Below are 115,343 nucleotides of genomic sequence, written 5' to 3' on the forward strand. Positions count from 1 at the left end.
CGCCCGGAACCGGCCCGCTCCCCGGTCTCCCGCACCTGGAGCAGGTGGTGGTCCTCGCGGACGACGCCCCAGCCGACTTCCGCACCTGGAAGGACTTCCTGGCGGACGGGGAGGGGGTGGGGCACGACGAGGTGCGCCGTCGCGGCGCGTCCGTGTCCGGCGCCTGTCCCTCGGACATCGTCTTCACCTCGGGCACCACGGGCCGGCCCAAGGGCGCCCTGATCACCCACGCCCAGACACTGCGCGGCTACGAGATCTGGAGCGACCTCGCCGGGCTGCGCGAGGGCGACCGCTATCTGATCGTGAACCCGTTCTTCCACACCTTCGGCTACAAGGCCGGGATCATCGCCTGTCTGATGCGCGGGGCGACGATGGTCCCGCAGCCGGTGTTCGACGTGGACACGGTGCTCGCGAACGTGGCCGCGGAACGCGTGTCCGTCCTCCCGGGCCCGCCCACCCTCCACCAGTCGCTCCTCGACCACCCCGCCCGCGACGCGTACGACCTCTCCGCGCTGCGCCTGGTGGTGACCGGCGCCGCGGTGGTCCCGCTGCGTCTGGTCGAGCGGCTGCGCACGGAACTCGGCGTGGACACGGTCCTGACCGCGTACGGCCTCTCCGAGGCGAGCGGGATCGTCACCATGTGCCGCAGGGGCGACCGGCCGGAGGTGATCGCCTCGACCTCGGGCCGGGCGATCCCGGGCACCGAGGTGCGGGTGGTGGACTCCTCGGGGGCCCCGGCGGCCCCGGGATCCCCCGGCGAGGTGCTGGTCCGCGGCTTCAACGTGATGAGCGGCTACTTCGAGGACGCGGCGGCCACGGCGGAGGTCCTGACGCCGGACGGCTGGCTGCGCACGGGCGACGTGGGCGTCCTCGACCCCGGGGGCAACCTGCGCATCACCGACCGGATCAAGGACATGTTCATCGTCGGCGGCTTCAACGCCTACCCGGCGGAGATCGAGCAGCTGCTCGGTCTGCACCCCGAGGTCGCCGACGTGGCGGTGATCGGCGTACCGGACAGCCGGCTGGGCGAGGTCGGCCGGGCCTATGTCGTGCGCCGCCCGCACTCCGCCCTCACGGCCGACGACCTGATCACCTGGTCCCGCCGCGAAATGGCCAACTACAAGGTGCCCCGCACGATCGCCTTCGTCACCGAACTGCCCCGCAACGCGAGCGGGAAGGTGGTGAAGGGGGAGCTGCGGGGGCGGTAGCCCGGTGCCGCGGCCCCCCGGACACACGGGCGACCGCGGCGGCTCCCGGACACACGGGCGACCGCGGCGGCTCCCGGACGCACGGCGACCGCGGCGGCTCCCCCTCCGCGCCGCCGCGGTCGATCCCCGTGTGGTGTAAGTCCGCCCCCCCCAGGTGGGACTTAGACCGGCTCGTCCGTCGCGTGGATGTTGTCCGTCGAGGCGTCGCCGGTGCCGCTGTCCTTGGTGATCGGGTTCTTGCCGGTGAGCGGCTCGCTCGTGGCGTGGATGTTGTCCGTGGAGGCCTCGCCCGTCGGCTCGTCCGTGGCGTGGATGTTGTCGGTGCTGTTGGTGTCGCTCATGGTGGCTGTCCCCCTGACAGTCTTTGGTGCGTTGTTTGGAGCAGCCCGTCCGGCAGCTCCCCCGTGGGCCGCCGGACGGGTACTCGGGGCCGATACCTTAGTGCTACGGCCTCAGGTCGTCCCGCCTGCCCCCCGACGCGACGGATCGACAACACAGAGACTGCCGGGTGGCGATAAACGAACGATGAACGCCCCCGAATGCGAACGCCTATGAGGCCCTGGGGCCTGTCCGACAGGTCCTAGGCGACGGCCATCGGGTTGAGCAGTGCCCTGACCGTGGCGGCCTCCGGAGCCCCCAGCGTCTGGAAGATGCCGAGGGACTCGCGCCAGCAGACCTGGGCCCGGCCGGAGTGGCCGATCGCGTTCAGCGCCTGCCCGAGCACGATGAGGACGTTGCCCCTGCGCCACTCGCCGCCGATGCCCCGCAGCACCGTCAGGGCCGTCTCGGCGTTCGTCGCCGCGGCGGCCGGGCGCTGGGCGGCGAGATCGGCCTCCGCGAGGCGGAACAGCGACATGCCCTCCCACAGCCGCTGGCGGCTGTTGCGGAACACCGCGAGCGCCTCGCCGAGGACGGCGGTCGCCTCCGCCAGCCGGCCGCTCTGGGTGAGGGCGAGGCCCAGCGCGTAACGGCCGTTGGCACCCTTCAGGGCGTGGCCCATGTCGTCGTACATGCCGGTGCCCTGCTGGGCCAGCGACACGGCGCTGCCGGTGCGCCCGGTGGCGAGGTGGATGCGCGAGAGGTTGCACAGGGCGCTGGCCTCGCCGGCCCGGTCGTGGCAGGCCCGGAAGCTCTCGATCGCCCGGGTCAGATGGGCCTCGCCGTCCTCGTACTGGTTCTGCAGGAGGGCGATCACACCGAGGGTGTTGGAGGCCCAGCAGCTCGTCAGGTGGTCCGTCTCGGCGGCCAGTTCGAGGGCCTGCGCGGCGGCCTCGCGGGCCGGGTCGAAGCGCCCGGTGTAGTAGTGGACGTACGCCAGGGTGACCAGGGCCCGCGCCTCGGCGTGCGCGTCGGCCGCCTCCCGGGCCGCTTCCCGCAGCGCGGCGGCGACTCCCTCGTACGCCTTGGAGTTCGTGCCGGACTCCGCCAGGTCCACGGAGGCCCACAGCGCGTCGACGGAGCGCCGGAGGAATCCCCCCTTGGTGGACTGCCGGACACACGCCAGCAGGGAGATCGCCTCGGAGTACAGCCAGTCCTGCGCCCGGTGCCGCTCCTCGAACACCAGCCCCGGATGGGCCGTCGGTTCCAGATGGTCCACCAGGCGGTCGCCGGGGCGTTCGATCGCGTAGACCCCCGCCGCCGTACTCAGATAGAAGTCCAGCAGCCTGGACATGGCCGCCGCCCGCTCGCTCGGCGGCTGTTCGTCGCGTTCGGCGCACGCACGTGCGTAGAGGCGTACGAGGTCGTGGTAGCGGTAACGGCCGGGGGCCGCCGACTCCAGGAGGGAGGTGTCGACGAGGGACTCCAGGAGGTCCTCGGTGTCCTCGGCCGGGAGGTCGAGCACCGCCGCCGCGGCGGCGAGCGAGATGTCGGGGCCGTCGGCGAGGCCGAGCAGGCGGAAGGCGCGCGCCTGGGCCGGCTCCAGCTGGCCGTAGCCGAGTTCGAAGGTGGCCTTGACGGCCAGGTCGCCGGCCTGGAGCTCGTCCAGCCGGCGGCGCTCGTCGCCGAGCTTCGCCGCGAGCACCGACACCGTCCAGGTGCGGCGGGCGGCGAGCCGGGACGCGGCGATACGGATGGCCAGGGGAAGGAAGCCGCAGGCCGCGACCACGTCGAGGGCGGCCTCCCGCTCGGAGGCGACCCGTTCCTCGCCCACGATCTTCGTGAAGAGCTGCAGCGCCTCCTCGGGGGACATCACGTCGAGGTCCACGAGGTGGGCGCCCGCCAGGTCCACCATCCGGATGCGTGAGGTCACCAGGGCGGCGCAGCCCTCGGTGCCGGGCAGCAGCGGACGCACCTGGGCGGCGTCGCGGGCGTTGTCCAGCAGGACCAGCACGCGGCGGCCGTCGAGGACGGAGCGGTAGAGGGCCGAGCGTTCCTCCAGCGAGTCCGGGATCGCGGAGTCCGAGGTTCCGAGGGCCCGCAGGAAGGCGCCGAGGACCGTCTCCGGTTCGGCCGCCCGCGATCCGGCGCCCTGCAGGTCGACGTACAGCTGTCCGTCGGGGAAGGCGGCGCGGGCCTGGTGGGCCACGTGCACCGCGAGCGTGGTCTTGCCGACGCCCCCGATGCCCGCGAGCGCCGAGACGGCCATGACCCGGCCCTCCTCGGAGGAGGCCGCGGCGAGGACGTCGCTCAGTTCCTGCACGAAGGACGCCCGGCCGGTGAAGTCGGTGACGGTCGCCGGGAGCTGGGCGGGGCGGACGACGGCGGCGACGGGCTCCGCCTTCGGGGCGGAGGGCTCGGCGAGGCCCGGGTCCGCCCGGAGTATGCGCTGCTGGAGTTCCTTCAGCCCCTGCCGCGGGTCCACCCCCAGTTCGTCGGCGAGCAGCCGCCGGGTGTCGGCGTACACGGCGAGGGCCTCCGCCTGACGGCCGGAGCGGTACAGCGCCAGCATCAGCAGTTCCCGCAGGCGTTCGCGCAGCGGGTGCGCCGCGGTGAGCGCGGTGAGCTCGGAGACCGCCTCCGCGTGGAAGCCCTGTTCCAGGTCCATGTCGAGCCGGGATTCGAGGAGTTGCAGGCGCCACTCCTCCAGGCGGGCCCGCTGGGTCTCCGCGTGGGGGCCGGGGATGCTCGCGAGCGGTTCGCCGTCCCACAGGGCGAGGGCGTCCCGCAGCAGGTCGCGGGCGCGGGACAGGTCGCCCCCCGCGCGCGCCTTCTCGGCGTCGGCGGCGAGCTCCTGGGCGTTCACGTGGTCGAGCGCGCCCTCGCGCAGGGAGCGGATGGCGTAGCCGCCGGACTCGCTCACCAGCACCTCGGCCCCGAGCGTCTTGCGCAGCCGCGAGGCGTACGTGCGCAGGGCGGCCAGCGCCTGGGACGGGGGTTCGTCGCCCCACAGGGCGTCGATGAGTTCGGAGGCCGTGGCGGTGCGGCCGTCGCGCAGCAGCAGCGCGGCCAGCAGGGCGCGTTGCTGCGGGGACCCGGCCGGCAGCGGATCGTCCCCGCGCCAGGCGCGCACCGGGCCGAGCACGCTGAAGCGCAACGCCGCGGGCCCCTCGGGGCCCGGACGCGACTGCTTCGGTACGCGCGGCACACCGTCCATCGCTGTCCCCCTGCCGAACTGTCAGTACAACGAGCCCAGTTTGCCTTGTTCATGGCGGATGCGTCAGCCGTGCGAGGCAGCGATCACAAGGCGTGGCCCGGTAGGCCACATGGTCCTCACACAGGCTTCTCACACTTCCCCACCCATTCATCCGCGCGCTGCCGTCGGCGGCCGCCCGCGAAGGGTGTCCGACGGGTCGCCGACAGAGAGCTGACGGGTCGTCAGATCAGCGCTACCGTGGCCGGTATGGAGACCACGGAAACCGCGCAGAACCCCTCGGCGGACGCCCGGGCCGTCTTTCCGAGGATCATCTCGGTGGACGACCACACGGTGGAGCCGCCCGACGTCTGGCGGGACCGGCTGCCCGCGAAGTACCAGGACACCGGGCCCCGCATCGTCCGCGCGCCGCTGAAGGAAATGACCTTCCTGGGCGGCAAGTTCGCCCCCGTGATGGGTGCGCCGGGCGACGACGGCCCCATCGGGGACTGGTGGGTCTACGAAGATCTGCACCGGCCCCTCACCCGCCTCGACACGGCGGTGGGCTACGACCGCGACGAGATCCGGCTCGAGGTCATCACGTACGAGCAGATGCGCCCCGGCTCGTACGACGTGCCGCTGCGGCTGGCCGACATGGACGTCAACCACGTCCAGTCCGCCCTCTGCTTCCCCACCTTCCCCCGCTTCTGCGGGCAGACGTTCACCGAGGCGGCCGACCGCGAGCTGGCCCTGCTCTCCGTACGGGCCTACAACGACTGGATGGTGGAGGAGTGGTGCGGGCCCAAGGCCCGGGGGCGCCTGATACCGCTGACGCTCGTACCGCTGTGGGACGCCCGTCTGGCCGCGGACGAGGTGCGGCGCAACGCCGCCCGCGGGGTGCGCGCGGTGGCCTTCTCCGAGATCCCGCCGCACCTCGGTCTCCCGTCCGTGCACACCGACGACTGGGACCCCTTCCTCGCCGCCTGCGACGAGACGGGCACCGTGATCGCCATGCACATCGGCTCCAGCAGCCGGATGCCGTCGACCTCGGCCGACGCGCCGCCCGCGGTCGGCTCGACGATCACCTTCGCCAACTGCTGCTTCTCGATGGTCGACTGGCTGATGAGCGGCAAGTTCGAGCGCTTCCCGAACCTGAAGGTGATGTACGCGGAGGGCCAGATCGGCTGGATCCCGTACATCCTGGAGCGCGCCGACGTGGTGTGGGAGGAGAACCGTGCCTGGGGCGGGGTGGCCGACAAGGTCCACCGGCCGCCGTCCGAGCTGTTCGCCGACCATGTGTACGGCTGCTTCTTCGACGACGCCTTCGGCCTGCGCAACCTCGACGCGATCGGTGTCGGCAACGTCCTCTACGAGACCGACTACCCGCACTCCGACTCGACCTGGCCGAAGTCGAAGGAGGTCGGCGAGGCCCAGATGGGGCACCTGGCCCCGGACGTGGTCGAGCGGATCGTACGGGGGAACGCGATCGAGCTGCTGGGGCTGACGGCGGAGGGACTGTGGGCGGGCTGAGGCGCGGGGGCGGCGCCGGTTGACGGTTCGGAAATTCCCGCTGCCTCCGGGGCAACCATGCCGCGACCAGGAGAGTCGTACCGGCGGCGGAGCGAAGATCTTGATTCCTCCGCCGGACGGATGCTCTTTGATCGCAGGAGTGGGTTCCCCATGAGAAGACGCAGATCTCTTTCTCGCCTCGCACTCGTGGCCGCCGTGGCCGTCGCCGGAGCCGTCGTCGGCCCGGTGAGCGCCCACGCGGCCGGCACGGCGAGCGCCGCGGCGACGAGCGTGCGTGCCGACTTCAACCACGACGGGTACGCGGACCTCGCCGTCGCCGCCCCCTGGGGCACGGTCGGCGGGCACGCCCGCGCGGGATACGTGAGTGTGGTGTACGGCTCCTCGACCGGGCTGGACACCAAGCACCGGCAGGTCATCAGCCAGAACACGGCCGGCATCCCCGGCGCGGCCGAGACCGGCGACTTCTTCGGCTGGGGCCTGTCCCTCGGCGACCTCGACGGCGACGGGTACACGGACCTGGTCGTCGGTGCCCCGGGCGAGGCGGTCGGGGACGTGCAGCAGGCGGGCACCCTGACCGCCGTCTGGGGCGGGAAGACGGGTCTGTCCGGCGGGAAGGTCGTGGCGACCGGATCCATGTTCGACCAGGTCAAGCCCCGCAACGTCACGGTCGGCGACTTCAACGGCGACGGCCGGCCCGACGTGGCCACGGAGAACCACGTGCTGACCGGTCCGTTCACCCGTACTGCCGGAGCGGCGGCGACCGCGGACCTCGCCCTCGGCCACAGCGACGACGACATGGGCACCATCATCGACGACGTCGCCGCCGGGGACGTCGACCACGACGGCATCACCGACCTCGTCGGACTCGTCCACACCTACGACGAGGAGGGGCCGGGCGTCGGCTTCCGTGTCGCCTATCTGCACGGCACCAAGCAGGGGCTGGCCGACCTGGTCGTCCTGAAGCGGGCCGACGGCACCAACGTGCCCGGCGGCTCCAGCCTCGGCATCGGCGACGTGAACAAGGACGGGTACGCCGACCTCGTCATCGGGCGCCCCGTCGACGGCCGGGGCGAGGAGTCCGTCGAGCCGGCGCTCCTGGGCGGGCAGGTCGGCGTCGTGTACGGCTCGGCGAGCGGGCCCGACACCTCCCGGACGACCGTGATCAACCAGGACACGGCGGGCGTGCCCGGAGTGTCCGAGAAGGGCGACGACTTCGGGAGGGGCATCTCCGTCGGAGACGTCAACGGCGACGGGTACGCGGACGTGGCCGTCGGCTCCCCGGGCGAGGCCATCGGCACGCTCGCAGCGGCGGGCGGCGTGGCGGTGCTGCGCGGCTCGGCGTCCGGGCTCACCGGCAAGGGCGCCGTGTCCTTCAGCCAGGACGCCACGGGCGTGCCCGGCACCGCGGAGAAGGGCGATCTCTTCGGCGCGTACACCGCACTGGCCGACACGAACCACGACGGCCGTGCCGAGCTGTGCGTGTCCGCGTACGGCGAGAACACCGAAGACGGCGCCGTCTGGGCGTTCCGCTCCACCACCACCGGTCCGACCGCCACCGGGTCCGTCTCCTTCGGGCCCGCCACCCTCGGCGCGCCGGTCACCGACGCCCGGTTCGGCTTCGGATTCGCCCGCTGACGCACCCCCGGCACTCCCCACGGCCCCGGCGGACATGTTCCGCCGGGGCTTCCCCTTGTCTGACGCGATGCCAGCGACGACTATGTGCGAGTCCCATTCAATCTGACGGACCGTCAGTCGGGCGGCCGTCGGTCAGGCAAGGGGGTCGTCGTGCCCGTCCTGTCCGAGGAACGCCTCTCGTACGGCATCCAGCTCCCCGTCCAGTCCCAGAGCACCATCTACGCCGAGCCGTGGGAGGCGGACGCGGGGCCGGGGGACCTCGTCGAGATCGCCCGCGCCGCCGACCGCGCCGGATTCGCCTACATCGCGAGCTGCGACCACGTCGCCGTACCGCGCCGGCTCGCGGACGCCATGAGCACCATCTGGTACGACCCCGTCGCCACGCTCGCCTTCCTCGCGGCCGTGACCGAGCGCGTCCGGCTGCTCAGCCATGTCGCGGTCGTCGGGCTCCGGCACCCGCTCGTCACCGCCAAGCAGTACGCGACCCTCGACCACCTCTCGGGCGGCCGGCTGGTCCTCGGGGTCGGCGCCGGGCACGTACGGGAGGAGTTCGAGGCGGTCGGCGCGGACTTCGAGCGCCGGGGGACGGTCCTCGACGAGACGATCGACGCCCTGCGCGCCGCGCTCGGCCCGGAGGAGTTCCCCGTCCACCACGGCAAGACGTACGACTTCGAGGGGCTCGGCCAGCGGCCCAGGCCCGCCCAGGAGCGGGTGCCCGTGTGGGTGGGCGGCTCCTCGCCCGCCGCCGTGCGCCGGGCCGCGCTGCGCGGCGACGGCTGGCTGCCGCAGGGCGATCCGCGCGACCGGCTGCCGGGGCAGATCGCCCGGCTGCGGGAACTGCGCGCCGAGGCGGGCGTCGCGGAACCCCTGACGATCGGCGCCATCACCGAGCCGCTGTACGTCGGCGAGCCCGGCTGGGGCGTCGGACGGCGGACGCTGAGCGGTCCGCCCGAGGCCCTGGCCGCGTCGCTGCGGGAGTACGGCGCCATGGGCGTGCACCAGATCCAGGTGCGGTTCCGCAGCCGGAGCCGCGACGAACTCACGGACCAGATGGCGGCGTTCGGAGCGGACGTCGCCCCCCACCTCGGCTAGGGAGTCACGGCATGGGCAAGCTGGACGGGCGGGTCGTCCTCATCACCGGCGCGGCGCGCGGGCAGGGCGAGCAGGAGGCGCGGCTCTTCGCGGCGGAGGGCGCGCGCGTGGTCGTCGCGGACGTGCTCGACGACCAGGGGAAGGAGCTGGCCGGGGAGATCGGCGCGACCTACGTCCATCTGGACGTGAGCCAGGAGGCCGACTGGACGGCGGCGGTCGCCTCCGCGAAGGCCGCGTACGGGCGGATCGACGGGCTGGTCAACAACGCCGGCATCCTGCGCTTCAACGCGCTCGTCGACACCCCGCTGGCCGAGTTCCTGCAGATCGTTCAGGTCAACCAGGTCGGGGTGTTCCTCGGGATCAAGACCCTCGCCCCCGAGATCGCCGAGGCGGGCGGCGGCACGATCGTGAACACGGCGTCCTTCACCGGGCTCACGGGGATGGCGTACGTGGGCGCGTACGCGGCGACCAAGCACGCCATCGTCGGCCTGACCCGCGTGGCGGCGCTGGAGCTGGCGGAGAAGGGGATCCGCGTGAACGCGGTCTGCCCCGGCGCTGTCGACACGGCCATGAGCAATCCGGCGCAGCTCTCCGGGGGCGGGGACGCCGAGGAGGCCTCGCAGGCGCTCGACGCGTTCTACTCCAAGCTCGTGCCGCTCGGCCGGATCGGCCGTCCCGAGGACGTGGCCCGCCTCGCCCTGTTCCTGACCGGAGAGGACTCCTCGTACATCACCGGGCAGCCCTTCGTGATCGACGGGGGCTGGCTCGCGGGCGTGAGCGTTCTCTGACGGTGCATCAGCTATTGACGGCCCATGCGCGCGGTGGAACAGTCGGCTCAAAGAATCTGACGATACGTCAGATAACTGGATGGGGACGGTGAACCGCCTTGGAATTCGGGCTCTTTGTACAGGGATACGTGGGCAAGCGGGCCGAGACCGACCCGCTCGCCGAGCACAAGGCGCTGATGGAGGAGACCGAGTACGTCATCCAGGCGGACAAGTCCGGCTTCAAGTACGCCTGGGCGTCCGAGCACCACTTCCTGGAGGAGTACTCGCACCTCTCCGCCAACGACGTCTACCTCGGATATCTCGCGCACGCCACCGACCGCATCCACCTCGGCTCCGGCATCTTCAATCCGCTCGCCCAGGTCAACCACCCGGTCAAGGTCGCCGAGAAGGTCGCCATGCTCGACCACCTCACCGGCAACCGCTTCGAGTTCGGGTCGGGCCGCGGCGCCGGGTCGCACGAGATCCTCGGCTTCCTCCCCGGCATCACCGACATGAACCACACCAAGGAGATCTGGGAAGAGACCATCGCCGAGTTCCCGAAGATGTGGCTCCAGGACGAGTACGTCGGCTTCCAGGGCAAGCACTGGTCGCTGCCGCCGCGCAAGATCCTGCCCAAGCCGTACGGGAAGTCGCACCCCGCGATGTGGTACGCCGCCGGGTCGCCGCCCTCGTACGCCATGGCCGCCCGCAAGGGCCTCGGCGTGCTCGGCTTCAGCGTGCAGAAGGTCGCCGACATGGAGTGGGTCCTGGAGCAGTACAAGACCGCCGTCGTGGACGCCGAGCCCATCGGCGACTTCGTCAACGACAACGTGATGGTGACCACCACCGCGATCTGCGCGCCCACCCACGACGAGGCGATCCGGATCGCGGTCGGCGGCGGGCTGCACTACCTGCCCTCCCTCGTCTTCCGCTACCACGACACCTTCCCGCGCCCCGAGGGCTTCCCCGTCTGGCCCGAGACCCTCCCCGAGTACAACGCGGAGTTCGTCGAGCTCCTCATCGAGGAGGAGCTGCTGATCTGCGGCGACCCGGACGAGGTGCTCACCCAGTGCAAGCGCTGGGAGCAGGCCGGCGCCGACCAGCTCAGCTTCGGACTGCCCGTCGGCGTCCCCAAGGAGGAGACCCTCCAGACGATCCGGCTGATCGGCGAGCACGTCATCCCGAAGATCGACACGGACCCGGTGCACCGCACGACCCGCTTCCGCCAAGCCGTCTGAGGGGGCTCCCGCGATGCTCGACCACGTGATCAGGGGCGCGACCGTCGTGGACGGGACGGGAGCGCCCGCGTACACCGCGGACGTCGGGATACGAGGCGGCCGCATCGCCGTGACCGGCACGGTCACCGAGCCGTCCCGGACGAGCGAGGACGCGCACGGGCTCGTCCTCGCCCCCGGCTTCGTGGACCCGCACACGCACTACGACGCCCAGCTCTTCTGGGACCCGTACGCGACCCCGTCCCTCAACCACGGCGTCACCACGGTCGCGGGCGGCAACTGCGGCTTCACCCTCGCCCCGCTGAACCCCGACCGCCCCGAGGACGCCGACTACACCCGCCGCATGATGTCCAAGGTCGAGGGCATGTCCCTGGTCGCCCTGGAGGAGGGCGCGCCCTGGAACTGGCACGGCTTCGGGGAGTACCTGGACGCCCTGGAAGGCCGGATCGCCGTCAACGCGGGCTTCATGGTGGGACATTGCGCGCTGCGCCGGTACGTGATGGGCCCCGACGCGGTGGGCGGACAACCGAACCGGGAACAACTCGACGCCATGCTGCGGCTGTTCCACGAGGCCATGGACGCCGGAGCCTGGGGTTTCTCCACCACCCAGTCCTCCACCCACTCCGACGGCGACGGCCGGCCGGTCGCCTCCCGGCACGCCGAACCCGCCGAACTGCTCGCCCTGGCCCGGGCCGTGGGGGAACACGAGGGCACCCAGATCGAGGCGATCACGGCCGGCTGCCTCGACCAGTTCAGCGACGCCGAGATCGATCTGTTCGTCGAGATGAGCGCGGCCGCGGGCCGCCCGCTCAACTGGAACGTCCTCACGATCGACTCCGCCGTCCCCGAGCGCGTCCCGCGCCAGCTGGAGGCGAGCGACCGCGCCCGCAAGTCCGGCGGCCGGATCGTCGCGCTCACCATGCCGATCCTCACCCCGATGAACATGTCGCTGGGCACCTTCTGCGCCCTGAACCTGATCCCCGGCTGGGGGCCGGTCCTCGCGCTGCCCGTCCCCGAGCGCATCGCGCGACTCCGCGACCCCGGGGTCCGCGCCGAGATGCTCAGGCGCGCGGCGAGCAAGGAGGCGGGCGTCTTCCGGCGGCTCGCCGACTTCGGCCGGTACGTCATCGGCGACACCTACAGCGCGGCGAACGAGGGCCTGACCGGGCGCGTGGTGCGCGACATCGCCGCCGAACGCGGCCAGGAGCCCTTCGCCTGCCTGGTGGAGATCTGCGCCGCCGACGAGCTGCGCACGGTCCTGTGGCCCATGCCCACCGACAACGACCCGGACTCCTGGGCCCTGCGCGCCGAGACCTGGCAGCACCAGGACGTCCTGCTCGGCGGCTCCGACGCGGGCGCCCACCTGGACCGCATGTGCGGGGCCCCGTACACCACCCGGTTCCTCGGCGACTGTCTGCGCGGGCGCGGGCTCGCCTCCCTGGAAGCGGCCGTGAAGATGCTGACGGACGATCCGGCACGCCTGTTCGGTCTGCGCGACCGCGGGCGCATCGAGGTGGGATTCCATGCGGACCTGGTGCTCTTCGACCCGGAGCGGATCGACGCCGGAAAGGCCACCCTGGTGCACGACCTGCCGGGTGACAGTCCGCGGCTGGACTCCCGGGCGATCGGGGTGAGGGCCGTGTGGGTCAACGGGGTGGAGGCGATCCGCGACGACGTGGTCACGGGCGCGGTGCCGGGCAGGGTCCTGCGGTCGGGCCGCGACACCCGGACGGTGAGCACCCGGTGACGGCCTCGGAGAGCACCGGGCAGCGGCTGTTCGTCGGCGGGGCGTGGGTGGCACCCGACCACGGGTTCTACGAGGTGAGGGACCCGGCGACCGAGAAGGTGGTCGGACTCGCCCCCGAGGCCTCCCGGGCCCAGGTGCACGCGGCCGCGGCGGCGGCCCGCGAGGCCTTCGGACCCTGGTCGCGCACACCCGCCGAGGAGCGGGCCGCCGTCCTCGCGCGGGCGGCGGACGTCATCCAGCGGAACTTCGCGGCGTACGCCGACCTCGCGCAGGCGGAGAGCGGCGCCACCACCGGGACGGCGCGCGGCATGCAGGTCGGGGTCGGCATGGCCCGCTTCCGGCGCTACGCCCGGCCCGAACCGGTCGAGACGGCGCTGCCGCCGCAGATCAACGAGGCGGGCCCCTTCGGCGGGGCCGCCGTGATGGGCGCGCTGGCCGTACGCCGGCCCGTCGGCGTGGTCACCTGCATCACCTCGTACAACAATCCGTGGGCCAACCCGGCCGGCAAGATCGCCCCCGCCCTCGCGATGGGCAACACCGTGGTGGTCAAGCCCGCCCCGCAGGACCCGCTCTCCGTCTACCGGATGGCCGAGGCGCTGGAGGCGGCGGGCGTGCCGCCGGGCGTCGTGAACGTGGTCGGCGGCTCGACGCCGGAGTCCGGCGAGGCCGCGGTCGACTCCCCGGACGTCGACATGGTCAGCTTCACCGGCTCGACGGCGGTCGGGCAGCGGATCGCCGAGGTGTGCGGGCGCGGGATGAAGCGCCAGCTCATGGAACTGGGCGGCAAGGGCGCGGCGATCGTCTTCGACGACGCGGACCTGGGTTCGGCCGTGGCGGGCATCGGCACGACCTTCTCCTTCTACAGCGGACAGATCTGCACGGCACCGACGCGGGTGCTGGCGCAGCGGGGCGTGTACGACCAGCTGGTCCGGCAACTGGCCGCTTACGCCTCCCACTTGAAGGTGGGAGACCCGCGCGAGCGGGGCACGGTGGTCGGCCCGGTCATCTCCGCCGCCCACCGCGACCGCGTCGAGTCCTACGTCGAACTCGGCCGCAAGGAAGGCGCGCTGGTGGTGACGGGCGGCGAACGGCCCTCCCTCCCCGGCGGTTTCTATGTCGCCCCCACCCTTCTCGCCGACTGCACACGGGACATGAGGGTCGTCCGGGAGGAGATCTTCGGCCCGGTCGTCGTCGTGCTGCCCTTCGACGACGAGGAGGAGGCGATCGCCCTCGCCGACGACTCCGACTACGGCCTGATCGACTACGTCTGGTCCGGGGACGTGGCCCGCGCCTTCCGCGTGGCCCGCCGGCTGCGCGCGGGCGGCGTCGGCGTCAACACGGTCGGCCGCAACATGGAGGCCCCCTTCGGCGGCTTCAAGAAGAGCGGAGTGGGCCGCGACGTGGGCTCGTACGCCCTGCACGCGTACAGCGAGACGCAGGCGATCGTGTGGCCGGGGTGACGTCCGCGTCGCGGGACGGACGCGGCCGGGGCAGGGGCTCCGGTCCGCCGCCTTCCGGCAGGCGTAGCACCGCTGCCGGAGCGGAGGGTGCTCCGGCAGCGGGGTGAGGGGCACTCTGGTAGCGATGCTACGGGTCGAGTGTTAGCGTTGCTCTCATCGGGATGGTGGCACCGCCACCCCGGCCGAGACAAGGAGCAACGCCATGAGTGAGCAGCCGAGCACCTTCCCGCGCGTCGCGATCGTCACCGGCGGGTCCCGCGGCATCGGGCGCGAGAGCGCCGAGCGGCTGGCCCGCGAGGGGTACGCCGTCGTCGTGAACTACGCGGGCAACGCCGCCGAGGCCGACAAAGCGGTCGCGGCGATCGGCGAGGCCGGCGGGCAGGCCGTCGCCTTCCGCGCCGACGTCGCCGAGGAGGCGGAGGTCGCCGCCCTCTTCGACCTGGCCGAGGAGACCTTCGGCGGCGTCGACGTCGTCGTCCACGCGGCCGGCGTCATGACCCTGGCCCCGCTCGTCGACCTCGACCTCGACGCCCTGGACCGGATGCACCGCACCAACATCCGCGGAACGTTCGTCGTCGACCAGCAGGCCGCGCGCCGGCTGCGTGCGGGCGGCGCGATCATCAACTTCTCCAGCTCCGTACTGGCCCTCGCCATCCCCGGCTACACCGCGTACGCGGCCACGAAGGGCGCCGTCGAGGCCATGACCCTGATCCTCGCCCGCGAGCTGCGCGGCCGGGACGTCACCGTCAACGCCGTGGCACCCGGCCCGACCGCCACCGCCCTCTTCCTGGACGGCAAGGACGAGGAGACCATCGCCCGGATGGCCGCCCAGCCGCCCCTGGAGCGCCTCGGCACCCCCGAGGACATCGCCTCCGTCGTCGCCTTTCTCGCGGGCCCCTCGGGCCGCTGGGTCAACGGCCAGGTCCTGCGTGCCAACGGCGGCATCGCCTGAGCCCGTCCGCCCCGCCCGCCGTCCCGCCGACCTCAGGAACTCCGCGATGAGCGACCGTACGAACCCTGGCGCAGCCCCCGCGAACACCAAGGCCCGCATCCTCGCCGTGGCCGCCGAACTGGTCGCGAAGTCCCCGGACGGAGAGGTCTCGACCCGGGCCGTGTGCGAGGCCGCCGGAGTCGGCGCCCCCGCGCTCTACCGCCACTTCGGCGACAAGGAGGGCCTGCTGTCGGCCGTCGTCGACCACGGCTGGGAGAGGTACCTCGCGGCCAAGCGGGAACGGCACCCCGGCACGGACCCGGTCCAGGACCTGCGCGACGGCTGGGACGGCCACACCGAGTTCGCCCTGCGCAACCCCAACCTCTACCGCGTGATGCACTCCCCGGCGATGCGCACCCCGCCCGCAGCGGCGCTGGAGGCCCACCGCATCCTCACCGGCGACCTGCGCCGCGCCGCCGAACAGGGCAAGCTGCGGCTCACCCCCGGACTCGCCGCGCAGATGATCATGTCGGCCAACGTCGGCGTCTGCCTGATGCTGGTCTCCCGCCCGGCGACGTTCATGGACGAGACCCTGTCCCGCCGCGTACGGGACGCGGTGCACGCCTCCGTCTTCACCCCGGACGCGACCGCCTCCGAGGCGCTGACGGCCGGCTCCGGGACCTCTGCCGTCCCGGCCACCGCGACCCGCCTCGGCGCCCTGCTCCGGCAGAACCCGAGCCCCGCCCTCACCCCTGCCGAGGCGACCCTGCTCACCGAATGGCTGGACCGCCTGTCCGACGCGGGCTGAGGCCCGGCCGAGGTTCCCTACTTCGACATGATGAAGCGCAGGGCGAAGCCGGAAGCGGTCGTCCAGTAGGTGACGAGCTGCTTGTTGTCCGCGTACAGGGCGCTGGTGGGCAGGGGGACGTCGATCGGCCTGCCCACGCTGCTGCCGGGCCTGCTGCCCTGGAGGGTGAGGGTGATGCTCTTCGCCTCGTACTCGCCCGTGTTGCCGCTGCTGACGAGCAGGGCGGCGTACGCCTCCCGGCCCGGGTCGAGGGTGACGGGCTCGCCCGGGGTCCCGTTGCTGTCCTTGATCACCGGGGTCGTGAACTGGGCGTCGGCACCGAGCGTCACGGTGGGGTAGCCGTAGAGGTTGCACTTCTTGTCGCTCGCGTTCTGCATGGTGAGCAGGAGGTGCCGGAAGTCCCCCTCCTTCACCACGGACACCCCGAGCTCCTTCTGGGTGCAGGCGGCGATGGCGCTGCCGCCGCCACCCGTGGTGCCCGCGGTGACACCGCTGCCCTTGGTGCCGCCCGTGGTGCCGCCACTGCCCGTGCCGGCCGTCGAGCCGCCGCTGCGGCCGGTCCCACCGCCGCCCTTGGTGCCACCGGCGGTGCTGGTTCCGGCGCCGCCCGTGGTGCCGCCACTGCCGCCGGCGCTCTCGCCGCCCGCTTCGCTCGGGGCGCCACTCGGCTTCGCCGAAGCCGTCGCACTCGGCTGGGCCGAGGACTCGGAGCCGCCCGAAGCGTCGGCCGAGCCGTGCCCGCACGCCGTGGTCGCGAGCAGCGTCGCTGCCGCCGCGGCCCCGAGGGCGTAGGACTTCCAGCCCCTGGGGCTCTTGTGGTTCCTGCGGACAGGCGTGTTCATGGTGTCCCGTTTCCTTTTCGGTCCGTGGAGAGGCCGCGTGCGCCGGCGGTCGGTACTCCGGACCGACGGACATGGGTGTCCCATGCGGACGGGCGGGCCGGGGTGTCGTGGCGCTGCCGAGCGGATGACTCGCTCGGCCGGTGCGACAGCCACAGCATGGGATCTCTCGTGGGCCTGGGACAACGGAAGCCGCCAACTTGGGACGGTGAAACCATCCCACCCCGGATGACCTGCGGAAACGCGGAAGCCTGGGATGCCGTCCGGGATGTGAGGACCCTCGGCGCCCTCACGCCGGCGACCTCACCCCCGCAGATCCACCCGCACGGTCATCAGCCCGGTCCCGATCAGCCGTACGGCCGTGCTGTTGCCCCGGGGCAGGGTGCGCAGCCGGGCCACCGGGTCGTCGTCCGGGAGGAGGTGCGCCGTGCCTTCGTGCCAGCGGCCGCGGAGCCGCACCCGCACCCTCGGGTCCGCCTGGATGTTGCGTATGTACTGCGACCGTTCCCCGAACTCCGAGACCAGCCAGAAGACGTCACCGACGCGGCGGCCGCCGAGCGGGGTGCGCCGGGGCAGGCCGGAGACCCGGCCGGTGGTCTCCAGGAGCGTCTGGAACGGCATCCGGCGCGCGAGCGGGTTGACGAGGCGTCGCTGGAAGGCGGTCGTGGTGCGGAACCTGAGGTCGGTGCGGCGGGTCATGGTCCGTGGGGCTCCTGTCCGGGCTGGTGTGTGGCGCAAGGGAGTTGCTTCAATGGTCCCCGATGTCGCGCGACGGGAGCAGGTGGCTGCGGATGCGGGTCGTGACCTGGAACCTCTGGTGGAGGTTCGGGCCCTGGGAGGAGCGACAGAAAGCCGTCCTGGCCGTGCTGCGCGAGCTGCGGCCCGACGTCGTCGGGCTGCAGGAAGTGTGGGAGTGCGGCGGCCAGAACCTCGCCGGATGGCTCGCGGACGAGCTCGGAATGCACTGGACCTGGGCGGCCTCCGACGCCTCGGACCGCTGGCAGCGGCGGATCGGGGACCCCACGGTCGACGTCGGCAACGCCGTGCTGAGCCGTTGGCCGGTGGTGGCGCAGGAGGTGCTGCGGCTGCCCGCCCCCGACGAGCTGTACGACGGACGGCTCGCCCTGCACGCCCGCCTGGCCACGCCCACCCACGAGGTGCCCTTCTTCACCACCCACCTCACCTCGGCGATCCACGCCTCGGGCGTGCGCCGCGAACAGGTCACCGCCCTCGCGGAGTTCGTCGCCGCGCACCGGGGCGGCACCGACTTCCCCCCGGTCGTCACGGGTGACTTCAACGCCTGGCCGGACTCCGACGAGATCCGCCTGTTCGGGGGATACAAGACGTCCCCCGTGGTTCCCGGACAGGTCTTCCTCGACGCCTGGGAGTACGCCGACCCGACGGCACCCTGGGCCACCTGGGACCCGGCGAACGCCTACGTGGGCCCGCAGAGCCCCGCCGTACGCATCGACTACGTCCACGTCGGCCCGCCCGGCCCCGGCGGCCTCGGGTACGTCCGGTCTGTACGGCGGGCCGGGGACGGCCCGGTCGGCGGGGTGTGGCCCTCGGACCACGCGGCCGTCGTGGCCGACCTGTCCTTGACCCCGGACGGCCGGGACGCGCCTTGAGGTCCCACCGGTTCAGCCGCGGTCGTCGCCCTTGAGCGCCCGGAGAAGGGCGTCGAAGGCGGCGGGGGTGGCCGAGAGTATGGAGTGGGAGGGGTCGGCGCTCTCGGTCAGGTGGACCGTTTCTGCGGTGCCGGAGGCGGCCACGTGGAGGCAGGCGTCGCCTTCCTGGCAGTAGGTCGACTTCTGCCAGTCGTGACTGGGCATGGGGCTCCCCTAAAGGTTCTTGGCGATGGCGTTGATGAGGTCCCGGGACTTCTCGGGGCTCAGCGAGGCGTCCTCGACGACGTCGAGCAGGTTCCGGTACTTCTCCAAGAGTGCCTCGGCGTCCAGCAGCACGGGACCGTGGAACTGGTCGAGTTGTGCTGTGTCGAGCTGGGGGACGGGCCCGTGCAGGTAGTTGATGGACTGGCCCGACCCCGGAAATGCTCCGACCTCGAAGGGAAGCACCCGCACGGTGATGTGCTCCCGCTCGCTCATGTGGAGCAGGTGCCGTAGCTGGGCGCGAGCCACCTCCCGTCCGCCGACACGGATGCGCAGGGCCGCTTCGTGGATGACGGTCCGGTACGAGACCGGGCCGGGACGGTAGATGACGTCCTGCCGCATGATGCGGTGCGCGACACGGTGTTCGATCTCCGGGGGAGTGGGGGCGGGGATCACGTGGCGGAAGATCTCGCGGGCGTGCTCACGGGTCTGGAGCAGTCCCGAGATGTGGGTGGTGTACGCCGTGCGAACGGCAGTGGCGTGATGTTCCAGTTCGGCGAGGTCGAGCAGCCCTGACGGCAGGGTCTCGCGGAACGCCTCCCACCAGCCTCGCGTCCTGTCCGTCGCCATCTCGACCAGGGCTTCGACGAAGGCCTGATCGGGGCACGAGTACAAGCGGGCCAGGGACCTGATGCGGTCGGGGCTCACGCCGAACCGGGCCACTTCGACGTTGGAGAGCTGCCCTTGGCTCGTTCCGAGGGCGCGCGCCGCCTCGGTTGACGTCATGCCCGCGCGCTCTCGCATCTTGCGCAGCTCTGCTGCCAGGCGGATTCGCCGAGCTGTGGGGGCAGGCCGTGCGGTCATGCGAACTCCTCGAGCGTGCAAGCTGAGTTGAGTTGTCACTCACACGAGGGAAGTCGGGCGGGATCATCTCGAACTCGTGCAAATTTAATTTGCGGGGCCCTATCTTGGTGTGCAGGCGCCCTCGCCCAGAAGCACCCCGCTCGACGGAGCGGCCAGGTCACTGGGCACCGGAGACGAAGAGAGTTCACCCCCCCCTCTCGTGATCGGAGACTTCCGATGGCCACCGTATCGCCGCCGTGGGCCTACGCCCTCCAACTCCCGCACGATCCCCGCGCCCCCGGTATCGCCCGGGCCACCCTCCGTACCGTCCTCGCCGCCCACGACCTCACCGAACTCGCCCCCACCGCCGAGCTCCTGGCCTCCGAACTGCTCACCAACGCCCATCGGCACACCCGCGGCCCGTACGCCCTCCGCGTCCTCTCGGCGGAGCCGGACCGGCTGACGGTCGCCGTCTGGGACACCGACCCGAGAGTCCCGCCCGGTTACGGGCAGCCCCACGTCCCCGTACCCCCGGCGGACGCCGAACACGGCCGTGGCCTGCACCTCGTGCGCGCCTGCGCCGACGCCTGGGGCGTGTCCGTGCTGCGCGAGATGGGCGCGTCCAGGGGCGGGAAGCTGCTGTGGGCGGAGTGCCGGAGCGCGACACCCGCCCGGTGACCGTGCGGGTGTCGCGCCCGCTTCGCCGCCGGACGGCGCGACTCCGGCCTGCCGCAACACTGCCGGTCCGCGCGCGGGCTGAGCATGCGATCGGCCGACTGAAGAACTACAAGATCCTCCGTGATCGCCGGCAGCACGGCGACGGCCTCCACCACGCGGTCCAAGCCGTCGCCCACGTGCGCAACTTCGCCCTGGCCACGTGATCAGAACAGCAGCGGCCCGGACCTGACCTGCGAAATCACCGCCTTCTGCAGCACGCTTCAGTCTGCTTTTGGTCTCCAGAACGGTGCGGCGCGACGGGCGGAACGCGCCGCGAGGAGGCCGATGGCCACGGCGGCCAGGGAGAAGCCGGCGGCTGCGGTGGCCAGGACCTGCCAGGAAAACCTGCCCTCGCGCAGGGAGATGACGAAGAACAGCGAGTGCCAGTTGGTGATGAAGGCCGCGAGGGCGGTCGCGATCAGCAGCGGTACCGTCAGGTACCACAGGGCGATCGTACGGAAGACCTGGTCGTTGCCGGTCAGGACGCTCAGCGGCGCCAGCCCCGCTCTGATGCGTACGAACTCGGCGGCGGCGCTGATCAGCCCCGCCACGAGCAGCAGTGTCAGGCCGGTGCCGCCGAAGAGGAAGAGCCAGTTGTTGACCTTGTTCTTCTGTTGGGCGCCGATCACCCAGGTTTCTCCGGGAGTCTCGACGTTGATGCCGGGATGGGCGGCGTAGGCGGCCTTTTCGATCTCGGCACGGTGTCCGGATTCGTCGGTGATGACGATGAGGGACCCGTTGGTCCGGCTGACGGGCAAGTCGCTCTTGACGGCCCGGACCGTGAGGTTGTCCGCGTAGGGCCGGGCCAGTTCTTCCAGCCGGGGATCACTCGTGGTGACCCGCTGTGCGGTGTCCGGGCAGGGCAGGCGCAGGGACTCCAGGTCGGGGCAGGATCCCGTCAGATCTATGTGAGGGTGGTCGCCTTCGGGGTGTGTGGCCGCGACCAGGAGATGCGTTCCTTCGGGAAGGTCGCGGGAGAAGTTCTTGACAGCGCCGGCGGTGAGCGTGCTGCTGTGGACGGTGTACAGGGTGTCCCCGACGCGTTGGGTGATCCGCTGTGCGGCGGCGGCACTGTCTCCCAAGCGGCTGTTCCAGACCTGGAGTTGGCTGATGAGGCCGATGCCGATGATGAAGACCACGGAGAGACGCACCAGGACGCCCGGGTGGGCCGCGGTCCAGCGGCCCGCGATGAGTCGGCCGGGATCCCCGTTGCGGTAGCCGCTGGCGGCGATGCGTCTGCCGTTGGCGATGCACAGCTGGGCGACCACTGAAGGCAGCGTGGCCCACATCAGGACGGTACCGGCCAGGAAGATCGCGATGTCCGGGCCCTTGGGGGCGTACTGGCTGAAGGCGATCGCCAGGACGCCGACCACGCACAGGGCCAGGCGCCATTTCGGCAGGCGTGAAGTGGACGTGCTCGGCCGGGTGGCCGTCCTGGAACGCTGCACCCGGTGCAGAATCACGACCAGCACCAGTGTCAGGACCAGGGACAAGGCGAGTGCGCCGACCAGTTCGGGCCATGCCCCGCGGGTGTCGGCCGTGTCGATGATGTAGCCGGTGATGGGTAGGCGCACATCGGTGGCAAGCAGCAGCGCGGTGGGGATGAGAGCCGCGAGGGTTCCGGCAGCGGCCGGTACGAAGGCCTCCCCGAGGTTGATCACGGCTCGATGGGCCCATGAGGCGCCCAGCGCGTTGACGAGCTGGCTACGGCGGTCACGGGTCGCCGATCCCACACGGGTGGCCACAACCAGCAGCGCCAGGGCGGGTACAGCCATCAGGACGGCGATGACACCGCCGGTTTCGACCGCCGTGTGGGGATAGGTGTCCTGGTTCATCGGGAAGAGCCGGCCGAAGCCCGTGATGTACTGCCAGGATTCTGCTGTGGGGTCAGCCGGCGGATGGGCCGGGCGGACGTACGCCATACGCTCGGAAGGCGATCTCAGACCCTGCGGGTCGATGGTGCCGGCGTAGTGACCGTAACGGTCGAGGCTGTCGTAGTCCTCGGCCGCCCGGGCCAGCTCGGGAGAGAAGAAGGCTTCGCCGGGGTGAGGCCAGCGGGAGAGCCCTGGAGGCGGAGGGCTCTTGGGTGTGAGCGGCTCGATGTAGATGACGCCGTGTGGTGAGGTGCCGAAGGAGTCGATGGCCTCCTTCCACAAGGCGGTGGCTTGCCGCGCGCTGCCGGTCACGACGGGGCCGCGAGCAGTGTCGCGCTGGGTACGCCCGTCGAACGTGGCGGTGGTGGTGGCAAGCGCCAGGGCGGTCAGGGCCATGGCGGCCGAGGCCGCCAGCAATGCCCAAAAGCGCAGTCGGGTGCCGGGCGTCGTTCGTGCCGCGGCCAGACCGACTCTGAGGAGCTGGATCCACAGTCGGCCTGGGCGGCGGGTCTGGGCGGGATGTGAGCCGGTCACGCGGGGGTTCCTCGGTGGACGGGGACGAAAATGCTCTCTTGCAGCTCAAACGCATGCGTGGCACGTTCGGCGATGGAGGGGTCGTGAGTGACGACCAGAAGCGCGCAGTCGCGTTCGCGGCAGACGCGGAAGAGTTGGTCGGCGACGTTTTCACGCGCTTTGGGGTCGAGCGCACCGGTTGGTTCATCCGCCAGCAGCACGGGCGGTCGCGCGATCAAGGCCCGGGCTACCGCGGTGCGCTGGCGTTCTCCACCGGAGAGCATTCCCGTGGGGGTGGTGCCGTGGGGAACATCGAGTTCGTCCAGGAGTCGAATGGCGGCTTCGTAGGCCTGGTGGTGGTCGGAGCCGTCCAGGAGCATGGGCAGTGCGACGTTCTCCACAGGCGTCAGCTCAGGGAGCAACTCGCCGAACTGGAAGACCATTCCGAGGTGTTTGCGACGGGCCTTGGCCAGGGCGCCGGGCAACAGACCGGTCAGACGGTGCCCTCCGGCGGTGATCGTGCCGGAGTCGGGCTTGAGCAGGCCGAGTACGCACATCAGGAGTGTGGACTTGCCCGACCCGCTGGGCCCGGTGATGGCCACGGACTCCCCTGGAGCCACCGTGAGGTCGACGTTGTTGAGGAGTACGCGGTCCTCGACCCGGTAGGTCAAGCCCATTACCCGAAGGCCATCGCCCATCGGCGGTGTGTGGGTCACGGCATGTCCGTATTCTTGAGGAAGGCAAGTTGAAGAGGAAACGGGTACCGCCGGGCAAACCGCGGCGCGGCCTGCCCGGCGGACGGTGTTACGGAGCGACCCAACCCGAGCAGTCGTCCTCGGCCCAGTCGTTGTCGTCGCACGCCTTGAACTTGATGACCTTCGAGCCGTCACCCGAGATCACGCGGGTCTTGTAACCGCTCTGGTTCCACAGCGTGCGAAGGGTGCCGGCGCTGTCCTGCCGGTAGTACTCGGCCTTGCCCGGGTCACCGTCGTCGCTGCCGTCGTAGACGGAGATGAGCCCGCTGTCGTTGTTCCACGGGCTGGTGGCGGTGACACCGCCACCCTTGACGCTGAGCGCCATGGCACTGGTGGTGGGCACCGCGATACCGATGGCCAGCACTAAGCCGGCTATCACCTTGATCCTGCGCATGAGTTTTCCTCCCGTTGAATTGGCCGATGCAGCTCTTGTGCCGCCCGAGGTCGGCCGAGGCGGAGCGTGCCACGCCTCGCTCAGATCATTCACAGGCGATCCACGGATCCACAACGGCCAATACGACCGAACATCACAATGTGGCCATGCAGTGGCTGGGGCGCGGAAGCGGTTGATGTGCGTAGTACTTTCGAACCGGAAGCTCCGGCCCGACACTCCCGGCCCCGTGATCAGTGATGCTCGACCCGGCTACCGGAATCGACGTTCGAACCCGCCGCCCCTCGATTCACCACCATGCCGGCGGCCCGGGGATTGGCTGATCCCTATCTCTTGGCGTCAACCGCATTGTCGGCGTCATCGAGGCCGTCTCGTACGGGCCGAACGGAATCGTCGTCGCTCCGGCGAAAAGGTCGGATGTCGGCTCTTCGGCCGTGGGAATAGTCGTGGACCGTCTCGGACTCAACCAGGAGATCGGGCTTTGTGTCGGAAAGTGATGATTCCGAACCGGAAAGAAATGACAGCGAAAAGGAGGGGTAAATGGAAGAAAGCCTGGGACCGCCTACGCCCCCAGGAAGATCGGGTTCGTGAACGCCGCCAGTGCCCCCGGTACCGGACCCGCCGCCGTCTCGTGGCGCAGCTCCGCGCGGACGTACGCCGCGTAGGCCGCCGTCGTACGCCATTCCACCGTGCCGGAGCCCGCTACCGGCAGCGGATCGCTCGTGAACAGCACGCCCTGGTCGGTGACCAGGCGGACCGTGCAGCGCGGGGCGCCCGTGGCCTCCAGGCGGACGGTGACCGGGGTGTCCGGGGCGACCCGCAACCGCTCGCCGATGCCCGCGTGTTCGCCCTTGGCACCGGACGCCGAGAAGGCGAGCGAGATCAGTTTCGACTCGGCGACGTAGGAGCGGCCCGCGCGGATGCCGTCCTGGATCGCCTCGCGGGTCAGGTCGTCGGCGAGGACGACCGTCTGCGGGGAGCCGACCTGGTCGGGGTCGCGGTGCGCGTCGCTGTTGCCCATCGCCGGGAGCCAGCCGCGGCCGTCGCGGCCCTCGCGCACGGAGGCGACCAGCAGGTTGTCCCAGTCGGCGAGGGCGACCTCGTCGTCGGGGGTGTACGGGCCGTTCCACACCTCGACCGCGTCCGCCTCGCCGAAGCCGAATTTCCAGCCGCAGCCGACACAGGTGGCGTGCGGGTGAGCGGGCACCACCAGCCCGCCGGCCCCGCGGATGCGGCGCGCGAACCGGCCGAACCGGTTGTCGCGGGCCCGGTAGCGCCAGTCGACGAAGGTGCCGGGCTCGGTGCCGAGCGCCAGCACGTGCCCGTTGCGCGTGGTGACCTCCTCGCCCAGCATGATCAGCAGGTCGTCGCCCGCCTGGTCCGCCCAGTGCGGATGCGCGGCATGCGTGTTGTGGTCCGAGGAGTTGATGAAGTCCAGGCCCGCCGCCCGCGCCAGCGCCGCGATCTCGGCGGGGGTGCGGCGGCCGTCCGAGTACCAGGAGTGCAGGTGGCAGTCGCCGCGGTACCAGGCACGGCCGCGCCCCTTGGCACGGGAGGGCGGGTACACCGGCTCCGGCGCCGGGGCCGGAGCCCCGTACGTCAGGGTGATCGTGACCTCGTAGGCCAGTCCCTGCGGGGCCACCGTGTACGGGCCGAGCGCGATGTGCCAGGTGCCGGGGCGGACCGGACCGGGGACGTACCCGGGGGTCGCGTCGTCCGAGCGGACGAAGAACTCCGTGCGCGCGCCGCCCGACCAGCCGCGGAAGCCCCGGCCGCCCAGTTCCGTGCCGTGCTCGTCGAAGATGCCGATGTCCAGGGCGTTGCCCATGGTGCCGGCCGGGACGGACGGCCTGTCGTAGGTGTAGGAGACCCGGATCTCCGCGACCCCGGCCGGTACGTCGACCGGGAGGTACACGAAGTCGGGGGAGCCGGTGGGCAGGGTGCCGCGCACCGTCCTCGTCTCCTTCTCGTCCGCCGCTTCCGCGTGCGCACCGCCGGCGAAGGTCACGCTTCCCAAGGTAAGGGCGGCAGCCGCTCCCGTCATGAACAGAGCGCGCCTGCCGATGCCGTGGTCGTCCTCGCACATACTGCTGCTCCCCCCGGAGTCGGGTGTGACAGTGACATGAGTGACGCGAAGTGCCACGGACCACTGTGGGAGCAGGCTGTGAACGCGAGTGCACACCAGGGGAATCGACGGCTTTCGGGGAGACCGACAGATGCCGTGCGGCTCGAACCGGGCACGCCAGGCGATACCTGATCACCTCGACCGTATGCTCGAAGGATGACGACCTCCGCAACGGGCGCGACTCCCGGATCCGGGCCGACGGCGAACTCCATGCGGCGCGCGCTCAGACGCGCGCGGGACGGCGTCGCGCTCGACCCGGCCGAGACCGCGGTGCTCCTCCAGGCCCGCGGCACGGACCTGGACGACCTGGCCGCCTCCGCCGCGCGGGTGCGGGACGCGGGCCTGGAAGCGGCCGGCCGCCCCGGTGTCATCACGTACTCCAAGAGCGTCTTCGTCCCGCTGACCCGGCTGTGCCGGGACAAGTGCCACTACTGCACCTTCGTCACCGTCCCCGGCAAGCTGCGCCGGGCCGGCCACGGGATGTTCATGTCCCCGGACGAGGTCCTCGACATCGCCCGCAAGGGCGCCGAACTCGGCTGCAAGGAAGCCCTGATCACCCTCGGCGACAAGCCGGAGGACCGCTGGCCCGAGGCCCGCGAATGGCTGGACGCGCACGGCTACGACGACACGATCGCCTACGTACGGGCCATCTCGATCCGCATCCTGGAGGAGACGGGCCTGCTGCCGCACCTCAACCCGGGTGTGATGTCGTGGACCGACTTCCAGCGGCTGAAGCCCGTCGCCCCGTCCATGGGCATGATGCTGGAGACCACCGCGACCCGGCTGTGGTCCGAACCCGGCGGCCCCCACTTCGGCTCCCCGGACAAGGAACCCGCCGTGCGGCTGCGGGTCCTGGAGGACGCGGGCCGTTCCTCCGTCCCCTTCACCAGCGGGCTGCTGATCGGCATCGGCGAGACGTACGAGGAGCGCGCCGACTCCCTGTTCGCGCTGCGCCGGATCGCCCGGGCACACCACGGCATCCAGGAACTGATCATCCAGAACTTCCGCGCCAAGCCGGACACCGCGATGCGCGGCATGCCGGACGCGGAGCTGGACGAGCTGATCGCCGCCGTCGCCGTCGCCCGGCACATCATGGGCCCGTCCGCCTGCCTCCAGGCGCCGCCCAACCTGGTCGCCGGCGAGTACGCCCGGCTCATCGGCGCCGGGATCGACGACTGGGGCGGGGTCTCGCCGCTGACCATCGACCACGTCAACCCGGAGCGCCCCTGGCCGCAGATCGAGCTGCTGCGCGAACGGTCGGCCGAGGCGGGCTTCGAACTGCGGGAACGCCTCTGCGTCTACCCGGAGTTCGTGCAGCGGGGGGAGCCCTGGCTGGACCCGCGGCTGCTGCCGCACGTACGGGCGCTCGCGGACCCGGAGACGGGCCTCGCGCTGCCGGACGCGGTGGTCGAGGGGCACCCGTGGCAGGAGCCGGAGGAGGCCTTCACCTCCTCGGGGCGCACCGATCTGCACCGCACCGTCGACACCGAGGGCCGTACCGGCGACCGCCGCGAGGACTTCGACACCGTGTACGGCGACTGGGCGGAGCTGAAGGAGGCCGCGGCCCCGGGGATGGTGCCGTCCAGGATCGACACGGACGTCCGCGCCGCCCTGGCGACCGCGGCCGACGACCCGACGAGGCTGACCGACGACGAGGCCCTCGCGCTGCTGCACGCCGACGGCCCGGCGCTGGACGCCCTGTGCCGGATCGCCGACGACGTGCGCCGGGCGGCGGTCGGCGACGACGTCACGTACATCGTCACCCGCAACATCAACTTCACCAACGTCTGCTACACCGGCTGCCGTTTCTGCGCCTTCGCCCAGCGCCGCACCGACGCCGACGCCTACACGCTGTCCCTGGAGCAGGTCGCGGACCGTGCCGCCCAGGCCTGGGACGTCGGCGCGGTCGAGGTCTGCATGCAGGGCGGCATCCACCCGGACCTGCCCGGCACGGCCTACTTCGACATCGCGAAGGCCGTGAAGGAACGGGTCCCCGGGATGCACGTCCACGCCTTCTCCCCGATGGAGGTGGTGAACGGCGCGACCCGCACCGGCCTGTCCATCCGCGAATGGCTGACCGCGGCCAAGGAGGCGGGCCTGGACACCATCCCCGGCACCGCCGCGGAGATCCTGGACGACGAGGTCCGCTGGGTCCTGACGAAGGGCAAACTGCCCGCGGCGACCTGGATCGAGGTCGTCACCACGGCCCACGAACTGGGCATCCGCTCCTCCTCCACCATGATGTACGGCCATGTCGACCAGCCCCGTCACTGGCTCGGCCACTTCCGCACGCTCTCCCGCATCCAGCAGCAGACCGGCGGCTTCACGGAGTTCGTGACCCTCCCCTTCATCCACACCAACGCCCCCGTCTACCTGGCCGGCATCGCCCGGCCCGGCCCGACGGCCCGCGACAACCGCGCGGTCATGGCGATGGCCCGCCTCCTGCTGCACCCGCACATCCCCAACATCCAGACCAGCTGGGTCAAACTGGGCGCCGAGGGCGCCGCCGAGATGCTCCGCTCCGGCGCGAACGACCTGGGCGGCACGCTGATGGAGGAGACCATCTCCCGTATGGCGGGCTCCCGTTACGGCTCCTACATGTCGGTCAAGGACCTGATCGCGGTGGCCGAGGCCGCGGGCCGCCCCGCCAGGCCCCGCACCACCCTCTACGGAGAGGTTTCCCAGGAGCGGCAGCGCGCGGCCGCCGCCTCGGACGGACACCTGCCGGAACTGCTGCCGGTGCTGGACTGAGGCCCGGGGAAATCCCTTTCCGTCCTGTCGGTGGCCTCTGTTAGGTTCATGCGGCTCGCTTGATCAGCGAGCCCCAAGTGCCAACAGGAGAGGGTGACTTGAAGGATCTCAGAAGGGCGGTCGGACGCGGGGGGCTGGCGGTGGGGTGCTGCGCGGTGGCGCTGCTGACCACCACGGCCGGTACCGCGTACGCCGTGGACAACCTGCCGCCGAAGCAGCCGCTCGTGCAGGACCTGACGTCGGGGGGCAAGGCGTGCGGGAGCGGTGACAGCATCGCGTACGTCGCGGAGCGGCCCCGGCTCAGCGCGGTGCTGTACGACTCGGAGGGGGGCAGTCCGCCCTCCGAGGTCAGCCCGGTCAAGGGTGAGTTCGAGGCCTGGTGGACGGACGCGGCGGGGGTGGAGCAGCGCCGCGCCTACACCGGCCTCGCGAAGAGGTCGGGGTCACGCCACGACTGGACCCTGCCCGACGACATCCCGGCGAACACGGCCGTCTCCTGGCACGTCCGCGCGAACGACGGCAAGGCCACCTCGGCGTGGAGCGACGAGGGCGACGGCTCGGTCTGCTCGTTCGTGTTCGACGACGTGAATCCGGTCAACGCGACGGTCACCTCGCCCGAATACCCCACCCCGGAGCAGGAGTACTGGGTGGACGGCGTCGGCGTCTACGGCCACTTCACGGTGGACTCGCCCTCGGACGACGTGGTCTCGTACGCGTACTACTTTCTCGGCGGGCCCGGTGGAACCGTCTCGGCGGCCGAGCCGGGCGACCCCGTGACCATTCCGTATCTGCCCCTCAGCAGCGGGCCGAAGTACCTCCAGGTCCGCGCGATCGACCGGGCCGGCCGCAGCAGCGGGCAGACCACCTACGACTTCAACGTGAAGTCCGGTCGCGCCCCCGTCGCCCGCTGGAAGCTGACCGACCCGGCGGGATCCGGGTCGGCCGCCGCCGAGACGGGCACCGCCGCCCGCGCCGGCACCGGCGTGACCTTCGGCGGTCCCGCGCCCGCGGGCGCCGGCATCGCCTCCTCCGTCGCGCTGGACGGCAGCGGCCACGGCTTCCTCACCCCGGACGCCCCCGCCACCGACCTGCGCAAGTCCTTCGCCGTCAGTGCCTGGGTGCGGCCCGCCGAGACCGGCCGGACCATGACGGTCGCCAGTCAGGACACGGACGCCGACGCGCCCGGCTTCGCGCTCGGCCTGCGCGCCGAGGACTCGGGTCCGGCCTGGTCGTTCACGATCGGCGGCGCGCGGGTCTCCGGCGGTGCTCCCGAGACCGGCGAATGGGCCCACGTCCTGGGGCTGTACGACGCGGAGACCGGCACGGCGCGGCTGTACGTCAACGGCCGCGAGACGGGCACCGCGGTGGACGCGACGCCCGCCGAGGCGGCCGGCGCCTTCCAGATCGGCCGTGCGCGCGGTGCCGCCGGGTACCGCGACCGCTGGCACGGCGAGGTCGGTGACGTCCAGGTCCACGACCGGGTCGTCGTACCGTCCGAGGTCGCCGAACTGGCCCACCGCGCCCCGAAGCGGCTCGGTCACTGGTCGCTGGAGAGCGCGACGGGCGGCGTGAGCCCCGAGAAGGACGGCGGCTCGCCGCTGCGGCTCGGCGGCGGCGCGACGATCCGGCAGGGCTCCGACGACTCCTGCATCCCGGAGCTCGACCCGGACTGCACCCCCGTGCCGCCGGCGCTGACCGACGGGGCGGACCTGCAACTGGACGGCGAGACCGGGTACGCCGCCACCGACGGGCCGGCCGTGGACACCGGGGACAGCTTCTCCCTCGGCGTCGTCGTGCGCCTCGCCGACTCCGAGCCGGCCCACGCGATGACCGTGCTCTCCCAGGCGGGCGAGCACACCGACGCCTTCCGGGTGCGTTATGAGCCGTCCACGCACACCTGGCAGCTCGTGATGCCCGAGAAGGACGAGGCCGGGGCCCCGGAGAAGGTGGTGTCCGAGGTCGAGAGCGCCGACGGCGGTGAGGGCCTCGGCCATCGTCTCGCCGTGGTCTACGACGACGGGGCCGACACGATCAGGCTGTACGTCGACGGACAGCTCGGAGGCGGGGACACGGCCGACTTCCCGAACGGCTGGCACAGCTCCGGCGCGCTCCAGGTCGGCCGGGCCAAGGCCGGTGACGGCTGGACCGAGTACCTCCACGGCGACGTGGACGAGGTGCAGGCCTACCAGGGTGTCCTGAGCGACACGCAGGTCAGGCAGCTCGGCGTGGGCGCAGGCATCGACCCGTGATCCTGCCGGTGACCGGGTCCTGAACCCGGGCCCAGGGAACCGATTCCGGTCCCTTGGGTACTGACACCGCCGAAGCGGGCGGCCGGAAGCACGTTCCGGCCGCCCGTACGTATCCGGTCATCGCCGTTCGGTCCGGGACGAGGTGCGTCAGACTGGGGGACGAACCGGGCGGACCACGGGGAGGGGCGGGCGATGGTGCGGGCGCGGCCGTCGATGCAGGAGCTGATCGAGGGGCGGCGGCGGCACGGATTCGTCGGGCGCGGGACCGAACGCGCCTTGTTCCGCGCCAACTTCGAGCTGCCCCCGGAGGACGAGCGGCACCGGTTCCTGTTCCATGTGCACGGCGACGCGGGCGTCGGAAAGTCGTTCCTCGTCCGCGAGATGGAACAACTCGCCTCCGAACACGGGGCGTTGACGGCATGCGTCGACGAGAACGTCACCGGGCTGCCCGAGGCCATGGAGGCGATGAGCCGTCAGTTCGCCGCACAGGGATACCGGTTAAAGGAACTCGACCGCCTGCTGACGGCGTACCACGAACGGCGTCACGAGGCGCAGGCCGCCGTCCCCGCCCCGCAGGACGCGGAGCGGCCCGGCCCCTCGGCGACCGGCCTGACGGTGGCGCGGGCCGGCCTGCTGGGGCTCGGGATGGTGCCGGGCGTCGGCGCCCTCGCCGGGGTCGTGGACCCCGCCCAGCTGGCCCAGGGCGCCGACCGGCTGCACGCCAGGGTCAGCGCCCGGCTGCGCAGCCAGGAGGACGTACGGCTGGTCCTCGCGCCGCAGGCCGTGCTCACCCCGGTCCTCGTCGCGGAGCTCTCCGAGGCGGCCGGGGCCGTGCCGTGGATCGTCCTGTTCTTCGACACGTACGAGAGGACCGGCCCGTTCCTCGACGGCTGGCTCCACGCGATGATGACCACCCGTGAGTACGGCGTGCTGCCCGCCACGGTCGTCGTGGTGACCGCCGGACAGCGCCCCCTCGACACCGCCCGCTGGGGCGGCTTCGGCGACTTCGTCACCGACCTGCCCCTCGGACCGTTCACGGAGACCGAGGCGCGGGGGCTCCTCGCCGGCAAGGGCGTCGTCTCGGAGCCGGTGGTGGCGGAGGTCCTGCGGCTCACCGGCGGACTCCCCCTGCTGGTCTCGACCCTGGCCGAGCAGCGCCCCGCGGATCCCGAGGACGTCGGAGACCCCTCGGCCACGGCCGTCGAGCGCTTCCTGAAGTGGGAACCGGATCCGCCGCGCCGGGCGGTGGCGCTCGCGGGCGCCCTGCCCCGGAGCCTGGACCTGGACGTGTTCCGGGCGGCCGTCGAACGTCCGGACGGGGAGCACGCGGACGACGGGAGCGGCGCGCTGTTCGACTGGCTGCGCGCGCTGCCCTTCGTGGACGGCCGAGGCGACCGGGTCCGCTACCACGACCTGGTCCGCGAGGCGATGCTCCGGCTCCAGCGGCGCCATTCCCCGCGCGGCTGGACCGAGCGCCACGAACGGCTCGCGGAGGTCTTCCGCCGGTGGCGCGACGAGGCGGGGAGGGAACTGACGGATCCCGACGAGGCGTGGCGGCACCAACCGTGGCTGCGGCTTCGGCTCGAGGAGTCCTACCACCGGCTGTGCGCGCGCCCCGTCGCGGCACTGGGCGAGGCGCTGCACGCCATGGTCGAGGCCTGCCGCGCCGACCCGGTGGCCGGGCGCACCTGGGCCAGGATGCTCCAGGAGGCCGGGGACGCGGCCGGAGCCCCGGTCCCGGGCGACCTGGGCAGGTCGCTGACCGAGGCCCTGGCCGACGACGGGGACGGGGTCGGCCGGGCGATGGAACTCCTGCTGGCCCGCCCCGAACTCCAGGGTCCGGCCCGGGCCCTGGCGCACGGGGTGCGGGCCGGGGAACTGCGGATCGCCGGGGAGTACACGCGGGCCCTGGCCGAGTACGACAGGGCGCTGGAACTCGATCCGGACGAGGCACGGGTGCACTACGGCCGCGGCCTGACCCACCAGTTGCGGGGCGACTTCCCCGCGGCGCTCGCGGCCTTCGGCCGCGCGGACGAACTGCGGCCCGGCACGGCCTGGATCATCGCCGAGCGCGCGGAGACCCATCGCATGGCCGGCCGCACGGAGGAAGCGGCGGCCGACTTCGACCGGGCGCTCGCCCTGGACCCGACGAACGCCGACGCGGTGGCCTCCCGGGCGGTGTGCCGGCACGCCCTCGGCCGGTTCGAGGAGGCGGCCGCGGACTTCGACCGGGCGCTGAGCCTCGACGGGGACCTCCTGTGGCCGCTCGTGCGCAGAGCCCGGCTGCGGCGGGACACGGGCGAGTGGGAGAAGGCGTTCGCCGATCTGGACCGGGCGGCCCGCCTGGAACCCGACTCCGCCTGGGTCGCGTCGGAACGGGGCGACACCTACCGGCTCGCGGGCCGCTTCGAGGACGCCGTCGCCGAACTCGGCCGGGCCGTCGCCCTGGAGCCCGAACACGCCTCGGCCCTGGCGAGCCGCGGGGTGTCGCACCACGAACTGGGTCACGGGGCGGAGGCACTGGCCGACCTCGACCGCGCCGTCGAACTGGCCCCGGAGTACTCCTGGGCGCTGGTGATGCGGGCGCGGGCGAGACGCCGCCTCGGGGACCTGCCCGGCGCGTACGAGGACCTGCGGCGCGCGCTCGCGGCGGACCCGGACGCCGACTGGACCGAGATCGAGCTCGGCAACACCTACTACCTGGAGGGCCGGCACCAGGAGGCGACGGCCGTCTTCCGGGACCTCCTGGAGCGGGACCCGGGCAACGCCTCGGCGATGGGCTGCCTGGGAGCGGTCCTCCGTGACCTCGGAGAGCACGCGGAGGCGTCGGTCTGGCTGGACCGGGCCCTCGCGGCCGACCCGGACTACGCCTACGCCCGCGACGAGCGGGCCCGCGTCTTCCTCGCGACCGGCCGGACCGAGCGGGCGCTGGCCGACTGGGAGCGGCTGGTCGCCCTGGGCGGGGACACGGCCACGGCACGCCGCGAGATCGTGCAGCTGCTGATCCACTGCGGCCGGTGGGAGGAGGCGGCGGCCCGGCTGGCCGAGGACCCGGCGCCGGGCCCGGACGACGACCTCGTCCCGGACCGCGACCAGCTCCACGTCGAGGTCTTCCGGCACACGGGCCGGTGGGAGGAGGCCAGGGACCTTGCCGAGCGGCTGCGCGAGAAGGCCCCGCTGCAGGGCACCTTCGAGCTGGCGATGACGGAGCGGCGGTTCCGGGGCCGGGCGGCCGCGGAGCCCTGGTGGCGGGAGCTGGCGCGGCTGCTGGACACGGAACCGGAGGACGGGCTCCGCGGGTCGGGCCGGTGCATCGTCGGCTGGGCCCTCGCGGACTGGGCCGCCGCCGACCGGGAACTGACCGGTCTCCTGGCCCTGGAACCCGGCTGGGACGAGCTGGCGAACCTCGTGGACGTCCTCGCCGAACTCCTGCGCTGCCCCGGCGCCGGGACCGCCGAGCTGACCCCGCGCCTCGCGGCGGTCACGGCGGCCCGCGACGCCGTCCGGGAGCGCCACACCGGTTGATCATGCCCGTCGCGGATCCGACCGCACCTTTATGGATCCATGGCCTGAACCGACCGTTCGTGTTCGATTACAGTGCTCTGCTGTCGGACGTACGACAGTGCCGCAGGAGGTCTCGGTGGGTACGACAGCCGGTGCCGTCTGGGGGCGTGCGGAGCAGCAGGACTTCCGCAGCCGGGTCCGCGGGACGCTGCTGGGCGCGGCCGTCGGCGACGCGCTGGGCGCCCCGGTCGACGGGCTCTCCCTGGAGGGCATCCGGGAGGCCTACGGAGCCGAGGGCCTGGTGGGACTCGCCCCCGCGTACGGGCGGCGCGGCGCCGTCACGCATCTGACCCAGCTCGCCCTGTTCGGCGTCGACGGGCTCATCCGCGCCCAGGTGCGCCGCGACACCGGCGCCTGGCATCCGCCGTCCGACGTGCACCGCGCCTACCGCCGCTGGTCGGCCACCCAGAGCGACTGGGGGCCCGACGAGCGCCGCAAGGACGACGGCTGGCTGGCCCGCGAGGAGTGGCTCTACGCCCGCCGCGACCCGGCCAAGGCCTGTCTGCTCGGCCTCGCCGACGAGATCATGGGAACGCTGGACGCGCCCAAGAACCCCGGTGAGCAGGGCCCCGGGGCCGCCGCCCGCTCCGCGCCCTTCGGGCTGCTGGTCGGCTGGGAGCCGCAGCTCGTGATGCAGCTCGCCGTCGAGTGCGCCGCGCAGACGCACGGCCACCCCTCGGCGTACCTGACGGCGGGCGCGTACGCCGTGATCGTGCACGCGCTCGCCCGTGGCGAGAACCCCGACGCGGCCGTGCAGCAGGCTCTCGCGCTGCTGGTGACCCGCCCGGGGCACCAGCAGGTCGCCGCCGCGCTCCAGCACGCGCTGGGCGCCGTACGGCAGGGCCTGCCCTCGCCCGAGCGGGTCCAGGAGCTCGCCGTGAGCGGCATCGCCGAGGGGCCGCTCGCCGCCGCGGTGTACTGCGTGCTCGTCGGCGAGGACGTCCGGCACGCTCTGTGCCTCGCGGTGAACCACGGCGGGCCCTCCGCCGTCACCGGTGCCCTCGCGGGCGGTCTGCTGGGCGCCCTGCACGGCGAGACGGCCCTTCCGCCGGCCTGGCTGGCCGAACTGGAGGGCCGTCCCACGGTGCTGGTCCTCGCGGACGACTTCGCGATGGAGATGACCCAGGGGCCCGCGCTGCACGGGCCCGCCGGATCGTCCCCGGGCTGGCTCGCCCGCTACCCCCGCGCCTGAACCGGGCGGCGGCAGGGTCCCGGCGGCGGGCCCTAGTCCTTCACCGGCGTGCCCACCGCGCCGTCCGCCGCTCCCACCGTGCCGTCCGCCGCCTCCGCCGGTGCCGGGACCGCCGCGGCGGCCGTGCCGTCGTCGTCCGTGTTGATCAGCTCGATGACCGCGTCCCGCTCCGGGGTGTCCTCGGGCCGCAGGAAGCCGATGAGGACGTACAGGACGAGGGAGATGACCATCGGGACGGAGACCTGGTACTCCAGCTTCACGTCCGTGCGCTGCGAGAAGTCCAGGTGGTAGTTGACGAAGAAGAAGGCGAGCAGGCCGCAGGCCCAGCTGGTCAGTGCCGCCGTCGGCCCGGACTTACGGAACGGCCGCAGCAGGCCCAGGATGAACGGGATCGCGATCGGTCCCATCAGGCCCGCCACCCACTTGATGACGACGGTGATGATGTCCTTGAACGTGGGGGAGTTGACCTGGGTCGCCACCGCCATGGAGAAGCCGAGGAAGGCGACGGTGGTGACACGGCCCGCGATGAGCCCCGAGCGGGTGTCCCAGGCGCGCGCGGCCCGGGAGAACACCGGCATCACGTCCCGGGTGAACACGGCCGAGATGGCGTTCGCGTCCGAGGAGCACATGGCCATCGTGTGCGAGAAGAACCCGACGACGACCAGTCCCAGCAGGCCGTGCGGCAGGAGCTGTTCGGTCATCAGGCCGTAGGCGTCCGAGCCGTCCGGCTTCTGCGCCGTGACCAGGAGCGGCGAGAGCCACATCGGGATGAACAGGATCACCGGCCACACGAACCACAGACCGGCGGACAGCAGCGCCGACCGCGTGGCCTCCTTGGCGCTTCCGGTCGCCATGTAGCGCTGGGCCTGGTTCCACATGCCGCCGTTGTACTCGAACAGCTTGATGAACAGGTACGCGATGAAGAACACCGTCAGGTACGGGCCCGCGAACCCGTCCCCGTGACCGTGCAGCTTCGGCGAGTCCAGCGCCTTGGACAGGCCGCCCTGGTCGGAGATCTTGTTCAGCACGATGACCAGCATCGACAGACCGGCCAGCAACTGGATGACGAACTGGCCGAGTTCGGTCAGCGCGTCCGCCCACAGGCCGCCGATCGTGCAGTACACGGCCGTGATGCCGCCGGTGATGATGATGCCCTGGGTGAGCGAGACCCCCGTGAAGACGCTGAGCAGGGTGGCGATGGCCGCCCACTTCGCGCCGACGTCCACGATCTTCAGCAGGATGCCGGACCACGCCAGCGCCTGCTGGGTCGGCACGTTGTAGCGGTCCTTGAGGTATTCGAGGGGTGAGGCGACGTGCAGTCGTGAGCGCAGCCGGTTGAGCCTCGGCGCGAAGGCCTTGGCGCCGATGGCCACACCGATGGCGATGGGCAGCGCCCAGGTGACGTACGAGGTGATGCCGTAGGTGTACGCGATGCCGGCGTAGCCGGTGAACATCACCGCGCTGTAGCCCGACATGTGGTGCGAGATGCCGGACAGCCACCACGGCATCTTGCCGCCCGCGGTGAAGAAGTCGCTGACATCGTCCACACGTTTGTGGGACCAGACGCCGATCGCGGTCATCACGCCGAAGTACGCGACCAGGACGGCCCAGTCGAGACCGTTCATGTGCCCCCTCCAGGGGTCCGCCTTGTGAACCTGCAGATACCGGACGGCACTTCGCCAGTACGCATGGCTCCCCCTGCTCGGGCGAGGCCGGCAGGGGGGAGGGCGGCGCCCCCGTGCGGGAGCGGGGACTTCGGGGATTGAACCGCTGGTCCGACCGGCCGGTCAAGACCTCGCGCGGTCATGGATATGAACGCAGATCAGAAAGCAGAACGATTTTGCCTCCACTTTACCCACCGGGCGGTTGTCGTGCTCGTGACGTGGACCACACCATGAGCGGGCACTTCGTCAGACCCACAGCAGCAAGGACGAGTCGACAGCTGTACGGGATGCGGGTCCCGTGCGCCTGGGAGAGGGGCCGCCGGCCGCACCGCCTACCGCATGATCTCGCCCGCGTTCACCAGCAGGGACTGTCCGGTGATCGCCCGCGCCCGGTCGGACGCCAGGAACACCGCGGCGTCCGCGACGTCCCCGTCCGTGGCCAGCTCGGGCAGGGCCATCCGCTCGGTGAGCCGCTTCAGGACGTCGGCCTCGGGCACCTGCTCGGTGTACGCCGTGAACTGCACGTAGGCCTCGACGGGCGGGCCCCACATCCAGCCGGGCAGCACGGTGTTGACCCGTATCCGGTACGGGCCGAGCTCGCGCGCCAGGGAGTACATCGCGCTCGTCAGCGCGCCCTTCGAGGCCGCGTACGCCGCCTGGCGCACCTGGCTCGGCGCCGCGACCGACGACTGCGTGCCGATGACGACGACCGACCCGCCGCGCTCCTTCAGCGCGGGCAGGCAGGCGCGGGTCATCCGCAGCGTGCCGAGCAGGTTCACGTCGATGACCGACCGCCAGGTCGCGAAGTCGGCGTCCTCCAGGCCGCCGAAGTAGCTGTCCCAGGCGGCGACGTGGACCACCGCGTCGATCCGGCCGAAGCGTTCGGCGGCGAGGGCCGCGAGGGCCTCGCACTGCCCCTCGTCGGTGATGTCCGTCGCGCGGAACGCCGTGTGCGTGCCGTCCGGGTCCAGTTCGGCCGCCGCCTTGGCGAGGTTGGCCTCCGTGCGCGCCCCGAGCACCGCGTTGCCCCCGTCGCGCACCACGGCCGCCGCGACCTGATGGCCGAGCCCGGCTCCGACACCCGACACCACCACGGTCCTGCCGTCGAGCAGTGACATGCGAGGCCTCCCCTTGTCGTGGCCCGGCCGGTCCGCGGCGCGAGGGTCCGGCCCACTCGCCGCGACGCGACTCTGGCGCATTGTCTGACGGGGCGTCAGAGTATGGGCGTCCGGCGGAGGAAGGAAGTCCCGCGCACGTTCCACCGAGGAAGGGGATCGTCATGTCGGAGGAGACCCGCAGTCAGACCTACGCGGAACTGGCCGCCCTCGGCCCGTACGGCGTCCGCCCGGGCCACGCCCTGATCACCCTGGTCGAACCGCACCCGGGCCACGAGTACGCCTACAACCGCTGGTACGAGGACGACCACTACTACGCGGGCGCGATGGCCATGCCCTGGATGTACGCCGGGCGCCGCTGGGTCGCCACCCGTGACCTCCAACTGCTGCGCTACCCCGAGAAGTCGGCGGTCGCCCAGCCGGTCACCGCGGGCTGCTACATCTCCACCTACTGGGTCACCGAAGGCCGCTACGACGACCACATGAAGTGGACCGTCGGCATCAACCGGCGGCTGAACCGCGACGGCCGCGTCTACCAGGACCGTACGCACGTCTTCACGGCCTTCCAGGACCACGAGGCCACCGTCTACCGCGACGGCGCCGCGGGCCCCCGCGACTTCCACGCCCTCGACCACCCCTACGCCGGTCTCGTGGTCGAGGTCATCGACGCCGAATCCGCCGCCCAGCGCGCCGAGTTGCTGGAATGGCTGCGCTCCCGCCACCTCCCCGGGCGCCTCGCGGGCTCACCCGCCGCCCTCGTCACCGTCTTCCGGCCGACCCCGCTCCCCGGCGACCGCATGACCTATGTGAAGCAGGTCGAGGGCGTGGACACCCGGCTGACGCTGCTGTGGTTCCTGCAGGAGGATCCGCGCGACTGCTGGGAGAGGCACTTCACGGGCCTGGACGAGGCGGTGGCCGAATCCGGGCTGGGCCGGGTGGAGTTGGTGGCCCCCTTCATCCCCACGGTCCCGGGAACGGACACCTACGTGGACCGCCTGCGCTGAAGAAGGGGTGCCCCGCGAACCGAGCGGGAGAACGGGGCGGAGGAAGTGATGCAGCCCTCTCGGCCAGGACGGCGGGCCGGACGAGAGGGCTCTGTCGGTGGAACGTATGAAGGTGTTCCGGCCACAGGGGTCAGACGAGGTCGGACGCTCCGCGGCTCACCTCGGTGACGAAGGCGTTCCAGGCGTCCGCGGGAAAGGCGAGGGTGGGGCCGGCGGGGACCTTGGAGTCCCGAACGGCCATCGCCGCGACAACCGGGGACTTGACCTCGACGCAGGCGCCGTTGCCGGTGGAGTAGGAAGACTTGGTCCAGGTGTCGTTGGCGCCCTGCTGAATTGCCATGATCGCTCCAGAGAACTGTCGTACGTCGATGAGTTGCCGCCACCGGGCCGCCGGCGCGCTGTCACCGGACTGCGGATCCGTCAGGGAACCCGCAGTCCGGATTGCGCCAACGTCATTGCCCGATGGCGTGATCGACGCTACTCGCCAACATCGGCTGACGAAGCGACTATTCACTCGACTGGATGGCATATTCCATAGGGGTCTTCCGCGTTTGGACGGTAACGGTGTAGGGTCCGGCCGCTCATCGACGGGGGCACCCTCGCGGGGCCGCCCCCGTGCCGGTCAGCGCGCGTACTCCTTCGCGATGTCCGCGATGAACTGGCGCGAGTGCTCCACGTTCAGGGCCTGGGCCCGCAGGTGCTCGTACATCACGCTGTACTTCTGGACGTCGTTCGCCTTCTCCAGGTACAGGTCGCTGGTCACGCCCTCGATGTAGACGACGCTGGAGTCGGCCGCGTCGGGGAACTCCAGGATCGCGTACTGGCCGTTGAGGCCCGGGTGCGCTCCCATGTCGAAGGGGATCACCTGCACGGTGACGTGCGGCAGCTGGGACTGCTCGACGAGGTACTCCAGCTGTTCGCGCATCAGCGCGCGGTTGCCGACGGCGCGGCGCAGGGCGGATTCGTCGAGGACGGTCCACAGGCGCAGCGGGTTGTCGGGGGCGGAGATTCGTTCCTGCCGCTTCATCCGCACCTGGACGCGCTTGTCGATGTCGGCGGGCGCGGTCTCCGGCAGCGCCCCCGCGATCAGTGCCTCGGCGTACTGCCGGGTCTGCAGCAGGCCCGGGACGACCTGCGGGTCGTACACGCGCAGGCTCGCGGCGTCGGTCTCCAGACCGATGTAGACGCTGTACGGGATGTCGCCGAAGGAGTGCCACCAGCCCTGCTGGCGCGAGTCCTTGGCCATCTGCATCAGCGAGTCGACGATCCGGTGGTCCTCGACCTCGTAGACCCCGCACAGATCGCGGACGTCGCGCTGGCTGATACTGCGTCTGCCGTTCTCCAGGCGGCTGATCTTCGACTGGGAGACGAGCAGGCGCTCGGCGACCTCTTCGGCCGTCATGCCCTTGAGTTCGCGGAGCCGCCGAAGCTCCTGGCCCAGCCGGCGTCGCCGGACGGTGGGATTGACACTTGACGCCACGGGACGTGCACCTCCGGCTACGGGCCTGTACTTTGCGTATCTGCTGTTGAGCAGATTGCCACCAAGGTGCTTTCTACCGCTGGGAAACGGCGTATATGCGCCGGGTGGGCGCAAGTTCGCAGATTCGGCGTGTATCCCCGGCGGCAGGCTGTCGTCGCGGCCCCGCGAACTCCCTTCGGGGACAGGAGAGATCACCGCCGGGAGCCGGTGGACCGCCGCCGGTTCCGGGCGATCGCCGCCGCACGGACCGCCGTCGCGCGGACGCGGTCCCCTCGGAGGCGGGCTTCTCCCCGGACGCGGTCGCGCCGGATGCGGTCGCGCGGGGCGGCCGGGACCGTGCCGTCGTCCGGACGTACGGTCCCAGCCACCCCGCGCGAGCCTGCGGCTCCCGAACCGGATCATGGGGACTGCGGTGCGGCGCTGGGTCTTACGGTGGTGCTGGCGGTGCTGGCGGTGCTGGCGGTGCTGGCCGTGCAGGTGCGAGCGGTGCGGGTGACGCGTGCCACGGGTGCTGCCGGCGGTGCTCGACGCGGGCCGCCGTGGGCTCGCGGCTCAGTGCGCCACGGCGCGCGCCATCGAACCGTGGCGCGGCTGCATCGGAACACCGCGTGCGGTCTCCGGTGCGGACCTGACCCCGGCGGTGGCCGGACGGCCTGCCGGTGCCGGGTTGCGGCGCGGCTGCGCCGCCACACCGCTCTGAACGTCCATCACGGCGTGCGCCACGAGGCCGCCCATGGGGTCGTGCCTGATCAGGTCCCGCAGCCGGGACCGGGACGATCGTCCCTCGTTCCCCGGATACAGGTGCTTGCCGAGACCGACCGCGTGGGCCAGTGCGGCGAGCGCCGCGGTCCGCGGGTCCGGCGGTACGCCGGTGCGGATCGCGTTGTCCAGCCGGGCTCGGATCTCCCGGCTGATGTCCGTGTCCGTCGCTTGGTAGCGAGTCGTCGGAAGCACCCCGCACATCTGGCCTGCCACGGCATGGACCATGCCGCACCTCTCCAGATGCGAGAGGTAGGTCTGGCGAAGCCCCAGGCGGGGTCCGCCGATCCAGTTGACCGCGCGTACGGGTGCTCCGCGTCGGCGAAGGAGTTCCAACGCACAGTCCAGTGTCGGATCTCCGGTCGGCCGTGGCACCACCACGGCGATACGATCCCCGTCTGGGGCTATCCGTCCGGCCAGCGCCAGCTCCACTAGCTGTGCTCCGGCCAGACCGAGGTCGAGCGACTGCGGCTGCGCGGTGGTACCCGTGGTCGGGTCCAACGCCAGCAGCAGAAGCTCCTCCGGAATTGTTCTGCGGCTCTTGCCCATCCATGCCTCCCCGCGTGGATGAATGACAGGGTGACCCCTCTCACATTGGTCTGTCGAGAGCACGTGACCGGAATATGAGGGAACCGGCAGGTATGTCGTTCTCGTCTACCGCAAGAGTCGAGCCCTCGCACAGGACACTGGTACATGGTTCGGGCAGCGGTGTCCGGGCGGCGGTTCAAGGGTTTGACGGTTCGTTTTCGGTGCGCGGAGGGCGCGCGCCGCATGGAGGAGGCATCGGTGGCGGGCGAGTCCCCCGACAGGTCGAAGCAGCACGAGTCGTCGGCGTCGTCGGCAGAAGCGACGCCGGTGACCCCGGCGTCGGTTCCCGGTCCGGCGCGGGCGGGCGCGCAGGCGTCGGCCCAGAGCTCGGCTCCGGCCGACCCCAGGATGGCGATGGCCCGGGAGAGGGCCGCCACGGTACGGGTGGATCAGGCGACGGCGGTGTTCTCCACGAAGGCGCTGTCGGAGGAGGGCTCCCGCACGGCGGGCGCCTCCCGTACGGCGGAGCCGGAGCGGATCTCCGAGTCCGCCGACGACGACGGCGCGTCGGGGACCAAGAACGTCGAGGGCGACACCCGGCTGCGTGCGGCGGTGGCCGCGTGGGTCGCCGGCTCGGACGAGCCCGCTCCGGCGGACTCGGCCGACACCGACGCCGAGGCAGGCTCCGCGGACGCTGACGGGCCCGAGGACGGCGACGACGCCACGGACGACGCCGGGACCACCGACGGCGGCGCCGAGGGGTCCGACGCGGACACGGACGGCGCACGGGCCGCCGGTGAGGCCGAGGACGGCGACGCCGCGGCGGAGCCCGCCGACGAGCCGGGTGAGCCCGCGACGGCCGAGGACGCGCCCGAGGCGTCGTCCGAGGACCCTGACGCCTCCGAGGCCGTCGACGTGGCGTCCGGCACGGACGAGGCCGCCGACCACGCTTCCGGCCGCGACATCGATATCGACACCGACGAGGACTCCGACGAGGACCCCGGGTCCGGCCGGGAGCCGGAGGCCGCCTCCGACGGGACTCCCGCGGACGACGAGCCCGCGTCCGAGGACGAGCCCGAGCCGGCGGACGAGCCGGCGGACGAGCCCGCGTCCGCGGACGAGAGCGAGGACGAACCCGAGGACGCGCCCGAGGGCCGGCTCGACAGCGTCCCCGACTCCTCCGACGAGATCTCGGACACCCCGGAGGACGAGATCTCGGACACGGTGTCCGACGAGCCCTCCGACGCGAAGCCCGACGAGGACTCCGCCCCCGAGCCCGCCGTCGATCAGCCCACCGCCGTCTTCAAGACCCCGCGCCGCCCCGCCGTGGACCAGCCCACCACCATGCTCAAGCTGGGCGGCGCCACCCGGAAGCCGGCCGACGAGAAGCCCGGTGACAAGCCCGCGGACAAGCCGGCCGAGCAGTCCGGTGACAAGCCCGCGGGCACTTCCGGCGTGCGCACCAGCAAGTTCGTCCCCCTCAACCGGCTCGACGACTTCGCCCCTGCGCGCCCGAAGCCCGAGCCCGACCCCGAGCCCGCCGCGAAGCCGGAACCGGCCCCGAAGCCCGAGCCGACCGCGAAGCCCGAGCCCGCCGCGAAGCCCGAGCCCGCCGCCAGGCCCAAGTGGGCCGCGAAGTCCGAGCAGACCGCGGCGCCCGTGTCCGCCCCGAAGCCCGAGCGCACCGCGGCGCCGGCGCCCGCCCCGAAGCCGGTCGACAGACCCGCGGCGGCCACCGCGGCCATCCCGCAGGTCGGCCCCGAGCGCACCACCCAGCTGCCGCTTCCGCCGAAGCCCCCACTGGACCTGCTCGCCGAGCTGACGAACACCCCGCCGCCGCCGCAGACCCCGGTCCGCACCCTCGTGCGGCGGGTCAAGATCTGGACGCCGCTGGTCCTGCTGCTCGTGGTGATCTTTGCAGTCGCGCAGGCTTTCCGCCCGCTGCCGGCCCCGTCCCTCGCGCTCAGCGCCGACAGCACGTACACCTTCGGCGGCGGCACCCTCGACCTGCCCTGGCCCGGTCAGGGCCAGTCCGCGATCGAGGTGGACGGCGTGGGCAGCCTCGGGACCGACGGCAAGCAGGCCCCCGCTCCCACGGCGAGCGTCGCCAAGATCATGACGGCGTACGTGATCCTTCAGGAGCACCCGCTGAAGGGGAACGGGGACGGCGAGAAGATCACCGTCGACCAGCAGGCCGAGGACGAGTCGAAGCTGCCGGACGAGTCGACGGCGCGGATGACGAAGGGCCAGCAGTTCACCGAGCGCCAGATGCTCCAGATGCTGATGATCCCCTCGGGCAACAACGTGGCGCGGCTGCTGAGCCGCTGGGACTCCGACGCCGAGAGCTTCGTCGCCAAGATGAACGCCGCGGCCAAGGACCTCGGCATGACGAACACCACGTACACGGACCCGAGCGGTCTGCAGAAGACGACGGTCAGCACGGCCACCGACCAGGTCAAGCTGGCCAAGGAGGTCATGAAGAACGACGTCTTCCGCAGCATCGTCGGCATGGCCAAGGCGGACATCCCGGGGCTGCCCGGCACGATCTACAACAACAACGACCTGCTGGTGAAGCAGGTCGGCGTGATCGGTCTGAAGACCGGTTCGTCGACGCCCGCCGGCGGCAACCTGGTGTGGGCCGCGACCAAGGTCGTGGACGGCAAGACGCAGACGATCTACGGCGCGGTGATGAACCAGAACGCCCACACCGGCAAGCTCTGGGACAGCCTCCAGCTGGCGATCGCGAACAGCCAGAAGCTGATCGACAAGGTCCAGAAGAGCCTGATCACCGCCACCGTGGTGAAGAAGGGCCAGGTCGTCGGGTACGTGGACGACCAGCTCGGTGGCCGGACCCCGGTCGTCGCCACCAAGAACATGACCGCGATCGGCTGGCCCGGCCTGAAGACGAAGCTGAGCATCGGCCAGGGCAAGTCGGCCGTGCCGCACACCGGCAAGGCGGGCACGGTCGTCGGCGAGCTGCGGGTCGGCGACGGTTCCAGCGAGGCCGTACGGATTCCGGTCGCGCTCCGGTCGGACCTCGCCGAGCCCGGCTTCGGCGCGAAGCTGACCCGCGTCGGCTGAGCGCACGCGCACACCGGTGACGTACACGCGCACGCACCGGTGACGTACGACGGGGAGCGGCACGCGCACCGCACTCCGCCGGACGGCGCCCCACTCGGGGCGCCTCCGGCGGAGTGCGTGCTAGCGTCGCGCTAATCGGGGCTGCTCGCGAGCCGCGGGTCCCGGCCCATGACGGACCCACGGGACACGGGGAGAACCTTGCAGTGGCGACAGCGGAGCCGACACACGCCGACGACGCCGACGCGGGCCAGGGAACGGGCCCGCGAATACCGCCGTACGCAGACACCCGCGAAGCGGTCCGCGACGTAGCGGCGGCCGCGGACCCGGGTGCCGATCCGGGCGCGGACCCTGCCCCGAGCGCGGGCGCTCCCGACGAGACCCCGCCGGCCGAGCGTGCCGTGGCCGCGCTCCGCGACCTCCTCCGCCGCGCCCCCGCCCTCTCCTTCACCGCCTTCGCCGGCGTGCTCCACATCGTGTGGTTCTTCACGTTCGCGAACAGCGGGGGTGACCTGGCGGCGCAGGACGCGTGGGCGGAGTTCGTCGGCCGGCACCCGGACTCGGCGTACAACCTCGCCTGGTACGGCGGAATGCACCCGGTCTCCTACAGCGTGGTGTCGCCGTACCTGATGTCGGTGCTCGGCGTCCGGACGACGATGATGATCGCCGGGACCGTCTCGGCCGGTCTGCTGACGATGATCCTCGTCCGCAGCCGAGCCGTCCGGAACCCGGTCGCCACGTCGCTCGCGGGTGTCTTCGCGCTGCTCTGCAACGCCATCTCGGGCCGGGTGACGTACGGCCTCGGCACGGCGTTCGCGCTCGGCGCGGTCGCCGTCGTCTTCTGCTGGCCCCACCGCTGGCGCTACAAACGCTGGGCGAAGGCCCTGTGCGCGGCGCCGCTCGCCGCGCTCGCGACGGCCGCCTCACCGGTCGCCGGACTGTTCGTGGGCCTGCTGGCCGTGGCCCTGTTCCTGCAGAAGCGACGGCCCGGCGCCTACGCGCTGGGCATCGCCCCGACGGTCGTGGTCGGGCTCTCGGCCCTGCTGTTCCCCTTCTCGGGAACCCAGCCGATGACGTTCTTCTCGGTCATCCTGCCGTTCGGGTCCGCCGCCGCGGTGTACTACCTGGTCCCCAAGGAGTGGACGACCGTAAGGATCACGGCGGCGGTGTACGGCCTCTCCGTGCTCCTCGTCTGGCTGATCAGCTCCCAGATCGGCTCGAACATCACGCGCCTGGCGATGCTGTTCGCGGGCGTCGCCCTGATCGCCGCGCTGCCCTTCACCGTCCCGAAGTCACGCCGGTGGTACGGCATCGTCCTCTCCTTCGCCGTGTTCACCGGATGGATCGGCGTCAAGACGGTCGACGACATCATCCACACGACCCCGGCGGCGTCCTGGGCGCGCGAGCTGGCCCCGCTCGTCCACCAGCTCCAGCTCGCGGACGCCGAGAAGGGCCGCGTCGAGGTGGTCCCCGCCCGCTCGCACCGCGAGGCGTCCGCCCTCGCTCCCTACGTGAACCTCGCCCGCGGCTGGAACCGCCAGGCCGACATGGAGCGCAACCCGCTCTTCTACGACGACACGCTCAACTCCGCGAACTACCACGAATGGCTGCAGCGCTGGGCCATCCACTACGTCGTGCTGCCCAAGGGCGAACCGGACGGCGACGGCGGGAAGCGCGAACGTGAACTCGTCCAGCGGGGCATGCCCTACCTGCGGCAGATCTGGGGCGACGCCAACTGGCAGCTGTTCACCGTCACGGACCCCACCCCGCTCGCCGAGCCGCACGCCGTGGTCGATCTGGCGGAGCAGGGCGAGATGACCATCGAGGTGAAGGAGGCGGGCCGCATCCTCATCCGCATCCCGTACTCGCCCTGGCTGAGCATCGTCGACGAGAAGGGCAAGAGCCTCAAGGCGCCCCAGGAGACGAAGGCCTCGAAGCGCCGTACGGACGGCACCCCGAAGACGTACGACAACCTCAACGGCTGTCTGACGCCGACGGAGGAGACCGCGGCGGGCGACACCTGGACGGAACTGCTCGCCCCGAAGCCGGGCACCTACCGGCTCGCGGCGCCGTACCAGCTCCCCCGGGGGACCCCGTGCCCGGAGGAGCTGCGCTGAGTCCCGGGCCCCTGCCGTCCTAGAACCGCTCGAACGGCCCGCAGTACGGCAGGCCGGAGTCCTCCGGCCTGCCGTCGCGGAAGAAGCGGACGAGCAGATCGCAGAAGTCCTGGGGCCGCTGGAGATGGGCCAGATGGCCGCACTCCGTGATCGTGGTGAACCACGCGCCCGGCAGGTCCGCCGCCACCGCGCGGGCCATGTCGGGCGTGGCGAGCGTGTCGTGCTCGCCGGTGAACACGAGGTACGGGACGGCGGGGACGGGCGCCCGCCGGTACCACTCGTGGGCCAGCAGCCGCCGGTTCCGCTCGACCATCACGGTGATGTCGCGCGGGCTCTGCGCGGCGAACTGCCGGTACATCAGCCGGGTCAGCGCGGCGTGCTTGCGCACGGTGCGGTCGCCGGGCGGCGGTACGAAGCACCGGACGAACTCCTCGGCGGTCTCCTCGACGCGCCCCTCCTCCAGCAGCCGGACCCACCCCACGGTCGCCTCGGCGAACCAGCGCGGAATGTGGTCCGACATCCCCTGCACGGCGATCCGGCGCAGCAGGTGCGGATACCGCTGGGCGAGCCGGAGCCCGACCGCCGCGCCGTAGCACCCCGCGTACAGGTTCACCGGTCCGAGCCCGATCTCGCGCAGCATGTGGCCCGCGCACTCGGCCAGGAAGTCGATCCCGTGCTCGACGGGCAGGAAGTCCGCGTCCCCGAACCCGGGCAGGTCCACCGTGACGACGGTCCCGAGCTCCCCGAGCCACCGCTCGTGCCGCATCCACGAGTACCGCGTCTGGTCCGACCCGCCGAGCACGAGCAGCGGCTCGGTGACCGGGGCACCGTGCCGGGCGATCCGCGCGGTGTACGCGTAGCCCTTCCACGAGAGCCGGTACTCCGCCACTTCCGTGACTGCCCCGCCTCCCGGCGCCGGGACGAGAGCAGGGACCGAGGAAGCGACAGAAGGCACAGCGAACTCCCGGGAGGGGACGAGACCACCGAAACTCCCCACTCGTACACGGCTCCCGGGTGCACCGCCCGCAATGTCACACGAAGGTGGGCGCTGCAGTGCGCGAAGTGGCCGCCGCACCACACGAAGGGGGGCGCGGCAGCCACGGCACGCCGTCGCCTCACCGCGGGGAGCGCGCCGCGGATCCGGCCCGAACCGCACCCCACCGCGGCCGGGCCGGTCACGTCACCTCGGCGTGCGGCCGGGCCGGTCACCGCACCCCGACCGTGCGGCCGGCCCGGTCACCTCACCGGGAACGCCACGTCGCACACCGGGTCCCCGGGCCCCGCCGCGTCCCAGTCGGCGAAGTAGATCTCCCGGCACGGGCCGTCGACGGACAGCCCCCGCTCGGCGGCCCAGTGCTCCACCGCCTCGAAGGCGGCGAGGATCTGCGGGTGGGCGACCTGGGCCTTGGTGATGCGGACGAAGGCGATGCTCCGGGCCGGTTCGACACGGACCGCGGCCCCGGTGGCCCGGCCCTGCCGCTCCGCCCAGGCGCGTGCCGCGGCCTCGTCGGCGACCGGCACGCACGCCTCCGCCGGACCGTCGCTCTCCATGCCGACCTCGGCGTGGTACACGACGAACGGCGGCCCGGTGACGCCCCCGGCCTCCCGGGCACCCTCCTCCAGCCGGCCCAGTGCGCCGGGGATCCACACCGGCAGCTCGGGTGCCAGGACGTGCCGCCTCTCGGCCAGCACGACCTGCTCGGGCACCTCGGTGGTCTCGACGGCGAACTTCTCGTACATCTCGCGACTCCTCCCGGAAAGACGTCCACGGAGGTAGTCGGCGAGCGCCCGCTGCGAGGCGAACCGGGCCTCGGCACCGTCCCAGTACGCGGCGAGCAGCTCGGTCGCCTGTGGGCCGGGCGACTCCACCACGTCCGCGATCCGCGCCAGCGGCATGTCCAGCTGGCGCAGCAGCGCGACGAGCCGGGCCCGTTCGGTCTGCCCGGCGCGGTAGTAGCGGTAGCCGCTGACCTCGTCGACGTACGCCGGGGCCAGCAGCCCCAGCCGGTCGTACAGCCGCAGCGCCTTCGCCGACAGCCGCGCCCGCGAGGCGAACGCGCCGATGGTGAGCAGGTCCTTGTCCACCCTGTCATCCTCCGTCACCGGGCGCCTTCCGCCCGGTGACAGGGACGCTCCCCCTTGCCCCAGGGGCAAGGTCAACGCCGGGAGCTCAGGAGCCCGGAAGCCCAGGAGCCCGAGAGCCCGGGTGTCAGCCGATGGCCTTCTCGACCGCGGCGACGAGTTCGGCCGACTCCGGCTCGGTCTGCGGCGAGAAGCGGCCGACGACGCTGCCGTCGCGCCCGATCAGGAACTTCTCGAAGTTCCAGCGGATGTCGCCGGAGTGCCCCTCGGCGTCGGCGGTCTCCACGAGGTGCCCGTACAGCCCGTGCCGCGCGTCACCGTTCACCTCGACCTTCTCGGTCATCGGGAAGGTCACGCCGTAGGTCGCGGAGCAGAACTCGGCGATCTCCTCGGAGCTGCCGGGCTCCTGGCCGAGGAACTGGTTGCAGGGCACGCCGAGGACGGTGAAGCCCTGGTCGGCGTAGCGTGCGTGCAGCCGCTCGAGGCCGGCGTACTGCGGGGTCAGCCCGCACTTGGAGGCCACGTTCACGATGAGGACGGCCTTGCCCGCGTACTGGGACAGGTCGGCGGAACCGCCCTGGAGGGCCCCGATCTCGACGTCGAGCACGGAGGAAGCGGTGTTGTCAGTAGTCATAAGCGGATGCTAACTCCGGTAGGTGGCCGCCTTGCCGGTCCCGCCGGTCCGCTCCCCGGTCCCGGCCGGCAATTCCCGTGCGCCGGACAGGTCCTGGCGCTGCGCTGTGACGAGCACCTCACCGGCGGCCGTCCGCGAGTACAGCACCGACCGCCCCGCCCGCCGCCGCTCCACCAGCCGCGCGTCCAGCAGCACCCGCAGATGGCGGCCGACCGACCCCAGACCCTGCCCGGTCACGGCGACCAGCTGACTGGTGGACAGCGGTGAGTCCAGGCGGACGAGGACACCGGCCCGGGCCGTCCCGAGCAGCGCCCCGAGACTCTCCGGAACCACCGAGGCCCCCGCGTCGGCCAGCGCTCCCGAGCACGGGTAGACCACGGCGTACCGGCGGGACTCCTCCCAGGACACCCATCCGGCCTTCGGCGTGACGGGGACGAAGACGAGCTGGGCGCCGGAGATCTCGCGCGGCGGGTACTCGTGCAGGTTCACCTGGAGCCGGTTGCCGCCGAGCCAGCGCGTCCCGGGGCGCAGCCCGTCCAGCGCCGCCGCCCAGCCGCCCTGGCCCAGCCGCGCGGTCCGCGCCACCACATCGGCCTCCAGGACCCGCCGCCGCCGCTCCCAGTCCGGCCGTACGGACTCCTCCCACACGGCGGTGAGCAGCGCCGCGGCCCGCTCGGGCAGATCGTCACGGTCCGCGAGCGCGGCGGGCAGCGGACCGCCCACCGAGCGCAGGAGATGGCCGCGGGCCTCCCCGGGCGGGACCTCCCGCACCCGGGCGACCTCGGTCTCGAAGGTCTCGTCGCCGTACGGGGTGGGGGTGAGGAAGTCGGCGATCCACTCCCGCCCGAGCCCGCACCGCACGAGCAGCGCGGTGACCGGGTCGGCGGCCAGCCGCCCGCGGTACACCGGCAGATGGACGTCCAGCCAGGCGCGTTCACCGGGGTGCGTGGCGGTGTCCGCGTGCAGCAGCTTCAGACACGCGAACGTCTCGGCGAGCGGCGACAGCGCGAAACGGCTCCCCGCGAGGGTGTCGGCGTTCACCTGCCACCAGCCCATGCCCGTCCCCTTCCCGCCCCTGACGTCTCCGGCCCCCTGAGGTCTCCGGCCCCCTGACGTTTCGCGCCTGTGCGAAACAATATCGACCGCCCGTACGGCCCCGCAGACTCCGCGGATGCGCAGCTATTCCGAGCTCTTCCGCACGCGGGAGTTCACCCCGCTCTTCCTGTCCTCCTGTTTCCGGACCGCCGCCTCGACGGTGAGCGGTCTGGCCCTCGGCACCCTCGTGTACCGGGCGACCGGCTCGCCGCTGCTCACCGGGCTGAGCATGTTCGGCCCCTCGCTCGCCCAGATGATCGGTGCGACCACCCTGCTCTCGGCCGCCGACCGGCTGCCCCCGCGCGCCACGGTGGCGGGCATCGCGTTCCTCTTCGGGCTCGGCACGGCGGTCATGGCGATCCCCGGTCTCCCGGTCTGGACGGTCTTCGCCCTGCTCCTGCTCCTCGGCCTCGTCCAGTCCTTCGGCGGCGGGGTCCTGTGGGGCCTGCTGGCCGAGATCCTCGCCAAGGAGGGCTATCTGCTGGGGCGTTCGGTGTTCAACATGATGAGCGGGATCGCCCAGGTCACCGGGTACGCGACCGGTGGCGTCCTCGTGGCCCTGCTCTCCCCGCGCCTCACCCTCCTGCTGGCGGCGGGGCTGTACCTCGCGGCCGCCCTGACCGCCCGGCTCGGCCTGACCCCCCGGGCGCCCCGGGCGCTGGGCCGCCCGTCCGTCGCCCGGACCTGGCACACCAACGCCCGTCTCCTCTCCTCGCCGGAGCGCCGCACGCTCTATCTCCTGCTCTGGGTGCCGAACGGCCTGGTCGTCGGCTGCGAATCGCTGTACGTGTCCTACGCGCCGAGCCGGGCCGGCGCGCTGTTCGCCTTCGCGGCCCTCGGCATGTTCGCCGGGGACGTGACCGTAGGACGCCTGCTGCCGCCCCGGGTCCGTGCCCGCCTCGGCATCCCGTTCCTGCTGCTCCTCGCGACGCCGTACCTCCTCTTCGTCCTGCGTCCGGGCGTGGTCGCGGCGGCCGCCCTCGTCGCCCTCGCCTCGGTCGGCTTCGGGGCGAGCCTGATCCAGCAGGAGAGGCTGGTGGCGCTCGTCCCGGACGAACTCGGCGGCCACGCCCTCGGGCTCCACACGGCGGGCATGCTGACGATGCAGGGCGTCGGCGCGGCACTGGCGGGCGGGATCGCCCAACTCACCTCACCCGCGGTGGCGATGACGGTGATGGCCGCCGCCTCCGTCGCCGTGACGCTGACCCTGGCCCCCGCGCTGCTCCGCCGCCGCGCCGCGTCCCCGGAGGGCCGGTCCCCGGAGAGCCAACGCCCGGAGCCGTCCGCGCCACGAGGAGGGCAATCCGAGGTGAACTCTCCCTGAAACGGCGAAGGTTGTGCGGCAGGGGTCACAACCCACCGTCCCCCACCGGTGTCGAACGGGATGCCCGGGCGCACCCGTCCGGCACCCACGGCCCCGTGACGGCACGACCGCCGGACCGCCGGGGCCATCGAGCCGCACGAACCCACCGAGGGGGAACCATGTCCAGTCGCCGTACCGCCGTCCTTCCGAAAGCACTGGTGCTGGCCGTCGCCACGGCCGCCGTCTCCGCGGCGGTCGTGACCCCGGCGGCGAGCGCCGCGACCGCGACGAGCGCCACCGCGGTCTCCACCGGCCAGAAGCTGTACTACACGGCTGCCGCCGGCCAGACGAACCACCTGAAGATCTCCTGGAGGTTCGGCGCGACCGACCCGGGCTCCCAACTGACCGACTGGATCTACACGTTCGACGACACCGTGAACATCTCCCTCGGCGCGGGCTGCGTCCGTCCCGCATCGGGCGACACCACCCGGGCGGAGTGCACGGTCACCGAGCCCAACACCGGTGCCTCCGACCTCACCAGCGTGATCGTCAACCTCGGAGACCGCGACGACACGGCCACGGGCCCCGCCGACGACATCCTGTACGCCCGTATCTACGGCGGGACCGGCAACGACACCCTCACCAGCGGGGGCCGTGACGTCCTCTACGGCCAGGACGGGAACGACCACCTGTCCGGGGGCGGCGGCGCCTACAACGAGGGCGCGAACGGCGGTGCGGGCAACGACACCCTCACCGACTGCGGCTTCACCTGCCACGGCGACGCGGGCAACGACGTCCTGTACGGCGGATCCCAGTCCGAAGGCATCTACACCGACTACGACAACAGCCTGTACGGCGACGACGGCAACGACACCATCCACGGCAACGCGGGCGACGACCTCATCCAGGGCGGCCGCGGCAACGACCGCCTCTACGGCGACTCCGGCAAGGACAAGATCTACGGCAACAGCGGCAACGACCTGATCCACGGAGGCGCGGGCACGGACACCCTCTCCGGAGGCCCGGGAACCGACCGGGTGTACCAGTACTGAGGGAACGCGGAGGAGGCCTCTACGGGGGCCTCCTCCGGTCCGGGCGTACGAGGCCGTCCGCAGGCGCCGATGTGCCTCCGCGCGCTCTGTCCGGCGCGGTCCGGCGGGTGGAACGATCGCGATGCTCGGAACCGGCAGGGGGAACGTCTTTGGCCGCCGTGGAGAGGTGAGCGGCGCCGAGAGGCTGTTTGCTGGTCCGAGAACGGCGTCACCACTACGAACAGCAAGGGGCCGGACATGGCGATCGTGATGTCGATGCACTGGACGGAAGCGACACCGGAGCAGTACGACACCGTGCGGGACGCGGTGCAGTGGGAGGAGATCCCGGCGGCCGGCGGTCAGATGCACGTGGCCTGGTTCGACGCGCAGGGACTGCACGTCACCGACGTGTGGGAGTCCCAGCAGGCGTTCGAGACCTTCTTCGGCGAACGACTCGCACCCGCGATCCAGAAGGCCGGCATCACCGGCGAACCCGACACGTCCTTCCACCCGCTGCACCGGCGCTACATCGCCCCGGGCGTCAGCGGCGCCGCGTAGGGAACGGCCCGTACGGCGTTCCGGGAAACGGCCCGTACGGCGTTCCGGGAAACGGCCCGTACGGCGTTCCCCGAACGTGCGAGGTGGTTCACCATGGGGTGTGCGATTCGACTCCGTTCCCATGCCGTCGACCGTCGAGGCCAGGCCTCGTGACAGCCGCGGCTATCCCGTGCCCGCCATCACTCCGTGGGAGGGCGACGAACCCCGGTTCGCGCTCACCGACTACGAGCGCAGCGCCGAGTGCGCACGGCAGCGGCTGTGTTCGGTCTGCAACACCCTGATGCCCAGGGGCCCGGTGTGGCGGGTGGTCGGTGCGGCGGAGAGCGCCGCGATCCGCGACGCGCTCGCCGCCGGGCGGCCGTACCGCAACATGGCGGCCACCCTGGAGGCGCCGGGACACCGCGCGTGCATGCTCTACGCCTCGATGGTCTGCCCGTATCTGGCGCGCCCCAACGCGCGTCGGGGGCTGACGGCGGAAAACCCGGACGACATGACCGCGCATGTCGTCCGGGGCGCCGCTCGCGGGGAGATGGGTGCCGTGGTGGGCTACGGCGACTACGAGTTCGCCGTCACCAAGTCCCAGGTCCTGTTCCGTTTTCTCGACGTGGTCGAGTACCTGCCGCATGACACGGCCGACCAGCACCTGCCGGAACTCCGGGCCGAACTGGCCCGCTCCGACGGCCGCTCGGGCGGCGGTCAGCCGCGGTAGGCGGGCAGGCCGGTGTGCGAGGAGGCCTTGACGGGCGCTCCGAAACCGTGGGCGGTCTTCGTGATCGTGTAGGTGCCGTTCGGGGCGCGGAAGGCGATGGTCTTGCCGTTGGGCGACCAGGCGGGCTCGGTGTAGTCGGTGGTGGCGTGCGGGGTGACGTCCTTGACGACCGGGGCGGAGCCGCCGAAGTCCTCGACGAAGAGGTGGTCGTGTCCGTGGACGGAGCGGACGAAGACGACTTCCTCGTTGTCGGGGGAGAGGGCGGGCTCGGACCCCTTGGCCAGAGCGCGGCCCTGCTGCCGCAGGTAGTCGTCGCGGATGTAGACCTCGCCGTCGTGGGTGTTCTCGTAGACGGTCGTGCCGTAGCTGCCGCCGACGTTCGGCCAGGTGTTGTCGGTCTGGGGGAGGTTGGCCTCGCCGGGTTCGCTGTTCAGGCTGATCTTGGCCGGCGTTCCGTGGTTGCCGGTGGCCTTGACCTTCTCCAGGACGGTCTTGCCGTGGATCTTGGCCGAGAAGACGAGGTTGTTCTTCGCGGGGATCTGGTTCTGCCGGTCGGCGGCGGTCACCTGCCAGGTGGGGTGGGACCAGGTCTGCGTGCCCGGGTTGACGGCGACGGTGACGCGGTGGCTGCCGTCGGGGTCGGAGACCACGAGGTTGCCGTGCCCGTCGACGAAGGCGGCCTTGCTGCCGCCGGGGTTCCAGGCCAGGTCACGGACGACGGTCCCGAAGTCGATGGACCTGCCGCCCACCACCACGTGTCGGGTGCCGTCGCTGATGGTCAGTCCCCGGGGCACGGTGAGCGTGTGGGCGGACGAGGCCGCGGCGACCATCGCGGCGCTGCTCCTGGCAGCGCCACCGGAGGACGGAGCGGCCATCGCGTTGGCGGCGGCCCCGCAGAGGGCGAGCAGCGCGGCGGCTCCCGCGGTGACGACGGCTGCGGTGCTCCGGCGGTTACGAGCGGACATCGAGGTTCCCCCAGGGATGTGAACGACGCTGCGGAGAGGGTCTCGCGGGAGCAGCCCGCCGTCCCCGTGACCTGAGCCGGTCCGCTCGGCGGGCCGCCCTCCGCGATGGGACAAGTCTGCCTACGGTGAGCGACGGACCCGTGCGCTCGCCGTCACAGCTCTGTAATAGCGGGCCGGACGGGACGAGGAGGTCCGGCGCCGCCGTCGCGCCGGGTGCCCCTCCGCCCGTGAGGCCTACTCGTAGAGCCGTACGCCGCCGTTCGACCCGAGGGCGTTGAGTTCCAGCACGCCGCCGTCCGAGGTGACGTACACCGTGCCGGCGGTGAAGCTCCACTTGCCGGTGCCCGCCGGCAGGCCCGCGACCGGGGTGGTGCGGCCGGTGCGCGGGTCGATGGTGATGAGCTGCGGGGGGCCGGACGTGGTGACGGCGTACACCTTGCCGTCCGTGCCGGACGCGGGGACGGCGAGCGCGGCGGAGCGGTAGGTCCAGAGTTTGCGGCCGGTGGTGGTGTCGAAACCGTCGATCGCCGTGCCGCCGGCGGCCGTGGCCGGGGTGACCAGCACGTTGCCGTAGAGCCGGGCGGAGTGGTCGGCGCCGGTGCTGTTGCCGGTCGTGAGCTCGTCGTTGCCCACGGCCAGTTTGCGGCCGGTCCCGGTGGTGCCGAAAACCCGTACGGCGTCCTGGCGTGCCGTGTGGACGGCGGCGACCAGTGGTGAGCCGGAGAGGATGTGCGTCACGTCCGAGTGGGCCTTCTCGGACTTCCGCCAGATCACCTTCCCGGTCCTGCCGTCGTACGCGGTGAGGGTGGACCTGGTCTTCCGGTCGAGGCAGAAGTCGTCCACCAGCACGGTGCCGTCGGCGCCCCAGTTGTAGGCGTTGCAGTAGTGGCCGCGGGCCTTGTAGCCCCAAACGCGGCTGCCCGTACGGAGGTTCACGCCGCCGAGGACGTTCTGGCCGACGACGGTGGCGACATTGCCCTGCAGGTAGGTCGCGACGGTCGCCGCCGTGGGGTGCTTGGCGCTGGTCAGCGGTATGGACCAGAGGATCTTGCCGGTGGACGCGTCGACACCGGCCAGCCGGGTGCAGGTGCTGCCGTCCGTGCCGAAGGCGACCGTGCCGATGCCCTTGGCGCCGAGCGTCGGAGACATCGCGCAGGGGACGGTGCCCCGCTTGGCGGAGGTGGCGGAGGACGGGGTGCTCCACACCTGCCTGCCGTCGGTGAGGTCGTAGGCCCGCAGGCCGCTCCGCGTGCCGGCCCGGACGAGCAGCTTGTCGGTGAGCCAGCTGCCGATCAGCGCGTCGTCGGCGGCGGGCGCCGGTATCTGCCACGTCCGCGTCAGGTTCTTCGAGGCGACGGCGACGGCGTCCTCCTGCTTGAACAGGACGGCGGCGGCACCGCCGGCGGCGAGGAGGACGAGGGCGAGCGCGATCCTGCCCAGCTTCCCGGACTTCCGGGCTGTCCGTTCGCCGTCCGCGCCCGCGGAGGGCTGCGGCTGCGGCTGCGCGGCGGCCGGATCAGGGCGGCGGGCGGCCGTCCGGTCGGGAACGGAGGTCTGCGCGGACGGGTATCCGGACTGCGGGTCCGCCGGTTCGCCGCCGTGCCAGGCGTGCGGGGGTGTGCGGCGGCCCGGCTCGGGCGCGGCTCCGTAGGCGTCGGCGCGGGGTTCGGAGGCCCGCGACGGCCCAGTGGTGTCCCACCGCGTGCCGGGGGATCCGGCGTACGGCTCGGCCGTCGGCCGGTCGTCCCACGGGGTGGTGGGTTCCGGCTGGTTGTTCCACGACGTGGTGGGCTCTGAATGGTCGTCCCACTGTGTGGTGGGTCCCGAGTGGTTGTTCCACTGCGTGGTGGGTCCAGGCCGGTTGTCCCACTGGGCGGTGGGTTCTGTCGGTCGGTTGTCCCACGGGGTGGTCGGTTCCGTCGGTCGGGCGCCCCACGGGGCGGTCGGCTCCGGCGGCCGCTGTTCCCGGTACGGCGGCCGGTCGGCGGGGGACCTGCGGGGCCGGAAGGCCCAGTCCTGGTCTTCCTGCGGAGCCCCCTGGCCCGGCGACGATTCCGTCGTCATCTCCGTGATCTCCCCTGATCGGGCATCCGCAGGTGCCGGCCGCGGTGATGCGCCATGGTAAAAGTCGTCTCTTGCGGGCTTGCGCCCGACTTACCCCGCATGTACCGGATCAGTCGTTCTTGAAAGAATGGCCGAATTCGTTCCGGGCCGACTCCACTTGGAACGCGGCCCGCGCGCCCACCGAGGTGCTGATCCGCCAGTCCATCAGCTGCTTGCCGCCCGGCCAGTCCTTGCGCTGGTCGTACCAGACGAGCCCGATGACCCCGGCTTTCGTGGCGCCCCGCAGCAGGTCACGGATGTGCGCCTCCTTCTGGCTGCTCTCCGCCACCCCGGTCTCCGCGATCAGCACCGGCTTGCCGGAGAAGCCCGCGATCTCGCGCATGGTGGGGGTGAACAGGCTGGAGAAGGCGACGCCGTCGATCGGCCCGTAGTAGCCGATGAGGCCCACCCAGTCGACGTAGGCGTTGCCGGGGTAGTAGGGGCGCAGCTTGGCGGTGGTGCCCGAGTCGACCACGTGCGGAGTCCACACCCAGATCACATTGGTGACGTCCTGTGCGGTGAAGATGTCGTGCACGCGCTTCCATGCCGCGACGAAGTCGGTGGGCGCGGCGTGCGGGGGACCCCAGGAGTTCCACGGGCCGTTCATCTCGCCGGCGAAGGAGAGGGCCAGCGGGCCGTCGTAGGCGGCGATCTGGGCCGCCAGTCGGCGGATGTAGGAGTCCTCCTCGCCCCGGGCGATGCGGGCGAGCGAGGTGTCGGTGGGCACCAGCGCCATCATCGGCAGCTGGCCGTGCCGCCACAGGAAGGCGTTGCCCTCCGCGTCGAAGTCGTCGCCCCAGGAGCTGTAGTACTCGCGGATGTCCGGTGTCCGTCCGGCCTCTTCGGCGAAGGTGGTGACGATGCCGTACTGCCAGGGTGTCTTGTCGTCGACGACGCCCAGCGCGCGGCCGGACGGCTCGAGCAGGGACGAGACCTGGAAGTGCGCGGCGGAGGCGGTGGCCTTGCCCGCCTTGGCGCCGCTCCCGCTTCCCGCACCGCCACAGGCGTCCACCAGGAGCGCGACGGCGGCCATGAGGATCGCGGCGACCGTCAGGCGACTGAGGCGGCGGGCTATGGCCATGCGTGAAGTCCGATCAAGCAGAGAGACAGACGACGTCGCAGCAACTCTACGAGACCCGCGTGACATTCACCGAATCTTCATAATAACCGTGCGACACTACAGAAGTGGGTCGGATAGCCTCCCCTTCCTCACGCATCATCACTTTTTCGCACCACTCACTGCCTTCGGCGGAGTCGAACCGGCAGAAATGGCACAAGGAAGGCTCGAGGCCCTCGATGACCAGTACCTCCACGGAGGTCGAGCCTGCTCCCGTCTTCGTGGACCAGTCCGGTCTGCGCGGCCGCCGTCTGCGCGGTCTCGGCTGGCTGGTGGGCGTCATCTGCACCGGATGCGTGGCGGCGATGATCTCGGGCCTGGTCGGAACCCAGTCGCAGGCGCCCGCGCTCACCGTCCCCCGCACCGCGGACACCACGCCGCCCAGCCAGTACCTGAACGCGCCGCTGCCCGCGGCTCCCGGCGCCGCCGAACCCGCACAGAGCGCCGTCGCCGCGGTGGCCACCCCCGACGCCACCGCGTCCGTCACCCCGGCGGCCCCACTCGACGCCACCGCGTCCGTCGTCCCGGCGGCCACTGCCGGCACCACCGCGCCGGTCACCCCGGCGACCACTCCCGGCGCCACCGCGCCGGTCACCGCTACGACGGCGCCCGGCACGGCGGCGTCGAGCGCCGTGACCGCCGCCGCGCAGTAGCCCAGACGCGACCGACCAGGAAGTCCATGTCCCGCCACCAACGTCCCCGGCAGTCCATCGCGCGGCCGCGTCGGCTCGTCGCACCGCCCCTGCGCTTCTTCCTGCCGGTGACCGTACTGGCGACCCTGCTGGCGCTGATGGTGCTCCGGGGCATGGCCAACAACGAGGTCTTCCACGACGACAAGATCGCCGTCTCGGTGGACAAGAGCACCGTTCCGACCAGCGTGCTGGAGGGCGGCCCGGTCGTCGACGCACGCGGTGACAAGAACGGCAAGCCGGTCAGCTACACGATCCCGGACAAGACCGTCGTGCTCTCCTTCGACGACGGGCCGTCCGCCCAGTGGACGCCGAAGATCCTCGAGGTGCTGAAGAAGGAGAACATCCGCGCGGACTTCTTCGTCACCGGCTCGATGGTCGCCCGCAATCCGGCGCTGATCCGCCGGATCGTGGCCGAGGGCCACGAGATCGGCCTCCACACCTTCACCCACCCCGACCTGGCACTGCACACCGGCAGCAGGCTCACCTGGGAGCTCGGCGAGACCCAGCTCGCGCTGGCCGGCGTCGCCGGCATCCACTCCAGCCTGTTCCGCCCGCCCTACTCCTCCACCGTGGACGCGCTGGACGACTGGTCGTGGCCGGTGACCAAGCAGGCCGGGTCGGAGGGGTACCTGACCGCCTTCATCAACAAGGACACCGACGACTGGAAGCGCCCCGGCGTGGACGCCATCGTCAAGTCCGCCATGCCCGACCTCCCCGGCCAGGGCGAGATGATCCTGCTGCACGACGCGGGCGGCAACCGTGCGCAGACGCTGGCCGCGCTGCCGGTCATCATCGACAAGCTCAAGGCCCAGGGCTACACCTTCAAGACCACCGCCCAGGCGCTCGGCACCGGTTCCGCCAACACCAAGGTCACCAGCTACAACCTGTGGGTCGGCAAGGCGTTCCTGTGGTGCACCACCTTCTCGGTGTGGCTGCTGCCGTGGCTCGTCGGCCTGCTCGCGGTCATCGGCGTGCTGGTCATGCTGCGGTTCGCGCTGATGCTGGTGCTCTCGGCCGTCCACGTGCGGCGCACCCGCAGGAAGGGCTTCTCCTGGGGCGACCCGGTCACCGAACCGGTCACCGTGGTGGTGCCCGCGTACAACGAGCAGGAGTGCATCACCAACACCCTGCTCTCCCTGGCCGCGAGCGACTACCCCATCGAAGTGATCGTGGTCGACGACGGGTCGACCGACGACACGTCCGCCATCGTGGAGGAGCTCGCCCTGCCGATGGTCCGGCTGATCCGGCAGCCGAACAGCGGCAAGCCGACCGCCCTCAACACCGGTGTGGCCGCGGCCTCGTACGACCTGATCGTCATGATGGACGGCGACACGGTCTTCGAACCGTCCACCGTCCGGGAACTGGTGCAGCCCTTCGCCGACCCGCGCGTCGGCGCGGTCGCCGGCAACGCCAAGGTCGGCAACCGCGACACGCTGATCGGCGCCTGGCAGCACATCGAGTACGTGATGGGCTTCAACCTCGACCGCCGGATGTACGACGTCCTCAACTGCATGCCGACCATCCCCGGCGCCGTGGGCGGCTTCCGCCGCTCCGCGCTGGAGCAGGCGGGCGGCATGAGCGACGACACGCTCGCCGAGGACACCGACGTGACCATGGCCCTGCACCGGGCCGGCTGGAGGGTCGTCTACGCCGAGGACGCCCGTGCCTGGACCGAGGCGCCCGTCAGCATGAAGCAGCTGTGGTCGCAGCGGTACCGCTGGAGCTACGGCACCATGCAGGCGATGTGGAAGCACCGGCACGCGGTGCTGGAGCGCGGCCCGGCCGGCCACTTCGGCCGGGTGGGTCTGCCGTTCGTCGCCCTGTTCATGGTGGTCACGCCGCTGCTCGCGCCCGCCATCGACATCGGCATGGTCTACGGCGTGGTCTTCGTCGACGCGTACAGGACCCTGGCCGCCTGGTTCGCCGTGATGGCCCTGCAGGCCGTCTGCGCCTATTGGTCCTTCCGCCTGGACAAGGAGAAGGCGTGGCACCTGATCACGCTGCCCGCCCAGCAGGTGGTCTACCGGGTGCTCATGTACATGGTGCTGCTGCAGTCCGCCATCACCGCGCTGACCGGGGGCCGGCTGCGCTGGCAGAAGCTGCGGCGCACCGGCGAAGTGGGGCTCGAGTTCACAACGGGGGGAACGACTTCATGAGCACCGCGGAGCGAGGTGCCTTCGGCACCCAGGGCCATTACGACACCGTCGCCCTCAGGGTGATGGACCCCGCCGGGGTTTCCGCGCAGCGCGCCCCGGTGCCCGAGGAGGCCGCCCCGGAGCCCGCGCGCAAGCCCGGCCGTGACCGCTACCTCGACCTGCTGCGGGCACTCGCCCTGGTCCGTGTGGTGATCTACCACAACTTCAGCTGGACCTGGCTGCCGATCGTCTTCCCCTCCATGGGGGTCATGTTCGCGCTGGCCGGGTCGCTGATGGCGCGGTCCCTCGGCCGGCCGGCGCTGAGCGTGATCCGCGGCCGGCTGCGCCGTCTGCTGCCGCCGCTGTGGCTGTTCGGCGCGGTCGTGGTGCCGCTGATGGTCCTGGAGGGCTGGGGGCCGGGCTACGACCACCACCCCAACTGGTGGTGGGGCGAAATGGCCTACTGGGTCCTGCCGCTCAGCGAGCCGCCGTTCGGGGCCTCGCTGCACACCTTCGGCGGGCACCTGCCGGCTTCCTGGGCCGAACAGATCTGTGTGCCGCTGTGGTACCTGCGCGCCTACCTCTGGTACGTCCTGCTGTCGCCGCTCCTGCTCAAGGCGATGCGGAAGCTGCCCTGGGTCACCCTGCTGGTGCCGCTGGCGCTCGCGTTCTTCATCAACTCCGGCCTGGTCGACCAGTCCGGCCGGCTGATGGAGGCCGCCACCGACTTCACCACGTTCGGCTCCTGCTGGCTGCTCGGCATGGCCCATCAGGAGGGGCTGCTCCGCAGGATCCCGCAGTACGTCGTGCCGTCCGTAGCCCCGCTGGTGCTCGCCTTCGGCTACTGGTGGCTGATGCGCTCGCCGGTGGACAACCCGCGGATCGGGCACGACCTGGAAGCGGTGCCGGTCGCCCAGGCGATCTGGTCGTTCGGCGCGGTGCTGCTGCTGCTCCACCTGAGCCCCTCCTGGGAGCAGTGGCCCAAGCCGCTGGAGCGGTTCAACGGCGTGATCAGCCTCCTCAACTCCCGCGCGGTCACCGTCTACCTGTGGCACTCCTTCGCGCTGGTGCTGACCGAGCCGCTGATCGACCCGCTGTGGAGCAACACCTTCTTCTACGACCACGCGCAGTGGCTGCTGGCGAGCCAGTGGACCCCGCTGGTGATCGCCGTTCCGCTGATCTGCCTGGCGATCCTGCTCTTCGGCTGGATCGAGGACGTCGCCGCCAAGCGCCGCCCGCGACTGTTCCCCTACCCCCAGCGCGCGAAGGGCCGCCGCGGTCGCTAGGGCCTCCGCCGCGGTCGCTAGGGCCTCCGCCGCAGTCGCTGGGCTCCGGCCACGGCAAGAAAGATCAGTGCCGAAGAGCAGTACATGGCGATCACGGCGGTCCAGGATTCGCCCACCCACCAGCGGCACGTTCTCCGGTCGCGACGGGGCGTCGACGTCCGGGCACGGAGAGCGACGGGGCAGGGTGGCACGCCGCGTCTCCAGGGGCGTCGGTCCTTCTCCGGCATCGATCCGGCGGACCGGAGTAGTGCGAGTGCAGTAGAGCGGATTGCCAGCAGCTGCACGACGACGGAACAGCGCTGGTCCCGGAGCCTTGTGGAAGATTCCCGAGACCAGATGTGGAGATCTTCTGTCATGGCGTCCTTCCTCTACCGGCTGGGCCGGACGGCCTTCCGGAAGCGCCGCTGGGTCCTGTTGCTGTGGGTGGCCGTCGTGGCCGCCGTCGGCTTCAAGGGCCTGACCGCCGCTTCCGGCTCCGACGACGCGTCGTCGATGCCGGGAATCGAATCCCAGAAGGCCTTCGACCTCATCGGCGAGCGCTTTCCCGGAACCGCGGCCGACGGGGCGAGCGAGCGCATCGTCTTCGTCGCGCCGGACGGGCAGAAGGTCACGGCCGCCGGCAACCGCGAGGCCATCGAGAAGACGGTCGCCGAGGCCGCCCACGGCAGCGAGGTCGCGAGCGCGGTGGACCCGTTCCGGGCGAACTCGGTCAGCAAGGACGGCAGCACCGCCTACACGACCGTCACCTACAAGGTGAAGGACCTCTCCGACGGCAGCAAGAACGAGCTCCGGAAGGCCCTGGGCGAGGCGAGGCAGGCCGGCCTCACCGTCGAGACCGGCGGCAACGCCCTGGCCGCGCAGACGGAGGCCGGCGGCGTGGGCGAGGCGGCGGGTGTGCTGGTGGCCGCGCTCGTCCTGCTGGTGACCTTCGGATCCATGGCCGCGGCCGGGCTGCCCCTGCTGACCGCCGTCATCGGCGTGGCCACCAGCATGTTCGCCATCCTGGCCCTGAGCAGCGCCTTCGGCCTGTCGTCCTCGACGGGGACCCTGGCCACCATGCTGGGCCTCGCGGTCGGGATCGACTACGCGATGTTCATCGTCTCCCGGTACAGGGAAGAGCGGGGCAAGGGACACGCTCCGCAGGAAGCAGCCGGCCGGGCCACCGGTACCGCCGGCTCCGCCGTCGTCTTCGCCGGGCTCACCGTCGTCGTCGCACTCGCGGGACTCTCGGTCGTCGGCGTCCCGATGCTGACCAAGATGGGGCTGGCGGCCGCCGGAGCGGTCCTGCTGTCCGTGGTCATCGCGCTGACACTGGTTCCGGCGCTGCTCGGTTTCTGGCCGAACGCGGTCCTGCCCCGGCGTCTGCGCCGCCGGAACCGCAAGACCGGCGACGTCGACGAGACGCACCTCACGACCGCCACCGGCACAGCCGCCACCAAGGAGTCGAAGTGGGCCCGCTTCGTGCTGTGCCGCCCGCTGCCGGTCCTCCTGCTCTCCGTCGTCGGTCTCGGAGTGCTCGCCCTGCCGGTGGCCGATCTTCAGCTGGGCATGTCCGGCGACGAGGCCAAGTCCACCTCCACCACCGAACGACGTGCCTACGACGCCCTCGCGGACGGTTTCGGTCCCGGCTTCAACGGTCCGCTGACCATCGTGGTCGACGCCCAGGGCGCCCCCGACGCGGCGGGCGCGGTGGACACCATCGCGAAGAAGATCGCTTCGACGGACGGCGTCGTGTCCGTGTCCGAGCCGCGCTTCAACCAGGCCGGGGACACCGCGATCATCTCCGCCACGCCGTCCACCTCGCCCACCAGCGAGGAGACGAAGAACCTCGTCCACACCATCCGAGGCGAGCGCCCGGGGCTGGAAACGGCGACGGACGCGACGTTCCAGGTCACCGGGACGACGGCATCCAACATCGACGTCGCGCAGAAGATGCAGAGCGCACTGATCCCCTACCTGGCCGTCGTGGTCGGGCTGGCCTTCCTGCTCCTGCTCATCGTCTTCCGCTCCGTCCTGGTGCCCGTCAAGGCGGCCGTCGGGTTCCTCCTGTCCGTCCTGGCCTCGCTGGGCGCGGTCGTCGCGGTGTTCCAGTGGGGCTGGGCCGCGGACCTCCTCGGCGTCGAGCAGACCGGCCCGATCATGAGCATGATGCCGATCTTCCTCGTCGGCATCGTCTTCGGCCTGGCCATGGACTACCAGGTCTTCCTCGTGTCCCGCATGCGGGAGGCCTACGTCCACGGACAGACCCCGGGCCGCGCCATGGTCACCGGGTTCGGCCACAGCGCGCGCGTCGTCGTCGCGGCGGCGCTGATCATGATGAGCGTGTTCTCCGGCTTCATCACCGCCGGGGAATCGATGATCAAGATGATCGGCTTCGGTCTCGCCATCGCCGTCCTCTTCGACGCCTTCGTCATCCGCATGGCCTTCGTGCCCGCCGTCCTGGCCCTCCTCGGCCACCGGGCCTGGTGGCTGCCCCGATGGCTCGACCGCATGCTCCCCCGCGTCGACATCGAAGGCGAGGCGCTCACCCACGGCGACACCCCCGCGGCACAGCCCCACGAGAAGCCACGGGAAACCGCCGGAATCTGAGCACACCCCGGTGAGGGCCGCCCGACGACGTCGAGCGGCCCTCACCGGCCCTCACCGGCCTTCACCGACTGATGCTTCACCATGGACCCCACAGTCACCGCAACCGGAGACCGCGATGCCCAGCGCCGCCCGCCGCTTTGCCCTGAACCACCCGCACGTCGTGGATGCGGCGCTGCTGACCTTCGTGCTCGCCTGCGTGGTCTCGGCGAGCTTCCTCGGCACATGGGACGCGCGGGAACCGATCGCCTGGTGGCCGGGGCTGGTCCTGGGGGCCATCGCCACCGCCGCCCTGCTGTGGCGGCGGACCCGTCCTCGTCCGGTCGTCGTCGTCACAGGGGTCTGCGCCGTCGCCGCGGTGAGCGTCGGCTACCTCCCCACCATGCTGCTGCTCGCCCCCGTCATGGTGGCGCTGTTCTGGCTCGCACTCCTCGACGAGCGCCGGACCGCCCACCTCTTCGGTCTCGGCGTGGTCGTGGTCATGGTCCCCGTCGCGCTCGTGCAGGCACCCCGCTTCGCCGGCTTCGTCATCGTGACGCTGAACCCGGCTCTGGCACTGCTCCTCCCCGTCGCCTGGGGCTCCGCCCTGCGGCTGCGCCGCGCGTTCACCGACTCGCTGCGGGCCCGCGCCGAACACGCGGAACACACCCGCGAGGAGGAAGCGCTGCGCCGGGTCGCGGAGGAACGCGTACGCATCGCCCGCGAACTCCACGACGTCGTGGCCCACCACCTCACCCTCGCCAACGCCCAGGCGGCCACCGCCGCGCACCTCATCCGCAACGACCCCGAACAGGCGGAGCGACTGCTCACCGGCCTGAGCGGCACGACCGCCACCGCCCTGCGCGAACTGAAGGCGACGGTAGGGCTGCTGCGCCGCCCCGAAGACTCCGATTCACCCCTCCAGCCGGCCCCGAAACTCGAGCAGCTCCCCACCATGGTGGCGGCCCTCGCGACCGCCGGACTCGATGTCTCCGTCACGACCGAGGGGGAGACCCGGCCGCTCTCCCCCGCGGTGGACCTGACCGCCTTCCGGATCATCCAAGAGGCACTCACCAACGTCTCCAAGCACGCCGGCACCCCCACGGCACAGGTGACACTTACCTATACGGACGACGTACTGAAGATCGAGATCAGCAACAAGCGAGGACACCCGGACACAGCAGCCCCGACGGCCGTGAACTCCGGGTTCGGACTCATCAGCATGCGCGAACGCGCCCTCTCCACCGGAGGCCGGTTCACCGCGGGCCCCCGCCCCGACGGCGGCTACACGGCCCTCGCCGAGCTCCCTCTCCACTTCTGATCCGGGAACCCCATGACCATCCGAGTGCTCCTCGCCGACGATCACGCCCTTCTCCGGGACACCTTCCGCATCCTGATCAACTCCGCCGACGACCTGGAAGTCGTCGGGGAGGCGTCCGACGGCGCGGAAGCCGTCACCCTCGCCGGGACACTCCACCCCGACATCGTGATCATGGACATCCGCATGCCCGGCACCGACGGCCTGACCGCCACGACCGCCATCTGCGCCGACCCCACCCTCTCGGACGTCCGCATCCTCATCCTCACCACGTTCGAGACCGACGAGTACGTCGCCCGCGCGCTGCGCGCCGGAGCGAGCGGGTTCCTCGGCAAGGACGTCACGGCCGACGCCCTCCTCGACGCGATCCGCACCGTCGCGGACGGCGACGCGCTCCTGTCCCCGGCCGCCACCAAGATGCTCGTGAGCCGCTTCCTGATCACACCCGAGCCGGCCGCCGACACGGAGCTGCCGGAACAGATCGGCTCCCTCACCGCACGCGAACGAGAAGTGATGATCATGGCCGCGCACGGTATGTCCAACGCGGACATCGCCGACGAGCTCCACCTCAGCCCATTGACCGTCCGCACCCACATCCAACGCGCGATGACCAAACTCCACGCCCGCGACCGAGCCCAACTCGTCGTCGCGGCCTACCGGTCGGGACTCGTGCAATCCGGGCCGCCCACCGCTCCCTGACTCCCGCCGGGAAGCGCGGGAAGCCGCTGCCGTGCCCTCCGGGTTCTCGGTGGAGACTCCGGATCCTGGCCGAGGCGGTCGACCGGGCGGTCGTGCTTCATTGCTGTACGGCGGTCGGGGAATCGGTTGCCGTCTTCGAGTGTCTGGTCAGGATGCACCAGTTCATGTCGTCGGGGTCCCCTACGGTCAGACCCACCAGCAAACGCCCCTTGTCCCGGTAAAGGCCGAACGGGATGTATTCGTTGCCCACGGCCACTTCGAGTTGCTGCTCACCGCTGAACTCGTCGATCCTCCAGGTGCCGTCCCCGCCGACCCTCTGCGTGACCTTGCCGCTGAGTTCCATCTCGGTGGGGATGCCGGTGGCGGACGCCGATCCGCCCGGCTTCAAGGTCACCGTGGTGCCACACTTCCGGGCGCGCCAGGTGCCTACGAGCTGAGATTCGTGGACGTTCTTCGCAGGCGGATAGCCACCCCATCCCACGCACGAGGACACCGCCAGCACCACCGGGGCCAATATCAGCGCGCACTTCCACGCTCGGCTGTCCATCGCCCGCCCCCTTCGTACCGGTGGCCTGATCATAGGCTTCCGGCCGACCGCCCCAGCCGCGACGTGTTCTGACCTCATGCCGCCGGCCAACCCTCTCCAGGACGCACGTCGGCGCAGCCCGCGCGGAAGGGAAACGCGCTTCTAGGGAAGGGGGGCAGGAGGGGCCGCTGCTCTCCTGAGGGATCGGCGCAGGGCGTGTCTGCTGTGTACGCGCAGCAAGTCGCTCGCTTCGAAGGCTTCCCGGAGGGCGGTCTCCGCCGACTCGAGTGTCTGCTGCAGGCGGGCCGCCTCGGCCCGCGTCCCGTCGGTCCAGTCGCGGACCGGCCCGTTCGCTCGGACATGGTCAGCCATGGACACGCGAGCCGCGTAGGCAGCGGATTGCAGGGCCACAAGGGAGTCGGGAACCTGTATGTCGTCCACCTCCACATGCTAGGCACGGCCGGGGGAGTGCCATAGGGCAGTGGCAGGCTCAGGGCGTAGTGGCACGCGAGTGGCACGGCGCCTGAAACGGCAAAGGGCCGGCCTGGGAGGAAACCCCTCCTGAGCCGGCCCTTCATGCTGTGCCCCCGGCAGGATTCGAACCCGCGACACCCGCTTCAGGGGTTCGATCGACATCCACCCCTGGTGCCGCCGTCGCCAGGTCCGACGGTCGTGCGAGGGTGCTGGCGTATGCCGCCGTCCGGCCTCGTCGATGTCGGCCGTGGATGCCAGACCGCTCTGGCATCCTGCGCCAGTGGCCATGGCATGGGCCGCCTTCTGGGCGCTGATGGCCACCCTGAACGGCAAAGCCGCACCGGCGAGTTGCCGGCGCCTGGCCGAGGAGCTGAGCCGCCGTTCCGTCCCCGACATCATCGGCTTCGCGGAACGACATGCCGAGGCTCTTTACCGCCTGGACCAAGAGAAGTTCGGGACGCTTCCCGTTGCCGATACGACGGACCGGAACGGCGAGCCCTTCCCGCAGTCCGCCGACGGCTTCCTGTACGCCCGTTGCGCTGTCGTTGCCGCAGGGCAGGCAGTATGGGAAAGCGTCTTCTTCGACGTCGGCGAATTCGCCCCGTACATCACTGCCGAGTGCGACGGGAAGTGGCTGCTGTGCCGGATGAGGCATACGGGCTTGTTACCGGGAAGGAGTGGGACCACCCGACCCGGTACTGCTTCGAGAGCTACTCCAACCTGGACGGCTGGCCGCACCTGCGGGACTGAGCCGGGCTACCGCTCGACCGGGATTTCGTGAACGATCTCGCTCCGGGCGGCCGACCCGGAGATGACCCGACTTCAGTCCGATCGGCTGACGGCCAGGCCCATCGACGCGCCGTGTCGACGTCCGCTGACTACTTGGTGTCGACGTAGTCGCCGGCGGCGTTGGCGGACGCTGTCGTGGTGGTGCCCGCGAAGGCGTAGCGCCAGTAGCCGTCCGAGGCGGCGGTAACGGTGGTCCTCAGGGCGCCCGTGCTGCTTGTGGTGACGGTCTTGACCGTGGTGTAGGTGCTGGAACCCGCCTTGCGGAACTGCAGCTTCACCGGCTGGGTGGAGTAGCCGTGATACAGGTTGTCGTCCCAGTTGGCCCGGCTGAGCTTGCCTGTCACGGTCAGGGTCGCGCCCCTGCGCACCGGTTCGGGCGAGGCGTCGGTCGTGAGCTTGGCGTACCGCTTGACGAAGAACTGGTCCTGGTTGTTCCGCGTCACGCCGTCGTGGTCCTTGGAGCTGATCTGCAGGTACGTCTGCCAGGCCCCCGCCTGCGCGTTCTCCAGCCCCGTCCCGTAGAAGCCCGGGTCCATCACGTACTTCATCGAGCAGGTGGCGGTGGTGGCGTTGACGGCCTTGCAGCCCAGGTTGTCGTGGTAACCGAAGCCCGTGGCGGTGGCCCTGGCCCAGACGTCGGAGTAGGCCCCGAGGATCCCGGAGCTGTCCGTGGCGGTGATCGCCAGGATGAAGGTCTTCTCCGTCGTGGTGCCGACCACGACGGGCTTGCCACCGTTGATCGACACCTTCGTGATCTTCAGATCCCCGTTCCCGTTCACGGCCTCGGCGGCCGGAGCGGTCAGAGCTGAGAGTGCCACCGCACACGGCAGCAGAATGCCGACGGCAAGCTTGCGCATGAAACCCCCACAGGGCAGGCCCCACCGTCTTGATCCATGACGGGGGGATGAACAACAGGTGTGCGGAGTGTAAAGGCGGGCGCGCAAGCCTGGTCCGGCAGGGTGGCGATGCACGTTGAGCGGCTACTGGCGTGCTTGGGTCCACCGCTCCTTCGGCTGCGCAGGGGACACGTCCATAACAACTTGAGGTGTACGTACAACCAATCCCCCGTGTTGACGGTCATCTGCACATCCGGAGTCTGAGGATCCGGCTCCCGTTCCTGCTGTTCCTGGAGAACCATGCACATTCGCACGGCTACGGCCGCCACCGTCGGCAGCCTGGCGCTGCTCGCTCTCTTCGCGCCCACCGCGCAGGCGGACGAACACAACGGCGACATCGCCTTCACCTCGGTGGCCTTCAGCAAGAGCACCGTCAACGTTGGCATCAGTGAGCCCCAGACGCTGACCGTCGCCGCCACCGCCAAGGACGAATCCGGCATCTGGGGCATGGTCGGCCTCAAGCTGGTGAGCTCCGACAACCGCATCCTGTACGCGAAGTCGTCCACGTGCACGCGCCCCACGCGGACGACCATGAAGTGCACCTGGTCGTACGGCCTGGAGTCCGACCGTACCGACTACGCCGACCTCCGCAACAGCTCGGCCGGCACGTGGCACCTCGATCTGGAGGCCCGTGGCTACGACGGCGACTACTACACGCTCGACAGCAGCGCCACGACGAAGGTCAAGCGCTTCGCCAAGCTGGCGACGACCCAGGCGACGCCCGAACCGGTCGCCAAGGGCAAAACACTGACGGTGACCGGCGCGCTGACCCGGGCCGACTGGAACACCAACACCTACGTCGGCTTCGCCGGGCAAAAGGTCGCCCTCCAGTTCAAGAAGTCCGGTGCCTCGACGTACACCACCGTCAAGACGGTGACCACCGACAGCACCGGCAAGCTGAAGACGACGACCACGGCGAACGCCGCAGGCACCTGGCGCTGGCACTTCGCGGGAACGGGCACGACCAGCTCGGCGACGGCGGCGGGGGACGGGGTCGCACTGAAGTAGGACTCTGCCGCTCGGGCCGTCGCCGCCTGCTACGACAAGAGGGCAGCGGCCGGCGTCGCCCCCAGGGTCATCATGGAGATCCTGGGGCGCAGCCGGATCAGCATCACGATGGACGTGTACACGCACGTCGTGCACGACACCCAGCGGGAGGCGATCAGCCACATGGACCGGCTGCTCAAGCGCCGTCGGCCCGCCGCCTGAGAGGCGACTGCCGTCAATCGCTGCCGTCAAAGGCCCCGGACCATGATCGGTCCGGGGCCTTTTCCCATGTGCCCCCGGCAGGATTCGAACCTGCGACACCCGCTTTAGGAGTTCGGTTCAATCCGGCTTCGGACGCCGTAGTCAACTGGCGCGACGGCCGTACAGGGTTGTCGGTGTCCACCCCTGTCCGGCGTCGTTGATGTCAGCCGTGGATGTCAGAACCCTCTGATCCGTAGCTCTAGGGCGACGGGGCGGAGACGGTCAGACAGGTTGCTTGGCGCCCCGTGATGGCCAGTGCGGGGGCTGCCTGTTCCTCGGGTTGCTGTACTTGGCTGCCGTACCGCGACTCCCGGCTCTCACCCCCGTTGTCAGTCCCCCCTGTTAGCTTGCCTGGCGGGATGAGACCGGTCAGAGAACCTTCGAGGTCCGCGGTCAAGGGGGGTGGGCACAAAGGTCCCCGGGAGCCACCTCGGGACTATGTTGCAGGCCGCAGACCCCACCCCCCTCATCACCTGGCCAACACGCTTTCCAACTGTGTTGGTGGCCTCGTGGGCTGCCTCCGGGGTCGTTCACCTGCGTTCATGGGCGGCTGGCGCGGGCGGCAACACCTGCTGACGGTCCCGTGTGAACGGTCCTGAATGGGGCTGAATGAGACGGGAACTGAGACGGGCGGCTCTACCCGGCAGGCTGCGGCCCCACGGGAGGAAATGCGTGGACCCACCACCATGCAAGGGGACAGGTTCCGTGTGGTCATGCGTCGCCTAGCGGCCACGCGGAGTGCTGAGGCGGTTTGTACTACTGCCGTAACAACCACTGCCGAACCCCGGCAGGCACGCGCGCCCGGGTGCCGGGGATGGCACTCTTTCCGCCTACGGCCCGTCAGGTCGGGCCAGTCAGAGGGGGAGTCTCTCCACGATGCATCGCATGCGCGCCGCCGCGGCCGTTCTCGCCGCCGCAGGGCTCGTCACCGCCACCCAGCTCGGTCTCGCCGGCACGGCATCGGCCGCGACCCCGGCTACGACGAGCACCGGCTGCCCGGTCAGCCTCGTCTACCCGGCGAGGTTCTACGTCGACTCGCACGGTTGGGTGACCAACGGCGGTCTGTACTTCGGGATCAAGAACAAGAGCACGACCAAGAGCTTCACGAAGGTCACGCTCACCGTCACGGACGTCGCGAACATCCGCTTCGGCACGGCCACGCCCAAGAACGGCCGGGTCACCAACAAGACGTCGATGACGGTCTCCGTGTACACGGGGACCCTCAAGCCGAGCAGCAGCCTCGGCGTGAAGGTGCAGACACACCTGCTCAACACCCACAGCTACAAGGTGAAGTTCGCCCTCCACGGCACCGGCTGGACCTGCGCCGTGAACCAGGGCACCTGGGGCGTCTGACCCCAAGTGCCCCTTCGGTCCGCAGGGCGTCGCGGGGCGCTGTCCATCGGTTCAGGACAGCGCCCCGCGAGGCACAAGGGCTTTGAGGTCTGGCCTCATCTTTATCAGGTCAATGACGGGTGACTTTCGACAGTGACCAACCGGCCCTGCGCTTCGGTCGGGCATCCGCTTAGGTCTGGGGTTGGTCGTCGCTGTTCGCGTCTGTTGGTGTCAGCCGCTGATGTCAGGCCGCGCCGGCCTCTCGACCTGGCGCGGTGAGATTGTGTCGCGTGGTCGCCGTGGCAGCGGTCTTGCCATGACTGCGGGGATGGCTCACCGGACAGTGCCTCCACCATCAGCAACGACGCCTAAGATCCTCATCCGCGTGGGGCTGAGGGGGGACAGGACATATGTCGCAAGTGGTGACTGGCGGCCAGGGCATGGCCGTCGCATCCAGGCGAGTGGGCAGGACGGTCTGCTGGATCGTCGTACTGATCCTGTGGTTGGCTCTTTGTGCCGAATTGCTCCGGGAGGTCTGGCACTTGGAAGCGTGGCAGCGCCTCGCCTTCTGCACGCTCGCGGGGATGGGGTCCTACTACGTATGGCGTCTCGGTCTGTGTGCCTACATCAACGCAGGCCCGACCGCGCTGACGGTCAGGAACCGCTTCTCCAGGTGGCACATCCCCTACAGCGACATCGCCGACGTGACGTGGCTACCTGGCCAGGGCCCTCGACTCGCATTGCACAGCGGCCCCACGGTCCGACTGGACGCCTACACGGGCTGGCCTGCCGGGCCCCTCGGCCGGCAGATGATGACAGACCTCACCGACGTATGCCGCAGCAGCGCGAGCGGCACTCCAGCGGTCAGCAGCAAGCGACTGGCCAGCGGCATAGCCGAGGTGCTCCTCCTATCCCTTGGGGCGTGGTTCTACGTCACCGCTCACATGGCTTCGTGAGGCCGTGACCGCACGTACGCTCTTCCCCGGTTCACGCCGAGTCGTGCTGCCACCAGGCTCCACAAGGTCGGCGGGGTCTCAATGGGTGAGTCAAGCTCGTAAGCGGTCTTGAAAACCGTCGTGGCGCGAGTCACCGTGGGTTCAAATCCCACACCCACCGCCAGCAGAAACGGACTCGGACCAGGCAAATCGGTCAGGGTCCGTTCTCATGCCCGGTGTCCGCCAGTGCCCGTGACTCCCCGCTGTTTCCCGACCGAACGGGCACGGGAGGGGCACGTCGACTGGTGCCCTCTAGAGCCTTTCTCTTTGACGGTGAGTGATTGTGGTGAGGGTGGTTAGGCTGCTGCGATGACGGACAGCGAGCTGATTGTTGACCTGCGCGGTCGGCTGATCGAGACACTCAACGACTTCTGGGACGCGGTGAGCGAGCCGTGCGGCCTGCCGGAGTGGTTCGGCCGGAACCTGGACGCGTGGTCGGACACGATCGAGACCCGGGGCATCTCTGAGGTGATCGACAGCCACGACATCCTGATCGTGCACGTCGACCAGCAAGGTCTCTTCGACGGGCACCGACCGGAGGCCAACGTCCTGGCCGACATCTTCGACGGCGAGCAGAACCGACTCATCGTCCACGGGCCGGCATCAGCGGCTCAATCCGGGCCCACATCGCATCAGTGATCACCAACCGGACAGACGCATCCGATCAACTGATCAACCCGTCAAAGAGACACGCTCTAGGCGTAGGCGGCCAGCAGCGCGGCGAGTAGCCCAGCCGCCGCAGCAGCGAAGACCCGCGGCTTCCTCCAGCCCGGTCCCGAAGCCTGGCGGTTCAGTTCCCACGTGATCACCAGACCGGCACCAAGGCCCAGCGCGCTCCGCAGCAGGAAAACGGTGGCGTGCACGGGGAGCCTCCAGGGGGCATCGATCGGACTGGAAGGCTACCTCTAGTGGGGGTCTGCATGGATAGCCAGGGATCGCATATGCGCAGGTGAGGGCGCTCACCAACGACGCCGCCGCTCGAAGACGGTGAGAGGTTGGCTCCGAGACTTTGGGCGGGAGCTGCCATGGGGCGAGTGATCATGGCCCCTTGAGCTTCCGGCGAGTCGGGCAGTCTGTGGACCTGCCCGTTAAAGCACGACGTTGGGGCCATGATCTTCGAGGCTCGCCCCATGGTGGCTGCCTAAAGTCTCGGAGCCAACCGGCCCATCAGCGTGTTTACGGTTCTCGATTCGGGCCCGCACTCGCTGCGGCCCGGGGCTTGGCCCCGGCGCCGAAGGCGCAGAGGGGCCAAAGCCCAAGGGCCAGCCCGCGCTCGCGCGGGCACTTGATCCGCTCTACCCGGACCGGCGGCTGTGGGCCTGGGCACACATGCTCGGCTTCCGCGGCCACTTCTCCTCCAAGTCCCGCCGCTACTCGACCACCCTCGGGGAGCTCCGTCAGACCCGCGCCGACTTCCGTGCGGCGCAGGAACGGGAAGCCCTCGGCCTCGAGGACCGCGAGCCGGACACCGTGCTCGTCCTCGCCGACTGGCAGTACGCCGGCCACGGCCACACCCCTGGCGAGTCCGCCCTCGCGGCATCGATCGCCCGCGACCTCCAGCACAACCGCGAAACCGCCCGTGAAGCCTTACGCGACCTGCTCGCCCTGGAAGGAGCCGCAGCATGACCACCGCCACCGCTGAGCTGCTGACCGTGCCGGACGTCATGGCTCGGCTCAAGCTCGGACGCTCCAAGGTCTACGACCTGATCCGCTCGCGCCGCCTGGTATCGATCAAGATTGATGGTGCTCGCCGCATCCCCGCCGACGCCGTACGGGACTTCGTCCTCGGCCAGATCGAGGAGGCTGCCTGATGGCCAGCCAGCGCAAGCGGAACCCCAACGGGGCGGGCACGATCACCAAGCGCAAGGACGGCCGCTTTCAGTGCGCGGTCTACGTGCTCCAGCCGGACGGCACCCGGGCCCGCAAGTTCGCCTACGGCAAGACGTGGGCCGAGTGCGACACCAAGCGGCGCGAGCTGCTCGCCAAGGTCGACCAGGGCGTGCCCGTGCCCACCCGGTCGGCCAAGCTCTCCGAGTGGCTGCCGTACTGGCTGGAGAACGTGATCAGGCCTCGACTGAAGCTCAGCACGTACGACAAGTACGAGGCGCACGTCCGGCTCTACCTCGTGCCGCTGCTCGGCTCGAAGCGGCTCGAATCCTTCGGCGTCGCGGACGTCCGTCGCTTCCTCATTCGGATGGAGAAGGAGACCACCGCGGCAACGGCCAAGGAGTCCCACCGAGTGCTGCGTTCCGCTCTGTCCTCGGCCTGCCGCGAGGAGCTGATCGCGCGTAACGTCGCCAAACTCGTCGAGCCGCCCCGTACGGACAACAGGGAGCTGAAGCCCTGGACGCTGGACGAGACGTTGGACTTCCTCGCGGCCTCTCGACGAGATCCGCTCTACGCGGCCTTCGTGCTTGCCATCGCCATGGGGCTCCGCCGGGGCGAGATCATCGGCCTCCGTTGGTCGGATCTCGACCTGGACAACCGGGTCCTTTACGTCCGCCAGCAGTCTCAGCGCCGTCGCGGTGTCCTCTACGACGACGATCCCAAGAGCCGTCGACGCCGTGTCGTTCCGCTGCCCGCGCTCTGCATCGCTCCGCTGCGCTGGCATCGCATGCGGCAGTCGGTCGCCCGCGTCAAGGCGGGGGAGCAGTGGCACGAGTCGGGATACGTCTTCACCACTCGCACCGGGCGTCAGGTCGAGCCGCGGAACGTCTACCGCTCCTTCACCCGTGTCGCCGAGTCCGCCGGCCTTCGCGTGATTCGGCTGCATGACGCTCGGCACGGAACGGCCACTCTTCTCACGGCGGCCGGAGTCGCGCCCCGAGTCGTGATGGAGATCCTCGGACACTCGCAGATCAGCATCACCATGGACGTGTACACGCACGTCGTGCAGGACACCCAGCGCGAGGCCATGAGCCACATGGACCGGCTGCTCAGGAAGCGGCCCGGTCGTCAGTGACCGTCGCCGTTGATGTCAGATCTGGATGTCAGAGGGGTCTCACATACGGAAATCCGTATGTGAGACCCCTCTGAACTGGTGCCCCCGGCAGGATTCGAACCTGCGACACCCGCTTTAGGAGAGCGGTGCTCTATCCCCTGAGCTACGAAGGCGCGGGATCTGTCGGAAAACGTGTCTGAAAGTCTGCCGGGATGGGCGGACCGCTCAGGCTTGCTTGGCGACAGGTCGTGGTGGCAGCCCGTGAGGGCGTAGCCATCGCGGTCAGTGTAGCGGGTGGTGCCTGATCCGAGGGCGGAGAGATGTGCGCACCGGCTCGGGCGGCGAGCGCATGGGTGATCTTGGCTCGGGCGACGGAGCCGCCCGGCCAGGCGTAGAGGGTGCCTGCTCGCCACGGATGCTGCCGTACTCACCACTCCGGCGCCGGAACTTACCTCACCTGACAGTCGCAGCCGACGGGAGCGTGACTGCATCTCACGCACGCTACTTGGACGGAGTCCTGGTCGACGTGACATTGGCGGACGGCGGCCGCCTCACCAGCACACCTGGACACCGGTTCTTCGTGACCGGCCACGGCTGGACCCTGGCCTCAGGACTTCGACCCGGAAACGCCCTGCGCACCCCGGACGGCGAACGCACTGTGGCTGCACTGGCCGAACGGCGCGAGGCGAGGTCCCGGACGGTGTACGACCTGACCGTCTCCGGCCTGCACACCTTCTACACCGTGGCGGGTGATAGCCCGGTCCTGGTCCACAACTGCAACGACCTCGTGGCCGACGCGAGGAAATACCCCAGGCTGGCCCACACACTCGACGAGCACACGGCCGGGCTCGTCAGTGTTCAGAAAGCCGTGGACCTGGCCATCGAGAAGACGGCGCTGCGCGGACAGACCGTACCCAACAGCCTGTTCATCGACCAGCAGACCGCCCAGCAGGTCGTCGACTACGCGTTGGCCAACAACGCCAACAGAATCAAGAACTGGCTCACCAAGACCAGGACGCCAGACCTGGACTGGGAGGATCACTTCGGTGCGAGGAACTCCCTGGGCAAGACGTACTTCCCTGACGGGAGCTGGACGGTCGCCGGAAACAAGTACTACATCAAGCTCGTGCGAGCCTCAGGACACAAAGCCGGTTTCTACGTACAGACGTGCTTTCCAAAGTGAGGAGGCGGGACGCGATGCCACGCTTCACGCCATTCGATTTCGGTGTGTCGACGGTGATGGGCCGCTTCCACCAGGACTGGATCCATGACGGGGACACGGCCGCCGACGTCGTCGCCAAGCAGCTCGCGGCGTCGGTCGACGACGAGGTCTTGGCGATACGCCGCGACGCGCGGTCTTTCGGCAGCCTTCCTTCGCCGACGCTGGAGGTGTTGTGGGACGCCGGTTCGCAGTACTTGCCGACCTTCGAACGCCTGGGGGGAGGAGCCGAGTGGACTCGGACGGTCGTCGCCCTGTGCGACGCGCGGCTGTCGGCGAACACCGATGTGCGCCCGCTCACGGGGGCGGACATCGAGGACGGCATGCCCTGCCTCGACGCGGTCGTCGCCGAGATCGGTGCCGCACGGTTCCTGCCTGCCGAGGTCCGGGCGGCCCTCACGGACTGCGCGACCCACTGCAACCCGGACCTGGCGTTCCGGACACTGCTGAGAGCAATCAGATGCGCTCCTGACGCCTCGCTCTCGGCCGAGCAGTACGCGAGGCTGGAAGCCATCGGATCGGCTCTCCAGTACGGCGAGTTCCTCGTGGACTTCGTCAGGTACCTGATCGAACAGCCGTAGCGGCACGAACGGCGTTCCTCTCCAGGGCCACATCGGAGAGGAATGCCGTCCCGGGACGTACCCGTCCACAATCGCCTGAACCTGGTGATGAACGAGGGGCCCCATGTCGACCCTGAAGGGGGCAGCTGAAGCAACTCGGGGTGCTCGGGGCGAGGGAAGGCCTCGGGACAAGAGGGTGATCCGGGCGGGGAGCCCTGGAGTCTTTCGCTCGCGACGGGCGGTCCGTCGACCGGTCGGTGCGCACAGGCTGGGGCGTTTTGAAAACCAGGGTGGGCCGTTTGGTGGCTCTGCGCGCCAAGGCGCTGACCTGGGCTTCGGGGGTTTTCGACAGATCCCACGAAGGCGTGCGGATCCCGGGTGGAGGCTGGGAAGGTTCCCGTTCGTGCAGGTGGGGTGGGGTTGGGCCGGGTGGTCGAAGGGCGGGGCGTCGGTCAGTCGGGTGGGAGGTTCGAGAGGGCCGGGCGGGTCAGGTGGAGCATGCGGGTCAGCCACAGGCTGCCCGACTCGCGGTGGGAGAGGGAGCGGGTGTCCGCGGGGAGGCGGGGCAGGGCCGTCGTGCCGGTGATCATGGACAGCATCAGCGCGGCGGCGGCACGTACATCGACGTCGGGGAGCAGCGAGCCGTCGTTGCGGGCCCGGCCCAGGATTCCGTGCAGGGCGCCGAGCCAGTTGAAGTGGCAGTGCAGCGACGGGTCGTCCGGGGTTTTGATCTCCTGCGTCAGGCGTGCGCCCGCGCGGACGGTCATGTCGGTCTCGAGGAGGCCCACGAGGGCGTGGGCCATGGCGGTCGCCGTCTCGAACGCCGGAGTCTCGCGCCGCGCCAGCTTCGCGAGTGCGGCGCCCGACGTGGCACAGGCCTCCGCCTGGACGGCACGGGCCAGATCGGTCTTGGCCGCGAAGTGGAAGAACAGGGCGCCCTTGGTGACCTGCGCGTGATCACTGATCGCGGACAAGGTGGCCCGTTCGTAGCCGGCCTGGTCGAACACCGTCGAGGCGGCCCGGATCAGGCTGCGCCTGGTTCGCTCGGACCTCTCCTGCCTCACCACGACGCGACCACCCGGACGCTCCTTGTCGTTCGGCTGCTGTTCGTCCTGCCGCAAGCGACGCTAGAAACCTGCTTTTCCATCTGTCAACGGGGCCTCGGCGCGCAGATCATCTTCACGCCACGGTGGTGACTCCCGTGGCGGTGCCGCTGGTTGAAGGGGTACTCAGTTCGGCTGCACCCGGCGGAAGCGGCCCGCGATGTGCAGGTCCGCCTCGATGCGGGCCGCCGTCGCGCGGAGTTCGGACAGTACGTCGCGTACGCACGCCTCGGTGGTACGGCGGCTGCTGTGCATGGCGACGCTCACCGCGGCCACGACCCGTCCGCCGCGTTCGCGCACCGGAACGGCGATGGACCGCAGTCCCTGCTCCAACTCTCCCTCGACCAGGGCGTATCCGGCCGTCCTGACCCGGTCCAGTTCGGCTCTGAACAGCTCCGGGTCCGTGACGGTCCGCCCGGTGACGGCCCCGGGTGCGCCGTCGGCCAGTGTGTCCATCGCGCGGGCTTCCGGAAGATCGGCCAGGATCGCTCGGCCCAGGGAGGTGGCGTACGCGGGCAGCCGGGTGCCGACGGTGACGTCGACGCTCATGATGCCGCGGGTGGAGACGTGCCCGGTGTACTGGATCTCGGCGCCCGCCAGCACCGCGAGCGACACCGAGTCCTGCAGCCGCTGGGAGAGATCGGTCAGGTACGGGGCCGCGATCTCGGGGAGTGCGGTCCGTGAGAGTGGTGGGAAGCCGAGGCCCAGGACGCGCGGGGTGAGCCGGAACACGCGGTCGTGCGTGGTGACGTATCCGAGGTGTTCCAGCGTGATCAGGGCACGCCGAGCGGTCGCGCGGGCGAGTCCGGTCGCCCGGGCCACCGCGGTGAGGGTCAGTTCGGCGCGGCCCTCGCCGAAGGCCGTGATCACGGTCAGGCCCCGCGCCAGCGACTCGACGAACTCCCGCCCCAGCTCCTGCTTGGAGGCGCCGGTCCAGTCGGCGAGCCCGGAGGGGGCGGTGACCGTCCCCGCGGCCGCCGCGCCTCCCGCGCCTCCCGCGCCTCCCGCGCCTCCCGCGCCTCCCGCGCCTCCCGCGCCTCCCGCGCCTCCCGCGCCTCCCGCGCCTCCCGCGCCTCCCGTGCCTCCCGTACTTCCCGTGCCTCCCGTGCTTTCCGGGCCTTTCGCGGTCTCCGGGCCCGTGCCCCCCGCGCTCTCCGGTTTGCCTGCGCCGTCCGTGCCTGTCGTGCCGCCCGGCTCGATCGCTTCGGCCTGCGCTCCGCTCCGCGCCGGTCCCGCGCTCCGCTCCGGCGCCGGTTCCCGGGCCGGTGCGTTCGGTGCGTTCGGTGCGTTCAGTGAGTCCCTGGCGTCCAGCGCCAGCGCCCGTTCCATCTCTGCCACGGCCGTCCGCAGGCGCGGCAGCAGCGCCTCCCGCAGTCCGGCAGCACTGTGCCGGCTCGTATGGCTCACCACGTTCACCACGCAGGCGATCCGCCCCGCCTCCCGTACGGGCATCGAGACGGCGACGAGGCCCGGTTCGATCAGCTGGTCGTCCGACGCCCAGCCCGATCGGTCCGCTTCCGCCGCCCGCTGCTCGAAGTCGTCGCCGACGGTGGGGCGTTGGGCGGCGGGACGGGCGGAGGTGTCCGGCCCTCCGTCGTACGGTCTGCTCCGCGCCGGCACGGCCGGGAAGCCGCGGTCCTCCGGGTCGGCCGTGCGGCGCTCGCGCCAGTGTCCCCACTCCTCCTCGCTCCACTCGGACGCGAACAGCGCCCCGGGCGCGGTGCGTTCGGCGGGGAGCAGATCGCCGATGCGGAAGCTCAGGGACATGGCGCGGCGCCGGGTCGCCTGATGGATGAAGCGGATGCCGTCCCGGTCACAGACGGCGAGGGACACCGACTCGTCGAGTTCGTCGGCGAGCGCGTCGGCGTACGCGTCCAGAACGCGGGGAAGCCGGAGAGCGGCGAGATAGGCGTTGCCGAGTTCCATCAGGCGAGGAGTGAGCACGGCGTCCCGGCCGTCGAGGCGTACGTATCCCATGCGTGCGAGGGTCGCCGTGATCCGGTCGACGGTGGACCGCGCGAGCCCGGTGGCCCGTTCGAGTCCGCTCAGACTGGCCGTCCCGTCCGCCTCGGTCAGCCTCCGCAGCACGGCGATCCCGCGGATCAGCGGGGTGACCGCCTCGCCAGGCACCTCGGCCCCCGTGGGCGCGGAACCGCTGCCCGTCCCTGCCGGTGCGGGGCTCGACGCCGCGCCCTGCGACGGCGACGGCATGGGGCGCGAGGCCCCGGGGCTCGACGGCATGGAGCTTGATGACATGGGCTCTCCGATGGGGCTCTCAGAAGAGTCACCGTGCGGCGGGTCCCGGATGAGCCGCCGTGCGGCGGATCCCGGAAGGGCCACGGCAACAGCGCTTGCCCGCCCGGTGGTCAGCGGCGTGTCACGTACACCCGATACTTCCCCGCCGCGTCCTCCGACGCGACCTGGACGGTGATTCCCGCCTTGGCGGCCTTGAAGGTCTCACCGGGGGAGAAGGGTGCGTCGGAGAGCTCCGCCTGGACGTTGGGGGAACGGGTGCACCCGCCGCTGTCGGGGTGGGAGTCGTACACCGTGATGGGCCCGTTCCCGGTGTCGACGTCCGTGTCGACCCTGTAGACGAGGATGCCGGGACGGCAGACGGCGGAGTCGTTGCCCGCGCGGGTGCGCAGTTCGAGGACGTACGCGCTCCGGTTGCCGACGGGTATGACGACGAGCTTGGCTCCGCCCCGCCGGGCCATCGGGGTCAGCGTGTACGCGCTGGTGCCGCGCGCCGCCGCGCAGCCGATCTGGGAGGCGTCGAGCCAGCCGAGCTTCCACTTGTGCCAGCCGAGCAGATCGTTGTCGGCCCCCCAGTCCTCGCTCATGATGTCCCAGTGCCCGACCGCGCCGCCGCCGTCCTGGGTGTAGAGGTCGGGCAGACCGAAGGTGTGGCCGTTCTCGTGCGGCAGCACGCGGTAGCCGGTGTCGGCGTAGGAGCCCGAGCCGTCGTCCTGGCGGCTGTAGACGAAGGACGCGTTGGCGACCGGGACGCCGTCCGCGACCGGTGCCTCGGTGTTGCCGGCGAACGTCACGGACAGCACGGTGTCCAGCGCGGAGGGCCCGGCATTCGGTGTGACCAGCACGTTCAGGATGTCGTACGACCGGAAGTCGACCTCGGGATCGGCCGTGGCCACGATGTCCTGGACCAGTTCGCGGTACCCGGGGTCGAAGGGCGCGCCACGTTCTATCCCGTACGCCTTGAAGGGCTTCGGCATCCGCAGCCAGTGCCGGACGGGGGCCTTGGGGCGGTAGTCGAGGCGGCCGTAGGAGGCGGTGCGGAACCAGTGCTGCGTCTTCGGGAAGAACTCGTTGTACCGGTCGAGGGCGCTGCCCTTGCCGGGCGCGTCGGAGAAGTCGACCATCAGGGTCAGAGCCCGCAGGGTGCCGGTGGAGCGGGCGTAACCGGGGGCGGTCGGAATCCCTTCCCCCATCTGGACGTTCGGCCGGCCGTTGATCGTGCAGGGGCCGAGGGCCGTGGAGCGGGCCAGTGCCGCGGAGCCCGCCGTGGCGGAGCCGGCCGTCAGGTGTCCGGTGCCGGCGGAGGTGCTGACCGCCAGCGTCAGAACGGTCACCGTGGCCAGCGCGGCCACACGGCGCGGGCGTATGCGGCGTCTGGACGGCTGCATGCGGGGGGCCCTTCGCTCCACGGCAGCCACTGGTGTCCGACTGCACCCTTTCGATCACCCTCCGTCGCCGACATGCCGGGCGCGCGCTGGGTGAGCCCGATCGGGTTCATCCGCGAAAGGGGGCGGGAGGGAGGAGAGGAGGGGCGAGAGGGCGGGTGCGGGAGGGGCGCGGGGGCGGATGCGGGGTGGGCACGAGAGGGGTGCGGGGGCGGGTGCGGGAAGGGGTGCGGGGGAAGGCCGGGAGGAGCGAAGTGAGAGGATGGGATGTGATGCAGGTCACATTCATTAGTTCCGCATCAGGGAAATAACCGGGGATCGTTTCCCCGTTTAGTCATACGTCCGAGCGAAACGGGGACCGAATCCCCGGATCGCATTCAGGCCCCGAGATACTTCGAGGAGATACGTCGTGGAGACCGCAACCCCCGTGCGGCGTCGAGTGGCCCGGCCCCGTGCCGATGCCCTGCGCAACCGGGAGCGGATCGTCGCCGCCGCCCGCGAGATGTTCGTCGAGTTCGGTGCCGAGGTGCCGTTCGATGAGATCGCCCGCCGGGCCGGTGTCGGCAACGCCACGGTGTACCGCAACTTCCCCGACCGCGACGCCCTCGCCCGCGAGGTCGTGTGCTCGGTCATGGACCGCACCTCGGAGTGGGTCGAGGCGGCGCTCGCCGCGGACGGCGACGCGTTCGAGGCGCTGAGCGGCTTCGTGCACTTCGCCGCCGACGAGCGGATCGGTGCCCTGTGCCCGATGCTCTCCGCGAACTTCGACCAGAACCACCCCGACCTGGTCGCCGCGCGCGACCGGATCACCGACCTGATACAGCGGCTGATGGCTCGCGCCCGCGAGGCCGGACAGCTGCGCCCCGACGTCGAGTTGGGCGATCTGATGATCGCCGTCAGTCAGCTCACCAGGCCGCTCCCGGGTACCGCGTGCCAGGGGATCGACCGCTTCGTACACCGGCATCTGCAGTTGCTCCTGGACGGCATGCGGGCTCCGGCCCGTTCCGAACTGCCGGGAGTGGCCGCCGACTTGGAGGGACTGCGGCGAGTGTGACCGGCCCGTCAGGCGCCGTGACCGATCGGCCGACGGCCGGTGGGTCCGGCGCGGGACGCCCGTCGGAACTCGTGACCCCTGCTCGTATCCACAAACGCGAACGACGCGAACGACTTGAACAACCCGTACGGCGCGTACGACCCGTGCGGCCCACTTGGTCCGTAGAGCCCGTGCAGCCCGTACAGCCCGTTTAGTCCGTATGGCCCACAGAGCCCGTACAGCCAGTACAGCTCGTCGAGCCCGACCTCATCGCGCGTGAGGCGCCCTCGTCCCGGGGACGAGTCGTGCCGAGCCGCCTTCCGGCCGTCACCGTCGACGAGCCGTCCCCTTTCCTTTCATTTTTTCGTCACGAAGTCCCGGAGTGGGTACCCCCATGTCTGAAACAGGCACGTCCAAAGCAGTTCCGGACCCAGCGTCCGACGCGCACAACAACCGCTGGAAGGCGCTCGCCTTCATCGCGCTGGCCCAGCTGATGGTGGTGCTCGACGCCACGATCGTGAACATCGCGCTTCCCTCGGCCCAGCAGGACCTGGGTATTTCGGACGGCAACAAGCAGTGGGTCGTCACGGCCTACGCCCTCGCCTTCGGCGGTCTGCTCCTGTTCGGCGGCCGCATCGCCGACCTGTGGGGCCGCAAGCGGGCGTTCGTCGTGGGCCTGGTCGGCTTCGCCGCGGCCTCCGCGCTCGGCGGCGCCGCGCAGAGCGGCGCGATGATGTTCGGCGCCCGTGCCCTCCAGGGCGCCTTCGGCGCGCTGCTGGCTCCCGCCGCCCTCTCGCTGCTCGCCGTGATGTTCACCGACGCCAAGGAACGGGCCAAGGCCTTCGGCATCTACGGTGCGATCGCCGGTGGCGGTGGCGCCGTCGGCTTCATCCTCGGCGGTGTCCTCACCGAGTACATGAACTGGCGCTGGACCTTCTTCGTCAACATCCCGTTCGCGATCGTCGCGGCCGCGGGCGCCTACTTCGTCATCCGTGAGCCGAAGGGCGGCCGCAACCGCTCGCCGCTCGACATCCCGGGCGTGGTCCTGTCCACCCTCGGTCTGGTCTCCCTCGTCTACGGCTTCACCCGCGCCGAGACGGACGGCTGGAGCGACTCCCTGACGGTCGGCCTGTTCGTGGCCTCGGCCGTGCTGCTGGCCGCGTTCGTCTTCACCGAGTCCAAGGTCAAGGCTCCGCTGCTGCCCCTGCGCGTCGTCCTCGACCGCAACCGCGGCGGTGTCTACCTCTCCCTCGGTCTCGCGATCATCGCCATGTTCGGCACGTTCCTCTTCCTGACGTACTACCTGCAGATCGTGAAGGGCTACTCGCCGATCTCGACCGGCTTCGCCTTCCTGCCGATGATCGCGGGCATGATCACGGGCTCCACCCAGATCGGTGCCCGTCTGATGACCCGGGTCGCGCCGCGCCTGCTGATGGGCCCCGGCTTCCTGGTCGCCGCGGTCGGCATGCTGCTCCTGGCGCAGCTGGAGATCGGCTCGTCGTACGCGTCCCTGGTGCTGCCGGCGATGCTGCTGCTGGGTCTCGGCATGGGTACGGCGTTCATGCCCGCCATGTCGCTGGCCACGCTCGGCATCGAGCCGCGTGACGCCGGTGTCGCCTCGGCGATGGTCAACACCTCGCAGCAGGTCGGCGGTGCGATCGGCACGGCCCTGCTGAACACGATCGCGATCTCCGCGACCACCGCCTACGTCAAGGACCACATGGCGGGCGCCGGTACCAAGGCGCAGCAGCAGCTGGTCCAGGCGGAGGGCATGGTGCACGGCTACAGCATCGCGATCTGGTTCGCCGTCGGCATCCTCGTGGTCGCCTCCGCAATCGCCTTCACCCTGATCAACACCGGCCGTCCGGACGTCTCCGCGACCGCCGGCCCGGGCGCGGGCGAGGGTGCGGAGGACGAGGTGCGGGTGCCGGTCGTCGCGCACTGACCTCGCGGCCGACCCGTACTCCGGTACTTCCTCGGCCCGTGGCAGTGGCTCGTGGCCGCTCGCGGCCCGTAGCGCTCGGTGCCGCGCGTACGGACGGGGGTGGGGACGCCTCGTCCGTACGACTTCCCGGGACTGCCCCGGCTCCATGCCTCACGGAGCCGGGGCAGCCCCTTGTCCGCCTCCGGCTCCGCGGCAGACAAGGGCCGGGCAGTCCCCTGCCCACCTCCGGCTCCGCGGTAGGCGGGCTGGGGCAGTCCCTTGTCCGCCTCCGGCTCCGCGGTAGACAGAGCCGGGCAGTCCCCTGTCCGCCCCCGGCTCCGCGGTAGACAGAGCCGGGCAGTCCCCTGTCCGCCCCCGGCTCCGCGGCAGACAAGGGTCGGGCAGTCCTCTGCTTGCCTCCGGCCCTACGTTCGGCGGAGCCGGGCAGTTCCCTGTCCGCCTCCGGCCCCGCGCCCGACGGAGCCGGGAGGTTCCCCGTCCACCCCGTCCACCCCGGCCGCAGCCCTAACGCAGCCAGGGCAGGTCGGCGCCCGCGTCCTTCGGCTGGAGTCCCTCGGCGATGATCCGCATGGCTTCGCCGAAGGCCTTGCGCTGGTCCGGGCCGAGCCGGTCGAACAGGGCCTGGCGTACGGCGGCGACATGGCCCGGAGCGGTGCGCTTCAGCACCTCGTAGCCGTCGTCGGTCAGGACCGCGAACTGGCCCCGCTTGTCGGACGGACAGTCCTCGCGGCGCACCCAGCCGTTCTTCTCCAGCCGTGCGACGGCGTGCGAGAGCCGCGAGCGGGTGATCTTCGCGTTCATGGCCAGCTCCGTCATCCGCAGCCGGCGGTCAGGTGCCTCCCCGAGTTGCACGAGCAGGCCGTAGTAGATGTGCGGCATGCCCGCGTCGCGCTGGAGCTGACGGTCGAGGTGGTCCTCCAGGAGGGTCGTGGCGTGCATGTACGCACGCCAGATGCGCTGTTCCTCGTCGGTGAGCCAGCGCGGCTCTTCAGCGGGAGCGGGTGCCGTGTTCATGTACTCCACTGTACGAGCCCCTCCTTGAAACTTAAACAAACTCGCCGTACGCTCGGTCCCGACAGGAGAACTTGAGACTTTAAGCAACTGCTTCAAAGATCAAGCACTGCCGCCGTACGATGGAACTCTCCGGAGGGAGCCGTCATGTCCGCCGCCACCGAGGAGCGCCCCGCGCCGGAGCGCATGCCCGCCCTGTACCTCAGCCATGGTGCGCCGCCGCTCGCCGACGACCCCGTCTGGCCGGGCCAGCTCGCCGCCTGGTCCGCCGGCCTGCCCCGCCCCAAGGCGATCCTCATGGTCTCCGCCCACTGGGAGGAGGCCCCGCTCGCCCTCGGCGCGATTGAGACGGTCCCTCTCGTGTACGACTTCTGGGGCTTCCCCGAGCACTACTACCAGGTGACGTACGCGGCCCCCGGCGCTCCCGAACTCGCCGAGTCCGTACGGAAGCTGCTGCGCGCGCCCGGTACGCCGGTGCAGGACGTCCCGGACCGGGGTCTCGACCACGGCGCGTACGTCCCGCTCAAGGAGATGTTCCCCGAGGCCGACATCCCGGTGCTCCAGATCTCCATGCCGACGCTCGACCCGGTCCGGCTGTTCGAGATCGGGCGGAAGCTGGCGCCGCTGCGCGACGAGGGTGTGCTGATCGTCGGTTCCGGCTTCTTCACCCACAATCTCGCGGCCCTGCGGCACACCGGCGGGGGCGTGCCCACCTGGTCGAGCGAGTTCGACGACTGGGGTCACCGCGCGCTGGAGGCCGGCGACGTGGACGCGCTGCTCGACTTCGAGCGCAAGTCCCCGGCGGGCCGTCTCGCCCACCCGCGCACCGAGCACTTCGCCCCGCTCTTCGTCACCATGGGCGCGGCGGACGCCTCCGGGGAGCTCGACGGGCAGCGGTCCGTGATCGACGGATTCTGGCTGGGGATGGCGAAGCGGTCGGTGCAGTTCGGCTGAGCGCCCGCCGGCCCCGTCCCGCCTGCCGACCCGTCCGGAGCGGCCCGAACGGCCCTTCGCGCAGGGTGAATCCTGTGCGGGGTGCCGTTCCGTGTGCGGCGCCGCTCGGCGTGGGCCGGGTGTGGCGCCGCTCGGCGTGGGCCGCGTGAGGCACTGCTCCGTGTGAGCCGCGTGAGGCACTGCTCCGTGTGAGCCGCGTGAGGCACTGCTCCGTGTGAGCCGTGTGGGGCACTGCTCCGTGTGAGTCGTGTGGGCCGCGTGGGCTGTGTGGGTTCCTAGTGGGGGAGTTCCTTCTCGTACCAGGCCACGTCCCAGTAGCGGCCGAACTTGCGGCCGACCTCCTGGTAGGTGCCGATGTGCCGGAACCCGAAGCGTTCGTGCAGGCGCACGGACGCTTCGTTGGGCATCGCGATGCCCGCGTAGGCCCGGTGCAGGTCCTCGACGGCGAGTGCCGAGAAGAGCGCTTCGTAGAGGAGCGTGCCGATGCCGCGGCGTCCGGCGTCGGGGGCGACGTAGACCGTGACCTCCACGGAGGTCGCGTAGGCGGGCTTCGCGCGAAAAGCGCTGGACGTGGCGTACCCCAGAATCGCCTGTGAATCCGTGTCCGTGGCAACCATCAGGCGGTGCGGTCCGTCTTCAGGGTGGGAGAGCAGCCACGGACGACGTTGTCCGGGTGTGAACGTGTCGGTGTCGAATGTGATCGGCGTCTCACGCACGTAGTGGTTGTACAGGTCCGTGAGCGCGCCGAGATCGGCTGTCACTCCTGGCCTGACCTGCACATTTGTACGTTCTGACCGCATCGGCCCTCCCATGTGGTGCGACAGGGTACTGCATGATCAGAAAAATCCAGGTGCGGGTTGGGAATTCTGTCCTGATTCCAGTCGTTGTTTCCAGCAGATGCCGGGCACCCGGGAGGGTGAGACCCGATGTCCAGGACCACCCGCAAGCCCACCACGCAAGGGAGCACGCATGGCAACCCGTGCCGTCGCCCGTCGTCAGTCCGCCACCGGCGGGACCGCCGACGCGGCACGCAGTGTTCGCGCCGGAGGCGGCGAAATCGCCGACCGCGACCTGGTCGGCATGTACCTCGACGAGATCGCGCGAACACCGTTGCTCGACGCCGCCAAGGAAGTCGAGTTGTCCCAGGTCATCGAGGCGGGTGTGTTCGCACGACAGATCCTCGACGGTGAGACGGAGGCCAAGGCGGACGCGTCCCGTGAGGAGTTGGAGGCGCTGGTCGCCGACAGCGAGCGCGCGAAGGACGTCTTCATCCGCTCGAACCTGCGACTGGTCGTGGCCGTGGCGCGCCGTTACCCGCGCAGCGGCCTGCCCCTGCTCGACCTGATCCAGGAGGGGAACGCCGGCCTGGTGCGCGCGGTCGAGAAGTTCGACTACCGCAAGGGCTTCAAGTTCTCGACGTATGCCACCTGGTGGATCCGTCAGGCCATCACCCGTTCCATCGCCGACCAGTCGCGCACGATCCGCCTGCCCGTCCATCTGGTCGAGGAACTGGGCCGGATCCGCCGTGTGCAGCGCGAGTTCAACCGCGAGAACGGGCGCGAGCCCGAGCACGCGGAGATAGCCGCCGAGCTCGGCACGACACCGGAGCGGGTGGGCGACGTGCTGGACTGGGCGCGCGACCCGGTCTCGCTGAACATGGCCGTGGACGACGAGGGCGAGACCCAGTTCGGCGACCTGCTCGAGGACACCTCGGCGGTGTCGCCCGAGCAGTCGGTGCTCACGCTGCTGCGCAGCGAGGAACTGGACGACCTGATCGGCCACCTCGACCAGCGCACCGCCTCCATCATCAAGATGCGGTACGGCATCGAGGACGGCCGGGAGCGGACGCTCACCGAGGTCGGCAAGGAACACGGGCTCACGCGCGAGCGCATCCGCCAGATAGAGAAGCACGCCCTGCTCGAACTGAAGAAGCTGGCGCGCGACACCGGATTCGACGCGGCGGCGTAGCGGCGGCGGGATGCGCGGGGCGGGCCGGGCGAGCGGGGCACCCCGGGCGGACCGGACGGGCGAGGTGGATGGGCCGTACGGGTTGATTCACCGGGCGGGCGCCGGACCCTCGCTCCCCAGTCCGCGCACGGGCCCGCCCGCCACGATGGCCACAAGTCGACCAGACATGGCCATGTAAGGCCGCTTCAACCCGCTGGGCCCTGGGAACAAGACTTCAGGGCCCACGCTTCGGGCCCCCGCCGAGCGGAAGAAGCGAGCGGAAGTACCCAGCGGCACCCAGCGGAATCGCCGGGCGGAAACGCACCGCCCCCGAGAACCGAGTCCCGACGCACACCCCCCCCGCGCCGGGACTCTTCCAGAGCCGAGCTTTGGCGCCCCCCCCCCGGCGCCGAAGCTCGGCTCCATTGCTGTGCGGGGGACGGGTGTCGAGGCGACCGCGCGGCGGCGGAGGCGCGGCGCGCGTGACCGGATTCCGGGCAGGACGGGGACGGGCCACCCCGAACCTGAACCCCGGGGTGACCCGGACGGCAGATTCTGCCACAGCGACATAACCTGCCGTCGCCGACGGTCCACCGGCTGTCACCGCCCCCTGCGGCGCACCCTCGTGACCGTCAGGCGCCGCCAGTCTGCGGCACTTCCCCCGCCCGACTCAGCCGTGCACCCAACTCCCTTACGTAATCCACAAGTTCTCGCGGTTCGTGCACCGTGAAATCGCAGCCGACCATGGCGATCCGCACGGCCAGCCAGTCCACCGCGTCACCGGAGGAGGCCCGCAGTCGGCAGCTGTGCTCGTCGATCGGCTCGGGCGCACCGACCCAGGCGGGCACGCGCGCCGCGACGAACGCGGCCGGGGCGGCGAAGGTGACGTCGAACGTGTAGGTCTCCTGGCGCCGGTACATCGACTGCCGCAGGAACTCGGCGGCGTCCCCGGTCGGAAGCTCGCGGTGGGTGAACCGGGCCCCCGTCGCGAAGGGCTCGCTCACCCGGTCGACGCGGAACGTCCGCCAGTCCTCGCGGTCGAGGTCGTACGCGACGAGGTACCAGCGGCGGCCGGTGGAGACCAGCCGGTACGGCTCGGTCAGCCGCCGCGACGGTGTCCCGTCCCCGGAGCGGTAGGCGAACCGCAGCCGTTCTCGGCCGGCGATGCCCGACGCGATCACGGTCAGTGTCTCGGGAGCGATGCTCGCCCCGTCCCCACTGGTCAGCGGTGTGGTCGCGGCCTGGAGCGTGGACACGCGGCGGCGCAGCCGGGACGGCAGCACCTGTTCCAGTTTGGCGAGCGCCCGTACGGAGGCCTCGTCCACGCCCGCGACCGCGTGTCCGGCGCCGGCCCGCAGGCCCACCGCGATGGCCACGGCCTCCTCGTCGTCGAGGACGAGCGGGGGCATCGCCGTGCCCGCCACCAACCGGTAGCCGCCGTCCGCGCCCTTGGTCGCCTGCACCGGATAGCCCAGCTCGCGGAGCCGGTCGATGTCGCGGCGGACCGTACGACGGGACACCCCGAGACGCTCGGACAGCTCGCCACCGGGCCACTCACGGGGCGTCTGGAGGAGGGAGAGGAGCTGGAGAAGCCGGGCCGGAGTATCGGTCGTCATGATGCCCAGGGTGCCGGAGAACTAGGACACGATCTGTCCTAATAGGGCTTTAGCTTTGTCGCATGACCTCCACCGACCTCCCCGATACAGCTCTCGGCGGCGACACCGCTCTCAGCGGCCCGGCACCCGACGCCGCGGCCGACCGACGGCGCTGGCTCGCCCTCGCCATCGTGATGACCGCGGCCTTCATGGACCTGGTCGACGTCACGATCGTCAACATCGCGATCCCGTCGATCAAGCAGGACGCGGGCGCCACGTTCAGCCAGATCCAGTGGATCACCGCGGGCTACGCACTGGCCTTCGCGGCGGGACTCGTCACCGGCGGGCGGCTCGGCGACATCCACGGCCGCAAGCGGCTCTTCCTCATCGGCGTGGCCGGCTTCACGGTCGCGTCCGCGCTGTGCGGCTTCGCGGTGAACCCGGAGATGCTCGTCGCCTCGCGCATCCTGCAGGGCGCCATGGCCGCGATGATGGTGCCGCAGGTCCTGTCGATCGTGCACGCCACCTTCCCGGCGCACGAGCGCGGCAAGGTCTTCGGCCTCTTCGGCGCGATCGTCGGTCTGGGCGCGGTCTCGGGCCCGCTCCTCGGCGCACTGCTCACCGAGTGGAACCTGTTCGGTCTGGAATGGCGGCCGATCTTCCTCATCAACCTGCCGGTCGGTGTCGTGGCGCTGATCCTGGGCCGCCGCTTCATCAGCGAGTCCAAGGCGCCGAAGGCCCTGAAGCTCGACCTCGTCGGCGTCGCCCTCGTCACCCTCGGCCTGCTGATGCTGCTCTACCCGCTGACCCGCGGCCGTGAGCTGGGCTGGCCGCTGTGGGGGTACGCGTCGATGGCCGGTTCCCTCGTGGTCTTCGCGGCGCTGGTGGCGTACGAGAGGCGGAAGACGGCGCGGGACGGTTCACCGCTGGTCGAACTGTCGCTGTTCCGGGTGAAGAGCTTCGCGGCGGGCATCGCCGTGCAGACCGTCTTCGGAGTCGCGCTCGGCATCTTCTTCCTGGTCTGGACGCTGTACATGCAGATCGGACTGGGCTGGAGGCCGCTGCACGCGGGGCTGACCGGGGTGCCGTTCTCGATCGCCGTCTCGGCCGCGGCGGGCATGTCCGTGCAGCTGCTCGTCCCGCGCTTCGGGCGCAAGGTGCTCCAGGCGGGCGCCCTGGTCATGGCGCTCGGCGTGCTGCTCTACATCTGGGAGTCCGACCGGTACGGCATGGACATCGCCTCCTGGCAGATGGCCCTTCCGCTGGTCGTCATGGGCGCCGGCATGGGCTTCATCGTCGCCCCGCTGACGGACGCCGTGCTCTCGGATGTCCCGCGCGAGCACTCGGGTTCGGCCTCGGGCCTGATCAACACCGTGCAGCAGATGGGCAACGCGCTCGGCCTCGGCCTGGTTTCGGTCCTCTTCTTCGGAGAGATCCCCGACCGGCTGACCCGCACCCAGGTGGGCCCGGCCTTCGTGAACGCCTTCCAGCACGCGCTGGGCTGGGTCGCCGCCGTACTGATCGTCATCTTCCTGCTGATGTTCGCCCTGCCGAAGCGGCCGGCCCAGCACGTGGAGGGCGCGCAGGACGAGACGGACGCCCAGGACCGGAGCGAGAACGGGGACCAGGGCCGGAAGCCGGAGTTCGTCGGCTGATCCCGGCCCGGGGCCGCGCCAGGCTCCGCAGACCACTCGCGTGACGCGGAGGTCCGAACCGGGAAGGGCCCGGCACCCCAGGGTGCCGGGCCCTTCCGGATCTTCAGCCCAGCCGTGCGGCCCGACGCTCCATCGCGTCCCGGGCCGCGTTCTCCGACGCGTACACCTCGCACATGTGCCGCCGGTCCGGTGTCGCCGTGTGCTCGACCTCCCACAGGGAGATCTCCTGCCCGTCGCGGAGCAGGAACGCGTGCTCGTAGAGCGAGAAGCACAGCCCCGCCTGCCCCGCCCGGCAAGGGCGCCCGAAGGCCTGCGTGATCTGGTGCGCGAACGCTTCCCGGAGCAGGAGCGACGTGAGGTCGGCGCCCGGCCGGTCGGGATTCTCCGCGCGCCGCAGGAGCCGGCGCGCGTGATCGGCGGAGTCGTCGGGAAGGTAGGTGTGACGCGGCTCGGGGACCGACGACAACGGCACGAACACGGGCAGCTCGAAGTCCGGCGTGTCCGGCGGGAGAGGGAGCCGGGCCGTGGCCGCGCGCAACTCCTCCTCGTCGGCGTAGACCTCGTGCTGGGCGTCACGACCGGTCGCCGTGTTGTGCACCAGCTCCCACAGCGTGACGGCGGAGCCGTCGGCGAGCAGCCAGGTGTGCCGGTACGTCTCCCGGTGCAGCCCCGCGCTGTGGTGCGCGGAGTGCAGCGAACTGTCGTGCGCCAGCGCGAAGTCGAGCCGCCGTATCGCCTCGTCGGGCAGCTCGAACGAGTTCAGGGCGCGGCCCAGAAGTCGTGCGAGATGCTCCTCCGGAGACTCGGGCGACTCGGGTGGTTCGTACGCTGCTGTCTCGTACGGAACGCTCAAGGTTTCTCCCGGCGTTGCTGCATGTCACCTTGTGGGTGCATACCGTAGCCCCTCGGTCGGACATCATGTCCGCGAACCGAGAAAACGTGCGGACGGAAAACGCGCGGGCCGCACGGTGCGTTCCCCCGCGGTTCGCGGCGACCTCAAAAGGCCCTCGTCAGACGGCACTTCCGGTGACTCGCGCGTCCCGCGAAAGGTTCCGGCCGTTGCGCCCGATGTCCGGCAAGGCGCCCTTGCCGCACCCGTTCCCTACCGCTACGACGCCCCCGGCGCACGAATCGTTCCCGCCCCGCCCCACTTCCCCCGCCCCCCGCCCCCTGCCCCCTGCCCCCTGCCTCCCGCCCCGCGGACCCGGCCCGGGGCGGCGCCGCGTCCGGCCCGCCGCCCCGGCCGAACCCTCACGAGAGCGAACCGGGACGATCGCCCGGCCCGGCCTCCCCGTACAGCTCTCCGTACGACGGCCACGCCCCGCCCGGCCCGTCCACCGACTCCGCCGCGCGCACGGCGCGCACGATCGCGCGCGTCACCTGGTCCGCGCCCGCCGCGAGGATCTCGTTGAGCGCCAGGGGATTCTCGGTGGCGAGCCGGCGGGCGCCCGTGGCCAGCGCGAACACCGTGTCCCCGTCGTTCAGCAGATGCACCGGCCGCACGGCACGCGCGATCCCGTCGTGGGCCGTACCCGCGAGCTTCTGCGCCTGCGCCCGCGTCAGGGCGGCGTCGGTGGCGACGACGGCGAGCGTGGTGTTCAACGGCGGCGGCGCGTTCCTCGCGGCGGCCTCCGCGAGCCGCAGCCGGGCGGCCTCGCGCACCGCGGCGGACGGACCCGTCGTACGCCCTAGCGCCAGTTCCCCGTACAGCGCTCCCGTTTCCGGTTCCACCACCGAGCCCACCGCGTTGGCCACCACCAGCGCGGCCACCGTGACACCGGACTCCAGCACGGCGCTCGCCGTCCCGACCCCGCCCTTGAGCTGCCCGACCACCGCTCCGGTACCGGCGCCCACGCAGCCCTCGCGCACTGGCGCGCCCGGCGCACTCGCGTCGGCCGCCTCGACCGCCGCGAGCCCGGTGGACGCGTCCGGCCGCGACCGGAAGTCGCCGCCGCGCCCGAGATCGAAGACGCAGGCGGCGGGTACGACGGGCACGACGTGCGTGGGGTCCGGCCCCACGCGCACCCCGCGCCCGCGCTCCTCCAGCCACGCCATCACGCCTGATGCCGCGTCCAGACCGTACGCGCTGCCTCCGGTCAGCACGAGGGCCTCGATCTTCTGCACGAGGTTGCGCGGATCGAGCGCGTCCGTCTCCTTGGTGCCGGGCCCGCCGCCGCGCACGTCCACGGCGGCGATCACGCCTCCCTCGGGAGCGAGCACCACCGTCGTCCCCGTGAGCCGGCCGTCCCCGCTGCGCGTCGCGTGCCCCACCCGCAGACCCGTGACATCCGTCAGAGCGTCAACTGTCATACGCCCAGTGTTCCCCGGACTTCATCACCACCCCCGCCACCACGGCCAGCGCGGAGACGATCCCCGCGGCGAGGACCGCCCAGTCGCCCAGGAAGGTGCACAGGATGACGAGCAGCGCGGTGCTCGGCAGCACGAGCTGCTGGGCGATGCCGACCTTGAAATGGCGGGAGTGCAGCGCCCAGACGGCGAGGAGGTACAGAGCGGTCGGCAGGGTCACCGCGGCGGACGCCGAGAGCGCCGAGATGTGCGCCGTGCCGACCGTCTGCTCGACCGCGACCTCCAGACCCGCGCCGATCGCGGCGGCCGACGCGAAGATCAGATAGTGGCCGTACCCCCACAGGAAGGCCTGCCCGCTGGACCGCAGATGGCCGTGGATCGGCACCGCGAAATAGATCCACCAGGCGGAGAACACGATCAGCAGGCCGCCCGCGGCGATGGGCAGCAGCTCGCTCAGCGCGTCGTGCTCGTCTACGGCCGACTTCACCGCGACGGTGGCGGCGGCGATCGTCTCGCCCAGCACGATGATCGTGAACAGTCCGTACCGCTCGGAGATGTGGTGCGGATGCCAGGACGTGGTGAAGTCCTTCTCCGCGAACAGCGGGACGCACAGCTCCGCGAGGGCCGCCGCCAGGAAGACCCACGGGCGGGCCGCCTCCGGCACGAACAGCAGGCCGAGCCAGCCGATCTGGCACAGCAGGACGCCGCCCGCGTACCGCAGCGCCATGGTTCTCTCGGTTCCCTCGGTGGAGCGGGCCACCCGCAGCCACTGCGCGATCATCGCGAACCGCATGATCACGTAGCCCAGCCAGACGACCAGGAAGTCATGGCTCTCGAACGCCTTGGACACCCCGGCCGCGAGCACCAGGACGCCGGCGATCTGCACCAGCGTGACGACCCGGTAGAGCACGTCGTCGTTGTCGTAGGCGGACGCGAACCAGCTGAAGTTCATCCACGCCCACACGTGAGCCAACGGAGCAACACCGGCCCTGACCTGCGGAAACACCTCTGAACTAGAGGTGCCCTCTCCATCAGTCAGGGGCGGTCCGACTCTGGCGAACGGATGAACCATGGAACGGGAAGACCTTCCCACGCTGCGCGCTCTCGGCTTCAAAGACGCCGAACTCAAAGAGCTTGGACTCTGGGAACCGGCGACCGGCGACCCGGTCGATTTGGCGGATGCCTATATCCGACGCAGCAAGAAAAGCGACGACCTCGCAACGCTCCGGGCGCACGTCCGGGACATCTGCCGCGCGGCATCCAGCGAGGAAAAGAAGATCCGGCGAGTCTGGTTTGAACAGCGCAGCGCGAGCAAAGCGCACGTCCGGCGCGAAGAATTTGAGAAGGCGACTGCCGCCCTGCTGGAAGGGCGGAGCAAGACGCTTTACGTGTGGCGCACCGACCGTCTTTCCCGCCGTGGCATGGGAGCGGTTGACCGGCTGATTGACGAACTGACGCCCCGTGGCGCGCGAATCGTCGTCACCTCCGAGGCGCTAGATTCCTCACTTCCGGGAATGCGGCTCATCTTCGGAATTCTCGCCGACCGTGCACGCGAGGAAGCTGCCACGATCAGCAAGCGCACGAAGATCGGCAGCGACGCACACAAAGCAGAGGGTCGCTGGCCGGGCGGAGTAGTGCCCTACGGCCTGCGCTGCCCCAAGGGAACAGGAAAGCTGGAGCACGACCCAAAGGAGTACACGACAGCACGGCAGATCGCAGAGGCGCTACTGAACGGCGACACGCCGAAAGAGATTGCCGACAAGCTGAACGGCGAACGAGTCAAGACCCGTAAGGGCAAGCAATGGCGCGCACAGACCATCATCCATCTCGCCCAATCGCCTAGCTGGGCCGGGCTCATTCCGGACCGCGAGCGGGTAACCGACGAATTCGGTGCCCCTCTCGACAAGTGGCACCGAGGCGGTAATCCGCTCGTGGGTTCAGACGGTCACCCGGTGCAAGCCGGAAAGGGTGTCATCACCTTCGCTGAGCGGGAACTGATCCTGGCCAAGTTCTCCGCCCGCTCTCGCCCCGGTACGTCGTTTGGCGACCGAACGCGCGGAATACGAAAAGCGGCCACGATCCTTACGGGACTGCTGCGTTGTCCGCGCTGCAAGGGGCCCATGGGTAACGGCGGCCGTAACTACCGCTGTCTGGCACGCATCAACCAGGGGGAATCAGTGTGTGCGGGAATCGCGACGCTGCGAGAGCGGGCAGATGAGGCAATGGCAACGATGTGGATCAACCACATTCTTTCCCTGCCGCCGGAATCGCCGACGATCCAGGCCATTGCGCGCCGTTGGCTCTCGTACCAGGACCCGGCCAAGGAAGCACGCAAGAACGCCGTTTCGGCAGCGCTCGACAGTGCGGCAGCGCGTGAACTCCGCCTCCAGAAAGAGTTCTTCATCGGTGGGGGAATGGACGAGGCTGTTTACACCTCGTTGCGCTCCGACTTGACCGCGCAAATCGCGGGACTCAAAGCGGAGTTGGCGGAGTTGTCGCGCGAGGCTGACCTTTCCCCCCTGATGGACCCGGAAGCGCTCGCGGCGCTGTGGGACGTCGCTGGAATCGAGGGGCAGCGAGCGCTGTTGAAAGCCGCTCTTACAAGGGTCACCTTGCTGCCCCCCAAGCACATCGGGGACCGGACGCCGATCCTTCAACGGCTGATGCCGGAGTGGCGCGACAACGGCCACGAGGCGCGTATAGAGGCCGTCCTCGACGCCTGGGATAAGAGGCGCCCGCAGCAGTAGCGAGAGCAGCACACCGGCCCCCGGTTGGGAGAGATCCCGCCGGGGGCTTTCTCGTGCCCTGTGCGCCTCCGTGAGCCCATTGCAGCCCCCGCGCTGGCTTTCTTGCCTGGATCGGGGTGCCGTGCCGCTGTGCGGCCGCACGGAGCCCCGTAGAGAGCCCCTCTCAGACCTCAGTACCAAGACAACCGCCCAACACTGGAGAGACCACATGCACTCTGGCACCAACACCCCGGCGCGCTTCATCGACGGGCCAGCGATGAGGGTCGACATAATCACTGGCCAGCTAACTACTGCGGTCTTTGAGGGATACCTCGCCGACTGGCAAGAGGAAGACAGCCACAGAGGAAGGCTTGTCCGGGCTTTCCGGTCGAACCTGCATGACCGCCAAGAGATTCAACTGCGGCGAGTCGCAATGCTCATTCACTATGCAGAGCACGCGGAAGGGTTCGCCGATCCCATTGAGGGTCTGGAGTACCACTGAGACTCACGTCCCTCAGCTTTAAACAGCCCCGTTCGACCTCCCAGGGTCGGGCGGGGCTTTCGTATGCCCTGTGCGCCCCTGAGAGCTCCTTGCAGCCCTGCCCGGCCCCCCTCGGTCCGGTGGGGCTCCTCGTGCCGCCGTACGGCCATACGGAGCCTTGCTGGCGCATTTCGTGAACACCGCTCCCGGCCACTCCATAAAAACTAACGGCCCGTCAGATACGGGCTCGCCGGCCTGGGTTTCTAACGGTGCGTCAGACTCCGTAACCGGCGAGCCGTAGAAGCGCCCTATCAGCGGCGCGGGAAGTGACGGCAGTGTCACGGTGACCGCAATGGATCAAGCTCCGAACAGCGCTGATGACGGTTGACGTTCGGACCCTATTTTTCAGTACTGCAAGAGAAGTTCCATTGCCAATCTGAGAAATGGGGTCCGAACGTCAACCGTCATGGACCCTTGAAACTAGAGACCCCCTCTCAGACCTCAGTAAGAACACTCCCGGACATGCCGGGTTGCGCATGCCAGCCGGTGTGCGGGGGGCCAACAAGAGGACGCAAGGATGAGCGCACGATCTCAGTATTTCCAAGCGCATCGCCGAGTGGACGACGCAAGAGGGAAGGCACGTACGCACGTCTGCAATTGGTGCGGCAAGGCTGCCAATCACTGGGCGTACGACTGGGCAGATCCGAATCAGCACGAGGTCGAGGACTATGTCTGGTCTTCCGATCCGCTGCACTACATTCCACTCTGTGCCCGTGATCACGCACTGTTCGACCGCGCACGCATTCGCGTTGGCCTCGCTGGCTTGGACGCCGCGATTGCCCCGCTAAAAGCGGAGGCCGCTAGGCGACTGACCGAAGAACAGAAAGCGTGGCACGCTGGGCAGTGCGAGCGGCAGTCGCTGATCAATGACACCGCCAACGCCATTGCGTCGCGAGCGAAATTCGCGAAGATCGACGCACGGCGCGACGAGGAGCGGGCAAAGCAGAAACGCGAATGGTCCCGCGCTATCACTCCTCTGGACACGTTGTGTGGCTACTTTCCAGTCATGGCGGTCCTCGGGGACGAGTCGCACCGCATGACCGGGGCAGATGCCTATGCCCTCTACGAGGAGTGGTCCGAGGCGGAAAGCTTCACCCGGAGACTCACGCGTTCGCAGTTCTACGCAGCTCTCGGGTCTATTCCCTATGTCACTCGAAAGCGCACACGCAACGGAACGGAATTTATAGGCATCCGACCCACAACGGGCCTGTGAGCAGCATCGCCGCGCATCACGGGTCCCAACGCATCAGTGCGCGCATGCATGCGCTTGTACCGGTCGGGGCTAGATACGCCCTCTCTAATGTAAGTGTGAAAGGGTCCCGCGCCCATACATAACCGGCGGACCGAGGACCCTTTCACATCACCTCCCAAATTTGGGAGCTGCGAATACGCCCAGTCGGATGCCACGTTTCCTGGGCCGTACGAACTCCCGAGCATGCCGGGTAAGCATGCCGACTAAGAGAGTCCCGGTTGCGCCGGACTTCTATTGCGGACGGCATCCGGCAATAGGAGTCCATGCGGCCGGGGCTCTTTTGTCATTCCTACGAGAGGGACGCGCGTGACTCCGCCACTTCGCACCTGCCGAACCTGTCAGCAGACATGTTCCGTTTTCGAGTTCAATCGGCCCGCGCGTGGCATGCACTGTGATGAGTGCCAGCACGCTAAGGCTCTCGACGCGCTGTATCGGATATGGGCTGCAAGCTTCCCTCGTTGAGGGATATGCGCCGCTGCCTTTCGGTCTACGCCTAGGCGTAAGCGACTGCACCCCCTCGGGAATGGGTGCCCCTTGTGTGTAGCGGGTGCACCCTGCACTACCTGGCAAGAACACCCGTACCTCTCGCCGATATGGCGGGGGCGCTAAGCGCGAGCTGAGGCAATCAGACGGCAGCCCGATTGCGCGTGGCGTGGGGCGGCACGGACGATCCGACCGGCGAGCGCGTCATCCCGCTGAGCAAGGCAGGACCAACGAACCAGGAAACCTCAGGGTCTTGTGTCGCTCGTGCAACAGCGGGCGCGACAACAGGACGTGAGGGAAAGGCACTTCGACCCGCTGAAGAGTGAGGTTCACGAGGTGCCGCCATTGGCGGGCGGTTGAGGTGCTGATCGAACGAGGGCGCGAAGCCCTGTGCAGCGCTGACAGCCCTTCTCCGGGGTCACACCCCTACCGGCTGACCGGCGCGCTCTCCGAGGTGCTGTGAGGGCTCTCCAGGGGGATATGGGGGACCACACCAGGGGTGGGGGGAGGTCAGAACTCGGGCCGTGCCCGTCTCGGCACCCCCGCCCTTCCCTCGGAATGAACGCGCGCATATTTCCCGGAATTGGTGGGAAACCCGCAGGTCAGCGCGTTTCTCGTGTTTTTCTCTCGCATTCCTTCGCATTTTCTCGCGGCTTTGCTCAGCGACCCCGATATGCGGGTTCCCCATGCGCCGCCGACTCCTCGGGGAGGGGCTCAATTCATGGCAGCGACAAGCGGAATAGCAGGCCGGGGGGTTGCGGTGCCTGTTGAGGCTCTGCAAGACATTGAGTACCTGCGTGAGCGGCCCGGCATTGTCGACTACGACGGCTTTGTAGCCAACTGGCACGCAGATCATTGGGACCGATTCCAGGTCCGAGCGGATGCGTGCACGAATGCACAGGCGCGCGAGGAATGGCTAGCGGTCCTTGAAGAAATGTGCCGCCGTCTTCTTGAGGCAGGACTCAGTATCTGAGTCCCCGTAAAACTTCCGGCGCTTGCCGTCGGGGGCACGGGATGGTCGGCGCTTTGGCGGGCGCATAGCGAAGTAGCACGGTCCGGGCTCCTCTCCTGACTTGGGCCGTGCTGCTTTGTGACCCGCTGAATTGACCAATTCCCAAAGCCCAAATTCGCCTAATTGCTCGGGCCGAGCCGGCCTCGGGTGATTCGTAATGCCCAAATCCCGGGCCTTTCCATCTGGAGACAACCAATGATCAAGCCTGAAATCCGCAAGCTACTGAATGCCGCCGAGGGCGAGGAGCGCGGGCTGAACGCTCGTGAGGTCGCCGCCGTCATCAACTCGATTCCGGCGGATGAGCGAATGGCGCGCACCGAGATACTTGCCGCCGTGAACGGCCCGAACGGCCCGGATTCTCCGGAGACTCGTGAGGCTATCGCGGAGACCCTCAAGTTCATGGAGCTTCGTGCCGCTGACGCTGCTGAGGACACTGCCCGCGCAGCGTTTGAGGCTGAGGCCCGTTCTCTCGCTCAGCGTGCTGGCGGTGCGCTTCTCGGTTCCGAGGAGCGTTCTTATGGTCGTCGTGACGAGGGCGACGAATGGCGTGGCCTACTGCCGTCCGGAAACGAATACCGCACCCTGATTGCCGGTGTTTCGCCGTCGGCGGGCGGTTACGCGGTTCCGACGACCGTTGCTGACAAGTGGGTTGAGCACCTGCGAAACTCGTCGGTCTTCCTAAAGGCTCCCGGAATCAACCTGCACCGGTTTGAGGGCGGCTCGTTCGTCCTGCCGTCGCTGACTAGTTCCAGCACGCCCGGCGTAACCGCCGAAGGCGCAAGCATTGCTGAGAGCGCGGCGACTTTCGCGGGTCTGACTTTCGCGCCTCAGAAGTACGCTGACTTCTACAAGGCGAGCAACGAGGTTATCAGCGACGCCAGTTTCGATATGCGAAACCTTATCGCTGGCGTCATGACGCGTAACCTCGCGGCTAAGGTCGACCTAGATTGCTTCCAGGGCACCGGCACTTCGCAGCTAACCGGCCTCACAAAGTCCGGTGTCGGTACTGCGGTGAACCTGACGGTAGGAAACACGGTCGTTAAGTGGGACAACGTGATCTCCGCTTACAGTGACATCGAGGGTATCGGCGCGACTCCCGGAGTCATCTGGGCTTCTCCCGATATGGCTAAGGCGCTGCGGACCGAGCGGGAAAACTCCACCAACGGCGGTTATCTAGCGGGCCAGGTTACCGACCCTGTGGCCAAGGCTGGAGTTGGTCTTCCGCTGCTTGTCTCGGCGAACCTTCCGGCCAAGACCGTCATCGTCGCTGACCCCACTCGGGTTCACATCGGTGTCCGCTCGGATGTGGCACTTGCCATGAGTGAAGACTTCCTGTTCGACAAGGACGCCGTCGCGTTCCGTGCCACGTTCCGCGTCGCTGGTCTAGCGGTCGATAACCCTGCTGCGGTCGTCGTGATCAAGGCTTCCGCGACCTAATAAAGACTCCCCGGGTTTGGCGGCTCGGGGTGGCCAGAAATGGCGTTGTCCATGCAGAGAGAGCCCCTGCTCTGTCGCTGGGTGCAGATCCCAAATTTGGGAGCTGCTATCCGGTGGCAGAGTAGGGGCTCTCTTGCTTTATCTGACACTCCGTCAGTCATGATCTAGGGTGCCGAATGCTCGGCGAGTAGCGCGGCGACTTCCGGCACGTCTGCATAGTCCTGCAACCGGCGGAGAATGACGCGCACGCGCTCTGCCACTCTTTCTGACGGCGTGTCAGCTCCGAGTGAAATGACCCTCTCGGCCACTGCTGCCGATTCCTCGGGCTCGCCGCCGTCGGCAAGTGCAACGGCCAGCCACGACAGGTAGAGGGCCAATTCGCGAGTGTGCGTGGCGTCGTAGCCGCTGAGCACTTCACGGAGCAATGGGACGGCGCGCAAGGGCCGGTGAATCTCTGTGTAGACCCGGCTTTCCATGACCCGCAGTTCGCCAGCGTCGACCCAATACAGATATGCCGGTGACTCGATTCCCTCGGCGTCCTCGCTGAGCGCTTGCCCGGCTTCTCCGAGTGCGCGCATGGCCGCTTGTCCGTTCTCGATTCCACCGGCTTTCGTGTGGGCCCATGCGACCCGGTCCAGATACAGCGCGCGGGCTTTGGGTGGAGCGTCGCTGCCAGCGTCATGTAAAGCAGCTTGTGCCAGCGTCAGCCCCTCGGATTCCCGCCCGGTGTTCGAGAGTTGATAGGCCAGCGATCCGGCGATATTCCCGGCAAGGGTGTGGTCCTCGGCCTGTGTGGCGGCGCTCAAACCGAGGCGGTAAATGCGCTCCGCCTCGCCGTGCTGTCCGGCATCCGAGGTGATCCAACCTGCAATCTGTGCCAACTCGCCAATCTGGCGCAGCAATTGGCGCCCCACTTCGCCGCTGTGGCTGCTTTCCCGGTAGATCTTCACGGCGGAGCGCAGTTCACGCAGCGCGGGACGGATTAGGTCACCGCCAGCGAGGACGTCATCGGCGAGCCGTAGGCCGTGCACGCGCTGTTGTAAGTCGTCCACCTGAACCATGCCGATCCGGCGCCCTGTGCGGCCCTCTGTGGGGCTTAGCGGGTCTCCTTCGGGCAGGAAGTCGGCCAGCGTCGGCAAGGGCGGCTCAGCGGGTGCCAAGGGGGTGCGGAGCACATCCACGGATACGCCGAGAGCGGCAGCGATGAACGGCAGCCATTCACGGGGCGTACGCCGCCCTGTCTCCCACCGGCTGACTTCCTGGCGTCCGACCGGCTCGCCGACCACACCGGCCGCCCGGCAGACCTCGTGAGCCAGCCGCGATTGACTCCAACCGCGCTGTTCCCGCAAGTGTTTGATGTTGGCCCCGATGCTCCCCATGTTCTCGATTCTGGCCTACAGGGCGGGATTCCTGGCCTACATCGGGGCAGACAGTGGGCCGCTAGTCACTGATCATTTCCGGGCAGAGTCTGGACGGCATGACGGAGCCTCAGCGATATCCGGCAGCGCCGGTCGAGCTGCCCCTAGACCCATGGCTGTTGGAAGGGACGCCGGTCAATGGCTGCGATGTATGCATGGCACTCGCCCAGCAGCGGAAAGCGGCACTGCACGACGGGAAGAGCGGGAAGGCATTTGAAGCAGCGGCGGAGATCCGCAGGCATCCGCACGGTCGGAATTCATGACGACAGCCCCGGTGCGTACGGCTGAACCCGGAAGTTCCTATCGTCCTGCTGATACTCCGCGCGCCGGTCGAACGGGTGGGGTTCCGCCGTGGTCGCTATGGAAGTACGGAGATCTCTGCGGTTGTTGTGCCGGGCACGGCGAAATCTGGTGTGACAGCTGTTGCGGATTCGATGGCTGTCCGCGCTGTGGGTGGACCGAGAAACGGCCGTGCCCCGAGTGCGTCGGCGGAAGTGCGGAGCCGATCCGCTGGTGAGACTCCGGCTCGTAGAGGGCGGGCCAAGCAAGGCTCAGCGGGTCGGCTCTGCGTACGTCCGTCTGCGGCGCATGAGTTGGGCTTTCTGCGTTCGTCTGCGCAGGTCAGGGGGCCGCGCGGTAAGGTGGTGTCCTGTTGGTCCACGCCCACCAGATGGCGAAGAAGATCATCGCGTAGTCGAGGATGCCCTGACCCGCGTGGCCCCCGGCCACGGCGTGCACCAGCTCGGACCCCGCCTGGGCGATGGCCACCACGAAACACAGGTCGAACAGGAGTTCCAGCGGTGACGCCACCCGGTGCGCCTCGTCGCGGCCGCGGGCGGTCATTCTGCGCAGCGTCCCGCGGCTCGCGGGCCGCGGTGCCGAGGGGGACTCGGGAGCGGAACGGGAGGTCATAGGGCCAAGCACAGCAGAAAAGCCCCGGAAATTCTTGTGAACACCTTCACAAGCGGTGCCGGTGCCGGAGGGGGCCCGCCGGGAGTCCCGGATCGGTGCCGAGCGCCGTCCGCCCGCTCCCGGCGGCGGCGCGTCCGTCACGGCGTCGAGGCGCCCGGCCCGGCCGGGGTGGGCCGGCATCCCCGCGGCGTACTCTGGGGACATGAGTCCCGCCCCCGCCCCCGAACCGCGTGATCCGAAGTCGGCCCTGGTCTTCGACGATCCGCTGAACCAGCAGTCCTCGGACGATACGGACCGCGGGTGGGGCGAGCGGGCCGACGGTACCGGTGACAGTGCCGCCGACCTGAAGCGCTTCCTCGACGAGAAGCCGCCCCACCACCTCTGAGCCCGGCCCCGGGAATCCCGGCCACCGGAGTCCCGGCTTCGGGAATTCCGGCCCCAGGTCTCCCGGTGCCGACGCCTGTCGGGTCCCCGCGTGTACGCCCGGGGACGAGCCGTCAGTACTGGCGGTGGCCCTGACCGCGCTGGGCGATCAGTTCGTTGCGGATCTCCTTCAGCACCTCCAGCTCGGTCACCTCGAGGACCTCCTTCGTGCCTTCCTTCGCCTTCTGGCGGTCGGCCTGCCGGGCCAGGAACTTGGCCATCGGCAGCACCATCAGGAAGTACACGACGGCGGCGGTGATCAGGAACTGGAGCGAGGCGCCCAGCACCGAGCCCCACATGAGGTGGATGCCCTTGGCGTTCTCGCAGGGGCCCTCCAGGCAGGAGCTGTAGCTGTCGAGGTTCTTCGTGCCGACAGCGCCGACCAGCGGGTTGATGATGCCCTTCACCACGGAGTTGACGATGTTGGTGAAGGCCGCGCCGATGACCACGGCGACAGCCAGGTCGATGACGTTGCCACGCATGATGAAGGCCTTGAAGCCCTCCCAGACGCCGGGCTGATGATTGTTGCTCACTAGGGGGCCCCTCCGCGCAGGTTGTGGAACAAACAGCTCCGCAACCTACGGCAGGGCGCGCCGGGGTGATCCAACTGGGTGGCTCGAAGGAGGGACTTGACACGGTTTCGTCACTCATCGCAGCGTCACCGCCAGCCGTGATGTGGTGCCGGCGCCGGCCAGCCGCACGGCCGTCGCGCGCGGGACGGAGAGGACGACCAGTGCTCCGGTGCCGGTGGTGCCGACATCCGGAACCCCGGTGACGCGCGCCCCGGCCGCGACCACTCGCACCGCGCCGCCGCCGTCCGCGGCGACCACGTCGACCCGGTCGCCGGGACGCAGCAGGCTCACCGTGGCGCCGTCCGTGATCCGGACCGGCGCCCTCACCGTCTCGGCCGGGCCCGGTCCGTGCACGGGTGCGGAGGCCGCGGTGGAGGCGGACGCGGAAGCCGTGGAGGGCATGGATGCCGGATGTCCGCGTGCCCGCCCGGCATCGCCCGGACCGGCCGCCACGAGCGCGGCCGCCGTCATCGCCAGTCCGGCGGCGACCGCCCGCCTCCTGTGCCGTGTGAGAAGCGGCAGCCGACAACGCCCGCCCCGCACACGGACGGGCGCGAACTGCGGCACCTCGCACGTCGGAGGCGTGTCCGCGCCCGGCGGGCGGATGAATTGCGAGAGCTCTGCCATGGTGACCACCACCTGCGACGAGGGACCGGCTTGCGCTCCCACGATGAGGCCTCGCGGCGAAGCCCGCAGGCGCCCGTGGATCACCCGGGGACTGTGGACAACTCCCTCACCCGAACGAGAGATTCCACCCGCGCCCCCGCTCTCGCACCCGCCCCGCTTTCGCCGTCGTCCTGCTCTTGCCCCGCTCCGGTCCGCGTCCGGACCCGCTCCCGGCGCTTCCGCGCCACCCTGGACGCAGGGCGGCGCGGAAGTCGTCACGGTCGGCGGAAGCGGAAGACGCCATGGTCGGCGGAAGCGGATTCGGTCACGGTCGGCGGAAGCCGCCGAGGCAGGCGGGTACCGCCACGGCCGACGGGTACCACCACGGCCGACGGACGCCCCCACGGCAGGCCGGACGCCGTTACGGCAGCTCGAAGCCGGGGTCCATCCCGCCCAGCGCCCTTGTGCACAGACAGTCCCGCGACGCGTTCTCCGGCAGCCCGGCGACCGCGTCGAAGAGAACGCCCCGCAGCCGGTCCACATTCGCCGCGAACACCTTCAGCACCTCGTCGTGCGAGACGCCCTCGCCGCTCTCGGCGCCCGCGTCGAGATCGGTGACCAGCGTCAACGACGTGTAGCAGAGCTCCAGTTCGCGGGCGAGCGCGGCCTCGGGGTGCCCGGTCATACCGACCACCGACCAGCCCTGCGCCTGGTGCCAGAGCGATTCGGCCCGGGTGGAGAAACGCGGGCCCTCTATGACCACGAGCGTGCCGCCGTCCACCGGCTCCCAGTCCCGTCCGCGGGCCGCTTCCAGGGCGGCCGTACGGCCGACGGGGCAGTAGGGGTCGGCCAGCGACACGTGCACCACGTTCGGCACCGTGCCGTCGGCCAGCGGCAGCCCGTCGAAGTAGGACTGCGACCGTGACTTCGTACGGTCCACGAACTGGTCCGGAACGAGCAGGGTTCCGGGCCCGTACTCGGGACGCAGCCCGCCGACGGCACAGGGGCCGAGGATCTGGCGGGCGCCGACGGAGCGCAGCGCCCACAGGTTGGCCCGGTAGTTGATGCGGTGCGGCGGCAGATGGTGGCCGCGGCCGTGGCGGGGCAGGAAGGCGACCCGCCGGCCGGCGATCTCGCCGAGGAACAGGGAGTCGCTGGGCGGCCCGTAGGGGGTGTCCACCTGCAGCTCGGTCACATCGTCGAGGAAGGAGTAGAAGCCCGAGCCGCCGATGACGCCGATCTCGGCCAAGGCCGTCGGCTGCTCCCCGGCCGGGGTCTGTGGGTTCTCCGTGTTCGCCATGAACGGCACCCTACGGGCTGTCCCGGACGGAAGAGGGCCGAGGGCTCCGTGCCGGAAACGGGCCGGGGACTCTGTGCCGGAAGCAGGCCGAGGACTCCATGTCGGAAGCGGGCCGGGGACTCCGTGCCGGAAGACGGCCGAAGACCCACTCGCCGAAGAGGGCGGGGCCCGTGCCGGGAGAACGCCGAAGACCCCGTCGTCGTACGACGACGGGGTCCCGTGAAATCGAGCCCTGTGAGGCCTGATGGGCCTTCTGGCGACGGCGACGGCCGGCCGGGACGGGAGCCCCGGCGGACCGAGGAGTCCCTACGCGGCGGAGCTGCCGGCCGAGCTGGTGCCCGACGACTTCGCGTCCGAGGACGACGAGGCGGACGCCGACGACGAGGACTTCGCGTCCGAGGACGTGGACGTGGACGGCTTCGAGGCGGGCGAGCTGCTCGACGACGAGCCGCGGCTGTCGTTGCGGTAGAAGCCGGAGCCCTTGAAGACAATGCCGACGGCTGAGAACACCTTCTTCAGGCGGCCGTTGCAGCTGGGGCATTCGGTCAGGGCGTCGTCGGTGAACTTCTGCACCGCCTCGAGGCCCTCGCCACACTCGGTGCACTGGTACTGGTAGGTCGGCACTTGTCTTCCTCCTGGCACTCTCACTCAGTGAGTGCTAACGACGGTCCATACTGACGTATTCCGCGAGATCAGTCCACTGTCACCGGCACGCGGTGACCGACGCCACGTGCGACGGCGCGGCTCGGGGCCCCTGGGGCGAGGCGTGAACGCAGTGCCACCAGGGTCGCCAGAGCCAGTGCCGTACCGGCCATCGGTACCAGGAACCCGGCGCCGCCCCAGAGCCTGTCCTCCAGCTGTCCGGCGACCGTGACGGCCGCCGCCTGGCCGAGCGCGACGGCACCGGTGAGCCAGGTGAAGGCCTCGGTGCGGGCGCCCTGCGGAACGAGGCTCTCGACCAGGGTGTAGCCGGTGATCAGGCTCGGGGCGATGCACATGCCGACCACGAGGCCGAGCCCGGCGAGCACGATCACCGAGTTCGCGGCCCACAGCCCGGAGGCGGCCAGCGCGAGGGCCGCGTACCCGAGGACGAGCCGCCGCTGCGGGGCCACCTTCCAGGCGACGGCGCCGCAGACGATGCCCGAGAGCATGTTGCCCGCCGCGAAGACGCCGTACAGGACACCGTTCAGGCCGGGCTCGCCGATCGACTCGCTGTACGCGGCCAGCGAGACCTGCATGCCGCCGAAGACGGAGCCGATGCCCAGGAAGGTCATGATCAGAACGCGCACCCCGGGGATCCGCAGAGCGGAACCGTGCTCCACGCGTGCGTGCCCGGCGGCGGAGACGGCGGGCTGTGTGCTCTTCTGCGCGGCGAACAGCAGACCGCCGACCAGGGTCAGCGTCGCCTCGGTCAGCAGGCCCGCGGCGGGGGCGACGGCCGTGCACAGCGCGGTGGCGAGCAGGGGGCCGAAGACGAAGGTCAGCTCGTCCGTGACGGACTCGAAGGCGGCCGCGGTCGGCATCAGGGGCGAGTCCTGGAGCTTCACGCCCCAGCGGGCCCGCACCATGGGGCTGATCTGCGGCACCGAGGCACCGGTGGGCACGGCGGCGACGAAGAGCACCCACAGGGGGGCGCCCGTCAGCGCGAGCGCGGTCAGGGAGAAGCCGGCCACGGCGTGCACGAGGACGCCGGGCAGCAGGACGGCCCGCTGTCCGTGCCGGTCGGCCAGACGCCCGGTGAAGGGCGCGAACAGTGCCATGGAGACACCGGTGACGGCCGCGACCGCGCCGGCCGCTCCGTAGGAGCCGGTGGTGTGCTGCACGAGCAGCACGATGGAGATCGTCAGCATGGCGAACGGCTGACGGGCGGCGAAGCCGGGGAGCAGGAACGTCCAGGCGCCGCGGGTGCGCAGCAGTTGTCCGTACCCAGGGCGGGAGGTGACCGTGGATGCCACGGCCCGTGCCTTTCTGCCGCCTGGTAGCGCGCCCGTGCGGGGGCGCCGAGAGCTGTCCTCTTGCGCGGATCTGCGGTAGATACCGGCGTCCCCTGCGGAAGGACGTCTCGGCCGCCATACGGTCGCGCCAGCTCTGCGTCAGGCAGAGTTGGTTCGATCAAGGTGTGCGTTCATCGTACAGGGGGTCGGTGTCGTGCCGGGCCTGTGAAAAAGAGCACTGTGCGGTCGCGACCCTGCGAATGCCCTCGTTTTCGAGAACGCGTTCGATGTTTGTAAGGGCTTCGATCGGTGTCCCGTAAGAAGCGCGTCCGGCGTTTCGCAAGAATCCGCCCGGAAGCCCGGAAGCCCGGAAGCCCGGAAGCCCGGAAGCCCGGAAGCCCGGAAGCCCGGAAGCCCGGAAGCCCGGAAGCCCGGAAGCCCGGAAGCCGGACGGGTCGGTCACAGGCCTGTTCGGTGCTGTGTCCGGTGCTCCGTCCCGCCGTCGCCGATGCCCAGCCAGTCGGCGAGCTTGCCGCCCTGGCCCACCGCGCGCAGGCGTCTCTCGGTCGCGTCCCGGACCGGGTCGGTCGCCACGACCAGCAGTTCGTCGCCGAGCCGCAGCACCGTCGTCGGCATCGGCACGAAGGACTTCGCCTCGCGGACGACGAGGGTGACCGCCGCGCCCGGAGGCAGTCGCAGCTCGCCCACCTCGACACCGTGCATGCGCGACCCCTCGGGGATCGCGACGGACAGCAGATGGCCGCGCAGCCGCTCCAGGGGTGCCGATTCGATGCCGAGGTCGGCGGCTGCGGGGGACTCCCCGAGGCGGAGCTTGCGGGCCAGCCAGGGCAGCGTCGGGCCCTGGACGAGGGTGTAGACGACGACCAGGACGAAGACGATGTTGAAGATCCGCTTGCTCTCCGCGATGCCGCTCACCATCGGGATCGTCGCCAGGATGATGGGCACGGCGCCGCGCAGCCCCGCCCAGGACAGCAGTGCCTGCTCCTGCCACGGGATGCGGAACGGCAGCAGGCTGGCGACCACGCTCAGCGGCCGCGCCACCATGGTCAGCACCAGGCCGATGAGGAGCGCGGGGACGATGTCGTCGCCCATCTCGTGCGGGGTGACCAGGAGGCCGAGCAGGACGAACATGCCGATCTGGGCGATCCAGCCGAGCCCCTCGGCGAAGCCGCGGGTGGCGGGCCAGTGGGGCAGCTTCGCGTTTCCGAGCACCATGGAGGCGAGGTAGACGGCGAGGAAGCCGCTGCCGTGGGCGAGCGCGCCGGCCGCGTACGCGGTGACGGCGATGGCCATCACGGCGATCGGGTACAGGCCGGAGGCCGGCAGTGCCACGTGCCGCAGTCCGTACGCGCCCAGCCAGCCGACCGCGAGGCCGATGGCGGCGCCGATGGTCAGCTCCAGCGCGATCTCGCCGATCAGCCTGTACCAGTGCTCCACCGGGCCCGCCGTGGAGAACGCGACGACCAGGATGACCACCGGAGCGTCGTTGAACCCCGACTCGGCCTCCAGGATGCCCGTCACGCGCGAGGGGAGGGGGATCTTGCGCAGGACGGAGAAGACCGCGGCCGCGTCCGTCGAGGAGACGACCGCCCCGATGATGAGCGCCTGGTGCCACTCCAGACCGATCAGGAAGTGCGCGGCCGCGGCCGTGACGCCGACGCTCACCGCGACGCCCACCGTCGCCAGCGCGGAGGCCGCCGGCAGGGCCGGTCTGATCTCCCTCCACTTCGTGCCGAGACCGCCTTCGGCCAGGATCACGACCAGGGCCGCGTACCCGATGACCTGGGTCAGTTCGGCGTTGCTGAAGTGGACGTCACCGACTCCGTCCTGGCCGATCGCGACGCCTATCCCCAGATAGACGAGCAGCGTGGGAAGCCCGCTGCGTGAGGAGATCCGGACCGCCGCCACCGCGATGAGCAGGACGAGCGAGCACACGAGCAGGAGCTGGTTGAGGTGGTGGACAGTCAGGGGCTGGTCCTTTCTCGCCGATCCGGTCCGCCGGGGGCGGAGCCCGGATCCGGGCACCGGAAGCCGGCCACTTCGGTGCAAGTACTTCGTTACCTTACCTAACTCTTGACGTTTTCTTGACGTTCCCGGAGGCAAGATCGAACGGTCGTGCTTCCCGGTTTCCTAGTCCGCGTCAAGGCGCGGTGGGCCCTGCGCCTATGGTTGCCCCAGCACTCCAGGACCGCCTGCCGCTCGCGTTAGGACAGCAAGGACAGCGATGCCCCCCAACACCACCGCCTCTTCCGGCCAGCAGCCCGGCAAGTCCGGCAGGAAGAAGGGGCGCAAAGCCCGACTGTTCTTGATTGTCCTGGTTCTCGCCATCATCGGAGGCATCGCCTTCGGCGCGTACTGGAGCGTCAGCACGGTGCGCGCCTCCTTCCCGCAGACCAAGGGCTCCCTTCAGCTCGACGGCCTGTCGGGGCCCGTGACCGTGCAGCGCGACGGCAACGGGATCCCGCAGATCTACGCCTCGTCCGACGAGGACCTGTTCATGGCCCAGGGCTTCGTCCAGGCGCAGGACCGGTTCTACGAGATGGACGTGCGCCGTCACATGACCTCGGGCCGGCTGTCCGAGATGTTCGGCTCGGGCCAGGTCAAGAACGACGAGTTCCTGCGCACGCTGGGCTGGGACCGCATCGCGAAGAAGGAGTACGACACCAAGCTGTCGGCCTCCACCAAGAAGTACCTCGACGCGTACTCCGAGGGGGTCAACGCCTATCTGAAGGGCAAGAGCGGCAAGGACCTCTCCCTGGAGTACGCCGCTCTCGGTTTCACCAACGACTACAAGCCGACCCTGTGGACCCCGGTCGACTCGGTGTCCTGGCTCAAGGCCATGGCCTGGGACCTGCGCGGCAACATGCAGGAAGAGATCGACCGCTCCCTGATGACGAGCCGGCTCGGCCCGAAGCAGATCGCGGACCTGTACCCGGAGTACCCGTACAGCCGGAACAAGACGATCGTCCGCGAGGGCTCGTACGACAGCGTCACCGGGACGTACACCTCTTCGGACGCCGCGTCGACGACCACGGCGGGCACGGGGCTCACGGGCAACACCGCGGCGCCCTCCGGGTTCCAGAGCCAGCTCTCGGGGCTCTACAAGGTCCTCGACGGCCTGCCCACCGCCGTCGGCGTGAACGGCAACGGCATCGGATCCAACTCCTGGGTCGTCGCCGGGAAGCACACCATCACCGGCAAGCCGCTGCTGGCCAACGACCCGCACCTGTCGGCGTCGCTGCCCTCGGTCTGGTACCAGATGGGCCTGCACTGCACCAAGGTCTCCGCCAAGTGCCAGTACGACGTCACCGGTTACACCTTCGCGGGCATGCCCGGTGTGGTCATCGGCCACAACGCGGACATGGCCTGGGGCATGACCAACTCCGGGGTCGACGTCACCGACCTCTACCTGGAGAAGATCACCGGCGAGGGCTACGAGTACGACGGCAAGGTGCTGCCGTTCACGACCCGCAAGGAGACGATCAAGGTCGCGGGCGGTGACGCCAAGACGATCGTCGTCCGGCAGACCCAGGACGGGATGCCGCTGCTCTCCGACCGTGACGACGAACTCGTCCAGGTCGGAAAGAAGGCCACGGTCGACGCCGGAGCGCCCGACCGCGGCGACGGCTACGCGATAGCACTGCGCTGGACCGCGCTGGACCCGGGCAGGACCATGGACGCCGTCTTCGCGATGGACAAGGCGTCGAACTGGACCGAGTTCCGCAAGGCGGCCGCCTCCTTCGAGGTGCCGTCCCAGAACCTGATCTACGCCGACGGCGCCGGCGCGAGCGGCAACATCGGCTACACGCTGCCCGGCAAGATCCCCACGCGCGCCAAGGGCGACGACGGCTCGCTGCCCTCGCCCGGCTGGGACTCCAAGTACCGCTGGACCGGTTACATCAAGCAGTCCGCGCTGCCGTACGAGTACAACCCCAGGCGCGGCTACATCGTGACCGCCAACCAGGCGGTCGTCGACCCGGACAAGTACCCGTACACGCTCACCACGGACTGGGGTTACGGCACCCGCAGCCAGCGGATCACCGATCTGATCGAGGCGAAGACCAAGGGCGGCGCCAAGATCTCGACCGATGACATGCGCCAGATGCAGCTCGACAACAGCAGCGAGATCGCCAAGCTGATCGTGCCCAAGCTGCTCAAGATCGACGTTGCCGACAAGGACGTCCGCGACGCGCAGAAGCTCCTGGAGGGCTGGGACTACACCCAGGACTCCGACTCCGCCGCGGCCGCCTACTTCAACGCCACCTGGCGCAACATCCTCAAGCTCGCCTTCGGCAACAAGCTGCCCAAGGAGCTGCGGGTCAAGGGCCAGTGCCTGTGGGTCGAGCGGGCCGACACCACCGGTCCCGCCGACGAGGACCAGACGGTGCGCGAGTGCGGCGAACGCGAGCCGGACCAGGCGCAGCCGGACGGCGGCGACCGCTGGTTCGAGGTGATCCGCAAGATCATCGACGACGAGCACAACGACTGGTGGAAGCTGCCCCGGACGCGTACCGAAAAGGCGTCCACCGACCGGGACAAGCTGTTCGGCCGGGCCATGGCGGACGCCCGCTGGGAGCTGACCGCCAAGCTCGGCAAGGACATCGACACCTGGAGCTGGGGCCGGCTGCACCGCCTGTTCCTGAAGAACCAGACGCTCGGTACCGAAGGCCCCGGCTTCCTGCAGTACATGCTCAACCGCGGCCCCTGGAACCTCAGCGGCGGAGAGGCGACGGTCAACGCGACCGGCTGGAACGCGGCGGGCGGCTACGGAGTGATCTGGGTCCCCTCGATGCGGATGGTCGTCAACCTCGGGGACCTCGACAAGTCCAAGTGGATCAACCTCTCGGGCGCCTCGGGGCACGCCTACAGCGCGCACTACACCGACCAGACGGAGCTGTGGGCCAAGGGCGAACTCCTGCCGTGGGCCTTCAGCAA

88 protein-coding genes, 2 tRNA genes and 6 pseudogenes (2 of these 96 running past the window's edge) are annotated in these 115,343 nt (G+C 70.4%); 53 read left to right on the forward strand and 43 right to left on the reverse strand.

From position 1 onward, the window contains the following. A protein-coding gene (locus ACH4S8_RS21790; RefSeq protein WP_398396399.1) for a fatty acid--CoA ligase family protein crosses the window boundary here: on the forward strand, positions 1–1,208 show its 3' portion. 433 nt of this gene lie to the left of the window's left edge; only the last 1,208 of its 1,641 coding nucleotides appear in the window; its start codon lies off the left edge, out of view; it ends in the stop codon at positions 1,206–1,208. Positions 1,209–1,369: 161 nt separating this feature from the next. Here ACH4S8_RS21790 and ACH4S8_RS21795 read toward each other — a convergent pair whose 3' ends face one another. Next, positions 1,370–1,549 carry a hypothetical protein gene (locus ACH4S8_RS21795; RefSeq protein WP_398396401.1) on the reverse strand — a complete coding sequence of 60 codons (180 nt, stop codon included), beginning with the start codon at positions 1,547–1,549 and terminating at the stop codon, positions 1,370–1,372. 239 nt (positions 1,550–1,788) lie between these two features. Next, a complete protein-coding gene (locus ACH4S8_RS21800) occupies positions 1,789–4,743 on the reverse strand; it encodes an AfsR/SARP family transcriptional regulator (RefSeq protein ID WP_398396403.1) in 2,955 nt (984 codons plus the stop codon). A 246-nt stretch (positions 4,744–4,989) separates the two neighbouring features. Between ACH4S8_RS21800 and ACH4S8_RS21805 the strand changes: the two genes are divergently transcribed. From ACH4S8_RS21805 to ACH4S8_RS21845, 9 genes are all read left to right on the forward strand, one after another. Continuing rightward, positions 4,990–6,249 carry an amidohydrolase family protein gene (locus tag ACH4S8_RS21805; RefSeq protein ID WP_398396405.1) on the forward strand — a complete coding sequence of 420 codons (1,260 nt, stop codon included), beginning with the start codon at positions 4,990–4,992 and terminating at the stop codon, positions 6,247–6,249. A 150-nt stretch (positions 6,250–6,399) separates the two neighbouring features. Further along, the gene (locus tag ACH4S8_RS21810) at positions 6,400–7,884 is read left to right on the forward strand and encodes an FG-GAP-like repeat-containing protein (protein WP_398396407.1); all 1,485 of its coding nucleotides are present in this window, start codon (positions 6,400–6,402) and stop codon (positions 7,882–7,884) included. A 150-nt stretch (positions 7,885–8,034) separates the two neighbouring features. Next, on the forward strand, positions 8,035–8,976 hold the full coding sequence (locus tag ACH4S8_RS21815) for an LLM class F420-dependent oxidoreductase (protein WP_398396409.1): 942 nt from the start codon (positions 8,035–8,037) through the stop codon (positions 8,974–8,976). An 11-nt stretch (positions 8,977–8,987) separates the two neighbouring features. Beyond that, positions 8,988–9,764, forward strand: a complete 777-nt coding sequence (locus ACH4S8_RS21820) for an SDR family NAD(P)-dependent oxidoreductase (protein WP_398396412.1) — start codon at positions 8,988–8,990, stop codon at positions 9,762–9,764. Positions 9,765–9,862: 98 nt separating this feature from the next. Continuing rightward, complete coding sequence (locus tag ACH4S8_RS21825) at positions 9,863–10,981, forward strand: LLM class flavin-dependent oxidoreductase (protein WP_398396414.1); 1,119 nt, start codon at positions 9,863–9,865, stop codon at positions 10,979–10,981. A gap of 13 nt (positions 10,982–10,994) precedes the next feature. Further along, a complete protein-coding gene (locus ACH4S8_RS21830) occupies positions 10,995–12,725 on the forward strand; it encodes an amidohydrolase family protein (RefSeq protein ID WP_398396416.1) in 1,731 nt (576 codons plus the stop codon). Beyond that, positions 12,722–14,185 carry an aldehyde dehydrogenase family protein gene (locus ACH4S8_RS21835; RefSeq protein WP_398396418.1) on the forward strand — a complete coding sequence of 488 codons (1,464 nt, stop codon included), beginning with the start codon at positions 12,722–12,724 and terminating at the stop codon, positions 14,183–14,185. Before ACH4S8_RS21830 ends, ACH4S8_RS21835 begins: the two co-directional genes overlap by 4 nt. Positions 14,186–14,387: 202 nt before the next feature. Next, on the forward strand, positions 14,388–15,137 hold the full coding sequence (locus ACH4S8_RS21840; protein WP_398396420.1) for an SDR family oxidoreductase: 750 nt from the start codon (positions 14,388–14,390) through the stop codon (positions 15,135–15,137). 46 nt (positions 15,138–15,183) lie between these two features. After that, positions 15,184–15,924 (forward strand): TetR/AcrR family transcriptional regulator, encoded by a 741-nt coding sequence (locus ACH4S8_RS21845; protein ID WP_398396422.1) that lies wholly within the window; start codon positions 15,184–15,186, stop codon positions 15,922–15,924. Positions 15,925–15,941: 17 nt separating this feature from the next. Here the strand turns inward: ACH4S8_RS21845 and ACH4S8_RS21850 are convergent, their stop codons facing one another. After that, a complete protein-coding gene (locus ACH4S8_RS21850; RefSeq protein ID WP_398396424.1) occupies positions 15,942–16,766 on the reverse strand; it encodes a DUF4232 domain-containing protein in 825 nt (274 codons plus the stop codon). A gap of 300 nt (positions 16,767–17,066) precedes the next feature. Continuing rightward, a complete protein-coding gene (locus ACH4S8_RS21855; protein ID WP_398396426.1) occupies positions 17,067–17,462 on the reverse strand; it encodes a nitroreductase/quinone reductase family protein in 396 nt (131 codons plus the stop codon). 92 nt (positions 17,463–17,554) lie between these two features. Here ACH4S8_RS21855 and ACH4S8_RS21860 point away from each other — a divergent pair, with 92 nt between their 5' ends. Continuing rightward, positions 17,555–18,391, forward strand: coding sequence for an endonuclease/exonuclease/phosphatase family protein (locus tag ACH4S8_RS21860; RefSeq protein WP_398396711.1), 837 nt, complete (start codon positions 17,555–17,557; stop codon positions 18,389–18,391). Between the two features lie 12 nt (positions 18,392–18,403). Here the strand turns inward: ACH4S8_RS21860 and ACH4S8_RS21865 are convergent, their stop codons facing one another. Further along, entirely contained in the window at positions 18,404–18,595 is a 192-nt protein-coding gene (locus ACH4S8_RS21865) for a DUF397 domain-containing protein (protein WP_398396428.1), read from the reverse strand. 9 nt (positions 18,596–18,604) lie between these two features. Continuing rightward, positions 18,605–19,456: a helix-turn-helix transcriptional regulator gene (locus tag ACH4S8_RS21870; protein WP_398396430.1), complete on the reverse strand. Its 852-nt coding sequence runs from the start codon at positions 19,454–19,456 to the stop codon at positions 18,605–18,607. Positions 19,457–19,672: 216 nt separating this feature from the next. Between ACH4S8_RS21870 and ACH4S8_RS21875 the strand changes: the two genes are divergently transcribed. Next, positions 19,673–20,113, forward strand: coding sequence for an ATP-binding protein (locus ACH4S8_RS21875; RefSeq protein ID WP_398396432.1), 441 nt, complete (start codon positions 19,673–19,675; stop codon positions 20,111–20,113). A gap of 65 nt (positions 20,114–20,178) precedes the next feature. Then, positions 20,179–20,316: pseudogene (locus tag ACH4S8_RS21880) on the forward strand (IS5/IS1182 family transposase); the annotation flags it as partial. 57 nt (positions 20,317–20,373) lie between these two features. Here ACH4S8_RS21880 and ACH4S8_RS21885 read toward each other — a convergent pair. The 4 genes from ACH4S8_RS21885 to ACH4S8_RS21900 all read right to left on the reverse strand — a co-directional run bounded on the left by ACH4S8_RS21885 (position 20,374) and on the right by ACH4S8_RS21900 (position 25,771). After that, positions 20,374–22,560 (reverse strand): permease, encoded by a 2,187-nt coding sequence (locus ACH4S8_RS21885; protein ID WP_398396434.1) that lies wholly within the window; start codon positions 22,558–22,560, stop codon positions 20,374–20,376. Next, the gene (locus ACH4S8_RS21890; RefSeq protein WP_398396714.1) at positions 22,557–23,237 is read right to left on the reverse strand and encodes an ABC transporter ATP-binding protein; all 681 of its coding nucleotides are present in this window, start codon (positions 23,235–23,237) and stop codon (positions 22,557–22,559) included. Before ACH4S8_RS21890 ends, ACH4S8_RS21885 begins: the two co-directional genes overlap by 4 nt. A gap of 106 nt (positions 23,238–23,343) precedes the next feature. Then, the gene (locus tag ACH4S8_RS21895) at positions 23,344–23,688 is read right to left on the reverse strand and encodes a hypothetical protein (RefSeq protein ID WP_398396436.1); all 345 of its coding nucleotides are present in this window, start codon (positions 23,686–23,688) and stop codon (positions 23,344–23,346) included. A gap of 559 nt (positions 23,689–24,247) precedes the next feature. Continuing rightward, entirely contained in the window at positions 24,248–25,771 is a 1,524-nt protein-coding gene (locus ACH4S8_RS21900; RefSeq protein WP_398396438.1) for a CehA/McbA family metallohydrolase, read from the reverse strand. Between the two features lie 195 nt (positions 25,772–25,966). Here ACH4S8_RS21900 and ACH4S8_RS21905 point away from each other — a divergent pair, with 195 nt between their 5' ends. The 4 genes from ACH4S8_RS21905 to ACH4S8_RS21920 all read left to right on the forward strand — a co-directional run bounded on the left by ACH4S8_RS21905 (position 25,967) and on the right by ACH4S8_RS21920 (position 35,566). After that, positions 25,967–28,561: a bifunctional FO biosynthesis protein CofGH gene (locus ACH4S8_RS21905; RefSeq protein ID WP_398396440.1), complete on the forward strand. Its 2,595-nt coding sequence runs from the start codon at positions 25,967–25,969 to the stop codon at positions 28,559–28,561. A 98-nt stretch (positions 28,562–28,659) separates the two neighbouring features. Continuing rightward, entirely contained in the window at positions 28,660–30,810 is a 2,151-nt protein-coding gene (locus tag ACH4S8_RS21910) for a LamG-like jellyroll fold domain-containing protein (protein WP_398396442.1), read from the forward strand. A gap of 192 nt (positions 30,811–31,002) precedes the next feature. Then, positions 31,003–34,335: a tetratricopeptide repeat protein gene (locus ACH4S8_RS21915; protein WP_398396444.1), complete on the forward strand. Its 3,333-nt coding sequence runs from the start codon at positions 31,003–31,005 to the stop codon at positions 34,333–34,335. 115 nt (positions 34,336–34,450) lie between these two features. Then, positions 34,451–35,566, forward strand: coding sequence for an ADP-ribosylglycohydrolase family protein (locus tag ACH4S8_RS21920; protein WP_398396446.1), 1,116 nt, complete (start codon positions 34,451–34,453; stop codon positions 35,564–35,566). 32 nt (positions 35,567–35,598) lie between these two features. Here the strand turns inward: ACH4S8_RS21920 and ACH4S8_RS21925 are convergent, their stop codons facing one another. Both ACH4S8_RS21925 and ACH4S8_RS21930 read right to left on the reverse strand, forming a co-directional pair. After that, the gene (locus ACH4S8_RS21925; RefSeq protein ID WP_398396448.1) at positions 35,599–37,191 is read right to left on the reverse strand and encodes a sodium:solute symporter family protein; all 1,593 of its coding nucleotides are present in this window, start codon (positions 37,189–37,191) and stop codon (positions 35,599–35,601) included. Positions 37,192–37,562: 371 nt separating this feature from the next. Continuing rightward, positions 37,563–38,348 (reverse strand): SDR family oxidoreductase, encoded by a 786-nt coding sequence (locus tag ACH4S8_RS21930; RefSeq protein WP_398396450.1) that lies wholly within the window; start codon positions 38,346–38,348, stop codon positions 37,563–37,565. A gap of 161 nt (positions 38,349–38,509) precedes the next feature. Between ACH4S8_RS21930 and ACH4S8_RS21935 the strand changes: the two genes are divergently transcribed. Continuing rightward, on the forward strand, positions 38,510–39,349 hold the full coding sequence (locus ACH4S8_RS21935; protein WP_398396452.1) for a hypothetical protein: 840 nt from the start codon (positions 38,510–38,512) through the stop codon (positions 39,347–39,349). A 130-nt stretch (positions 39,350–39,479) separates the two neighbouring features. Here ACH4S8_RS21935 and ACH4S8_RS21940 read toward each other — a convergent pair whose 3' ends face one another. The 3 genes from ACH4S8_RS21940 to ACH4S8_RS21950 form a co-directional block, all read right to left on the reverse strand. Further along, entirely contained in the window at positions 39,480–39,689 is a 210-nt protein-coding gene (locus tag ACH4S8_RS21940; protein WP_398396454.1) for a DUF397 domain-containing protein, read from the reverse strand. Positions 39,690–39,971: 282 nt separating this feature from the next. Next, positions 39,972–40,829 carry a helix-turn-helix domain-containing protein gene (locus tag ACH4S8_RS21945; protein ID WP_398396456.1) on the reverse strand — a complete coding sequence of 286 codons (858 nt, stop codon included), beginning with the start codon at positions 40,827–40,829 and terminating at the stop codon, positions 39,972–39,974. Between the two features lie 552 nt (positions 40,830–41,381). After that, positions 41,382–42,137 (reverse strand): GPP34 family phosphoprotein, encoded by a 756-nt coding sequence (locus ACH4S8_RS21950; protein ID WP_398396458.1) that lies wholly within the window; start codon positions 42,135–42,137, stop codon positions 41,382–41,384. 222 nt (positions 42,138–42,359) lie between these two features. On the opposite strand from ACH4S8_RS21950, the gene ACH4S8_RS21955 reads away from it, so the two are divergent. Both ACH4S8_RS21955 and ACH4S8_RS21960 read left to right on the forward strand, forming a co-directional pair. Next, positions 42,360–45,197: a D-alanyl-D-alanine carboxypeptidase gene (locus tag ACH4S8_RS21955; RefSeq protein WP_398396460.1), complete on the forward strand. Its 2,838-nt coding sequence runs from the start codon at positions 42,360–42,362 to the stop codon at positions 45,195–45,197. Positions 45,198–45,400: 203 nt separating this feature from the next. Beyond that, positions 45,401–47,311 carry an MFS transporter gene (locus ACH4S8_RS21960; protein ID WP_398396462.1) on the forward strand — a complete coding sequence of 637 codons (1,911 nt, stop codon included), beginning with the start codon at positions 45,401–45,403 and terminating at the stop codon, positions 47,309–47,311. Between the two features lie 19 nt (positions 47,312–47,330). On the opposite strand, the gene ACH4S8_RS21965 is transcribed toward ACH4S8_RS21960, so the two are convergent. The 4 genes from ACH4S8_RS21965 to ACH4S8_RS21980 all read right to left on the reverse strand — a co-directional run bounded on the left by ACH4S8_RS21965 (position 47,331) and on the right by ACH4S8_RS21980 (position 51,083). Next, complete coding sequence (locus ACH4S8_RS21965; protein ID WP_398396464.1) at positions 47,331–48,266, reverse strand: alpha/beta fold hydrolase; 936 nt, start codon at positions 48,264–48,266, stop codon at positions 47,331–47,333. 281 nt (positions 48,267–48,547) lie between these two features. Beyond that, the gene (locus ACH4S8_RS21970; protein ID WP_398396466.1) at positions 48,548–49,414 is read right to left on the reverse strand and encodes a MerR family transcriptional regulator; all 867 of its coding nucleotides are present in this window, start codon (positions 49,412–49,414) and stop codon (positions 48,548–48,550) included. 106 nt (positions 49,415–49,520) lie between these two features. Further along, complete coding sequence (locus ACH4S8_RS21975) at positions 49,521–50,027, reverse strand: glutathione peroxidase (protein WP_398396468.1); 507 nt, start codon at positions 50,025–50,027, stop codon at positions 49,521–49,523. 9 nt (positions 50,028–50,036) lie between these two features. Continuing rightward, the gene (locus tag ACH4S8_RS21980) at positions 50,037–51,083 is read right to left on the reverse strand and encodes an ArsR/SmtB family transcription factor (protein ID WP_398396470.1); all 1,047 of its coding nucleotides are present in this window, start codon (positions 51,081–51,083) and stop codon (positions 50,037–50,039) included. A gap of 115 nt (positions 51,084–51,198) precedes the next feature. On the opposite strand from ACH4S8_RS21980, the gene ACH4S8_RS21985 reads away from it, so the two are divergent. The 4 genes from ACH4S8_RS21985 to ACH4S8_RS22000 all read left to right on the forward strand — a co-directional run bounded on the left by ACH4S8_RS21985 (position 51,199) and on the right by ACH4S8_RS22000 (position 54,723). Further along, positions 51,199–52,446 (forward strand): MFS transporter, encoded by a 1,248-nt coding sequence (locus ACH4S8_RS21985; RefSeq protein WP_398396472.1) that lies wholly within the window; start codon positions 51,199–51,201, stop codon positions 52,444–52,446. 158 nt (positions 52,447–52,604) lie between these two features. Beyond that, positions 52,605–53,477 carry a calcium-binding protein gene (locus ACH4S8_RS21990; protein WP_398396474.1) on the forward strand — a complete coding sequence of 291 codons (873 nt, stop codon included), beginning with the start codon at positions 52,605–52,607 and terminating at the stop codon, positions 53,475–53,477. Positions 53,478–53,714: 237 nt separating this feature from the next. After that, positions 53,715–54,014, forward strand: coding sequence for a hypothetical protein (locus ACH4S8_RS21995; protein WP_398396476.1), 300 nt, complete (start codon positions 53,715–53,717; stop codon positions 54,012–54,014). A 121-nt stretch (positions 54,015–54,135) separates the two neighbouring features. Further along, positions 54,136–54,723 carry a hypothetical protein gene (locus ACH4S8_RS22000; protein ID WP_398396478.1) on the forward strand — a complete coding sequence of 196 codons (588 nt, stop codon included), beginning with the start codon at positions 54,136–54,138 and terminating at the stop codon, positions 54,721–54,723. On the opposite strand, the gene ACH4S8_RS22005 is transcribed toward ACH4S8_RS22000, so the two are convergent. The 3 genes from ACH4S8_RS22005 to ACH4S8_RS22015 form a co-directional block, all read right to left on the reverse strand. After that, positions 54,711–55,688 carry a TolB family protein gene (locus tag ACH4S8_RS22005; protein WP_398396480.1) on the reverse strand — a complete coding sequence of 326 codons (978 nt, stop codon included), beginning with the start codon at positions 55,686–55,688 and terminating at the stop codon, positions 54,711–54,713. The two genes, ACH4S8_RS22000 and ACH4S8_RS22005, sit on opposite strands and share 13 nt — an antisense overlap. A 234-nt stretch (positions 55,689–55,922) precedes the next feature. After that, positions 55,923–57,752, reverse strand: a complete 1,830-nt coding sequence (locus ACH4S8_RS22010; protein ID WP_398396482.1) for a PQQ-binding-like beta-propeller repeat protein — start codon at positions 57,750–57,752, stop codon at positions 55,923–55,925. Positions 57,753–57,861: 109 nt separating this feature from the next. Further along, a complete protein-coding gene (locus ACH4S8_RS22015; RefSeq protein WP_398396484.1) occupies positions 57,862–58,872 on the reverse strand; it encodes a glycoside hydrolase family 26 protein in 1,011 nt (336 codons plus the stop codon). A 215-nt stretch (positions 58,873–59,087) separates the two neighbouring features. On the opposite strand from ACH4S8_RS22015, the gene ACH4S8_RS22020 reads away from it, so the two are divergent. The 6 genes from ACH4S8_RS22020 (at position 59,088) to ACH4S8_RS22045 (ending at position 67,603) form a co-directional block, all read left to right on the forward strand. Next, positions 59,088–59,561 (forward strand): hypothetical protein, encoded by a 474-nt coding sequence (locus ACH4S8_RS22020; protein ID WP_398396486.1) that lies wholly within the window; start codon positions 59,088–59,090, stop codon positions 59,559–59,561. Between the two features lie 26 nt (positions 59,562–59,587). Beyond that, entirely contained in the window at positions 59,588–61,756 is a 2,169-nt protein-coding gene (locus ACH4S8_RS22025) for a bifunctional polysaccharide deacetylase/glycosyltransferase family 2 protein (RefSeq protein ID WP_398396488.1), read from the forward strand. Further along, positions 61,753–63,021, forward strand: coding sequence for an acyltransferase (locus ACH4S8_RS22030; RefSeq protein ID WP_398396490.1), 1,269 nt, complete (start codon positions 61,753–61,755; stop codon positions 63,019–63,021). Before ACH4S8_RS22025 ends, ACH4S8_RS22030 begins: the two co-directional genes overlap by 4 nt. 354 nt (positions 63,022–63,375) lie before the next feature. Then, positions 63,376–65,610, forward strand: coding sequence for an MMPL family transporter (locus tag ACH4S8_RS22035; protein ID WP_398396492.1), 2,235 nt, complete (start codon positions 63,376–63,378; stop codon positions 65,608–65,610). Between the two features lie 115 nt (positions 65,611–65,725). Continuing rightward, on the forward strand, positions 65,726–66,907 hold the full coding sequence (locus ACH4S8_RS22040) for a sensor histidine kinase (protein WP_398396494.1): 1,182 nt from the start codon (positions 65,726–65,728) through the stop codon (positions 66,905–66,907). A gap of 12 nt (positions 66,908–66,919) precedes the next feature. Continuing rightward, the gene (locus ACH4S8_RS22045) at positions 66,920–67,603 is read left to right on the forward strand and encodes a response regulator (RefSeq protein ID WP_398396497.1); all 684 of its coding nucleotides are present in this window, start codon (positions 66,920–66,922) and stop codon (positions 67,601–67,603) included. A 97-nt stretch (positions 67,604–67,700) separates the two neighbouring features. Here ACH4S8_RS22045 and ACH4S8_RS22050 read toward each other — a convergent pair whose 3' ends face one another. Then, complete coding sequence (locus tag ACH4S8_RS22050; protein ID WP_398396499.1) at positions 67,701–68,150, reverse strand: hypothetical protein; 450 nt, start codon at positions 68,148–68,150, stop codon at positions 67,701–67,703. Between the two features lie 739 nt (positions 68,151–68,889). Between ACH4S8_RS22050 and ACH4S8_RS22055 the strand changes: the two genes are divergently transcribed. Then, entirely contained in the window at positions 68,890–69,384 is a 495-nt protein-coding gene (locus ACH4S8_RS22055) for a DUF4240 domain-containing protein (RefSeq protein ID WP_398396717.1), read from the forward strand. 97 nt (positions 69,385–69,481) lie between these two features. Here ACH4S8_RS22055 and ACH4S8_RS22060 read toward each other — a convergent pair whose 3' ends face one another. Next, complete coding sequence (locus tag ACH4S8_RS22060; RefSeq protein WP_398396501.1) at positions 69,482–70,249, reverse strand: calcium-binding protein; 768 nt, start codon at positions 70,247–70,249, stop codon at positions 69,482–69,484. Between the two features lie 279 nt (positions 70,250–70,528). Between ACH4S8_RS22060 and ACH4S8_RS22065 the strand changes: the two genes are divergently transcribed. From ACH4S8_RS22065 to ACH4S8_RS22090, 6 genes and pseudogenes are all read left to right on the forward strand, one after another. Further along, a complete protein-coding gene (locus ACH4S8_RS22065; RefSeq protein WP_398396503.1) occupies positions 70,529–71,296 on the forward strand; it encodes a calcium-binding protein in 768 nt (255 codons plus the stop codon). Positions 71,297–71,338: 42 nt separating this feature from the next. Beyond that, positions 71,339–71,497: pseudogene (locus ACH4S8_RS22070) on the forward strand (site-specific integrase); the annotation flags it as partial. Between the two features lie 924 nt (positions 71,498–72,421). After that, positions 72,422–72,889 carry a hypothetical protein gene (locus ACH4S8_RS22075; RefSeq protein ID WP_389404258.1) on the forward strand — a complete coding sequence of 156 codons (468 nt, stop codon included), beginning with the start codon at positions 72,422–72,424 and terminating at the stop codon, positions 72,887–72,889. Positions 72,890–73,278: 389 nt separating this feature from the next. Further along, positions 73,279–73,824, forward strand: coding sequence for a hypothetical protein (locus ACH4S8_RS22080; RefSeq protein ID WP_398396506.1), 546 nt, complete (start codon positions 73,279–73,281; stop codon positions 73,822–73,824). 84 nt (positions 73,825–73,908) lie between these two features. Then, positions 73,909–73,987: transfer RNA gene (locus ACH4S8_RS22085), tRNA-OTHER, on the forward strand. Between the two features lie 185 nt (positions 73,988–74,172). After that, a pseudogene (locus ACH4S8_RS22090) lies at positions 74,173–74,457 on the forward strand (barstar family protein); the annotation flags it as partial. Positions 74,458–74,558: 101 nt separating this feature from the next. On the opposite strand, the gene ACH4S8_RS22095 reads toward ACH4S8_RS22090, so the two are convergent. After that, a complete protein-coding gene (locus ACH4S8_RS22095) occupies positions 74,559–74,726 on the reverse strand; it encodes a hypothetical protein (protein WP_328670591.1) in 168 nt (55 codons plus the stop codon). Positions 74,727–75,141: 415 nt separating this feature from the next. Here ACH4S8_RS22095 and ACH4S8_RS22100 point away from each other — a divergent pair. The 3 genes and pseudogenes from ACH4S8_RS22100 to ACH4S8_RS22110 all read left to right on the forward strand — a co-directional run. Beyond that, positions 75,142–75,489, forward strand: a pseudogene (locus ACH4S8_RS22100) (replication initiator); the annotation flags it as partial. Further along, a complete protein-coding gene (locus ACH4S8_RS22105; RefSeq protein ID WP_356469394.1) occupies positions 75,486–75,674 on the forward strand; it encodes a helix-turn-helix domain-containing protein in 189 nt (62 codons plus the stop codon). The pseudogene ACH4S8_RS22100 and the gene ACH4S8_RS22105, both read left to right, overlap by 4 nt. Then, on the forward strand, positions 75,674–76,825 hold the full coding sequence (locus ACH4S8_RS22110; protein ID WP_398396509.1) for a tyrosine-type recombinase/integrase: 1,152 nt from the start codon (positions 75,674–75,676) through the stop codon (positions 76,823–76,825). The genes ACH4S8_RS22105 and ACH4S8_RS22110 overlap by 1 nt, the downstream gene beginning before the upstream one ends. Positions 76,826–76,901: 76 nt before the next feature. On the opposite strand, the gene ACH4S8_RS22115 is transcribed toward ACH4S8_RS22110, so the two are convergent. After that, a tRNA-Arg gene (locus tag ACH4S8_RS22115) sits at positions 76,902–76,977 on the reverse strand. Between the two features lie 308 nt (positions 76,978–77,285). On the opposite strand from ACH4S8_RS22115, the gene ACH4S8_RS22120 reads away from it, so the two are divergent. Both ACH4S8_RS22120 and ACH4S8_RS22125 read left to right on the forward strand, forming a co-directional pair. Beyond that, positions 77,286–77,987, forward strand: coding sequence for an RNase A-like domain-containing protein (locus ACH4S8_RS22120; protein WP_398396511.1), 702 nt, complete (start codon positions 77,286–77,288; stop codon positions 77,985–77,987). Positions 77,988–78,001: 14 nt separating this feature from the next. Continuing rightward, positions 78,002–78,604, forward strand: coding sequence for a hypothetical protein (locus tag ACH4S8_RS22125; protein ID WP_398396513.1), 603 nt, complete (start codon positions 78,002–78,004; stop codon positions 78,602–78,604). A 431-nt stretch (positions 78,605–79,035) separates the two neighbouring features. Here the strand turns inward: ACH4S8_RS22125 and ACH4S8_RS22130 are convergent, their stop codons facing one another. The 3 genes from ACH4S8_RS22130 to ACH4S8_RS22140 all read right to left on the reverse strand — a co-directional run bounded on the left by ACH4S8_RS22130 (position 79,036) and on the right by ACH4S8_RS22140 (position 83,327). After that, positions 79,036–79,704: a ScbR family autoregulator-binding transcription factor gene (locus ACH4S8_RS22130; protein WP_398396516.1), complete on the reverse strand. Its 669-nt coding sequence runs from the start codon at positions 79,702–79,704 to the stop codon at positions 79,036–79,038. A gap of 108 nt (positions 79,705–79,812) precedes the next feature. Continuing rightward, positions 79,813–81,816: an IclR family transcriptional regulator C-terminal domain-containing protein gene (locus tag ACH4S8_RS22135; protein ID WP_398396518.1), complete on the reverse strand. Its 2,004-nt coding sequence runs from the start codon at positions 81,814–81,816 to the stop codon at positions 79,813–79,815. A gap of 236 nt (positions 81,817–82,052) precedes the next feature. Next, positions 82,053–83,327: a M6 family metalloprotease domain-containing protein gene (locus ACH4S8_RS22140; protein WP_398396520.1), complete on the reverse strand. Its 1,275-nt coding sequence runs from the start codon at positions 83,325–83,327 to the stop codon at positions 82,053–82,055. Between the two features lie 406 nt (positions 83,328–83,733). Here ACH4S8_RS22140 and ACH4S8_RS22145 point away from each other — a divergent pair, with 406 nt between their 5' ends. Then, positions 83,734–84,378 (forward strand): TetR/AcrR family transcriptional regulator, encoded by a 645-nt coding sequence (locus tag ACH4S8_RS22145; RefSeq protein ID WP_398396522.1) that lies wholly within the window; start codon positions 83,734–83,736, stop codon positions 84,376–84,378. Positions 84,379–84,751: 373 nt separating this feature from the next. Beyond that, positions 84,752–86,302: an MFS transporter gene (locus ACH4S8_RS22150; protein ID WP_398396524.1), complete on the forward strand. Its 1,551-nt coding sequence runs from the start codon at positions 84,752–84,754 to the stop codon at positions 86,300–86,302. 504 nt (positions 86,303–86,806) lie between these two features. Here the strand turns inward: ACH4S8_RS22150 and ACH4S8_RS22155 are convergent. Beyond that, positions 86,807–87,316 (reverse strand): MarR family winged helix-turn-helix transcriptional regulator, encoded by a 510-nt coding sequence (locus ACH4S8_RS22155; RefSeq protein WP_398396526.1) that lies wholly within the window; start codon positions 87,314–87,316, stop codon positions 86,807–86,809. A gap of 144 nt (positions 87,317–87,460) precedes the next feature. Between ACH4S8_RS22155 and ACH4S8_RS22160 the strand changes: the two genes are divergently transcribed. Continuing rightward, positions 87,461–88,267, forward strand: a complete 807-nt coding sequence (locus ACH4S8_RS22160; RefSeq protein WP_398396528.1) for a dioxygenase — start codon at positions 87,461–87,463, stop codon at positions 88,265–88,267. Positions 88,268–88,542: 275 nt separating this feature from the next. Here ACH4S8_RS22160 and ACH4S8_RS22165 read toward each other — a convergent pair whose 3' ends face one another. Beyond that, entirely contained in the window at positions 88,543–89,067 is a 525-nt protein-coding gene (locus ACH4S8_RS22165) for a GNAT family N-acetyltransferase (protein ID WP_398396530.1), read from the reverse strand. Positions 89,068–89,236: 169 nt separating this feature from the next. On the opposite strand from ACH4S8_RS22165, the gene ACH4S8_RS22170 reads away from it, so the two are divergent. After that, positions 89,237–90,235 (forward strand): RNA polymerase sigma factor RpoD/SigA, encoded by a 999-nt coding sequence (locus ACH4S8_RS22170; RefSeq protein WP_398396532.1) that lies wholly within the window; start codon positions 89,237–89,239, stop codon positions 90,233–90,235. Between the two features lie 611 nt (positions 90,236–90,846). Here the strand turns inward: ACH4S8_RS22170 and ACH4S8_RS22175 are convergent. Beyond that, the gene (locus ACH4S8_RS22175; RefSeq protein ID WP_398396534.1) at positions 90,847–91,830 is read right to left on the reverse strand and encodes a helix-turn-helix transcriptional regulator; all 984 of its coding nucleotides are present in this window, start codon (positions 91,828–91,830) and stop codon (positions 90,847–90,849) included. A 62-nt stretch (positions 91,831–91,892) separates the two neighbouring features. On the opposite strand from ACH4S8_RS22175, the gene ACH4S8_RS22180 reads away from it, so the two are divergent. Continuing rightward, positions 91,893–93,464, forward strand: a complete 1,572-nt coding sequence (locus ACH4S8_RS22180) for an MFS transporter (protein ID WP_398396536.1) — start codon at positions 91,893–91,895, stop codon at positions 93,462–93,464. Between the two features lie 103 nt (positions 93,465–93,567). On the opposite strand, the gene ACH4S8_RS22185 is transcribed toward ACH4S8_RS22180, so the two are convergent. The 3 genes and pseudogenes from ACH4S8_RS22185 to ACH4S8_RS22195 form a co-directional block, all read right to left on the reverse strand. Next, positions 93,568–94,317 (reverse strand): DUF6227 family protein, encoded by a 750-nt coding sequence (locus tag ACH4S8_RS22185; protein ID WP_398396538.1) that lies wholly within the window; start codon positions 94,315–94,317, stop codon positions 93,568–93,570. Between the two features lie 398 nt (positions 94,318–94,715). Beyond that, a complete protein-coding gene (locus ACH4S8_RS22190; RefSeq protein ID WP_398396540.1) occupies positions 94,716–95,774 on the reverse strand; it encodes a P1 family peptidase in 1,059 nt (352 codons plus the stop codon). Then, positions 95,764–96,867 (reverse strand): annotated as a pseudogene (locus tag ACH4S8_RS22195) (low temperature requirement protein A); the annotation flags it as partial. The pseudogene ACH4S8_RS22195 and the gene ACH4S8_RS22190, both read right to left, overlap by 11 nt. Here ACH4S8_RS22195 and ACH4S8_RS22200 point away from each other — a divergent pair. The 4 genes from ACH4S8_RS22200 to ACH4S8_RS22215 all read left to right on the forward strand — a co-directional run bounded on the left by ACH4S8_RS22200 (position 96,842) and on the right by ACH4S8_RS22215 (position 103,222). Then, positions 96,842–98,518, forward strand: coding sequence for a recombinase family protein (locus tag ACH4S8_RS22200; RefSeq protein WP_398396542.1), 1,677 nt, complete (start codon positions 96,842–96,844; stop codon positions 98,516–98,518). The pseudogene ACH4S8_RS22195 and the gene ACH4S8_RS22200 sit on opposite strands and share 26 nt — an antisense overlap. A 208-nt stretch (positions 98,519–98,726) precedes the next feature. Further along, positions 98,727–98,999 carry a hypothetical protein gene (locus ACH4S8_RS22205; RefSeq protein ID WP_398396544.1) on the forward strand — a complete coding sequence of 91 codons (273 nt, stop codon included), beginning with the start codon at positions 98,727–98,729 and terminating at the stop codon, positions 98,997–98,999. A 556-nt stretch (positions 99,000–99,555) separates the two neighbouring features. Next, positions 99,556–100,251: a hypothetical protein gene (locus tag ACH4S8_RS22210; RefSeq protein ID WP_398396546.1), complete on the forward strand. Its 696-nt coding sequence runs from the start codon at positions 99,556–99,558 to the stop codon at positions 100,249–100,251. 1,729 nt (positions 100,252–101,980) lie between these two features. Beyond that, positions 101,981–103,222, forward strand: coding sequence for a phage major capsid protein (locus ACH4S8_RS22215; RefSeq protein ID WP_398396548.1), 1,242 nt, complete (start codon positions 101,981–101,983; stop codon positions 103,220–103,222). 164 nt (positions 103,223–103,386) lie between these two features. Here the strand turns inward: ACH4S8_RS22215 and ACH4S8_RS22220 are convergent, their stop codons facing one another. Further along, on the reverse strand, positions 103,387–104,601 hold the full coding sequence (locus ACH4S8_RS22220; RefSeq protein WP_398396550.1) for a helix-turn-helix transcriptional regulator: 1,215 nt from the start codon (positions 104,599–104,601) through the stop codon (positions 103,387–103,389). A 684-nt stretch (positions 104,602–105,285) separates the two neighbouring features. Continuing rightward, positions 105,286–105,552 (reverse strand): annotated as a pseudogene (locus ACH4S8_RS22225) (low temperature requirement protein A); the annotation flags it as partial. A 202-nt stretch (positions 105,553–105,754) separates the two neighbouring features. Between ACH4S8_RS22225 and ACH4S8_RS22230 the strand changes: the two are divergent. Beyond that, on the forward strand, positions 105,755–105,937 hold the full coding sequence (locus ACH4S8_RS22230; protein WP_398396552.1) for a hypothetical protein: 183 nt from the start codon (positions 105,755–105,757) through the stop codon (positions 105,935–105,937). A 112-nt stretch (positions 105,938–106,049) separates the two neighbouring features. Here the strand turns inward: ACH4S8_RS22230 and mscL are convergent, their stop codons facing one another. The 6 genes from mscL to ACH4S8_RS22260 all read right to left on the reverse strand — a co-directional run bounded on the left by mscL (position 106,050) and on the right by ACH4S8_RS22260 (position 112,433). Further along, the gene (mscL, locus tag ACH4S8_RS22235; protein WP_398396554.1) at positions 106,050–106,508 is read right to left on the reverse strand and encodes a large conductance mechanosensitive channel protein MscL; all 459 of its coding nucleotides are present in this window, start codon (positions 106,506–106,508) and stop codon (positions 106,050–106,052) included. A gap of 114 nt (positions 106,509–106,622) precedes the next feature. After that, positions 106,623–107,174, reverse strand: coding sequence for a hypothetical protein (locus ACH4S8_RS22240; protein ID WP_398396556.1), 552 nt, complete (start codon positions 107,172–107,174; stop codon positions 106,623–106,625). A 400-nt stretch (positions 107,175–107,574) separates the two neighbouring features. After that, positions 107,575–108,453, reverse strand: a complete 879-nt coding sequence (locus ACH4S8_RS22245) for an S-methyl-5'-thioadenosine phosphorylase (protein WP_398396558.1) — start codon at positions 108,451–108,453, stop codon at positions 107,575–107,577. 306 nt (positions 108,454–108,759) lie between these two features. Further along, a complete protein-coding gene (locus ACH4S8_RS22250; protein ID WP_398396560.1) occupies positions 108,760–109,077 on the reverse strand; it encodes an FmdB family zinc ribbon protein in 318 nt (105 codons plus the stop codon). Positions 109,078–109,145: 68 nt separating this feature from the next. Continuing rightward, on the reverse strand, positions 109,146–110,408 hold the full coding sequence (locus ACH4S8_RS22255) for an MFS transporter (protein WP_398396562.1): 1,263 nt from the start codon (positions 110,406–110,408) through the stop codon (positions 109,146–109,148). A gap of 438 nt (positions 110,409–110,846) precedes the next feature. Next, the gene (locus tag ACH4S8_RS22260; RefSeq protein ID WP_398396564.1) at positions 110,847–112,433 is read right to left on the reverse strand and encodes a potassium/proton antiporter; all 1,587 of its coding nucleotides are present in this window, start codon (positions 112,431–112,433) and stop codon (positions 110,847–110,849) included. A 199-nt stretch (positions 112,434–112,632) separates the two neighbouring features. On the opposite strand from ACH4S8_RS22260, the gene ACH4S8_RS22265 reads away from it, so the two are divergent. Continuing rightward, a protein-coding gene (locus ACH4S8_RS22265) for a penicillin acylase family protein (protein WP_398396566.1) crosses the window boundary here: on the forward strand, positions 112,633–115,343 show its 5' portion. 49 nt of this gene lie beyond the right edge of the window; 2,711 of the gene's 2,760 nt are visible here — the first part of the coding sequence; it begins with the start codon at positions 112,633–112,635; its stop codon lies off the right edge, out of view.

The organism is Streptomyces sp. NPDC021080 (genome assembly GCF_044333225.1).
In the GTDB taxonomy this organism is placed as follows: domain Bacteria; phylum Actinomycetota; class Actinomycetes; order Streptomycetales; family Streptomycetaceae; genus Streptomyces.

Excerpts from the sequence above, each read along its gene's own strand:
- ACH4S8_RS21795 (WP_398396401.1), bottom strand. The coding sequence starts at position 1,549 with ATGAGCGACACCAACAGCACCGACAACATCCACGCCACGGACGAGCCG.
- ACH4S8_RS21800 (WP_398396403.1), bottom strand. The coding sequence starts at position 4,743 with ATGGACGGTGTGCCGCGCGTACCGAAGCAGTCGCGTCCGGGCCCCGAG.
- ACH4S8_RS21805 (WP_398396405.1), top strand. The coding sequence starts at position 4,990 with ATGGAGACCACGGAAACCGCGCAGAACCCCTCGGCGGACGCCCGGGCC.
- ACH4S8_RS21810 (WP_398396407.1), top strand. The coding sequence starts at position 6,400 with ATGAGAAGACGCAGATCTCTTTCTCGCCTCGCACTCGTGGCCGCCGTG.
- ACH4S8_RS21820 (WP_398396412.1), top strand. The coding sequence starts at position 8,988 with ATGGGCAAGCTGGACGGGCGGGTCGTCCTCATCACCGGCGCGGCGCGC.
- ACH4S8_RS21830 (WP_398396416.1), top strand. The coding sequence starts at position 10,995 with ATGCTCGACCACGTGATCAGGGGCGCGACCGTCGTGGACGGGACGGGA.
- ACH4S8_RS21840 (WP_398396420.1), top strand. The coding sequence starts at position 14,388 with ATGAGTGAGCAGCCGAGCACCTTCCCGCGCGTCGCGATCGTCACCGGC.
- ACH4S8_RS21845 (WP_398396422.1), top strand. The coding sequence starts at position 15,184 with ATGAGCGACCGTACGAACCCTGGCGCAGCCCCCGCGAACACCAAGGCC.
- ACH4S8_RS21850 (WP_398396424.1), bottom strand. The coding sequence starts at position 16,766 with ATGAACACGCCTGTCCGCAGGAACCACAAGAGCCCCAGGGGCTGGAAG.
- ACH4S8_RS21855 (WP_398396426.1), bottom strand. The coding sequence starts at position 17,462 with ATGACCCGCCGCACCGACCTCAGGTTCCGCACCACGACCGCCTTCCAG.
- ACH4S8_RS21860 (WP_398396711.1), top strand. The coding sequence starts at position 17,555 with ATGCGGGTCGTGACCTGGAACCTCTGGTGGAGGTTCGGGCCCTGGGAG.
- ACH4S8_RS21865 (WP_398396428.1), bottom strand. The coding sequence starts at position 18,595 with ATGCCCAGTCACGACTGGCAGAAGTCGACCTACTGCCAGGAAGGCGAC.
- ACH4S8_RS21870 (WP_398396430.1), bottom strand. The coding sequence starts at position 19,456 with ATGACCGCACGGCCTGCCCCCACAGCTCGGCGAATCCGCCTGGCAGCA.
- ACH4S8_RS21875 (WP_398396432.1), top strand. The coding sequence starts at position 19,673 with ATGGCCACCGTATCGCCGCCGTGGGCCTACGCCCTCCAACTCCCGCAC.
- ACH4S8_RS21890 (WP_398396714.1), bottom strand. The coding sequence starts at position 23,237 with ATGGGCGATGGCCTTCGGGTAATGGGCTTGACCTACCGGGTCGAGGAC.
- ACH4S8_RS21895 (WP_398396436.1), bottom strand. The coding sequence starts at position 23,688 with ATGCGCAGGATCAAGGTGATAGCCGGCTTAGTGCTGGCCATCGGTATC.
- ACH4S8_RS21900 (WP_398396438.1), bottom strand. The coding sequence starts at position 25,771 with ATGTGCGAGGACGACCACGGCATCGGCAGGCGCGCTCTGTTCATGACG.
- ACH4S8_RS21905 (WP_398396440.1), top strand. The coding sequence starts at position 25,967 with ATGACGACCTCCGCAACGGGCGCGACTCCCGGATCCGGGCCGACGGCG.
- ACH4S8_RS21915 (WP_398396444.1), top strand. The coding sequence starts at position 31,003 with ATGGTGCGGGCGCGGCCGTCGATGCAGGAGCTGATCGAGGGGCGGCGG.
- ACH4S8_RS21925 (WP_398396448.1), bottom strand. The coding sequence starts at position 37,191 with ATGAACGGTCTCGACTGGGCCGTCCTGGTCGCGTACTTCGGCGTGATG.
- ACH4S8_RS21930 (WP_398396450.1), bottom strand. The coding sequence starts at position 38,348 with ATGTCACTGCTCGACGGCAGGACCGTGGTGGTGTCGGGTGTCGGAGCC.
- ACH4S8_RS21935 (WP_398396452.1), top strand. The coding sequence starts at position 38,510 with ATGTCGGAGGAGACCCGCAGTCAGACCTACGCGGAACTGGCCGCCCTC.
- ACH4S8_RS21940 (WP_398396454.1), bottom strand. The coding sequence starts at position 39,689 with ATGGCAATTCAGCAGGGCGCCAACGACACCTGGACCAAGTCTTCCTAC.
- ACH4S8_RS21950 (WP_398396458.1), bottom strand. The coding sequence starts at position 42,137 with ATGGGCAAGAGCCGCAGAACAATTCCGGAGGAGCTTCTGCTGCTGGCG.
- ACH4S8_RS21955 (WP_398396460.1), top strand. The coding sequence starts at position 42,360 with ATGGAGGAGGCATCGGTGGCGGGCGAGTCCCCCGACAGGTCGAAGCAG.
- ACH4S8_RS21975 (WP_398396468.1), bottom strand. The coding sequence starts at position 50,027 with ATGACTACTGACAACACCGCTTCCTCCGTGCTCGACGTCGAGATCGGG.
- ACH4S8_RS21980 (WP_398396470.1), bottom strand. The coding sequence starts at position 51,083 with ATGGGCTGGTGGCAGGTGAACGCCGACACCCTCGCGGGGAGCCGTTTC.
- ACH4S8_RS21985 (WP_398396472.1), top strand. The coding sequence starts at position 51,199 with ATGCGCAGCTATTCCGAGCTCTTCCGCACGCGGGAGTTCACCCCGCTC.
- ACH4S8_RS21990 (WP_398396474.1), top strand. The coding sequence starts at position 52,605 with ATGTCCAGTCGCCGTACCGCCGTCCTTCCGAAAGCACTGGTGCTGGCC.
- ACH4S8_RS21995 (WP_398396476.1), top strand. The coding sequence starts at position 53,715 with ATGGCGATCGTGATGTCGATGCACTGGACGGAAGCGACACCGGAGCAG.
- ACH4S8_RS22000 (WP_398396478.1), top strand. The coding sequence starts at position 54,136 with ATGCCGTCGACCGTCGAGGCCAGGCCTCGTGACAGCCGCGGCTATCCC.
- ACH4S8_RS22005 (WP_398396480.1), bottom strand. The coding sequence starts at position 55,688 with ATGTCCGCTCGTAACCGCCGGAGCACCGCAGCCGTCGTCACCGCGGGA.
- ACH4S8_RS22010 (WP_398396482.1), bottom strand. The coding sequence starts at position 57,752 with ATGACGACGGAATCGTCGCCGGGCCAGGGGGCTCCGCAGGAAGACCAG.
- ACH4S8_RS22015 (WP_398396484.1), bottom strand. The coding sequence starts at position 58,872 with ATGGCCATAGCCCGCCGCCTCAGTCGCCTGACGGTCGCCGCGATCCTC.
- ACH4S8_RS22020 (WP_398396486.1), top strand. The coding sequence starts at position 59,088 with ATGACCAGTACCTCCACGGAGGTCGAGCCTGCTCCCGTCTTCGTGGAC.
- ACH4S8_RS22025 (WP_398396488.1), top strand. The coding sequence starts at position 59,588 with ATGTCCCGCCACCAACGTCCCCGGCAGTCCATCGCGCGGCCGCGTCGG.
- ACH4S8_RS22030 (WP_398396490.1), top strand. The coding sequence starts at position 61,753 with ATGAGCACCGCGGAGCGAGGTGCCTTCGGCACCCAGGGCCATTACGAC.
- ACH4S8_RS22035 (WP_398396492.1), top strand. The coding sequence starts at position 63,376 with ATGGCGTCCTTCCTCTACCGGCTGGGCCGGACGGCCTTCCGGAAGCGC.
- ACH4S8_RS22040 (WP_398396494.1), top strand. The coding sequence starts at position 65,726 with ATGCCCAGCGCCGCCCGCCGCTTTGCCCTGAACCACCCGCACGTCGTG.
- ACH4S8_RS22045 (WP_398396497.1), top strand. The coding sequence starts at position 66,920 with ATGACCATCCGAGTGCTCCTCGCCGACGATCACGCCCTTCTCCGGGAC.
- ACH4S8_RS22050 (WP_398396499.1), bottom strand. The coding sequence starts at position 68,150 with ATGGACAGCCGAGCGTGGAAGTGCGCGCTGATATTGGCCCCGGTGGTG.
- ACH4S8_RS22055 (WP_398396717.1), top strand. The coding sequence starts at position 68,890 with ATGGCATGGGCCGCCTTCTGGGCGCTGATGGCCACCCTGAACGGCAAA.
- ACH4S8_RS22060 (WP_398396501.1), bottom strand. The coding sequence starts at position 70,249 with ATGCGCAAGCTTGCCGTCGGCATTCTGCTGCCGTGTGCGGTGGCACTC.
- ACH4S8_RS22065 (WP_398396503.1), top strand. The coding sequence starts at position 70,529 with ATGCACATTCGCACGGCTACGGCCGCCACCGTCGGCAGCCTGGCGCTG.
- ACH4S8_RS22075 (WP_389404258.1), top strand. The coding sequence starts at position 72,422 with ATGCGCGCCGCCGCGGCCGTTCTCGCCGCCGCAGGGCTCGTCACCGCC.
- ACH4S8_RS22080 (WP_398396506.1), top strand. The coding sequence starts at position 73,279 with ATGTCGCAAGTGGTGACTGGCGGCCAGGGCATGGCCGTCGCATCCAGG.
- ACH4S8_RS22105 (WP_356469394.1), top strand. The coding sequence starts at position 75,486 with ATGACCACCGCCACCGCTGAGCTGCTGACCGTGCCGGACGTCATGGCT.
- ACH4S8_RS22110 (WP_398396509.1), top strand. The coding sequence starts at position 75,674 with ATGGCCAGCCAGCGCAAGCGGAACCCCAACGGGGCGGGCACGATCACC.
- ACH4S8_RS22125 (WP_398396513.1), top strand. The coding sequence starts at position 78,002 with ATGCCACGCTTCACGCCATTCGATTTCGGTGTGTCGACGGTGATGGGC.
- ACH4S8_RS22140 (WP_398396520.1), bottom strand. The coding sequence starts at position 83,327 with ATGCAGCCGTCCAGACGCCGCATACGCCCGCGCCGTGTGGCCGCGCTG.
- ACH4S8_RS22150 (WP_398396524.1), top strand. The coding sequence starts at position 84,752 with ATGTCTGAAACAGGCACGTCCAAAGCAGTTCCGGACCCAGCGTCCGAC.
- ACH4S8_RS22155 (WP_398396526.1), bottom strand. The coding sequence starts at position 87,316 with ATGAACACGGCACCCGCTCCCGCTGAAGAGCCGCGCTGGCTCACCGAC.
- ACH4S8_RS22160 (WP_398396528.1), top strand. The coding sequence starts at position 87,461 with ATGTCCGCCGCCACCGAGGAGCGCCCCGCGCCGGAGCGCATGCCCGCC.
- ACH4S8_RS22165 (WP_398396530.1), bottom strand. The coding sequence starts at position 89,067 with ATGCGGTCAGAACGTACAAATGTGCAGGTCAGGCCAGGAGTGACAGCC.
- ACH4S8_RS22170 (WP_398396532.1), top strand. The coding sequence starts at position 89,237 with ATGGCAACCCGTGCCGTCGCCCGTCGTCAGTCCGCCACCGGCGGGACC.
- ACH4S8_RS22175 (WP_398396534.1), bottom strand. The coding sequence starts at position 91,830 with ATGACGACCGATACTCCGGCCCGGCTTCTCCAGCTCCTCTCCCTCCTC.
- ACH4S8_RS22180 (WP_398396536.1), top strand. The coding sequence starts at position 91,893 with ATGACCTCCACCGACCTCCCCGATACAGCTCTCGGCGGCGACACCGCT.
- ACH4S8_RS22190 (WP_398396540.1), bottom strand. The coding sequence starts at position 95,774 with ATGACAGTTGACGCTCTGACGGATGTCACGGGTCTGCGGGTGGGGCAC.
- ACH4S8_RS22200 (WP_398396542.1), top strand. The coding sequence starts at position 96,842 with ATGGAACGGGAAGACCTTCCCACGCTGCGCGCTCTCGGCTTCAAAGAC.
- ACH4S8_RS22205 (WP_398396544.1), top strand. The coding sequence starts at position 98,727 with ATGCACTCTGGCACCAACACCCCGGCGCGCTTCATCGACGGGCCAGCG.
- ACH4S8_RS22210 (WP_398396546.1), top strand. The coding sequence starts at position 99,556 with ATGAGCGCACGATCTCAGTATTTCCAAGCGCATCGCCGAGTGGACGAC.
- ACH4S8_RS22215 (WP_398396548.1), top strand. The coding sequence starts at position 101,981 with ATGATCAAGCCTGAAATCCGCAAGCTACTGAATGCCGCCGAGGGCGAG.
- ACH4S8_RS22220 (WP_398396550.1), bottom strand. The coding sequence starts at position 104,601 with ATGGGGAGCATCGGGGCCAACATCAAACACTTGCGGGAACAGCGCGGT.
- ACH4S8_RS22230 (WP_398396552.1), top strand. The coding sequence starts at position 105,755 with ATGAGTCCCGCCCCCGCCCCCGAACCGCGTGATCCGAAGTCGGCCCTG.
- ACH4S8_RS22240 (WP_398396556.1), bottom strand. The coding sequence starts at position 107,174 with ATGGCAGAGCTCTCGCAATTCATCCGCCCGCCGGGCGCGGACACGCCT.
- ACH4S8_RS22245 (WP_398396558.1), bottom strand. The coding sequence starts at position 108,453 with ATGGCGAACACGGAGAACCCACAGACCCCGGCCGGGGAGCAGCCGACG.